A 115,343-nucleotide genomic window follows, 5' to 3' on the forward strand; every position below is an offset into this window, starting at 1 on the left:
AATTGTGTGGCAGATGGTCAGGGTATGAAGATTACGGATGAAATGTTGAATAAATCTGTTTGGATTAAACTGAAAACTGAAGCTGACGGGAAAGAATTTAAAATTCCTAAAAAAGATGATGCACCGAATGTAACAGCGACAAATGCGTCAGCTAAAGATAAGAAGGATGGTACTTTGACAGTAACAAACCCGGGAAGTGCAGTATACGAGTATCATATTACGGGTGGTGCTTGGGCTGGTATGACGGCTGGTAAAGCTACAGGTTTAGCAGCAGGTTCGTATGAAGTTCGTAAGAAAGCTACTGATACAGCATTTGCAAGTGAGATAGCTGTGGCAAATGTAAATGGATCATATGTTAAGAACATAGCTTTTTCTGACAGGTATTATAAATATACTGATAATGCTCCTAATACTAATGATCCTGTAGAATTAGGTATCAATGTTAGTAATTTTGGAGTTGACGATGTAGTAGTAACAAATATTTCGTTAAATGGTCTAGGCAAAGATGCTTTTGAAATTGCTAATCCAACCCCCAATACGACAGTTAAGGGCGGAAAAGAGGGAGTAGTAAGTACTGTTAAATTTAAACCAGGATTAAATGCAGGAAATTATAAAGCGTCAGTAGTTGTAACGTATGCTAATGGTAAGACAAATTCAGCAGAAATATCTTTTACGGTAAGAGCATTAAAAGTTACTCCATCAATTGATTCCGTTGAATCAAAGACATATGATAAGAGCAAAAATGCAAAAGGAAAACTGAAACTCACACCACCAAACGGTTACAGTTTTGGAAATGACGAACCGACAGCAACAGGAAAATTTGTATTTGACAGTGCTGATGCCGGAACAAAAAAAGCAGTTAGTGTTTCAGATATTAAACTGGGTAGTGGATTTGATAAGAATTACGTATTAAGTTCAACATCTATTAAGAATAAAACAACTTCTGCTAAGATCAACAAAGCGAAAAACACCAAGAAGCCGGAAGACGTAAAAGTTTCTTCTTTTACCTACAATTCAATCACAATGAAGACGGCTTCAGGAGTTGAATACTCCATTGATGATGGTGACAACTGGACCAGCACAGGTTCCTTTAAGAGTTTGAAAGAAAAGACCTCTTATACAATCTTAGCAAGATTCAAAGAATCAACGAATTATGAAGCATCCAAATCTGTATCAGTAGAGCAAACTACATTGCGTAACCCAATTATCAGCAATCCGCAGAATAATAAGGTTACAGGCGTACAGACCACAACCAGTTACAAGACAGGGTCTACTTTAACCTTTACAGCAACGGGAGCGGGATCAGAGATTAAATCTCCATCTCAGTCACCTTCGTTAGATGATGTTAGATATATTCCGGTAAGTTGGACTTCTTATGTGAACGGAACCTGGGATAATAATGCATCTTCTAACAGCGGCAGTTTTAAGTTGAATAGTTCCGGTAGTTATACTTTGTCAGTTTCTTTCCAAAAACAGAAATATGATGGAACAAATTGGGTAAATGAGACATCAACGAAGGATACGAAATCAGTTTCCTACAAAGTTGTAACTTCAACCACAACATCATCTACCAACAAGAATACAACCAATAAGACAGGAGTTAAAACCGGAGATGTAAATCCGATTATGCTGATGGTTATATTACTGGTAGTATCTGGTGCAGTGATCGTGGTATTAGTTGTAAGAACCAGATCCAAACGCAGACAGCACAGAGAATAACTGTGATAATGACAAAAATAGCAGAATAACAAAGTAACAAAAATAAGATAAGAAAAGCTCTCACCGGCAGGTGGGAGCTTTTCTTATCTTATTTTGAAAACAATCTAATAATGTATTTCAATGTGGTTGTCACGGCAATAATCACAATATTCCTGAGGCGGCATTTCATCTGTAACAATATGGTCTACCTGGCTCATAGGGCAGTAGGTCATTAGAGAAAAGTGACCGAATTTAGTATGATCGGCTAACAGGAAATGAGTATGGCTGTTTTCTATCACTGCCTTTTTAACCGTGTATTCTTCTCGGGTTGCATTAGTAAGGCCGTTTGCGATGGTAAGTCCGGTACATGCCATAAATGCTTTCGTAATATTGTAGGTTTTTAAATAGTCAATTACTTCATTACCCACAAATGACAGCGTTTCCCGTTTTAAAGTACCCGGAAGGGAAATCAGGGTCAGATTCGGATAAGGAATTGCTTTCAGGCAGACCTGAACACTATTGGTGATAATGGTACATTCTTTGTGGGAAATATAATCAATCATATTGATACAGGTAGTGCCTGTGTCTATATAAATAATATCTCCGTCTTTGACAAATCCGGCTGCAATTTTGCATATGGCATCTTTCTCGGCAGCGTATTTTGTATGACGTTCTTCAAAAGGAATGACGTCGCTGATTGGCGGAGCCTCTGCTACTGTGACGCCGCCGTAAACTTTCTTAATGGTTCCCTTTTTTACCAGGGTGTCGATATCTCTTCGTATGGTATTTTTCGATACGGCAAATTGTTCGCAAAGCGTATCCAGAGATACCGATTTTTGTTCTAATATGTATTGTTCAATTGAGTCAATTCTTTTTGTACGCATAAGTCCGTTCCCTCTCCTAAATGATGAGTATATTATAGTATATTTTGGGTAAGTTGAAAAGGTATATTTTGTTGAATTTTTACTTTTAAGGGTGTGTATGCCAGAAAATACAAAGTATGTATCTTAATGTTATATAATTTTCAAAAAACGCAACAAATATAGATACAATAAAAAAGGAATAAACCTAAATTAATATCAAAATAAATATTAAATAATGCAAATAGTTAAAAAATTAATATATTATATATTTTAAATACCATTGTGTATCTGATAAATTCTATTAAATTCTTAGTATACCTGATAGTTTTCAATATATTTAAAGTGATTTACATTGATATATAGATTCGAGTTATTTATGTTATACAAGTAGTATGTTTCTGACTTTTTGATAAGAAAATCATGATATAACCAAAATAAAATTAAAAGATCACCAGAAACAATTGACAAGAATATCAAAACATGCTAGGATGAATGCATAAAAATGATCAATACATATCCAAAAAACAAATCAGATGTAATAAGAAGCTATTTAACAGTTATTGAAAAATTATTTAACAATTATTAAACAGTTGATTTGGAGTCATGGGAGGAAAAAAGATGCATTTAAACAGCAGGCAGAAAAAGCAACGGGTGCTGATGATGGTATTTGGAGCATTTGCTATATTTTTTACTGGGTATCCACATATATGGTCCTTATATCAGCCCTATATCCGGGAACTGACGGGATGGACTGAAGGACAGACGTCCATGTGTTTCTATTTGTCTATGTTAACGTTTGTATTTGGAAATATTTTTGGGGGGCGTATTCAGGATAAGTATAATCCGAAGATTGCAATTGCTGCAGGCGGCGGGATTTTTGCGGCAGGTATTTTGTTGTCAGCTTTTTTGATTATTCCATCGCCTTTGCCTATGTATTTTACTTATGGAGTAATGCAGGGATTTGGTCAGGGAATGATGTATACGACCATTCTCTCTACAGCGCAAAAGTGGTTTCCCAATAAACTTGGATTTGCGTCGGGAATTGTAGTTACTGCAAATGGTCTGTGTGGATTTTTTCTTGCTCCAGTCAGCCGGATGATTTTGGCAGAGAGTGGTCCAAAAACTGCGTTTTTAGTGATTGGAAGTGTCATTGCCCTATCCTGGGTTTTGGGCTGCATTTTTATTAAAAATCCTAAACAGGCAGGTGTCAGGCCGTTGAATCAACCGGGATGGGTTGCGGATGGAACGGCAGCTCTAAAATTGCAAAAGCAATATACATCCAAAGAGATGATACGTACCAGAAAGTTTTATTATCTGGTTGCCACAATGCTTTTCGGCCTGATTTCCTATTTTATGATTTCACCGGTTGCGCAGGGAGTGCAGACAGAACGGGGCATCTCGGTGTCCATTGCTGTATCAGCCGTGATGTTTGGTTCTATAATGAATGCTTCAGCAAGATTGTTCCTCCCGTCCATCGCAGATAAAATAGGGAGAGTGAAATGTGTAAAAGGAGTACTTACGGTATCTGTTGCAGCTATGGTGATGCTGGTTTTATCGAAATCTGTGTTTACTACTATTGCAATTGTGCTGATGTATGGCTGCTATGGGGGGATTATGGGGAGTTTCCCGTCGCTGACCAGTTCTATATTTGGACTTGCCCATTCAGGAGAAAACTATGGATTTGTTATGTCAGGAATTGTAATTGCTACCCTTGGGGCACCCTTTGTTGCAAATTTAATCACAGCCAATGGATTTGATACAAACATGGGTTTTATAGTTGGGATAATATGTGCAGCTCTGTCCGTTATGTTTATCATTCTCTTAGAAAGAGAATTGGCCGATAAGAGTACAGGAAAGAATTTGGAAAACGACGAAGAAAAGGAACCAGCAAGGGTGATTACAGCAAAATAGAAATTACAGCAAAATAGAAATTACAGCAAAATAGAAATTGCAGCAAAATAGAAATTACAGCAAAATAGAATTTACGGCAAAATAGAATTTATGCAAAAATTGAAATTATGCCAGAATAGAAATTAGTAACTTGTAAAATTAAAACTATGATAAGGAGGAATCAGAATATGTCATTAGTAAAAATGAAAGACCTTTTAGAAAGAGCAAAGGCGGAAAAAACGGGATGCGGAGCATTCAGTGTGGGAAATATGGAAATGGTAAAAGGTGCCGTACGGGCGGCGGAAGAGACGAATACCCCGATTATACTGCAGATTGCAGAGGTGAGGTTAAAACATTCACCTCTGGAATTAATGGGACCGATGATGGTGCAGGCTGCAAAAGAAGCAAAAGTGGATATAGCGGTGCATCTGGATCATGGTCTGACAATGGAAACAGTGAAAAAGGCATTGGAATTTGGATTTACCTCTGTGATGTTTGACGGTTCTGCCTGCCCGTTTGAAGAAAATATGGCTAAGACAAAAGAGGTCGTGGAGTTAGCCAAAAAATATGAGGCAACAGTAGAAGCTGAACTGGGATTGGTTGGCGGTAGTGAAGATGGAAGCTGTGACCATGGGATTCGCTGCACGGATCCGGAAGATGCAAGGGTTTTCTGTGAAAAAACAGGCGTGGATGCATTGGCAGTAGCAATAGGGAATGCCCATGGCAATTATCCTGTTGCTCCCACACTTGCATTTGATGTTCTGGAGAAAATTCATCAAAATACGAACGTTCCGCTGGTGCTCCATGGAGGAAGCGGCATTACTGACGAAGATTTTCAAAGGGCAATTTCTCTTGGAATCTGCAAAGTAAATATAGCTACGGCGAGCTTTAACAGTCTGATAGAGAAAGTGGAAGCGTATATAGGTACGGATGGAAAACATAATTATTTTGATTTAAATACGGCAATGGAATCTGGGGTGTTTGAGAATGTCAAACGACATATTGAAGTATTTCAAACGATTTATAAAAATAGATGAGACATCTGGAATTTCCGGATGGAGTACCAGAGCGTGTTTGAAATTCATTCTCGCCATCTGCACGCCCCACTTTGCGGCATATTTGCCCCGGTTTCAGGTTATGTAGCCTGCTACGTGCCCTTTATCCGGGACAAATCTCCCACAAACTGTGACGTACGGCTGTCAGAAAGTAATTTCAGAACACGCTCTAGGTAATTAAATGAATCTCCACTTGTTTACCTGCCGGATATTCGATATAATAAAAAAAGACAAAGAGAGAGGCAGGAAAGTTATTTCAACCTCTCTTTTCTATATAAAAATGGTTTGGCGGGGTAAGATGTATGAAGAAAACAGGGATTCTCTTTTTGGGGGTATTGTGTATGGTACTATTAGCTGGATGCAGTAACCGACAAGAGACAGTTTCGAAAAACGATGCTTATGTGATTGGCGTTGTTACCAAATCAAGAGACAGTGAGTATTGGATGTCGGTCTGTTCCGGTATGGAAAAAGCAGCTGATGAGGAAGGAGTCTCCGTTTTGATTGTTTCGCCGGATACGGAAACGGATGCCGTGCTTCAGAAGAAAATGATTCAGGACCTTCTGGATAAAAAGGTGGATGCATTGGCGGTGTCTCCTATTGATTCCTACAGTAATGCAGATTATATTAAAAAAGCAAATGAGATGGGGATACCGGTTTTTGCATATGACACGCAGATAGCGGATGCCGAGGTGCCTTATATTGGGATTGATAATGAAAAAACCGGATGGGAGCTTGGGAAATATATGGCAAAACAGCTTCATAATAAGGGGAAAGTTGGCATTATTTCCGGGGATTTGAAACAGATGGCACATGCTGGCAGAATCAAGGGATTTGAGGAATACATACAGAAAAATACAGATATTCAGGTGGCATTTGTGGAAAGCGGGTATAGTAATCTTCAGATGTCCGAACGGGAAATAACCAGGCTTATGAATGAAAATCCGGATATTTCCGGCATTCTTGCTACCAGCGCCGTGACTGCCCTGGGTATTATGGAGTATATGAAAGGAAGTCCAGTAGCCATTGTAACGGTGGATGCTCAGGAGGATGCCATTGAGGCGGTGAAAAACGGTGGGATAGCGGCACTTGCATCCCAGTCCGGTTATGAGATTGGGGAGGAGACCGTCCGGTATATCGTCAATCATAAAAAGGGAAGTGACCAGGAGGATCAGAAGATACTTCCGGTAGAAGTTATAACAAATGAAAATGTAGAAGATTATCAAAAAATAAAAGAAACATCATCATAATATATGCATACCTAAAAATAAGACACAAAAATATAGAAATATTACAACAAGATAATTATCAGATTCTGGATCTGGTAAAATATATGCATACCTAATTAAAGACCCATAAAAATAACATACAAATCTAAAAATTCCCTTACTGGAAAATCTTTTGATATCAGCTAGAATATAGACATCAGATGGAGAAAGAAAGGCGGTAAGGAAATGTTATTTACGGTATTTAGTTTTTTATTTTGTATGGTTTTAGTGGGGGTTTATGTTGTAAAACAAACAAGAAAGTCAAGCCTGGATACACAGGATGGTTACTTCCTGGCAGGCAGATCACTCACCGCTCCAGTGATTGCAAGTTCGATTATTTTGACAAACCTGTCTACAGAACAGTTAATCGGACAAAGCGGTCAGGCATATGCAGCGAATATGGGGCCTATGGCATGGGAAGCTACTTCCTGTATCGCAACTATTTTCCTGGCAGCGCTCTTTCTGCCAAGGTATCTTAAGGCGGGTATTACAACGATACCAGAGTTCTTAGAAAAAAGGTATGATGGAAGGGTAAAGAGAATTGTCTCTGTATTATTTCTTCTGGGTTACTTATTCTGCTATCTGCCTACTGTATTGTATTCCGGGGCGCTGGTATTTAATCAGATTTTCGGAATTGATAAAATGCTGGGAAGTTCCCAGTTTATGGGTGTGGTAGTTACAGCTACGGCTTTGGGCATTATTGGAGCCACTTATGCTGTTATCGGCGGTTTGAAAGCATCTGCATCCGCAGACAGTATCTTTGGGGTTGGATTAATTATTGGCGGGTTTATGATTCCGCTATTAGGTCTGGCGTCTCTTGGAGGAGGAAATCCGCTGGTAGGAATCCAGCATTTGATTGAATTGATTCCAGCTGAAAAATTTAATGCGATCAATCCTGCAAATGCACAGGCGCCTATGGTTCCGTGGCCATTGCTCTTCACAGGTATGCTGTTTAATAACTTGTTTTACTGGTGTACCAATCAATCTATTATTCAGAGAGCGCTTGCAGCAAAGAATTTAAAAGAAGCACAAAAAGGAGCTTTGCTGGCTGGAGCATTCAAGCTGCTGACACCACTCTTCATTACCTTCTGCGGCATTATAGCATATGGAAAATTCGGAACGACACTTACTAATTCCGATCTGGCATATCCAATGCTGGTTTTAGATGTATTACCGAAAGCATTACTGGGATTCTTTGCAGCGGTATTATTCGGTGCAATCTTAAGCTCCTTTAACGGCGCATTGAATGGTTCCATTGCCATGTACACACTGGATATACATAAACCATTATTTAATCCGGATGCAACGGATAAAGACCTGGTTAAAATAGGAAGGCGGTTCGGTTTCGGACTGGCAGCACTTTCCATCGTAGTAGCACCTCTGGTAAGTTTTGCACCTACCGGACTATATGATTTCCTTCAGTCTTGTTTTGGATTTTATAATATGCCAATTCTGGCTGCGGTGATCGTGGGAATTTTCTCAAAAAAGGTTCCGGCATCAGCACCGAAAATTGTTTTGATTTCACATGTTATCTTATATAGTATTTCAAAGTTTTTGCCATTGAATGTCCATTATTTATATATCTTAAGCGTATTGTTCATCATCGATGTGCTGGTATTACTGTTTATAGGAAAGATTCATCCAAGAGAAACGGATTTTGTCCTGGAGGATGTAAAAGCGGTAGATTTAACGCCCTGGAAACATATTAAAGCGGCATCTGTATTCTGCGTGGCAGGGCTTGTAGTATTATATATTATCTTCTCCCCGCTGGGACTTGGAAAATAGTGAAAAACAATAACATGAAAAGAAGAGAGGTATCATTTATGAAAAAAATTAAAGTTGGAATTGCAGGTTTGGGAAGGTTAGGAAAAGTACATGCAGAAAATCTGGCATTTAAGATTCCTAATGCAGAATTGACGGCAGCATGTTCCATTATGCCGGCGGAACTTGATTATGCAAAAGAAGTGCTGGGTGTGGAAGATGTGTACAGCGATTACCGGGAGATGCTGGCAAAGGCGGATATTGATGCGGTTGCAATTGTTACAACCAGCGGAGAGCACTGCTGGCAGATAGAAGCAGCGTTAGATGCGGGAAAACATGTATTTTCCGATAAACCTCTGGGGGTAAATGTGGAGGAATGCCGTATAGCGGAAAAGGCTGTGGAACGCCATCCGGAGCTTGCGTTTTTCCTGGGATTCATGAGAAGATTTGATCCATCTTATGCCTATGCTAAGAAAAAGATAGAAGAAGGAGCAATAGGTACTCCTTATATGGTAAAAGCAACCGGTATCGACCCGGAAGCACTGGTAGACGGGGCAATCAGATTTGCTGCAACAAGCGGTGGTATTTTTATTGACATGGCAATTCATGATATTGATTTGATGCGCTGGTTCCTGGGCTCTGATCCGGTAGAAGTCTATGCCACAGGATCTACCTTTAAGCATCCGGAGTTTAGAGAAGCAGGCGATGATGAAACAGGTGTGGCAATGTATAAATGTGAAAATGGTGCTGTTGGTTTCGTGCATGTGGGGCGTACCGCACCTCACGGGTATCACGTAGAAACGGAAATCATCGGAACTGAAGGATCTATCCGAGTAAGCCCTGTTCCTGCTAAGAACCTGTGTATGATTTATAATAACCAGGGTGTGGTTCAGGAATGTGTCAGCGGATTTCCGGAGCGATTTGCCGAATCCTACCGCCTGGAAATGGAAGACTTTATTAACTGCGTGCAAAACGGAGTGAAGCCGGAAGTAACCGTATATGACGGGACGAAATCTACACAGATCGGATTTGCCACAACAGAAGCTTACCGCCAGGGTGGCATTGTAAAGATAGAATATTAGTCGGGTTTGTTAAAGCCCCGGCCCTCTGGGGACGGGGCTTAGAGCGTGTTTTAGAAAGCAATTTTAAACACTTTATATAGCCTGTTTGAAAATTTTATGTATAAATCTGTACGTCCTGCTTTTTGTAGGAATGCGCCAAATTTAGTCAGAGCAGCCCGCTGTGCCTCCTAAATTGCCGTATCACTCACAGAAAGCGGATCGTGCTCCGGGAAAAGGGGTATCTATGATTCACAGTATACGCAGCAAAATCCTGTTGGCAATCGTCGGCATTACTCTGATTACGGCGTTGTCTATTACCATCGCCTTTTATTTTAAATCTGCTGATATGGTGGAAGATAATTATGGGAAGAACCTGTATGGGCGGATGGAGCAATTGGGGAATGTGTTTGATGATTCGCTGAAAGAGATCTACTATATTACGGTACAGGCTTCCTGCGACGGGGAAATGAAACAGCAGATTCAGGAATTTCAGAGGACTGGGAAGGAACTGGTTCTGGAAGATATCGCATCCACGCTTAAGACATATAAACGGCGTTACAGCGATATTGGTTCGGTTTATTTAGTGCTGCCGAATGAGGGGATTATTGTCACCTCTCAGGATTATCCCATCTATGAAAAACAGCTTCCTGAGAAAAAGACAGGTGAGATTGCACAGGCAGTATTTGCCGGGAGTATGCCTGCCATTGTGCAGGATCCGCTCAGATCATCGTCTAATTTTTTATCTTATATGGACACGGTGGAAGATGAAGAAGGGAAAATACTGGGCTATATAATGGTTAATGTGGAAGAACGGACGATCTTCTATAAATATCTGGACGGGCTTTATGCACAGAAAACTACCCTTGCCATGATTTTAAATGAACAGGGGGGGATTGTATCTTCTCAAAATGCAGAAGATATGGGAAAGATTTATGAAAGTAAAGATTTTAACGTCTTATACAAAAATGGGTTTGCAAACAGCGGTGATAACAGTAAGCTGGGGGTTTTTTATAAAGGGACTTTCAGCGGCTACCAGTTTTTAATGGTAGTGGCCAGAAGTGAGATTCTAAAGGATCTGAATCAGCTGAAATACTTTCTGGCGGTGTTTTTAGCCATATTTGTACTGGCGGCAGTATTTATTGCCTACTTTATAACAAAGGCCATGTATAAGCCGCTTAAATGCCTTACAAATACTATGAAAGAAGTCAGCGGCGGAGAGCTGGATAAAAGAGCTGCAATTAATACAAACGATGAAATCGGTGAATTGTCCGGAAATTTTAACAGCATGCTGGATCATATTAATGAACTGATCGGTCAGCTGGTGAAAGAAGAAATGCTGAAAAAGGATGCGGAACTGGAAGCGCTGCAATATCAGATTACACCGCATTTTATGTATAATACTTTGAATTCCATCAAGTATGCGGCGCTGCTGAAGGGAGAAAAAGAGCTGGGCGCAATGATCAGTGATTTTGTTGAATTACTGCAGGCAAGTATTAATAAAAAAGGGACATTTATCACAGTTGCGGATGAACTGCATATCCTGGAAAATTATATCCGGCTGCAGGAATTCCGATATGAAGGGAATTTTGCGGTAGATTATCAAATAGAGCCGGAAGCAAACGGGTGTTTTGTACCAAGGCTGTTATTGCAGCCTATGGTGGAAAATGCTCTGCTCCACGGTCTGGATATGAAAAATACGGACAGCAGGATTGTGATACGCGCAAGAGTTGATAATGAGCGGCTTTATCTGGAGGTGGAGGATAACGGCAGAGGCATGACACAGGAGCAGATGAAAATACTGCTGACACAAAAGGCAAGGAAGACAAGCGGATTAAGCAGCATTGGTGTGGCGAATGTGAGAGACCGTCTGGAATTGTATTACGGGGAAAAGGGCGGAATTTCTTATGAAAGCAGCGGACATGGAACGAAAGCATGTCTCTTTCTTCCAGCATACAGAGAGGCGAATGAATACTCTGTTTAATCCCAAATTAGAAACAGGACAGATAATAACACGCAGTGGCAAAAGGAGTGGTGTGGGATGTTTCGTACAGTAATAGTAGATGATGATTTTTTAGTCAGGACATATTTAAAACAGCTGGAAGCCTGGAAGCGGGCAGGTTATGAGATCATAGGCGATGTGCGGGATGGAGAAGAGGCACTTGGCCTGATAGAAAAGTCTTTTCCGGATGTGGTAGTAACGGATATTTCCATGCCCCTTATGGATGGAATTGAACTAATCAGAAGAATTCGGGAAAGAGACAGGGAAATATATATTATTGTGTTAAGCTGTCATGACGATTTTAATTATGTAAAAGAAGCCATGAAGCTTGGGGCAAATGAATATGTGCTGAAAAATTCCCTGGATGAAGAATCTCTGTATGAGCTTTTGGAAAATGCTAAACACCAGATGAAACATATGAGAGTAAGGCTGGATGAACGGGAACGGACCAGAAAGCTGATCAAAATGGGCAGCCATTCCCTGAAGTATCACTTTTTTAACCAGTTATTGTCAGGAACAATGTCATTGGAGGAAAGGGAGAAACAGAGGCTGGAGGCAGGAATTAACGGGAAGTTTATCAACAGTGCGGTAATCAATATGTTTATTCCGGACTGGGCGGGGGTAAAAGCACAATTGACGCCCCTGGAGGCGGATCAGTACAGTCAGATGTTCTTGCATACGCTGACGGAACAGCTGGAGCTGCTTCTTGGTACAGAGAGTGCCTACGTGGAAGAAATCTATTTAGGGGAAGGTGTCTTCTGCTGCTTTTTGGATTTATCCGCAATGTGCAGAAGCAGCCTGATGAAACAGAAGCTTACCAGTGTGGCTTCCGCCTGTTTTAAGTGCTGTAAACAGGAACCTTACGGGTATGCGGTAGGTGTGAGCAATATCTGTATTGGTGAAGATGGGATCCGCCAGGCATACCAGCAGGCAAGGGAAATGATTAAGCTGAAATTCTACGAGGACAATGACATCCTGTATTTTGACGGTGCAAAAACAATAGCCAGACAAATGCCGGAGGAAGCTAATAAGCTTCTGGAAGATATTCCCCGGATCATTGCCGGAAAAAAACAAGACGAACTACAGAACTCCTTTGAAAAGGTCATTGAAGCATGCCGAAAGAATTGTGCAGACAGTAAAGCGGTGGTGCACTGGCTGAAAAGCCTGGACGGTAAAGTGAAGCTGGAAAGAACGTCGGATGAATATGCAGCAATTATCAAAATTGAAAATCTTCGAAAAATCTGTGAGGATTATTGCAGGCGTTTGTTTTCAGACCATACAAAAGCGATTCCGAAAAATGTCAGTGCAGTTATAAAGCAGGCTTTGGAATATATACACGACCATTACCGTCATCAGATAGGACTGGGCGATGTGGCAGATGCGGCAGGAGTAAATCATGCGTACCTCAGTTATCTTTTTAAACAGGAAATGGGAATCGGATTCTCTAACTATCTTCTGGATTGCCGTATGGAATGTGCCAGGGAATTGCTGCGGGATACCGGATGCAAGATTAAAGAAGTGGCGGAACAATCCGGTTTCAATGATTACCATTATTTTTCAAAAGCGTTTAAAAAGCTTAATGACTGCAGCCCTGCAGATTACCGGAAGAATTGCAGCGGGCGAATTTGAATAGCAGATACCGGTAAGATGACAGGCAATGCAGGGCATCGTCCGTCCAGACTTTATATGCCGAAATGAAGGCGTTAATTCCCACTTGTCAAAACATATATTTTAGTCTATAATAAAAGAAAAAATGCGTGCATGTAACGCAAAACGCGGGCGTGAGTAAAAAAGTATATGAAAAAGGACGGATTGAGGGAAAATTATGGCAGGAACGATACAACAGATTGCAGACCTGGCGGGTGTCTCCAGAGGGACGGTGGACAGGGCGCTTAACAATCGTGGCAGGATTAAGCCTGAGGTTGCAGCAAAAATAAAAGAGATAGCCGATGAACTGGGCTATCAGTCTAACAGGGGGTTCAGAAACCCTGACAAAGGACAGCTGAAATTAAAAATAGGCATTGTGACGCATTTATCTAAGTCTTCTTTTATGATTCAGGTAAACAAGGGCATTAGCCAGGCAGCAGAGGAACTCCTGGAGCGGGGCGTGGAGATTCTTCTGCGGGACAGTGTCATCATTGACGAAAAGGCACAGCTTCAGGCGATCGAAGAACTGGAAGCACTGGGAATTGATGGTCTGGCTATTATGCCGGTAGAATGTGACCTGATCCGGACGAAGATCAATCAGCTGACCGAAGAAAAGCACATTCCGGTCATTACTTTTAATTCGGATATAGTAGGGACGAAACGATGCTGCTTCGTCGGCCTGGATAACAGAAGAAGTGGTTATACGGCAGCAGGGCTTATGGGGATGCTCACCGGGAAAAAAGGTAAGATTCTGATTATTACAGGATATTTTACAAATAGTGTAAACAGTCTGCGTGTGGAAGGTTTTATAGAAGAGACGAAGCGTTCATTTCCGAATATGGAGCTGTTAGGTGTACAAAGCAGTTTTGACGAGGCACAGGAGGTAGAACGCATTATAGAAAACACCCTTTCTATGGTGCCGGATCTCGCAGGAATCTTTGTAGCATCCGGTGGGCAGGCGGGTGTGCGGCAGGCATTTGAAAAATTAAATTCCAAGCGCAGGCCTTATGTAATTATCTACGATTTAACACCGCGCAATGAAAAGGCGCTGCTGGAAGATGATGTAGATTTCCTGATTGACCAGGAAGGATATGAACAGGGTTACCGCCCGCCGTTTTTGCTGTATGATATGATTGTAAAGGGTGGATCTGCAGACCGGGAATTCGTTTATACGGATATCAATATCAAAACAAAATATAATTTATAATTAGGAAAAAGGGCGTTATGTTCTCTCTTGGCGAAGGAGGACATAGCGTCCTTTATCAATGGTTTAGAGCTGCAGTGTACGCTTTCAGTTTTGTTAGCCGAGTAAAGACGCTTTGTAGATGTAGGTAGTGTACGGAAAGAGAAGGGGACGGACCAGGACATTGGTTTGGAAGGCTTACCGCAGAACTGGCATTTTCTAACCTTCCCGGAATACTTTTTGGCGGCACGCGGGCATTCGCTCCGAAATCCTGATGCATTTCGCAGCTCACTGCCCGCTTACAATCCGATGGGAGCCGTCGAATTGTATCCGCCAAAAAGCACTCCGGGAAGGTAAGTAAATGCTCAGCTCTGCTATACGCCTTCCAAACCAATGTCCTGGTCCGTCCCCTTCTCTTTCCGAGATAGCATTCGTTGATACAAAGCTGGTTTTCTCAGCATGATGGGACCCCTGGGGTTGTGGGATGCTGAACGCGACTGGCGTAAAGCAACTGATCTTGAGAACGGAATTTGTTTTTCATTCTGTAACCAGAAAAACGAACAAACTTTCATCTTCTCTTACACAAACAGCCGAAACATACTGCGCAGCATCCAATAAAGAACAGCCTGCCACAGCCCAGGGGTTCCACCCTGCTGAGAAAACCAGCTTTGTGGCAGTAAACTGAATCTCGGAAAGATGGGAGTGGGAAACTGGTATGGACGGAGGAAGCGTAGAGCAGAGCTGAGTATTTACTTACCTTTCCGGAGTGTTTTTTGGCGGATAGTATTCGACTGGCTCCCATCGGATACTAAGCGGGCAGTGAGCTGCGAAATGTATCAGGATTTCGGAGCGAATGCCCGCGTGCCGCCAAAAAGCGCTTCGGAAAGGTTAGAAAATACCAGTTCTGCGGCCAGCTGACGGAGTCCATACCAGTTTCCCACTCCCATCTTTCCGAGCACTACCTATAACTACAAAGCGTCCCCTTCCTCAGCAAAACCCAAATAAAGTAATTAAGATCTAATTTGCGTGCAAATGCGTGCGATAATCTTTGTGAAAACGTTACAAATATATGAATAGAAAATTGTACAATACAGGGAAAGTACTGTAATGACTCAGAAATAGCTTGCACGCAATAAAAGTGTGTGCTATCATGAGTACATGAGAGAAAAGCGTGCTAAAGAACGCAAGAAAAGAAAAACTGTAAATGGAACGCGGAGTGGAAGCGGTTTCCGATCTGCGTTGAAATTCAAGTATGAGGTGAATGGAATGAAGTATGTTAAGTTTGATGAATCAAGACCAATGGATCTAGTACTGTTAGGGCGAGTGGCAATTGACTTTAATCCGGTGGATTATTTTCATCCATTATCGGAATCTACCACATTTAAAAAGTACGTAGGAGGTTCTCCTGCGAATATCGCAGTAGGCGTTACGAGACATGGCAAGAAAGTTGGATTTATCGGAAAAGTGTCTGATGACCAGTTCGGTGATTACGTTACGGAGTTTTTTAATAAAGAAGGAATTGATACTTCACACATTACAAGATGTACAAACGGAGAAAAACTGGGTCTCACATTTACAGAAATTCTTTCTCCTGACGAAAGCAGCATTTTGATGTACCGCAACTGCATTGCAGATCTTCAGCTGTCGGTGGATGATGTGGATGAAGAATACATAAAGAACGCAAAGGCAATTTTAATCTCCGGTACCGCCCTTGCACAGAGCCCCTCCAGGGAAGCTGCATTAAAAGCAGTGATGCTGGCAAAGAAAAACGGAACTGTTGTAGTCTTTGATATTGATTATCGTGAATATAACTGGAAGAACAGTGATGAAATTTCCATTTACTATGCTTGTGTGGCAAAAGAAGCGGATATTATTCTGGGATCCAGGGAAGAATTTGACCTGACAGAAAAGCTGATACAGCCGGGAAGAGATGATAAGACAACGGCACAAAGCTGGCAGAATGAAAATGCGAAGATCGTGGTCATCAAGCACGGCAGAAAAGGTTCCACAGCTTATACGAACGATGGCAACAGCTATAGTATTAAACCATTTCCAGTTACTGCACTGAAATCATTCGGCGGCGGAGACGGTTATGCATCCGGATTTTTGTATGGCATTTTTGAAGGATGGGATATGATCGAATGTCTGGAATTTGGAAGTGCAGAAGCAGCGATGATGGTACGCAGCCATTCCTGCTCCGAAGAACTCCCGAATCCCGATGAAGTTAAGAAGTTTATAAAAGAAACAAAAGACCAGTACGGTGAAATGATTGCAAGAGTATAAGGAGGCGGATAGGAAATGGAATATACAAAGATGACGGTTGCGCAGGCATTGGTAAAATTCCTGGATAACCAGTATGTAGAATTTGATGGAGTGGAAACAAAGTTTGTAGAAGGTATCTTTACAATTTTCGGACATGGAATTGCCGTTGGTTTAGGCCAGGCGTTAGATGAGAATCCCGGAGATCTGAAGGTATTCCAGGGCAGAAACGAGCAGGGAATGTGTCATGTGGCTACTGCATTTGCGAAACAGCACAATAGAAGAAAAATTATTCCCTGTGCATCGTCCGTGGGACCGGGAGCTGCAAATATGGTGACGGCAGCAGCTACCGCTACTGTGAATAATATTCCGCTGCTGGTATTTCCGGCAGATACCTTTGCCAACAGACAGCCCGATCCGGTACTGCAGCAGTTAGAGCAGAGCAGCAGTTTATCTATCACAACCAATGATGCATTTAAGCCTGTGTGTAAATACTGGGACCGCATTGTCCGTCCGGAACAGCTGATGACAGCAATGATTAATGCCATGCGTGTATTGACGGACCCGGCTGAAACAGGTGCTGTATGTATCGGAATCTGTCAGGATGTGGAAGGCGAATCTTATGAGTACCCGGAATATTTTTTCCAGAAGAGGGTACACAGAATTACAAGGCCGGTGGCAGTGGAAGAAGAAGTAGAAGATCTGGCAGCGATTATTGCCGGAGCTAAAAAACCGCTGATTGTGGTTGGCGGCGGCGTAAAATATTCAGAAGCAGGCGAAACAGTTGAAAAATTCTGTGAAGAATTCAACATTCCGTTTGGTGAGAGTCAGGCAGGAAAAAGTGCCTGTAAATCCAGTCACCAGTACTGTCTTGGAGGAATTGGCGTAACCGGCACACTGGCTTCCAATACCATTGCAGAAGACGCAGATGCCGTGATTGCAATCGGAACCAGATTATCTGATTTTACAACCGGTTCCAAGAACCAGTTTAAGAATCCGGATGTGAAGGTTGTGACTATCAATAACAATAAATTCCATGCTTATAAATTGGATGCGGTAAAAGCTGTTGGGGATGCAAAAGTAACCCTGGAGGCGCTGTCACAGAAACTGAGGGAACGCAATTATAAATCCGCTTATACGACAGAGATAACAGATGCAAAAGCTGCATGGGACAAAGAAATGGAACATTTGGCAAAATATGCATATGACGATCAGTTTGAACCTATGGTAAAAGCCAGAGACCCAAGAACGATTCCGGAATTCGTAGAACTGACCGGCGGGGTAATTACCCAGACTGCTGCGTTGTGTGCAATTCGGGAGGTAATCCCGGAGGATGCAACCATTATAACGGCAGGGGGCAGCCTTCCAAGCTGTATGCAGAGAATCTGGACTACCGATAAAAGAGGCGGCTACCATGCGGAATACGGATACTCCTGTATGGGATATGAAGTGGCAGCGGCTCTTGGTGTAAAACTGGCTGAGCCGGATAAAGAAGTATATACGGTTGTGGGAGATGCTTCGTTCCAGATGCTGCACAGTGAAATTATGACCGCTATGCAGGAAAGAGCCAAAATCAATATCCTGGTATTTGACAATTGTGGATTTGGTTGTATCAACAATCTGCAAATGAATAATGGCATTGGAAGCATTGGCACAGAATTCCGCTACCGGGATACGAATAATGAAACAAAAGGAAACCTGATTCCGGTAAGTTATGCAAAAGTTGCAGAAGGTTATGGCCTGAAAACTTACACCGTTAAGACAATTGATGAATTAAAAGCTGCTTTGGAAGATGCAAAAAACCAGGATAATGCAGTCCTGATTGACTTAAAAGTAATTCCAAAGACTATGACGGACGGTTACAAGTCTTGGTGGAATGTAGGTCTTGCAAGCACTTCCGGGATGGAAAGTGTGCAGGAAAAGTATACGGAACTGGAAGCAGAGAGATATAAAGCCAGACGATATTAAAATTACCGTAAAGGTTTTGTACCAGCAAAATTAAGAGCAAAATCCAATTAAATTATCAGCTAAGCTGAAATAAAAAAGCCATAGGAGGCACAGTCATGTTTAACAAAGAAAAAGTAAAATTAGGAATTGCACCAATTGCATGGACCAACGATGATATGCCGGATTTAGGAAAAGAAAATACTTTTGAACAGTGCGTAAGTGAGATGGCACTTGCGGGATATACCGGTTCCGAAGTTGGAAATAAATATCCTGCAGATCCTGTTGTTTTGAAAAAGGCACTGGATCTTCGCGGAATCCAAATCTGTAATCAGTGGTTTTCCAGCTTTCTAACCACACAGCCTTATGAAGAGACCGAAAAAGCTTTTATTGAACAGGTGAAATTTTTACAGGCGATGGGTTCTAAGATCATCGGTGTGTCGGAGCAGGGACACAGTGTGCAGGGACAGCTGGAAACACCAATCTTTGGCTGTAAATACATCATGAATGATGAAGAATGGGATAAAGTCTGCACCGGATTAAATAAACTTGGTAAAATAGCAAAAGAATATGGAATTACTTTGACTTTCCACCATCATATGGGAACGGTTATCCAGGATCCGGACGAAGTGGAACGACTGATGGCAGGTACCGATCCGGAATATGTAAATCTCTTATTTGACAGCGGACATTTTACTTACTGCGGTGCTGACCCTCTTGAAATGGTTCAGAAATACAGCAACAGAATAAAACATGTGCATTTAAAAGATGTGCGCCCGGAAGTAGTTGAAAAGGTAAAAGCAGAGAAGTTAAGCTTCCTTGCAGGTGTCAGATTGGGAGCATTTACGGTTCCGGGAGACGGATGTATTGACTTTGATCCGATCTTCAAAGTGCTGGAAGATGCCGGATATGAAGGATACATGGTAGTAGAGGCTGAACAGGATCCTGCAAAAGCGAATCCATTGGAATATGCAATAAAAGCTAGAAAGTTCATTACTGAAAAGACAGGTCTGTAAGAATTATTCATTTAAAGAAAAGGAGAATTATCATGGTAAAAGTAGGTATTATAGGTGCAGGAAGAATTGGTAAAGTACATACAAAGAGTATTTGTAATCTGGTAAAAAATGCGGAAATTAAAACAATCGCAGATCCGTTTATGAATGAAGAGACGGACAAATGGGCACACAGCATGGGTGTGGCAAATACAACGAAAGACTACAAGGAAATCCTTGCAGATCCGGAGATTGATGCAGTGCTGATCTGCTCATCTACCAATACGCATTCCCCGATTTCCATTGAAGCAATCAAAGCCGGAAAACATGTTTTCTGTGAAAAACCCATCGATCATGATGTAGCTAAGATTAAAGAAGTAATGGATGCTTTAAAGGATTCTGACGTGAAATACCAGGTTGGATTTAACCGCAGATTTGACCATAACTTTGAAGCGGTAAAAAATGCCGTAACCGCAGGACAGATCGGCGATCCCCACATTATCAAAGTGACCAGCAGAGATCCGGAACCACCAAGTGCGGAATATGTAAAGGTATCAGGAGGAATTTTCCTGGATATGACCATCCATGATTTTGATATGGTTCGATTCCTGGCTGGTTGCGATGCAACAGAAGTTTATGTACAGTCTGCAGTTTTAGTGGATCCAAGTATTGGAGAAGCAGGCGATGTGGATACAGCTGTCATTACTCTTCAGATGGAAAACGGTGCCATTGCAGTCATTGACAATTCCAGAAAAGCAGCTTATGGATACGATCAGCGTGCAGAAGTATTTGGCTCTAAGGGTATGGTTGCAACGGTAAATGATACACAGTCCAGCGCAGTCATCAGCACAGCCGAAGGAGTAACCGGAGAAAAGCCGCTTTACTTCTTCCTGGAACGTTACATGGATTCCTTTGCGAAAGAAATGAATTGCTTTATAGATGCAATTGAAAATAATACGGATACACCTCTAGGAGTAGAAGACGGTTTGAAGCCGGTAATTATGGGATTGGCGGCGAAAAAATCAGTAGAAGAGCACAGACCGGTTAAGATTTCCGAGATTCAGTTATAGAACCAGTGATTATATGGAGCGTGCCAGAGCGTGTCTGAAAATTCATTCCTGCCATCTGCATGTCCCACTTTGCGGCATATTTGCCCCGAATTCAGGTTACGTAGCCCGCTACGCGCCCTTCATTCGGGACAAATCTCCCGCAAACAGTGACGCACAGCTGTCAGATAGCAATTTTCTGACACGCTCTAGGGCTTTGACTTCAGACACACTCCAGAGTCATATATGAACACCATATAAATGAAAGGAAGCGGATAGAATGAGTAAGGTATTTGGTTATCCAGGATTTAACGAGGCGGGAGAGAAGGTTCTCACTACCTATGACAATGATTATAAAGACATGATGATGGATATTCGTGTGTTCAAAATGAAAAAGGGCGATGTTAAGAAATTATTGAAGTCCGGGGAAGAGACTGCAGTGCTTTTGTTAAATGGCCGCATTACCATCAAGTGGGAAGAGAAGGAAAAGGAAGTCAGCAGAAAAGATGTGTTTACGGAAGGCCTCTGGTGCCTGCATGTGTGTAAAGGCGTGGAAGTCAGCGTAGAGGCTTCTATGGATACACAGATCCTTGTCCAGTCTACTTACAACGACAGAACCTTTGACAGTAAGTTCTACGGGCCTGAGGATGCTCCATGGATTTATTCCTGCAAGGGTAAGTTTGGAGATACGGCTGTTCGTCGTGTAAGTACTGTTTTTGATTACGAAACAGCGCCTTATTCCAATATGGTATTAGGAGAAGTATTAAATGACCGTGGTAACTGGTCGGGATACATTCCACATCAGCATCCCCAGCCGGAAACATATTACTTTCTGTTTGACCGTCCGGAAGGATTTGGTGCGAGTTTCATTGGGGATGAGGTCTATAAAATTAAAGACGGCAGTTTTTCCGCAATACCAGGGGGAAAGACACACCCACAGGCAGCGGCACCGGGATATCAGATGTATACCTGTTGGATGATCCGTCATCTGGAGGGGAATCCCTGGACGGACCGTATTGATGATGAGCGTTATACCTGGCTGTATGATGCAGAATTTTAGATATAAGTAGTTATATAGAAAGGCAGCCCCATTACCTGGTGGAAAGTCTGCGGTTAACCGGCTGCCGGACAGAGGAGAAAATGAAAGGTTGAAAGAATAAATAAGAAATGGAAGGATGCCACGCAGTGATTCTTTCAACCTGTTTAATTTGTGGCAGTATTACAGGCAAGCCTGGAATATGCAAGGGGAATAAAAATGGGAAGAGATTTTATCGTTCCGGGACAGATGATTACCGGTTCCGGCGCACTTACCATGGCAGAAGAAATTTTAAGAGGGTTTGGAAAAAAAGCGCTGATCATTACAGATAAAGTGATGATTCAGCTGGGAAATGCAGCGCATGTAGAAGAAGCCCTGAAAAACCAGGGAATAGAGTATGTAATATATTCCGAAATAGTGGGTGAGCCCACCGACAAAATGATTGAAAACGGGCTGAGTATGTATTTAAAAGAAAAATGTGATTTTCTGATTGCGCTGGGCGGAGGAAGCCCCATTGATTCCATGAAGGCAATCGGAGCGCTGGCAACAAACGGCGGCAAAATCGCTGACTATATGGGAAAAGTGATTAAAGTGCCCACACCTCCTATGGCGGCAATTCCCACAACAGCAGGTACCGGTTCTGAGGCAACGCAGTTTACCATTATTACGGATACAAAAAAAGATATTAAAATGCTATTAAAGGGTCAGGTATTGATGCCTGCTCTTGCAATTATAGATCCGCAGTTTACCATGACGGCACCTCCCAAGATAACGGCAGCTACCGGACTGGACGCATTAACCCATGCAATTGAAGCCTTTACCTCCAGAAAGGCACAGCCCCTTTCCGATACGTTTGCCCTTTCCGCAGTAAAGAGAATCTTTGCTTATCTGCCGGCAGCCTTCCGGGAGGGAACAGATCTAACGGCAAGAGAACAGATGTCTATCGCTTCACTGGAAGCAGGAATTGCATTTAATAATGCATCGGTTACGATTGTGCATGGCATGAGCCGTCCTATCGGAGCGCTGTTCCACATTGCACATGGTTTATCCAATGCGATGCTGTTAAAAGAATGTCTGGGTTTTGTGCTGGATGGGGCATATGACCGGTTTGGAGAACTGGGCAGGGCAGTGGGAGTCGCTACTGACCTGGATTCAGACGAAGCAGCAAGCTGGAATTTTTTAAAAGCAGTAGAAACCATTTGCAGAGAACTGGCAACACCAAGCTTCGAAGAATATGGCATCAATAAACAGGAGTTCATGAGTGTTGTGGAAAAAATGGCTCTGGATGCCATGGACAGCGGAAGTCCTCAAAATAGCAGAAAAGAAGTGAGTAAAGAAGATCTGGAGCAGATTTACCGCAATCTGTGGTAATAATCTGCAGGTAAATGCAAGGAAAGTAATCTTTTATGATTGATTTATCATATGAGATTACTTTCCTTTTTTAATGCTGCAGCGGCCAGCCCTTTAACAGGGGGGCTGCTCCAGTGACTGTATAAAAGCACTGGGTGACATCCCTTCATTATTTTTAAACACCCTGCTGAAATAAAGTGCATCTGTGTAACCAGTTTGTTCCGCAACATCTTTTAACAGAATCTGGGGATTTTTTATCATTAAACTTTTTGCCATTTCCAGTCGCAGTGAAGTAATGTATTTACTGGGTGAAATTCCAAAAGCTTCTTTGAAAAGGGTTGTGATATATTTTTCGTTATAGCCCCAGATATCGTAAAAGACTTTGTAGGTGATCTGCTGTGTAAAGTTTTTATCCAGATACGCGCGAATGTCATCTACCAGCTGAGAGGAGGATTTTTTTTGCTGTATGTGTTCCGGGAACAATATTTTAGTCAATTCAAGCAGAAGGTTCTCAAATAACTCTTCGTAGGAATCGGAAGAGGCAATGATTTCGGTTGGATCGAACAAAATCTGGGATGCATTAGGACTTACGTGAATAGCGGCACTTGCTATATGGCGTACGTCTGCGAGCAGCTGGAATTGGGTAGTATCCGATTCCTGCCACCATGCTGTCATTTGGGAAAGGATATTTTTTAGTTCATTTTCAGTAGTGCCGGGCCTGAATTTTCCGGCCAGTGCAACGATGTTATCAGAAATTTCTATGGCATTTTTCTTAGTACAGGCATCATCCTGGATTAAAAAACTGTTTTTGCCAAAGGGCAAATGAAACAGGGTAAACAGGTAAGCATTTTGCATTAAATCTTTAATCTCTTCGCCGCTATGAACAACGGCAGATAAAACAAAATTCACGTAGGTGTCTGATTTTTGGGCATTTTCCCGGATCTCCCGGACCACCGGAAGAATGTCCATTTTCTTATCTGAAGGAGTGACAATGGCATAGACGAATTCATTATAGTAATTACCCCGGAAGGAATAAACCGGGAGTTGGTATTTTTCGATAATGCCATCTAAAAATGAAGTATCCAGATTCCTTACAATTTCGCCGGACAGATTGAATTCGGAATAAGTATTATTGACAATGGAGCCATAATAAGAAAACAACAGGTGAAGGCTGCAGTGTGCCAGAGGATTAAAAGTAAAATCCGTAAGCACTCTTTTGAAAAAGCAGGAGCGGATATATTCCATCTGTACCTGAGAGCTTTTGCTATTAATTTCCTGTTTCATTCCGTTTAAAAGTTTTGCTAATTCTTCCGGATCCACAGGCTTTAACAGGTAGTCAGATACACCCAGTGTAATTGCTTTTTTTGCATACTCAAATTCTGCAAATCCGGTTAAAATTACGAACTTTGCAGTGGAATTTTGTTTTTTAGCTTCAGCGATCAGTGTCAATCCATCCATCAGCGGCATTTTGATATCTGTGATTACGATGTGCGGGTGGTGTTCCTGAATCAAATTCAGGGCATTTTCTCCGTCAAATGCAGTGCCGGATATGATAAATTTGTCAGATATCATGGTTATTGCTGCACAAATCCCTCTTAAAATAGCAGGTTCATCTTCAGCAATTATTATTTTAATTTGATTCATCATCAATAAATCCTCCAATCTCAATTGTAGTCAGATTATCTTCTGTCTGTATATGAAAATATTCCAGTCCCCGGTAATAGATAGAGAGGCGCAGAATTGTATTTTCTAATCCAAACCCCTGTTGTTCCAGATTGCTTTCCACCTCCCGCCCTTCCAGAAAGGCTTTTTTAAACTGATCGAACCGGTTGTAGAGCTGGTTGATTTTTTCCTGATTAAATGGCTGCCCATTGTTGGATACAGCTGCCAGCCACCGATTCTCCCTGCGATAGGATCGGATATGGATTTTCCAGACCGGTGGAACATTTTGGAAGCCGTGCTGGAAACAATTTTCAATAATCGGCTGCAGGATTAATTTCGGAACATTGATATCATCCAGGGTAGGATCCAGATCCCAGCTGTAATCCAACATATGCTCGTGCCTCATTTTCATAATATAGAGATAACTTTTTATGTTATCAAACTCATCTTTCAGACGAACGGTCCGATGGTTGAAGTTGATAGAATAGCGCAGCAGGTTAGCCAGTTCCGTACACATTTTAGGAACGGTCGTATTGCCCTGTTCTAAACCGTAGGCGCCGATTACAGACAGGGTATTATATAGAAAATGTGGATTCAGCTGGGCTTCCATTGCATCAAAATGAGCTTTTACCGCCCGTTCACGTATCTCCATGATATGAATATTCTGAAGCCGCATTTTATTCAGGATTTCTTCAATACCGCTGGTCAGTACCACAATTTCATTATTGCTGGACTGGATATCTAAGTGGATATCCTGGTTTAATTCCAGGTGGTATAAATTATTTCGGAGGGTGCGAAGGGGCTGAGTCAGGTTCCTGGTAATAATAAAAAGGAAGAGCAGTAATATGATGAATGCGGCTATGTAAGATAAAATGATGGTTTTCGCCATGGAATTCACCTGCATGGTGTAAGTATGGATATCTCTTTTGATGAGGATTGTCCATCCGGTTAATTCCGAATGGCTGTATGCCATCAATGAATTTTTATCTGCATAATAATATCCGATGGGCTGTTCAAAGGTTTCCCCTTTGTAAAGCTCTTTTATCTGGTTGTCAGGGGTGTCGGGTATATTATGATAGAGCAGTTTCCCGGAATCATCCAGTAATAATAGCTGATAAGTGTCGTCGCTGTTGGGGAGCTTTAAAAGCTCGTCTAATTCCTCGGCTTCTATATTATATTCCAGTACTCCGTAGGTGTGGTAAGTATCCCGGATGGGCCTTGACACTGTCAGCGTCAGATGAGCATCTGAGGACCAGTAATCCGGATGGGGTGGAAAATATAACTTATATTTTTTCGTAGTTAAAGCTTCCCGAACTGTGGGTATGTCCCGGATTTCATCTTTTGTCATTGGTTTGGAATTGAGAGACTGCTGGTTAATCTGCGTCCCCAGGTAATCGTAATAGCGGCTGATGTAATGAATGCTGCGATTTGCCTTCGTGGTAGCCAGCACAGACAGCAGTATCCCATCTACATCAGAAGTGATGGTGGGATGCTGAAGAAAATAGTTATAGGGTGTCTCAGGTATATGAAATACGATGTCCGTGAATGCCTTTGAGGCATGGAGCGTCACCAGGTCTTTGTCCACATTGACCAGCATATCTTCAATTCTGGACTGAATCAGGTTCAGGGAGTCCAGGCTGTTGGATTGAAGATTGTTCTGCAAAAGCCGGTTGTTATACTGGAAAAAGAAGGTGCCGCTTGCAAATAAAATCAAGGTAACAATCAGACTGAAAGATAAATATAACTTATAATGATACGGCAATTTTTGCATCATGGGGAACACCTCGTTCTTATTAATCCTTTTTGCCAGATGAAGCAGCAAAAATTTAATAATTTTAAGATAATCATACCACTAAGACCGAGGTTTTTGAAGACTTTATTTAAATTGTTCATATCTTGAATGTGATCTTTGCTGTAAGTTTGTGGGGGTAACCTTTCCGACATAGGGCATCTATCCCGCAGAGATATGTGCAACAGAAACAAACGCTTGATGTATAAATTATTCCCGCACCTATCGGGGATTCAGGGTTTATTGGTAAACAAACCGCATTTATATTAGGTGGAGTTCCAGAAACATACGGGGAATATTAAAGAGTATTATAATTAAATTAATAAAAGGTTAGAACGGCTGGTCTCTCACATAGTCGTTCTGGCCTTTATTTTTGTATGGACGTTGTTGATACAATTATAAAAAATAGGAATATTGTCCATGTAAAGTCTTCCCTTTATCTATTCTAGTTTGCCGGATCTTTTGTTACAATAAATTTACAAAGAAACGAAAGAATGGGAGGAAATAAGAATGAGAAACAAAAAAACAAAGGTTTTATGTTCGGCAATTGCAATTTCCATAACAGCCGCTATGTTGGCAGGGTGTGGCGGGAACACAGGTGAGACGAAAGAAGGAACAAAGGCAGAGACAAAGCAGGAGACAAAAGCGGCAGATACCGATGAGGGCACAAAAGCAGCGGATACCAAGGCAGAAGAAAGCAAGGATGCAAAGAAAGAAGGCGGCATTACCTTAACGCTCTATGGAAATGCCGGAGATACCCAGAGACCGTTCATGCAGAATATTTTTAAACTGTATGAAGAAAAGACGGGAAACAAAATTGATGTTCAGGGAATCGATACGGATAATTTTGAAAACGTAGCGCTGACAAAATTCCAGACAGGTGATATCCCGGATTTATTCATGCATTTTGGCGGTTATGGCCTGGATGCTTATAACCCGAAAGAAAACTTTGTAGATTTTACGGATGCAAAATGGGTTTCGGATATTCAGGATAACGTACTGCCTCAGACAAAACGTGATGATGTAGTCTATGGACTTCCTTTCTGGGAAGCATCTTTATCCGGTACATTTTATAATAAGAAAATATTCGAAGAGCAGGGGATAGAAGTGCCAAAAACCCAGGAAGAATTTAACCAGGTCTGCCAGAAACTCATGGATGCAGGGATTACGCCTATGTACATGGCAGTGAAAGATGTATGGCCTATGCTTTATCAGTTTGGTATGGATCCGATCTTCCAGAATGAAGATAACTTAAAGAAGATCAATTCAAACCAGATAAAATACGCAGACATACCGGAAATGACAGATTTGGCAAACTGGTATAAAACCTCAGCAGATAAAGGATACTTTGGTAAATCATATAATACCGATACCTGGGATTACGCCTCAGAAGTATTGGGAAATGGGGAAGCTGCAATGATGTTAGGCTGGGATACCTGGCTGTATACGGATTATGACAGTGAATCCTATACTTATAAAGCAGATGATTTTGGAATTATGCCTGCATTTGTGGGTACTACCAAGGAAGGTACTTTTGAAGGGCCAAACTGCAGCCTGATGCTGGCGAATAAAAATGGTAAGAATGTGGACGCAGCTATTGATTTTATAAACTTTATGGCGGATCCGGAAAATTACAACGTGGCATTTGACGGCATTTCAACGGCGCCTTGTTTTAAAGGACAGACAACAATTAAAACAACTCCCCAGTATGATGCAGCAGTTGACTGGGTTGCAGAAGTTGGCAGACCATCCATTGCAAATCCTGAAATTATAGGTTTTTCCCAGAATGACGGCGGAAAATGTATTCAGGAACTGTTAGTTGGAAATGTAGATGCTGCAGGCTGTCTGAAAATGATGGATGATGCCCGTATTAAAGTGGCAACAGCACAGCAGGTTGAAGGATTTAAATAAACCGGAACATAATAGTAAGGGATAAGAGCCCGGGATTCCCGGGCCCTGCTTCTCTGACTCTGGAGAGCCCCAAGGAAATGCAGAAAGGAGCATTTATGAATACAAAGAAGATTTATCCTACTTATATGCTGATTGTACCTTTGGCTGTGTTCGGTTTGTTTTTTATACTTCCGTCTACGATCGGTTATCTATATGCTTTTACAGACTGGAGTTCGTATGTCAGTGATGTAAAATTTGTTGGTATTAAGAATTTCATCGAGGTTATAACGGAGAAGACGGTTCCTACTGCATTTGTAAATACCCTGATTTTTGCAGGTGCAAAAACAGTGATTGTAACCGTTTTGGGGTTTGTGTTTGCACTGGTTTTAAACCGGAAATTAAAGACCAGAAATTTAATCCGTACAGTATATTTCGTACCGGCTATTTTATCAGCTTTAATCGTGGGTTTAATATTCAATGCACTATTTGAAGCCCGATATGGAACCATCAATAACCTGCTTCGCAGTATAGGTCTGGAACAGTTTGCCATTCAGTGGCTGGGAAGCCGCGGGCCTGCTATTTTTACAATTTCCATAGCAGAGATCTGGAGAAACCTGGGATATGCAATTGTAATTACACTGGCGGGTTTACAGTCCGTTTCTTCTGATTACATAGAAGCGGCAAAAGTGGATGGCGCTTCCGGATGGCAGATGTTCCGCAAGATTACCCTTCCGCTGATTATGCCGTCAGTAAATGTCAACATATTATTCAGCCTTATTTACGGACTTAAGATGTTTGATCTGGTTTACGTTATGACTTCCGGAGGACCGGGTTACGATACGGAGACTTTCGGAACGCTGATGATGAATGAAATGGCAAGAGGGCGTTATTCCCATTCCGTTGCGATAAATCTTATTTTCACCGTAATTCTTGTAATTGTGGCAATTGCTTACCAGAAATTTAGTGAAAGGTGGGAGAATGTAGAATGAGTAAGAAGACAAAACGAATTAATATTCTGATTGAAATTATAATGTGGCTTCTTAGTATCGTCGTGATTTACCCCCTTTTGATGGTAGTGATTACATCCTTTAAGCCAAAAGGAGAAGCCAGTTACCTGAATATCAATTTTCCAACTGCATGGGCATTTGATAATTATGCAGAAGTTTGGGAGCAGGGACATATTCCCAGGGCATTTTTTAACAGTATGTTTATAACCGTATTATCCGTTTTGCTGGTTCTGGTGCTGGCATCTGTTTTCAGCTATGTACTGGTGAGGAGAAATACCAAAGCCTGCCGGATTATATCAAAATGCATGACTTTTGGTATTATTGCCCCATTTGCGGCGCTGCCCACGATTCAGATGCTGAAATATATGGGCTTATACGGTTCCAGAATATCCATGGTCTTTGTCTATGGAGCGTTGTATCTTCCGTTTTCAACAATGCTGTATTCCAGCTTTATCAAAGGGATTCCAAAGGAATTGGATGAAGCAGCTGTAATTGACGGCTCAAAGGGCGGTAAACTTTTCTGGCAGATTGTTTTTCCGCTGTTAAAACCGGTGACGGCAACAACCGGAATACTGAATTTTATGTGGGTTTGGAATGATTTTCAATATCCGATGTATCTATTGAATTCATCCAGTAAGTGGACTCTGCCACTGTCCGTATATAATTTCTATGGTCAGTACAGCCGCAGCTGGAACCTTGTTTGTGCTGATATGGTATTGGTGTCCATACCGGTTGTGATTGTATATATATTTGCACAGAAATATATTATAGCGGGTATGACGGCAGGAGCTGTAAAGGGATAGGTGCGCCCAGGAAAGGGCGGATAGTTTAGCATGTAAGAAAGGAAAAGGTATGTGTAACCTTTTGGTGCAGTAATGAAAAAATTATATGATGGAACATGGGACTCCATAAGAACCCATGAATTGCCAAAGTGGTACCAGGATTGTAAGCTGGGGATTTTTATACATTGGGGAATTTATTCCGTGCCGGCTTTTGCTCCAAGGACATGGGAATTGGGAGAAGTACCGGGAGATGAGCAGTGGTTTTGCAATAATCCTTATGCGGAATGGTACTATAATTCCGTAAATGTAGGGCAGGGACCTACTTACGATCATCATTTGAAGACATACGGAAAGGATTTTGCCTATGAAGATTTCCTGCCCATGTGGAAGGCAGAAAACTGGAAGCCGGCTAACTGGGCGAAGCTGTTTAAAGAGGCAGGGGCAAAATATATTGTACTGGTTACGAAACATCATGACGGATTTTGTCTGTTTCCAAGTGCATATACCGATTACACTGCCATAAATAAAGGTCCGAAAAGAGATATTGTAGGAGAACTGACCAGAGCAGTCAAAGAGGAAGGGTTAAAAATGGGTCTTTATTATTCCGGAATTATAGACTGGAGATTTGCCCATGATCCTATTTATAAAGAGGAAGATAATTTTCATAAAGCCTGCCCCACACATGAATATGCGGATTATGCATATAAACAGGCAATGGAACTTATGGACCGCTATCATCCGTCTGTCTTCTGGAATGATATCGGGTGGCCGAAACAAGGGGAAGAGATGCTGCCCCATTTATTATCCCACTATTACAATACGGTGGAGGATGGTGTGGTTAATGATCGGTTTAATGGTCTTTATAAAGACTTTGGAACAAAAGAATATAAATATGGCGAAGCGGTAAGAGAAGAAAAATGGGAGATGTGCAGAGGTATGGGACTATCATTCGGATATAATGCAAATGAGGGTGATGACCAGCTGATCAGTACCGCTGATCTTATCAGTCTGCTGGTAAGTACCGTAGCCAATAACGGGAACCTGTTAATCAATATCGGACCAAAGGCAGATGGCACAATTCCTCCGGAGCAGGAAAAAAGGCTGCAAATGCTGGGACAATGGTTAAAAACAAATGGAGAAGCCATCTATGGAACTGCCTGCAGCAAAAGGCACTCCCATACTGCATCTAATGGAATAGAGGTACATTATACAAAAAAAGGAGAAGATCTGTACATACTGCTGGATCACTGTCCCAAAGAAAGTTTTACAATTTCCATTCCTGAACTGGATCAGGTTCCGAAGCCACTCAATGAGAGTATCCATATCAGCGGACATAAAGTTGGGGAACATATGGAAATCACAGTCTTTAACCACAGGGTAGAAGACTATGTAATCGGATTGCTGGTTTCACAGGCGGAAATATAGATCTATACAAATTTAGATAAGTTTTTTCCACCCGTCTTAGAATATTGGAATTGCCCTGAATATTCTTTGATCTTATAATATTTATTATAACAATCAAAGGAAGGGGATAAGGCTATGAAATGGAAAAAAGTGTTGTCTGTATTGCTGTCTGCCGCTATGATAATGGGTACGGTATCACCGGGACTTGAAGTACGGGCTGCCGAGGATGCAGTCAGCAATGTAGCGGATAGCAATAGCAGTATAGAAGACAACTATGCTGAAGAAGCAGGCAGTGATGCAGAAAATGAAAACAGCAGTGAACAGGAAACAAATGGCGGTGCAACAGAGGCCGACAGTATCGGAAATGAAATCCTTGATGTACAAGAGGAAGACAGTATCGGAAAAGAAACCGGCGGTGTACAAGAGGAAGACAATACCGGTAAAGAATCCGGAGACGTAAAAGAGCAGGGGAAAATCGTATATTATGATTTTCAAAGCTATGACTCCACAATTATTAATGATGCTTCCGGAAATGGGAAAGCCGGTGTTGTTCGAAACTATGATGCAGGAGGATTTCGCATCATTGATACCAATATCTATGGGAAAGATGTTAAGGCACTATCACTTCCCGGGGGATCTGATGGAGGCTATCTGGAACTTCCGGTAGGCTTGCTGGATGGAGAAGAAAGCGTTACCATCAGTACCTGGGTGAAGCTTCTAACCGATACCGGTTACCAGAGGATCTGGGATCTGGGATCCGGCACAAGCTCCTATATGTATCTTTTATCTGACGGAGCAAATGATGGTTTTAAAGGATACAGTGCAGCCATAACCACAGGAGGCTGGAGCAGGGAGCAGGGAGTATCCAAAGGGAGCAATGTAGATAAAAACAGATGGGTACTGACCACAGTAGTCATTGATGGCACCAATATGTCCCTGTATGAAAATGGATCTCTGGTGGAAACAAAGGATACCGGAATTTCGTTAAAAGATATGGGACACACTACCCAGAATTATATTGGTTATGGACAATTTGGTGATGATCCTACTAATGCACAGTACGCAGAATTTGAGATTTATAATTATGCAATGAATGCGGAACAGGTAGCCGCTATGTATGACGTGGATGATACCGGAATTGTGAATGGGGATGCAGCAGCGCTTAACTTGGGAGATCTCACTGCAGTTACCGCAGATCTGTCTCTGCCGGCAGCTGGAGAAAACGGATCCGTGATTGAATGGACCAGTTCTGACCCGGCGGTCATTGCCAATGACGGAAAAGTAGTCCGGCCGGCTGCAGGAGAACCGGATGCGCAGGTAACCCTCACCGCAACCGTAAAGTATCAGGAGGCAAGTGCTACAAAAGAATTCCGGGCAGTGGTACCTGCCATGCTTGGTGACAAAGCTATTGTAGCGCAGGATCTGGCTGAAATAAACCTGGTGGATTTAGACAGCGTGGTATCTAATCTGCAGCTGCCCACAGAAGGGAAAAATGGATCCGTAATTACCTGGGAAAGTTCCAGGCCGGATGTTATAGCCAACGATGGAAAAGTAATCCGTCCAGCGGCAGGACAGCCGGATGTGGAAGTATTGCTGACGGCTTCTGCCAGCTTTAAGACAGCTTCCGGCAATAAGGTATTTACCGCAACGGTTCTTGCAGAGGATGAGGAGGTTACCATCACGAACTATGAACCTGTCTATGTAACCACGAAAGCAGGTAATGTACCTTCCCTTCCTGATTCCATAAAGGTAACTTACAGCAACGGTAAGGCAGGCAAAGTCAAAACGGTATGGAATACACCGGATAAAGGCGACTATGCTCAGCCTGGGAAATTTGAGGTAAAGGGCAGATTACTGGGTACAAAACAGGTAATTAAAGCAGAAGTAACTGTTGTAGAACAGCTTGATTCCGATATTGTACTTCAGGCAGAAGGATTTGATCTGAATGATATCACATTGGATGGTGATTCCATACTGACCCAGAACAGAAGCAGAACCCTGGAATACCTGAAACTTCTGGATAATGACAGAATGCTTTATAATTTCCGCAAGACTTTTGGCGCAGATACCAAAGGTGCTGCACCACTGGGAGGCTGGGACGAGCCAACCGGACTGTTAAGAGGGCATTCTACCGGTCACTATCTGTCGGCATTATCACTGGCATATGCATCCACAAAAGATGCAGAGATAAAAGAAAAGCTGGATGAAATGATCCATGAGCTGCGCAGCCTGCAAATGCTTTCCCAGGGAGATCCCGCAGCATTTAAGACAAAGGGTACGGATCAGAAAGTGTGGAATACAAATCCCCGGGAGTGGGGCGAAGGTTTTATCAGTGCTTATTCACCCGATCAGTTCGCGCTGCTAGAGCAGTATACGCCGTATGCCACTATATGGGCACCTTACTATACGCTCCATAAGATTATCGCAGGTTTTCTGGATGCATACACTTATGCAGGAAATGAAGAAGCATTAGAAGCGGCAAAAGCACTTGGCAAATGGGTATATCAGCGTCTCAGCGCGTGCTCCCAGGAGCAGCTTACCAAGATGTGGGATATGTATATTGCAGGTGAGCTTGGGGGATTTAATGAATCCATGGCAAAATTATATGAACTGACTGGTGACGAGGATTACTTAAAAGGTGCCAGACTTTTTGATAACACCAAATTCTTTGACAATTTAAGTAAAAATGTTGACGATATCCAGGGGCGTCATGCCAACCAGCATATTCCCCAGATCATTGGAGCTATGGAAGTTTATCAGGCAACAGTTCAGGCAGGGCAGGAAGAACCCTACTATTTCCATGTGGCCAGCAATTTCTGGGATATGGTAGTTTCCAGATATGCCTATTCCATCGGAGGTGTAGGTACCGGTGAAAACTTTAAAGAACCATATAAGCAGGCAGAGTATATTAACGGAGATCGAAATTGTGAAACCTGCGCCGCTTATAATATGCTGAAACTTACGAAAATGCTGTATCAGTATGACGCAGATAATGCAAAATACATGGATTATTATGAAAGAACTCTGTACAATCAGATTATTGCATCCCAGAATCCAAATGTGACGGAAAAAATGCATAATGGAACTACATATATGCTTCCGATTGGACCTGGTGTTCGTAAAGATTACGGCGGAGATTACGATTCCTTTACCTGCTGCCACGGCACCGGTATGGAGAATCACATAAAATATCAGGAAGCTGCCTATTACCAGGATGATACTACCATGTATGTTAACCTGTATCTGCCATCCAGCGTTACATGGCAGGAAAAGGGGGTTACGGTAACCCAGGATACGGAATTCCCTTCCGAGGTTACCACACTGACTGTTGCTAAGACCCAGGGGCAGACAGCATCTGCATTTGATATGAAGCTGAGAGTCCCTTACTGGGCAGAACAGGGATTTGAGGTTACCGTAAATGGAAATAAGCAGATCGAACAGGCAGAACCAAGCTCCTATGTAACCTTAAATGGTGTAAAAGCAGGAGATGTGATCATGATCCGTACACCTTATGGATACCATCTTGACAAAACCCCGGATCAGCTGAGTGGTGCTGACGTGGCAAGTCTGATGTACGGACCGTTTGTTATGGTTGCTAAATCCGATTCCAGTAAATGGAAAACACTGGTATTATCCAATGTACTGGATCGTTCGATTAAAAAAGCAGAAGAAGAAAAGGTTCCTACCCTTGTTACAAACGGATTGACATTCCGCCCGATGTATGATGCATCCGATTACGCTTACCATACGTATTTTAAAATCATGTCGGGAGAAGGCAGCGGTGCTTATTATGAAGTAAACATCAGTAATTCCACACCGGAACGGGGAAGCTTTGAAGTGAACTCCGAGCTGGTAAAAGAAGGCAGTGACCTGATTATTACGGCAAAGCCCAATGAAGGATATAAAGTAAAGAAGCTGATGGTTGACGGGCAGCTGGTAACTATCGGTGCAGACAATACTTACACGGTAAAAAATGTACAGAAGAATACGGAAATTTCTGGATCATTTGCCCTTATTAATCCGCCGGCACAGGATAACAGTGCCGTAGAACAGACAGCAACAGTCAGTGCCCATTTTACAGCGGGGTGGGAAAATTTAAATGGAATAAAAAATCAAAAATTTAATCCTGCCGTTTCAAATGGTGGAATGGGAAAAGGATGGGGAAACTGGCCGCAGTCCAAAGGAGCACAGTGCTGGGTTGAGTATGAGTGGGATGCTCCGGTAACCATCAATGGAAGCAGTATTTTCTGGTATGATGACGGTGCAGACACCAGAGTTCCCGGAGAAATCAAATTTCAGTATGAAGATGAAAATGGAAGTGTTCAGGAAGCGGTGCTGACTTCAGATCCGGGAAAAGCAAAGAATATTGACCAATATAATCCTTTTACATTTAATACGTTTACCACAACCAGATTACGTCTGCAAATGACAGTAGCGGATAATGCAGCTGCTATCGGTATCTATCGCTGGGTTGTTACTTATGAAGATAATGAAAAACCTGTAGTAAATACTGCCAAATTAGCAGAAGCGATTGCAAAAGCAGAAGCAATGGATACCAAAGCTTATACAGACGCATCCGCAGCAGAATTAAAACGGGTGATCGAGGAAGTGAAAGGTCTTTTATCCAAAGAAGATATTACCGTAGAACAAGTAGAAGAAGGCTGTAAGAAGCTGGAAAATGCAGTGAATGGATTAGTTCTGAAACCCGTAGTAAAACCGGTGGACAAGAGCCGCCTGGTTTCCCTGGTGAGTGCATGCAATAAAGAAAAACAGGATAATTATACGAAAGCCAGCTGGGATCAATTTATAAAAGCTTTAAACAGTGCCAAAGTCATCCTGGGAAAAGCAAATGCATCACAGCAGGAGGTAGATAATATTCTGAAAACACTGACTTCATCTAAAGATAAACTTGTGAAGATAAAAATAGTGTCCACAAAGAAATTGACTATCGGGAAAAAAGAAAAAATTAAATTGTCTGCGTCCGGATATACCTTCAGCATTAAAAAAGGCAAAGGTGTTGTAACCGTAAACAAAAAGGGACAGGTACAGGGCAAAAAGACAGGAAAAGCAGTGATTCATGCAGTCAGCAAAAGCGGTAAGATGAAGGTATGGAACATAACCGTTAAGAAAGCTCCGTCCCAGATCGTAAAACTGAATAAGAAGAGCATAACTATAAAGAAAGGGAAAAAGTTTACAATTAAAGTAACACTTCCAAAGAATACAGCCAGTTACCGGTATACTTTCAAGACTACAAATAAAAAGATTGCAAGTGTCAGTTCATCCGGTGTAATCAAGGCGAAAAGAAAAGGCAGCTGTAAGATCTGGGTGTATACATTCAATGGAAAGAAAAAAGAAATCCGGGTTCAGGTAAAATAGCCGGGGGTAATGGAATAGCGTTTAATAAACAGACAGGTCAGGATAAATATTTAAATCCTGGCCTGTATTATCCGTGCAATAAATATAATTTTGTAGTACAATCAGAAGAAAAATGGTTGGGGGAATTCATATTAAAAAGATAAAATTTTTAACAGCATGGGCAGTTTTTCTGTTCCTGATTGCTGCAGTGCCTTCCATTAAAGTGCAGGCGGAAGGTCAGACGATAAAAGGCCAGATCTTATATTATAATTTTAAAGATATAAAGTCGGCTGTGATCGAGGATGTTTCCGGGCGGGGAAATGACGGGGTGATCAGAAATTATCAGGAGGACGGTGTACGGATCAGCACAGAAGTAATAAACGGAGTGCGATTAAATGCCCTGGATCTGCAGGGAGGAACCACGGGTGCATATCTGGAACTTCCATCCGGTATTTTAGAGAATGAGACGGAAATTACCGTTAGTACATGGGTTAATCTGCGGTCTTCTGCTCGGTACCAGAGAATTTGGGATTTTGGCAATAACCAGAGTTCTTATATGTATTTGCTTTCCAATGGTAATAATAAAGGTTTTAAAGGTTACGCCACAGCTATTACAAACCAGGGATGGACCCATGAAAGCGGAGTGGAAAAAGGCAGTGATTTTCCTCGAAACACCTGGGTTTTTACAACAGTAACTATAGAGGATAACCATATAACCCTTTATGAAGATGGAAAGGTGATCGGAGAAGCCAGGACAAAGGCCAGTCTTTCAGAATTGGGGGCTACCAGAAATAATTATTTTGGGAAGGGACAATTTACGGATGAACCTATGAATGGCAAGCTGGCTGAGATTGCCATCTATAACTATGCCATGGATGAGATGCAGGTAGAAGCACTGTTTGAAAGTGGAATAAATGATCAGCTGGATCCCCTGGATGTTCGTATGGATGCAGACCGGCTGTTATACAGCTATCGCCAGAATTATAAGGTGGATACTAAAGGTGCCGTTCCTCTGACCGGATGGGAAAATCCGGCAGGATTGTTAAGAGGAAGGGCAGCCGGGGAATGGCTGACAAATCTGGCACAGAGCTATCAGTACAAGCAGGATCAAACCCTGAAGGAAAAAGCCTTCTATATGATACACGAGCTCAGGAGCCTGCAGCTTCTGTCAGAAGGAATGGGATGGGGAACGGGATATCTGGGTGCAGACAGTCCGGATCAAATCTCTCGTCTGGAGAACGGTAAGTCTTACCCTGAAACAGGGGCGCCATTTGCCGTTCTGGGCAGTCTGATGAATGGGCTTTTAGATACATACTGTACTATGGACAGTCAGGAGGCACTTGAGACGGCTCAGTGTCTGGGAAAATGGATCATAGAACGCAGCAGTAATTATACAAAAGGGCAGAAAAAAGCAATGTGGAGCCAGGATGTCAGCGGTGATACTCATGCTTTGGGTGGTGCATTGGCGAGGCTGTCCAGTATTGTAAAGGATGAAAGTTATTTAAAAAGTGCCTGGAATTTTGTGCAGATGGAATGGTATACGGCTATGAAAGAGGGCAGAGACCGAATGAATCTGCAGTCTGTCCAGGCGGCGGTATCGCAGGCGGAAACCCTGCTTGAAATTTCATGCACAGATCCTGCAAATACAGAAGCGGCCAAAGCGGCTGCAAATTTTTGGGATATGGCAACTCAAGAATATACTTATGCCACCGGGATGACAGGTGTAAATGGCAGATTCAGAAATGAGAATCAGAAGATAGAAAACACAGTTTTAGAAAGAGAAAAAAATAAAAGGATCTGCCGCCGCATGCTGGAATTAACCTGGAAACTGCATCAGGTTAATCCATACAAAGCAGACTATATGGATTATTATGAAAACCTGTTAGGCAATCAACTTCAAGAAGATGGAGGATGTGAATATACCGATGCACTCAGGATATTCGAAGTCAGGGATAATATGGTAACCGTTAATCTGTACCGGACTGGAGAAAAAACACTCAGCGAACAGGGATTAAAAATTCTCATGGAAGCGGGCGTATTCAGTGAAGAAGCAAAGCTTAAGGTTGAGAACCTGGATAAGCCGAACAATAGCAGGGTGCGTGTCAGATTCAGGATTCCATCCTGGTGTGGCAAAAATATGAGGATACAGGTAAATGGTGTGGAAACAGAAACGGTAGAAGAGCAAGGCTTTCGGGTGCTTCCAGAGCTTTCGGGCGGTGATGAAGTACAGCTGCATCTTCCGTTCTCCTGTTATCTGAAAAAGGGAAATAAGGATGAGGTGGCTGCGGTTATGTACGGTCCTTTTGTCATGGTGAGCGAAACGCCTGTTTATAAAGATACACTGATTCTCACAAAAAAGGTAACGGATATGACAGAACGGATTGGATATTCCATGCCTGCCCTTTCCATAAACGGAGTAAAATTTATACCTTACGCTGCATCTGTTTATTCAAACCGAAAAATCTATTATCAGATTCTTTACACAGAGAGTCCGGATAGCAAATGGTATGAAGTCAGGATTGACGATGAGGGGATGGAAGGAGGAAGTATCCTGACGGACAGAGAGCTGGTATTTGAAAATCAACAGGTAAATATATACACAAATCCAAAAGAGGGGTATATGCTTCAAAATCTGATGGTAAATGGAAAAGAGGTAAAGGTTGAAGAAGACGGAAGCTTTCATATTGAAAATGTGACAGGTGATCTGTCAGTTTCCGGCACCTTCACACAGAAAAATCCGTTGACAGTGCAAAGCGACAGTCTGGAACAGACGGCTTCGCTTAGCGCCCATTATACGGCTTCCTGGGAAAATTTAAATGGAATAAAAGATGCCGGATTCCACCCGGCTTCTTCCAATGAAGGAATGGGAAAGGGATGGGGAAACTGGCAGCAGCCTGCCGGTGCCTCCTGCTGGATTGCATATAACTGGATAGAACCCGTTGCAATAGGAGCCTGTGAAATATACTGGTATGATGATGAGGATGATACCGGGGCTCCTTCGGATTTCCATGTGGAATACCTGGATCAAAAAGGGGAATGGTGCAGGGCAGTCATGAAAACAGATGCAGGAAAATTACTAAATAAAGACCAGTATAACGGTTTTTCCCTGGAACCCGTAACCACAAAAGGACTGCGTCTGGTCATGACGGTAGCAGAGGATAAGCGGGCCACCGGAATTTACCGCTGGAAAGTGAGTGAGCGCGAAACGAAATGAAAAAATTAAAATTCAGTTCCTGGTTTTATAATCGGAAAATCTGGCAGAAACTGATTATTACGTTTGTGCTTGCAGTACTGCTTCCCATCAGTATTTCCTGGTATGTCATGATGAGTATGAATCAAAAGCAAATGGAAAATAAAATCCAGGAATTAATGACCAGCCAGCTGGTGCAGATTTCAGAAAGGGTAGATCTGACTCTGGATATCTACATGAACCTGGTTTACCAGATGAATGTGGACAGCGGTCTGATTGATGAAATCAAAGGATTAAAAAGCAAGGAGATTAACAAACAGGTGGAAAGCCGCCATAATATTTACAGCCGGCTGCAGGAATACAACAATTCGGTGGGAGGAATACGCTGTATCAGTGTCATCACTGCCAGTGGAACGGATGTAACTTATGATTGGGGGACAGCCTCCGTCAGAGAGAATATATGGAAAGATTATGTGGATCTGAGAGAAACTGCTGCCTATAAAAAAGCGCAGGAATCCACAGGGATTGCGATCCTGCCAACTGCTGTCATGGAGCAGGATGAGGAACAGCTGCATGTATTTCAGATAGCAAAAGCGATCTACGATCTTGATGAGCTGGAAAGTGAACCTATCGCAGCCATTGTAATGATCCTGGATGAAAGTATTCTGAAAAAACTTTGTGAAAATGACAGGGAGATTGCATGGAACGGAATTAACTTTATACTGGATAGTCAGAGCCGTATCATTACCTATCCTGATTCATTTTTTGCCGGTACGACCCTGGAGGCTAATCAAAATATCACAGATTTTATCAGGATGACAGGGGAAATGGAAGATAAAAAAATAGGGATTAGTACTTATGAAGATACAAAAACGGATTGGGTATATTATAATGCCTATGATCTGGAGAAGATCCTCGCTGAAATTAGCGATACAAGAAGGAATGCCCTGATTCTTGGAGGAATCCTGATTATATCCGCCTGCTTTCTGATTTCAGGCACAGTCCGGAACATAGGTGATTCGGTAAAAACAATTATTACAGGAATCCAGGCGGTAAAAAGCGGCGATTTAAAAACAGAGATTCGACTGGAGTATAAAGACGAACTGGGAGAAATAGCCGAAAATTTTAACGACATGACAGAACGGGTTTCTATTTTGATAGAGGAAGTAGAAGGGGTTACCGAAAAACGAAAGAATGCGGAGATACGGGCATTGGAAGCGCAGATCAATCCTCATTTTCTGTATAATACCCTGGACTCTATCAACTGGCTGGCAATTAGCAGAGGTGAAGATGAAATCAGTGAAATGCTGAGAAATCTGGGCATTATTTTACGCTATAGTGTAAATAAAAGTAACATAGAGGTAAGCATAGCGGAAGTGGCGGACTGGATTGATAAATATATCAGCCTCCAGCAGATGCGTTTTGACCATGCCTTCGAGTTCCAGCTTACGGTACAGGAAGTATGCAAAGAATACAGGATCAAGAAACTGCTGATACAGCCATTCATAGAAAATGCGCTGATCCATGGTTTTAAAGGAATAGAAGAGGGTGGAATGCTGCGTGTGGATATTTCGCTGACAGAAGAGGGAAAACATATCTGCGTTATCATAGAGGATAATGGAAACGGGCTGGATCAGAGACAGGTGACAAAATATAATGACTGGTCTGCAGCTGTGGAGGAAGACCAGGAAAAGATTGGTTTAAATAATGTATTTTCCAGGATAGAGATGTATTATGGAGAGAAGGCTGACTGGAATGTTATTAGTATACCGGATATCGGCACTATCATTACCTTGCGGTTTCCGGCGAATAGAATAGAGGTAAAGATATGAGAATTGTAATTGTAGAAGATGAGAAAAAGGTGCGGGAGGGAATGGCTGCAATGATAGACAGCCACACCCGCCATACCGTAGCAGCAGAGGCAGCCAATGGAAAAGCTGGACTGGAGATAATTCTAAAACTCAGGCCGGATCTGGTCATAACGGATATCCGCATGCCGGTTCTGGACGGACTGGAGATGATCAGAGCGTTAAAAGAGAAAAATTTGTCCTGCCATATTATTGTGTTAAGCGGGTATTCTGAATTTGAATACGCCAAAAAGGCCATCACCTACGGGGTAGACGAATATCTGCTGAAACCGTTGACCGCCTCCGACATCCAGAATGCTTTAAGAAAAGTGGAAGATAAGATGGAACAGGAAATTCTGGCATTGAAAGGGACTCCAGAGAGCTGCTTGCGGGATATTATTGAGGGAAACACGGAACCGGATCTGATCGAACTGTTTGAATTTCAGAAAAATATGAAATTTCTAATGGCAGCCTGTTATTTTGGAAGTATGACGAAAGAGTATGAAGACCGTGTGCACGAGTTTTTCCAATATAGTAAAGAGAATTTTCCTGACAAACATAACGGCAAAGAGAACGTTTCTTCAAACTTACATATTTACAGCTTTTATCAGGGAAACAGCAGGATTTACTATGCACTGATCAGTGGATTTGATTATCTGGATGAATTTGAAGAAGAAATCTACCGGAAATTAGTGAGAGAATACCGGGGGAAAAGCAGGCACCCGCTATGGGCATGTACGCATTTTTCGGATAGTGGAAGGATTTACCAGTGTGCAGAGGAGTTAAAGGGTTATCTGGACTATGGGATTACGGCACCGGGCTTCCCGGGATGGTATACCGGTCATTTTGCAGAGGAATGTAAGTGGGAGCAGTTTAAAACTCCGGTACAGATTCTGCAGAAAATAAAGTCAGATATCTGTCAGGAGCATATGGGAGAAGCAGGTAAGAATTTAGATCTTCTGGCAGAATACCTGCAAGGGCATTCCTTCCGCAAAGAAGAGATTCGCCAGGCACTGATCCGGTGCTATTTTATGGTGACCGGACTGCTGCAGGATCTGGATAAAAAGCGATTCCAGAAACTGCAGAGCTACAATCTGGAGCATTCATTAAACCAGATTATGACCTGGGAAGAAATGAAACAGAATTTTGGCAGGATACGGGATGTGCTAATGCAGGGAACGGCCAGGAGGCAGGATATCAGTAACTATATTATCGTGAAGGTACTTAATTATATACAGGAACACTACAGTGAAAAAATAGTTTTAGATGAAATTGCAGTACAGATGGGACTGACACCGGAATATTTAAGCACGCTGTTTAACCGGGAGGTAAAAGAGAATTTTACAGTGTTTTTGAAGAAATTCCGTATCGACCATGCCAAACGTCTTTTGACAGGAACCGATATGAAAATCTATGAGGTGGCACAGGAGGTGGGATACAGCGATGCTAAATATTTTATCAAAGTATTTAAAGAAAAGGAAGGAATATCACCGGGAGATTATCGCGAAATGCAGCATTAGTATGGCATTCTTGTGTCTGACAGGGCTTTTGTACGGCTGCAGCGCAGGGAAAGGCTCCATAGCGGAAACATCCATATCAGAGGACGGTAAAGAAACGCTGGTTTTATGGTCTTATTATGAAACAAAGGAGCAGCAGGACAGTCTGGACCGGCTCATCGAGGCATTCAACACCTCTCAGGGGAGATACCGGATGAAATGGGAATACCATGGACCCGTCATTGAGTTTGACAAAAAGCTTGCCCTTGCCCTGACTGAAAAAGAAATGCCGGATCTCGTTATTGCGGACCAGTCAAATATGCAGGCATATATCAGCAAAGGATTATTAGAAGATATCACATCTTACGTACAGTATTCCGGAAAAGAACCTGAGTATTTTGAGTCGGCGCTTGGGGCTGCGAAAAGTCAGGACCGGTATTATGGGCTTCCGTTCTGCTGCAATACGGCAGCACTGTTTTATAACAAAGACTATCTGGCAAAAGCGGGTATCGAAGCCCCTGAGAATCTGCATGAATTTGTTCTTGCTGCAAAAGTGTTGTCTGACGGAGATACCTATGGCTTTGGTATGTCAGCAGCCAGAGGCAGCCAGTCCGCATCCCAGATCCTTCCCTGGGTTATTTCCACTGGGGACAGCGAGAATGTGCTGGAGCGTGATGATACCCTGAATTTTTTTGCAGTCATACAGGAACTGGTGCAGTCCGGTTCCATGCCAAAAGAATGCATCAATTGGTCTGGGAATGATGTGGCACGCAGTTTTCTGGCCGGTGAAATTGCCATGATGGAAAACAGTATGGATGTTCTTCCGCTTCTGGAAAAAAGCAGTGTTTCCACAGGAGTCGTAAAACTCCCCTCCGGAGAAGGAAGAAAAAGTATGGCAGGCGGTGAAAATATTGGAATCCTGAAAGGCAAAAATAAAACAGGCGCTCTGGCATTCCTGGATTTTTATCTGGATGACCCGGTTATGGAGCAAATCTGCGGTCCCCAATTTGGACTGGCCCCTAAAAAAGAACTTGCAAGAAAACAGGCAGAGAAAGATTCCAGGTACAAAGTGTTTGAAGAAGAACTGGAAAACAGTATCAGCAGAAATAGTTATGCTCAGTGGTCAGCGTCGTCGGATAAGTTGTCGGAGGCTTTGATTGAGATCATTCTGGAGAAACGAAAAATTGGGTTTCGCTGAGGAAGGGGACGCTTTGTATAATATTAGGTAGTGTACGGAAAGATGGGAGTGGGAAACTTGTATGAACTCCGTCAGCTGGCCGCAGAACTGGTATTTTCTAACCTTTCCGAAGAGCTTTTTGGCGGCACGCGGGCATTCACCGGGAAATCCTGATGCATTTCCCGGTTCAGTGCCCGCTTAGTATCCGATGGGAGCCAGTCGAATACTATCCGCCAAAAAACACTCCGGAAAGGTAAGTAAATACTCAGTTCTGCTCTACGCTTCCTCCGTCCATACAAGTTTCCCACACCCATCTTTCCGAGATCCAGGCTGTTGCCACAAAGCTGGTTTTCTCAGCAGGGTGGAGACCCTTGGGCGGTGACGGTTTGTTCGTTTTTGGATGCAGCATTGTGTGTTTGGCAGTTCAGTGTGAAAGGGGGATGATAAGACGAAATTTTACCTGCTTTCCTTGTCACAGATTTAACTGGATGTAGGTACTATAACCACAAATATACTGTAGTAGAATTTAGATACAGTTCAGAGTGATAACATCCAGCTGGTTTATTGGTTTTTAAGTGTTCTATGCCAATAGCGTTCAGCATGCCACACGCCCGGGGTCCAATCATGCTGAGAAAACCAGCTTTGTATCAATAAACTGGATCCCGGAAAGATAAGGGGGCGGACCATGGCAGGCGTTTGGAAGGCGTATAGCAGATCTGAGCATTTACTTACCTTGCCGGAGTGTTTTTTGGCGGATAGTATCCGACTGGCTCCCATCGGATACTAAGCGGGCAGTGAGCTGCGAAATGCATCAGGATTTCGGAGCGAATGCCCGCGTGCCGCCAAAAAGCGCTTCGGGAAGGTTAGAAAATGCCAGTTCTGCGGTAAGCCTTCCAAACGCCTGCCATGGTCCGCCCCCTTATCTTTTCGCGCACTACATCTATCTACAAAGCGTCCTCTTCCCAGCTAAACCCAAATTTAAAGTAGTTCTCCCCATAAAATTCTAGCATTCCTCTTTTTTTTATGCTATGATATCAAATAGTGGGATTTTCTGTCCCAAAATGTTAAAATAAAGAATGAGGTATCTATAGAGATGAGATGGAATAAATTTACGTTAAAAACCCTGACTGAGGCGGAAGATATTGTCATATCTACTTTAGCTGATGTTGGAGTAGAAGGGGTAGAGATTGAAGATAAAGTACCCCTTACCGAATCGGATAAACAGCAGATGTTCGTGGATATTCTTCCGGATGGTCCGGAAGATGACGGGATTGCTTATTTAAGCTTTTATCTGGAAGAAGATGTAGATAAGGAAGAGATGCTGAAAAATGTCCGCAGGGAATTGGAAGAACTTCGTACCTTTATCGATATCGGTGAAGGTACAATTGTTGAGAGCCAGACGGAGGATAAGGACTGGATTAACAATTGGAAACAATATTTCCATCAGTTCTATGTGGATGATATTCTGATTATACCATCCTGGGAAGAAGTAAAGGAAACAGATGAGGATAAAATGATTATCCATATCGATCCGGGTACGGCGTTCGGTACAGGTATGCATGAGACCACGCAGCTTTGTATGCGTCAGCTGAAAAAGTATGTGAATTCAGATACGGAAATTCTGGATGTAGGTACGGGAAGCGGCATTTTATCTATTGTTGCCATTAAGCTTGGCGCCAAACATGCAGTGGGAACGGATCTGGATCCCTGTGCCATCAATGCTGCAAAAGAAAATCTGGAAGTGAATGAGATTGCAGCTGAGAAAATGGATGTTATGATTGGTAATATCATCGATGATAAAAATATTCAGGATCAGGTGGGTTATGAAAAGTATGACATCGTGGCGGCTAACATTCTGGCGGATGTGCTGGTGCCGCTGACACCGGTAATTATACACCAGATGAAGAAAGGCGGTATCTATATTACATCCGGTATCATTGATGATAAAGAAGAATGTGTTGTAGAAGCAGTCAAAGCTGCAGGTCTGGAAGTAGTGGAAGTGACACACCAGGGCGAGTGGGTTTCTGTAACGGCCAGAAAGAATTAGGTGGGTTCATGTATCATTTTTTTGTATCTCCGGAACAGATTGGAGAAAAAGAAATTATAATAAACGGTGACGATGTAAACCATATTAAAAATGTACTGCGGATGAATATCGGTGAGCAGATCAGTATCAGCAGCGGACAGGATAATAAGGAATACCGATGTGAAATTACAGAATATGACACAAATGCAGTCCGGGCTAAAGTCATGTGGGTGGAAGAAGCCGGTATGGAACTTTCCTCTAAGATTTATCTTTTTCAGGGGCTGCCAAAGAATGATAAAATGGAACTTATCATACAGAAGGCAGTGGAACTGGGTGCATACGAGATTATTCCGGTGGCAACCAGACGCGCGGTTGTTAAGCTGGATGCGAAAAAGGAAGAGTCCAAGAGAAAACGTTGGAACAGCATATCCACAAGTGCCGCAAAGCAGTCCAAACGTTCCGTGATTCCGATGGTGACTAAGGTGATGAGTTTTAAAGAAGCTGTCATTTATGCAAACGAACTGGATATTAAACTAATCCCCTATGAACTGGCATCCGGAATGCAGAAGACAAAAGATGTCATAGGCAATATCCAAAAAGGACAGTCTATTGGAATCTTTATAGGTCCGGAAGGTGGATTTGATGAAGCGGAAGTAGAAGCGGCAAGAGAGGCAGGAGCTGTGCCGATTACACTGGGAAAGCGTATTTTGAGAACGGAAACAGCAGGTATGACAGTCTTGTCAATACTTATGTTTACTCTGGAGGACTAGAAATAATGGAAGCATATTTAGATAATTCAGCTACCACCAGATGCCTGGAAAGTGTAAAAGATATAGTCGTGAAAACGATGATGGACGATTATGGGAATCCTTCTTCCAAGCATCTGCGCGGTGTAAATGCTGAGAAATATATAAAAGAGGCAAGAGATGTAATTGCAAAAACCATGAAAGTAAATGAAAAAGAAATTTTCTTTACTTCTGGCGGAACAGAATCAAATAATTGGGCTCTCATAGGTGCGGCAATGGCGAATAAGCGTGCCGGAATGCATGTGATCACTACGGCAATTGAGCATCCGGCAGTGATCCAGCCGATGCAGTATCTGGCTGAGCAGGGATTTCGGGTAAGCTACATTCCGGTGGGGCGTGATGGTAAGCTGAATATGCAGGCGCTGGAAGAGGCTGTCTGTGATGAAACAATCCTGATTTCCGCCATGTATGTAAATAACGAGATGGGAGCGGTTCAGCCAATAGAAGAAATAGCCGCTTTGATTAAGAAGAAAAAACCCGGGATACTCTTCCACGTGGATGCCATTCAGGCATATGGGAAATACCGTATTCTGCCTAAAAAAATGGGAATTGATATGTTGTCTGTAAGTGCACATAAGATTCATGGACCCAAAGGCGTGGGCTTTTTATATGTCAATGAAAAAGTGAAGATAAAGCCTCTGATTCTGGGAGGCGGTCAGCAAAAAGGAATGCGTTCCGGTACCGATAATGTCTCTGGTATAGCGGGGCTTGGTGTGGCGGCCAAAGAGGCTTACACAGACTTTGAAGAGAAGATCAGCCATTTGTACCGGATAAAAGATCTGTTTATAAAAGGGGTAAGTGAGATACCGGATACGGTGGTTAACAGCCGGGAGGGTAAGTTTGGCGCACCCCAGATTGTAAGTGTGAGCTTTCGTGGAATCCGAAGTGAGGTGCTGCTTCATGCATTGGAGGAAAAGGAGATCTATGTTTCGTCGGGGTCGGCGTGCTCATCTAATAAGAAGCTGCCCATCAGCACAGTGTTAAAAGAAATCGGTCTGGAAAAAGATCTGCTGGAAACGACGGTGCGATTTAGCTTCAGTCATTTTACTACGGATGAAGAGATAGCATATTGTCTGGAAGAATTAAATAAAATAGTGCCTGTTCTGAGGAAATACTCCAGGCATTAGAGCCTGTTTTGCATCCCGCTGCACCTTTTGAATTAGGCATACTTAAGCATAAGCAGAGGCGTGACAGGGGACACAGAGGCTGTATATTAAGTGATAGATAGGAGAAAAGATGTTTAAAGCATTTTTAATAAAATACGGAGAAATAGGAATCAAGGGTAAGAACCGTTATTTATTTGAAGACGCACTGGTAAAACAAATCCGCCATGCGTTAAAAGAAGTAGAAGGTGAGTTTTACGTTCATAAGGAACAGGGAAGAATCTATGTGGACTGCCTGAGCGTATTTGACTTTGAAGAGACAGTGGAAGCACTGCAGAGGGTTTTTGGAATCGTAGGAATCTGCCCGGTTGTTAAGGTAGACGATGATGGGTTCGACAGCCTGGCAAGTAATGTGATTGATTATATGTCACAGGTGCACCCGGATAACAATCAGACCTTTAAAGTAAATGCCAGAAGAGCAAGAAAGAACTATCCGATGACATCTATGGAATTAAATTGCGACCTGGGTGAACGGATTCTGGAAGCATTTGACGGCATGAAAGTAGATGTGCATAAACCGGAAATTCTGTTGAATGTGGAAATTCGTGAAAAAATCTATATTTATTCTAAAATCATACCGGGACCGGGTGGAATGCCGGTAGGCACAAACGGGAAAGCAATGCTGCTTTTATCCGGTGGAATCGACAGTCCGGTTGCAGGATATATGATTTCCAAAAGAGGCGTAAAGATCGATGCTGTATATTTCCACGCTCCGCCTTATACAAGCGAACGTGCCAAACAAAAGGTGGTAGATCTGGCAAAACTGGTATCCAGGTACTCCGGACCCATTAATCTGCATGTAGTAAACTTTACAGATATCCAGCTGTATATCTATGACAAGTGCCCTCATGAGGAACTGACTATTATTATGCGCCGCTATATGATGCGTATTGCAGAGCATTTTGCAAAAGAGACCGGCTGTCTTGGTCTTATTACAGGGGAGAGCATCGGTCAGGTAGCAAGCCAGACTATGCAGAGCCTTGCAGCCACTAATGAAGTTTGTACCCTTCCGGTTTTCCGTCCGGTAATCGGCTTTGACAAACAGGAAATAGTCGATGTTTCCCTGAAAATCGGGACATATGAGACATCCATTCTTCCATTTGAAGACTGCTGTACCATTTTCGTTGCAAAACATCCGGTTACAAAACCGAATATTAATATAATCAAACGTTCAGAAGTCAGTCTGGAAGAGAAGATAGAAGAATTAATGAAAACTGCAATTGAAACAACAGAAACAATCTGGGTGGAATAACATATATTCCGGAGCCTGTTTGAAAATCCGTTGCACAAAATCAGGCAATCGTACCTGGTGCAGGCATTTTTAAACAGGCTCTAAGATTTGAAGAACAGAAAGGTTTTTGAATTAAAAAAAGACAAATCGAAATCGATTTGCCTTTGCATTCCATTTAATATTATGTTATTAATTAGATGATGTATGGTTTTAATGCAGCTAAAATGCTGTCAACATCATCTTCAGCATGGATATTTAAGTCGATCGGTTTAGATAAATCTAAACTGAAGATACCCATGATAGATTTTGCATCGATTACGTATCTTCCTGATACGAGATCAAAATCATAATCAAATTTTGTAATATCATTTACAAATGATTTTACTTTATCGATGGAATTTAAAGAAATCTGTACTGTCTTCATTGGAAAAACCTCCCTTGTATTTTTGTTTCTTATATCTTACATTTTGTGGTAACAAAAGTCAATGCGAAAACTCACAAAGTTGGGAAGAGTTATTCGTCAAAAGTTATAAAATTGTACAATTTGTTTGTTGATTTTACGAAAGATTTACGAAAAGTATTTAATTGCATACAATTGTAAAGTATATCTATGAGAAAGGTGTTAACATGAATCAAAAAACAGTAGCGCTGCATAATCTGGGATGCAAAGTAAATGCATATGAAACCGAAGCGATGCAGCAGATTTTACAGGAAAATGATTATAAAATAGTTCCCTTTGAGCCGGGAGCCGATATCTATATCATTAATACATGCACGGTAACAAATATTGCGGATCGCAAGTCCAGACAGATGCTCCACAAAGCTAAAAAGATGAATCCGGGTGCAATTGTAGTGGCTGCCGGATGTTATGTACAGGCATCGAAAGAAGAACTGAAAAAAGACGATGCGATCGATATTGTAATTGGAAATAATAAGAAAAAAGATCTGGTTTCTATCCTGAAAGCTTATGAAATAAATCAGGATGAAGAAGAAGCAATTATCGATGTCAACCATACATCAGAGTATGAAAACCTGACGATTTCCAGAACGGCGGAGCACACCAGGGCATATATAAAGGTGCAGGATGGATGCAACCAGTTCTGCAGCTATTGTATCATACCCTATGCCAGAGGCAGAGTGCGCAGCAGGGGTACTGAAGATGTAAAAAACGAGGTTGCAAATCTTGCAAAAGCAGGATATCAGGAAGTGGTTCTGACCGGTATTCATTTAAGTTCTTACGGTATAGATCTGGGATCAGACTTATTGGAACTGATTGTAACGGTTCATCAGATAGAGGGAATTCAGAGAATCCGTCTGGGGTCCTTAGAGCCTCGTATTATTACAGAAGAATTTGCGAAAAAATTAAGCTCTTTGGAAAAGATCTGTCCGCATTTCCACCTGTCTTTACAGAGTGGATGTGATGAGACTTTAAAAAGAATGAACCGACGTTATGATACCAGAGAATTTGAAGAAAAATGCATAATTTTGCGAAAATATTTTGATCAGCCGGCGCTGACCACAGATGTAATTGTTGGTTTTCCGGGTGAGACAGAGGAAGAATTTCACACAACAAAAGAGTTCTTAAAAAGAATCCGTTTTTTTGAAACACACATCTTTAAATATTCCAGGCGTAAGGGTACGAAAGCTGCAGTTATGGAAAACCAGATAGATGAAAATATAAAAAATATCCGCAGCCAGGAACTGATCCGGTTAAACGAAGAAAACCAAACGGCATATGAAGAAAGCTTTTTTGGGAAAGAATCTGAGATTCTTTTTGAAGAAAAAATAAGTGTGGAAGAAAAAGATTATTTTATAGGACATACGCGGGAATATATTAAGGCAGCATGCCCTGCAGATGCTGATTATTCCAATTGTCTGATGAAAAAGAGATTGCAGGGAAGACTGAAAAATCATCTGCTATTATGTGAAAATTAGGAAAATTTACGGGAATAAAAGAAGCAGTTGAGAAACTTTTTTGAAAAATGGGATTGTAATTTTCCTTTATTTATATTAGAATGAATGTAAAGTTTAATTAAGGGCGTGATAAAATGGGAAAGATTAGTAATACACAATATTTTAACGTAAACTCAGACGCAGAGATCCGGGTAAAGGACGTACTGGATACCGTTTATAATGCAATGACTGAAAAAGGCTATAATCCTGTGAATCAGATTGTAGGCTATATTATGTCAGGTGATCCAACATATATCACCAGTCATAACAATGCCAGAAGCATGATTATGAAAGTTGAACGGGACGAGCTTGTCGAAGAGTTATTAAAAGAGTATATCAAGAATAAGGCATGGCAGTAGCGGCACTATGAGAACAATGGGATTGGACTTTGGCTCCAAAACAGTAGGTGTGGCTATCAGCGATGCTTTGGGAATTACCGCCCAGGGGATTGAAATTGTACGAAGAACGTCCGAAAATAAGCTTCGTCAGACCCTGGCAAGAATAGAAACATTGATACAGGAATATGAAGTTGGAAAGCTGGTGCTCGGCTTTCCGAAAAATATGAATAACACAATTGGTGACAGGGCTGAAAAGTCTTTGGCATTTAAAGAAATGCTGGAGAGAAGGACAGGTCTGGAAGTTGTCATGTGGGATGAAAGGCTTACAACCGTAGAAGCGAACCGTACTTTAATGGAAAGCAATGTGCGAAGAGAAGACCGTAAAAAGTATGTGGATCAACTTGCGGCTGTGTATATCCTGCAGGGCTATTTAGACAGTGAGGGAATGAGGTTAAAATAATAATGGAAAAAATTAAATTTACTTTTGCAGACACAGAAGAGGCTGCAGAGTTTTTTGTGTTGGAACAAACACGTATAAATGGTATGAATTATATTCTGGTTACCGAATCCGATGATGAGGAAGAAGATGCGGAAGCATTTATATTAAAAGATTTGTCAGCAGACGGAGAACAGGAAGCACTTTATGAGATCGTAGAAGATGACGAAGAATTGGAAGCAGTATCTAAGATTTTCGGTGAGATGCTGGAAGATGTTGATATCACTTTGTAAAGAAATATGCAGGTATGGGCTGCGTATATAAGTATAGATAAAAATAAAACAAGTAGGCAAAGGAGGTCTAATTGATTGAAAAATATTAATAACTCAAAATTGAAAATCATTCCGCTCGGTGGTTTGGAACAGATCGGAATGAACATTACTGCCTTTGAATTTGAAGACAGTATTATTGTTGTGGATTGCGGATTGTCATTTCCGGAAGACGACATGCTGGGAATTGACCTGGTAATCCCCGATATCACTTATCTGAAGAACAATATTCAGAAAGTAAAGGGATTTGTGATTACCCATGGACACGAGGATCATATTGGTGCTCTTCCATATGTTCTTAAGGAGATCAATGTTCCGATTTATGCAACTAAGCTGACAATTGGAATCATTGATAACAAATTAAAGGAACACAATTTACTGAAGACGACAAAGCGAAAGGTGATTAAGCATGGACAGGCCATTAACCTGGGAGCTTTTCGTATCGAATTTATCAAGACAAATCACAGTATCGCAGACGCTTCCGCCCTGGCTATTTATTCACCAGCAGGAACCGTGGTGCATACAGGAGATTTTAAAGTAGATTATACACCGGTATTTGGAGATGCAATTGATTTACAGCGATTCGGAGAAATTGGAAAGAAGGGCGTTCTGGCCCTGATGTGTGACAGTACAAACGCGGAAAGACCGGGCTTTACCATGTCTGAACGGACAGTTGGTAAAACTTTTGACAATATATTTGCAGAGCATAAAAATACGAGAATTATTATTGCGACGTTTGCATCGAATGTAGACAGAGTTCAGCAGATTATTAATTCGGCATATAAATACGGAAGAAAAGTAGTAGTAGAAGGAAGAAGTATGGTAAGTATCATCACCATTGCTTCCGAGTTAGGATATATCAGCATACCGGAACATACATTAATTGATCTGGAACAGATGAAAAATTATCCGGATGAGCAGATGGTGTTAATTACTACCGGAAGTCAGGGAGAATCTATGGCTGCGCTGTCCAGAATGGCATACGACATGCACCGTAAGATCAGCATTAAGCCGGGGGATACGGTTATCTTCAGTTCCAACCCGATTCCGGGAAATGAGAAGGCGGTTTCTAAAGTTATTAATGAATTATCCATGAAGGGTGCTGATGTTATTTTCCAGGATGCACACGTATCCGGACATGCCTGCCAGGAAGAGATTAAATTGATTTATTCCCTGGTACGTCCGAAATATGCAATACCCGTTCACGGCGAATACCGCCATTTGAAAGCACAGGCTGGAATTGCAGGCAATCTTGGTATTTCTAAAGAGAACATTTTTATTTTATCTTCCGGAGATGTATTGGAACTGGACGACAAACAGGCAAAAGTAGTTGATAAGGTACAGACAGGAGCAATTCTGGTAGACGGACTTGGTGTAGGTGACGTGGGGAACATTGTTCTTCGTGACAGACAGCACCTTGCGGAAGACGGAATTCTGATTGTGGTACTGACGCTTGAAAAATACAGTAACCAGCTGCTTGCGGGTCCCGATATTGTTTCCAGGGGATTTGTATATGTCAGAGAGTCAGAGATTCTTATGGAAGAGGCAAGGCGGGTAGTAGAGGAATCTTTAGACCATTGTTCGGATAAGAATATTACGGACTGGGGCAAAATTAAAAGCTCAATCAAAGATTCACTGAGTGATTATCTCTGGAAAAAGACAAAGCGTAACCCGATGATATTGCCAATTATTATGGAAGTATAAGGATTGATAGAAATGGACAAGGTGACAGCGTGCTTAGAAGCTCTGGTGGAAGCGGTGCAGGAATGTACGGCGTACAGAGACTTTGAGAAGGCGAAAATCAGACTGAAAGATAACCCGGAATTAAAGGCACAAATTGATGAATTTCGTAAGAAGAATTTTGAAATGCAGAGTTTGAAAGAAGATAAAGATCTGTTTCAGGAGCTTCAGAAGATTCAGAAAGATTATGCGGAGTTTCGGAAAAATCCTCTGGTGGAGGACTATCTAAAGTCAGAGCTGCGTGTCTGTAAGATGCTCCAGAAGATCGATCAGGATATAATGAATGTGATTGAAATGGACATAGACGACTTTGCCGGTGAGCTCAACTTATAGGAGGCCGTAGTTTGAAAGAAGACCGCTTTCAAATTACTAATTAAGGAATAGCGCAAGCTGGCTTGTGCTGTTCAGGAGGATATATATGAATGCCAAAAAAGTAGTGTTATCCATAACGATGACCTGTGTAAAAATGGTAATCCTTATTTTAATTGTATATGCGCTATTTGTCTTTGGCAGACATGCTTACGATTTTGGTTTTCAGGTCTTTGCAGGGGAGACGGTATCAGATCCTCCCGGGAAAGAAGTGGCGGTTACCATAACAGATGATATGTCAGTTATGGAGATCGGTGAACTGTTGGAAAACAAAGGACTGATAAAAGATGCAAAAGTTTTCTGGGTACAGGAAAAATTGTCAAAGTACAGTGGTAAATTAAAAAAAGGTAACTATATTCTGACGACGGCGCAGGATGCGGATGAGATGCTGGAAGAGCTGGCTCAGGAAACAGAAGCACAGACGGAAGAATAGGATGGAACAGCAGTGATTGTAGATGAAAGAATGGTAACCTATATCAACTCTCTGGATGTGGGAAATACGCCTTTTTTAGATGAATTGGAGAGACAGGCATGTGAAGATTATGTGCCGATTATCCGCCGGGAGATGCAGAGCTTTTTAAAAGTACTTCTGACGGTCCACCGTCCGAAGAAGATTCTGGAGGTTGGGACAGCAGTGGGTTTTTCTACTCTGCTGATGAGTGAATATACAGGTGAAGACTGTCATATTACAACCATTGAAAAATATGAAAAAAGGATTCCCATTGCACGGGAAAATTTCAAAAAAGCAGGTCGGGAAGACCGGATTACCCTTTTAGAGGGGGATGCCATGGAAATTTTAAAAGAGCTGCAGGGCAGCTTCGACTTTATTTTTATGGATGCTGCTAAGGGGCAGTATATTCATTTCCTGCCGGAAGTATTAAGGCTTCTGGGAACGGGAGGCATACTGGTATCGGACAATGTCCTCCAGGACGGTGATATCATAGAGTCCCGGTTTGCAGTAGAACGCAGGAACAGGACGATTTATAAAAGAATGAGAGACTACCTCTATGAATTGAAACATAACGAACAGCTTCTGACGACAATTATTCCAATTGGAGACGGGGCGACGGTGAGTATAAAGCGAGAGCGTGCCTGAAAAATATTTTCACCAATCGGCACATCTCTACACAAACTGGACCGTACATCTTGATTTAAGCAATTATCAAACACGATCAGGGACGGAGGGATAACTTCCGTCCCTGTTTATGCAGAGCAAAAGAAAGGATAGAAGGTTGAAAGAAAATTATGATTTAGAAAGGAAGCCACAGAGTGATTCTTTCAACCTGTTTTATTGTGGCAGTATTGCAGGCAAGCCTGCAATATGCAATTGGGTATAAACATGAGAAAACCAGAATTACTGATACCGGCAAGCAGCCTGGAGGTATTAAAAACAGCAGTTATATTTGGGGCGGATGCCGTATATATCGGCGGAGAAGCATTCGGACTGAGGGCAAAAGCCAAGAATTTTTCTATGGAAGATATGAAGGCCGGAATTGCATTCGCGCATCAGTATGGCGTTAAAGTATACGTGACGGCTAATATTCTTGCCCATAACCTTGATTTAGACGGGGTAGAGGAGTATTTTAAGGAACTGCGGCAAATTGGTCCGGATGCCCTGATTATTGCGGACCCAGGAGTTTTTATGATCGCAAAAAGAGTATGCCCGGAAATCGAACGCCATATCAGTACCCAGGCAAACAATACGAATTACGCAACCTACCTCTTCTGGCATGAGCTGGGGGCAAAGCGTGTAGTGACAGCCAGAGAATTATCTTTGGAGGAAATCAGGGAAATCAGAGCGCATATACCGGAAGAGATGGAAATCGAAACTTTTGTACATGGTGCCATGTGTATTTCTTATTCCGGAAGATGCCTTCTGAGCAATTATTTTACCGGCAGGGATGCCAACCGGGGGGCCTGCACGCATCCATGCCGATGGAAATATTCTATTGTGGAAGAGACAAGGCCCGGAGAATACATGCCTGTTTATGAAAATGAACGGGGAACCTATATATTTAATTCCAAGGATCTCTGTATGATTGAGCATGTGCCGGAATTGATGGAATCGGGCATAGACAGTTTCAAAATTGAAGGAAGAATGAAAACGGCCCTTTACGTGGCAACCGTTGCCAGGACATACCGCAAAGCAATTGATGATTATGCCATTGATCCGAAACGCTATGAACAGAATATGCCATGGTATAAAGAGCAGATTTCCAATTGCACATACCGGCAGTTTACAACGGGATTTTTCTTTGGAAAACCGGACGAAACGACGCAGATTTATGACAGCAATACCTACATGAAAGAATATACCTATCTTGGAATAGTAGGCGAATGCAATGCAGACGGGCTGTACAGAATAGAACAGCGCAATAAATTTTCGGTTGGCGAAGAAATTGAAGTTATGAAACCAAACGGAGACAACCTGAACGTAACGGTGAAACAGATTCTGGATGAGGATGGAAATCCCCAGGAAAGCGCACCCCACCCGAAGCAGGTACTCTGGATTGACCTTGGGACAGCCATGGATCCGTATGATATTTTAAGAAGAGCAGAATAAAGGACAACCAAAAATAAATGGGAAAGGCACTAATAAGAGATTTGTAACATACAATGTTATAAATCCGCTTTGAGGTGCTTTTTTTGAAGACATTTCCCAAGCCGCTTACTGCCGAAGAAGAAAAGCTGTTTCTTCAAAAATACAAGGAGGGCGACCTGGACGCAAAGAGGATTCTAATCGAACGTAACCTGAGATTGGTAGCCCACGTCGCCAAAAAATATCAAAGGCCGGAAGAAGATTCGGAAGATCTGATTTCCATAGGAACCATTGGCCTTATAAAAGCAGTGACTACCTTCGATCATAGTAAAAACAATCGTTTAGCCACTTATGCCGCCAGGTGTATTGAAAATGAACTCCTCATGATGCTAAGGATGCGTAAAAAAACTTCCAAGGAAGTCTCTCTCTACGAGCCAATCGGAATGGACAAAGAGGGAAATGAAATCAGCCTTCTGGACATTATTGAAAGCAATAATGTGGATGTGATTGAAACCATGGAGTTAGAAGAAAATACAAAAAAATTGTATGAAATCTTCAAAGTATATTTGAATGACAGAGAACAAAAAGTACTGGCTCTCCGGTATGGGCTCTTTGGTGCAAAAGAGACAACACAGCGGGAGATCGCAAAAGCCCTCGGCATATCCAGGTCTTACGTTTCCAGGATTGAAAAAAATGCTTTAAAAAAATTGCGGGAAGGCTTCTGATATAAAAATGAAAGCCTTTATCCAGATATATGCAAGAAGCAGGAATTGTGCTATAATGCCAAAAAGGCAGCTGTATGGGACGGCATCAGGCAGCTGAAAATGAACCAGAGAGGAAGATGAGGATTATGCTATATTTGTTTTCGGAGGAAATACTTGCCGCAACAGGAAAAGAAAAACGGCAGCAGCAGAGTAAAATCGGATATCAGCTGCTGGCATTTGGATTGAGAGATGAATATGGAATAGATAAGCTTCCCGATATTGGAAAAAGAGAGCATGGGAAGCCATACCTTCCTGATTATCCCCGTATCCACTTTAATGTAAGCCATTGTCAGAATGGGATAGTGTGCGGTATCCATGAGAAAGAGATAGGCGTGGATATAGAAAAACTGCTGGTGTATAAAGAAAATATCGTAAAACGGATCAGTCATGAAAATGAATGGAAGCTGTTTGGTCATGTACCGGATGAAGAAAAAAACCGTATTTTTGGCAGGATCTGGGTATCGAAAGAAAGTTATCTAAAACAGCAGGGAACCGGTATCAACAGGGATTTGAGAAGTCTGGATTTTTCTGCATGCACACGGGACGCATTTTTTCAATATGGCTGCCGGTTTCAGATCCGGCAGATGGAAAATTGTAACATTGCGGTGTGCAGTGAAAAGGAAATATGCGGCATCCGGGTGTTAGGGGCGTCGGACCTTCAAAATATTTAGCAGGGTCTGGCGTTTGCATTTTTATTTTATTTATATCTGAAAAAATATTTGCAATTTTATGTAAACCAGTGTATACTGGATAAAACTGCTTTAGGTTTTCAAATATGCTCAAGAGCAGCATTCTTTTCTTCAAAATTCTTTTGAAGGATTTTCCAACAACTTATCTAATTGAATAAAGGAGGTAGCAGATTGTTTAGCACAGTTATGTCTGCAGTTATTTACGGCGTAGAAAGCAGGCTGGTCCGTGTAGAGGCGGATGTCAGTGACGGGCTGCCTATGTTTACTATGGTGGGATATCTGTCATCCCAGGTAAAAGAGGCACAGGAGCGGGTGAGGACTTCCATCCGAAATGCCGGGATTCGTATTGTTCCCAAACGGATTACCGTTAATCTGGCACCGGCTGATTTAAAGAAAAACGGATCGGGATTTGATTTGCCTGTTGCAATCGCCATATTGGGCTCATACGGCTTTATTTCCCAAAAGACTATGACAAATGTACTGGTCGTGGGTGAACTCAGCTTAAATGGGGAAATAAATGCCATACCGGGGGTTTTATCCATCGTATCCCTGGCTCAGAAAATGGGATTTAGCAAATGTATCATTCCAAAAAAGAACCTGACAGAAGGTTCTGTCATTAAAGGAATCAGTGTCATTGGTGTAGATAACCTGGGACAAGCCATGGATTATCTCAATGGGACTGCCAAAATTGAGCCGGGTTACGTGGATGTGGAAGCACTGTTTGCGGAGCCATACGGACAGCAAAAGGAGGATTTCAGTGATATTAACGGTCAGGAGGCAGTAAAGCGTGCAGCGGAGGTAGCAGCAGCGGGTATGCACAATCTGCTTTTGATCGGTCCGCCTGGCTCCGGAAAGTCTATGCTTGCCAGGCGCCTTCCAACCATTCTGCCTCCATTAACACTGCCGGAAAGTCTTGAAATATCAAAGGTCTACAGCGTTGCAGGAATTCTTCCTGCCACATCTCCTCTGCTTCATCTTCGGCCCTATCGGTCACCTCACCACACAATAACGCCCAAAGCCCTGATCGGAGGCGGATTGAATCCCAAACCCGGAGAAATCAGCCTAGCACATAATGGAATTCTCTTTCTGGATGAACTTCCTGAATTTAAAAAAGAAACACTTGAGGTTTTGCGCCAGCCTATGGAAGATCACCAGGTATGCATTAACAGAATGGGAGGCAGTTACCGCTTTCCGGCAAAGTTTCTCTTTGCGGCGGCAATGAATCCCTGCCGGTGCGGACACTACCCGGATATCAACAAGTGCACCTGTACAGAAAATGAAGTGCGCCAATATCTGGGAAGAATCAGTGCACCGCTGCTGGACCGGATGGATATCGCCATAGAAGCTCCGGCAGTTTCATACAGGGATCTGGCACAAAAAAAGAAAAATGAAAGTTCCGAAATAATCCGGAAAAGAGTTGAGATAGCGCAAAAAGTTCAGCTTGCGCGTTATGAAGGAACACCTTTTCGTTTTAACTCTGACTTAACAGAAAGAGGAATTCAGACGTTCTGCCGGCTTGGTAAGCAGGAAGCATCATTGATGAAACTGGCATTTGAACGGTTTGAATTGAGCGCAAGGGCCTATCACCGGATTATTAAGGTAGCCAGAACCATTGCAGATATGGATGGTTCCGAAATTATTAAAGCAGAGCATATAAGTGAAGCAATCTGCTACCGGAGTATTGATAAAAAATTTTGGGAGGTATGAAAGGAGATGGAAATGGAAGAATACTGGTATTGGATTTGTGGTATAAAAGGAATATACAGAAACCAGATAAGTCGTTTGACAGACTATTTTGGAGATCCCAGGCACTTGTTCTTTGCGAGAGAAAAAGAAATAAACGGACTGGTTTTTCTAAATGAGACAGAAAAGAAGGTTCTGATTCAGGCTAAAAATAACACAGATATTGACAAAGAATATCATAATAGAAGAAAAAAGGGAATAGACTTTATCAGCATTGGACATCCGGCGTATCCGGAGCGTTTAAAAAAAATTCCGGATCCGCCTTTCGGACTTTTTTTAAAAGGAAAACTGCCACGGGAAAAAACGTACTCGGCGGCGATTATAGGAGCCAGGCGCTGCAGCGGATATGGCAGACAGATGGCGGAGGAAATCGGGAAAAAACTGGCAGCCCGGGGCATTCAGATCATTAGCGGTATGGCGCTTGGCGTGGATGGATTTGGACAGCAGGGGGCATTAGAGGCAGGGGGCAGCAGTTTTGGGATTCTTGGCAGCGGTGTGGATATCTGCTATCCAAAAAGAAATCGGGATTTATATGACCGTCTGACCCGGCAGGGCGGTATTCTGTCTGAATATCCGCCGGGAACCCAGCCATTGCCGATTCATTTTCCAATGCGCAACCGGATCATCAGCGGGCTGTCTGATGTGGTGATTGTAGTTGAGGCAAAAGTAAAAAGCGGTTCACTTATTACAGCCGACTGTGCTTTGGAACAGGGGCGTGAAGTCTATGTTGTTCCCGGAAGAATGAATGATGAATTAAGTAAGGGAAGTAATCTTCTGATTGCCCAGGGAGCCGGTATTATTACAGGGGTTGACGACCTCTTAAAAGAACTGGGGCAGGAGAGGGAAAAAGAAAGTAAAAACAAAAAAAGTAAGATAACACTTGAAACAAAAGAAAATTTGGTGTATAGTTGTCTGGATTTCAACTCTAAAAGCCTGAATCAGATTTTAAACGCTACAAATCTACAGGTTAAGGAGCTGACGGGAGTACTTATATCCCTGCAATTAAAGGGATTGGTGAAGGAATCGGCAAAGAATTTTTATGAAAAAATATAGAGGTTTTATCTCGTGGAGGAATATATGGCGAAATATCTGGTGATTGTAGAATCTCCTACTAAAGTAAAGACAATTAAAAAATTCCTGGGGGCAAATTATGAAGTGGCGGCATCAAACGGACATGTCCGTGATCTGCCAAAGAGCCAGATGGGAATCGATGTAGAACATGGCTATGAGCCTAAATACATCACAATTCGTGGTAAAGGAGATATCCTGGCAGGACTTCGAAAAGCTGCCAAGAAAGCGGATAAAGTGTATCTCGCAACTGACCCTGACCGCGAAGGAGAAGCAATATCCTGGCATCTGTCAAAGGCTTTGAAGCTGGAAGAAGATAAGATGTACCGGATTACATTTAATGAAATAACAAAAAACGCTGTTAAGACATCTCTTAAGAGCGCAAGAGATATTGATATGGACCTGGTGGACGCTCAGCAGGCAAGAAGAATGCTGGACCGTATGGTTGGTTACCGCATCAGCCCTCTTTTATGGGCGAAGGTAAAACGTGGATTAAGTGCCGGAAGGGTTCAGTCTGTTGCACTGCGTATTATTGGTGACAGGGAAGATGAGATCAATGCATTTATTCCGGAAGAGTACTGGACACTGGAAGCAGATTTTGCGGTAAAGGGTGAGAAAAAGCCTTTACGGGCAAAGTTCTATGGCACAGACAAGAAAAAAATGCAGATTACATCCAAAGAGGAACTGGATATTATTCTGTCAGATCTGGAAAATGCAAGCTATGAAGTATCGGATATTAAAAAAGGGGAGCGTATAAAAAAAGCACCGCTTCCATTTACAACCAGTACCCTGCAGCAGGAAGCATCTAAAGTGCTGAACTTCTCTACACAGAAGACGATGCGTCTGGCTCAGCAGCTCTATGAAGGAATTGAGATTCAGGGAAATGGAACAGTAGGTCTGATCACCTATCTGCGTACCGATTCTACCCGTATTTCGGAAGAAGCAGATGCTCAGGCCAGAGGTTATATCGAACAGGAATATGGAAAAGAGTATGTTTCTTCCATAGTAGAGGAAAAGAAGAAAAACGGTAAGAAGATTCAGGATGCCCATGAAGCAATCCGTCCCAGTGATATTATTAGGACTCCTATATCCATGAAAGAGTCCCTGTCAAGAGATCAATATCGTCTTTATCAGCTGATCTGGAAACGTTTTGCAGCGAGCCGTATGGAGAATGCCCGCTATGAGACCACATCCGTTAAGATTGCAGCAGGCGAATACCGTTTTACCGTAGCGGCATCTAAGCTGTTATTTGATGGTTTCCTGGCAGTTTACACAGACAGTGATGAAGAAGAAACTGGCGGAAATGTCCTTCTGAAAGGGATTTCCAAAGATTCGCAGTTATCTTTAAAAGAATTTGATTATAAACAGCATTTTACACAGCCTCCTGCACATTATACAGAGGCAACCCTTGTTAAATCCTTAGAAGAGCTGGGTATTGGACGTCCAAGTACCTATGCGCCAACCATTACCACCATATTGGGACGCCGGTATGTTGCTAAGGAGAACAAGAATCTGTACATGACGGAGCTTGGCGAAGTCGTGAACAATATGATGAAGCAGGCATTCCCAAGTATCGTTGATGTAAACTTTACGGCAAATCTGGAATCTCTTTTGGATAAAGTGGAGGAAGGGGTTGTAAATTGGAAAACAGTTGTCAGCAATTTTTATCCTGATCTGGAAATGGCAGTAGAAGCAGCAGAGAAGGAATTAGAGCAGGTTAAGATCGAAGATGAAGTAACTGATGTAATTTGTGAGGAATGCGGGCGCAACATGGTTGTTAAATATGGACCTCATGGAAGATTTCTGGCATGCCCGGGATTCCCTGACTGCAGAAATACCAAACCATATCTGGAGAAGATTGGCGTGGCCTGTCCGAAATGTGGAAAAGAAGTCGTTCTTCGTAAAACGAAAAAGGGAAGAAAATACTTCGGATGTGAAGATAATCCGGAATGTGATTTCATGTCCTGGCAGAAACCTTCCAAAGAAAAGTGTCCGAATTGCGGCGGTGTAATGCTTGAAAAAGGAAATAAACTGGTCTGCGCAGATGAACAGTGCGGATATGTTGAGGATAAATCGAAACAAAATGAGGCAAAATAGAAAAAGGATGCTCTTGAAAACAGGGCATTCTTTTTCTATCGTCTGAATTATTTGCAGTTGTTGTGAAAAATAATTGATTATCACAAGAAACCGATTGATTTTCAGAAAATTATATGATAAAATATGTATTATCGTGAAACAGTATGTAGAATAGAAACAATGGAAGATAGGAGGCTAAATATGAGTGTACAATTGTTAGATAAAACAAGGAAAATCAACAAGCTATTGCATAACAATAATTCCAGTAAGGTCGTTTTTAATGATATATGCACGGTGCTGACAGAAATATTGGAATCCAATATTCTGGTTATCAGTAAAAAAGGAAAAGTTCTGGGTGTCAGTCTTTGTGATGGTGTCGAAGAAATCAAGGAGTTGATTGTTGATAAAGTAGGCGGACATATAGACAACATGCTTAATGAAAGATTATTAGGTATACTGTCCACAAAAGAAAATGTAAATCTGGAAACCCTGGGCTTTGTTGGAGAGGATATCAAAAACTACCGTGCAATCATTAATCCTATTGATATTGCAGGTGAACGCCTTGGAACTGTTTTTATGTACAAGTTTGATACCCAGTATGAGATTGATGATATTATCCTGAGTGAATACGGCACTACAGTTGTAGGATTGGAAATGATGCGCTCAGTTAATGAAGAAAGTGCAGAAGAGAGCAGAAAGATACAAATTGTAAAATCTGCAATCAGCACCTTATCTTTCTCAGAACTTGAGGCAATTACCCACATATTTGAAGAACTGGACGGAACAGAAGGCATTCTGGTAGCAAGTAAGATTGCAGACCGGGTTGGAATTACCAGATCCGTAATCGTTAATGCCCTGCGTAAGTTCGAAAGCGCCGGAGTAATCGAATCCAGATCCTCAGGAATGAAAGGAACTTATATTAAAGTTATCAATGATTATATCTTTGAAGAACTGGAAGAATTAAGAGCGCAGAAAACAAAATAGTTGTTTATACCTGGTATATGGAACCTGTCCAGACTGATTAAAAGTTTGGGGAAGGGAATGTACCAGGTTTTTTTATGCCTGTCTATGTATGGGAACTCAAAATAGTAAGTAACAATAATTGTATTTACGAATATAATGTTTTATACCTAATTTGGTATAAATTTTGAGTTTAAGAAAGATCATAGGAGGTCTTGGTATGAGTGAAATAAAAGAATTGATTTGTGATTGTGATTGTGATCGTCATTGTGATTGCTGTTGTGATAAATCTCGTGACTGCGAATGTAAATTATTCTGCAAATGTGAAAAACGTAAAAATATTAGACCAAACAGAACTACAATTAAATGCGGTACTCCAGGGTCAGTTACACTTCCATTGGCAACAATTGCAGGCACAGCTTATACGGTAGCAACCGTAAATGTAGATACAAGAGGATTTGAGAATCCATGTATCAAATTTGAGTTTGCCAGCAATATCAATACAACGGCTGCAATTATTTCCCTGAATTTCCAGGTATTTAAACAGTGTAAAGGCCAGTTGACTCCGATTCCTGTAGGACCAACATGGGTATTTTCACGCCTTGTAGCAATTACAGACAGTAATACGTTCACATTCTTCGTTTGTGACTGTGATATTTGTGATGAAGAATGCTGCACTTATAGTGTAGTAGCTACTGTTGCAGGCGTTGCAACTGTAGGCGTAACTGCAATTAATAATGCAACATTATCAGCAATTGTTGTTGATAACTCCTCTTGCGGATGTTAACAGAACTGTAAATGAAGAGTTAGGAATATACCGGTGGTATAGTCTTAAGTCTTGTTGACCTGGCAGCAGGTCAATTAGCATAAAAATGTTTGCATAGATAGAGTATCTGAGAAATATTCTATCTATGCACATTTTATTAAGGAGCTGTAGCCTATGTATAATGGATTGTTTTACTCTCAGAGACGTGGAAATAGTCAGCCTAACAGAGGGATGAGAACAAATGCCAATACAAGGGCAATGCAACAGCCATGCTGCAATAACCGGTCGTATGCGCAGAATAACTTTAATGGGAAAAAAAATACATTCTCAAATTGTGAGGAAGATTGCAGAGAAAATGATAAAGAAAAATGCAAAGAAAAATGCAATGATGAATGCAAAGATAACTGTCAGGATGAGCAATCGCCCGACTGTACAGATGTGTTTTGCAAGGCTTCTTCTTTCGGAGGTATGATATTACCGGAAGGAATAGAAAAAGGAACTGCATATAATGTAGTCTCTGTTAATTTAAACACGGCAGAATGCCGGCATTTTAATACGGAACTGAGCTTTTCCTGTAATATTTTAAGTATGAATGCAAGAACCAGGCTGAAGTTTCAGATTTTCAAGCAGGAAAAAAACCAAATGATGCCGCTGCCTCTGAGTTCGGGTTGTTCTTATTTTAGAAATGACATGGTAACGGAAAGCAATGTAGTTACATTTTCCGCAATAGATTGTGATTCTTATAGTACACCGTGGATCAATTACAGTGTATTTATTGAGATTATGGGACAGCAGACAGTTGGATCAGTGATGATTACAAACCCGGTCCTGATAGCAATTGTTGCTGATAGTAAAAAAAGAAATTTTGTAGAAGGAGATATAAATGGCCAGGCAGATTAATAATATAGTTGAAAATGCTACAATAGATATTGATGGCGGAACCATGAAATGGGATAACCATATGGTTCAATTATCGTATACAGCACATCTGTGGAAAGGTACATTAACGGAAGAAAAATTACCGGTACTTTATGTATTATTAGGCATCTTTATTTCACTCGCAAGTTACCGGCTTATCTGCACGATTCTTATGCTTACCGTACTTGTTATAGGCACATCGGCATGGATGGTCTGGTTTCACAACGTTAAAAACCGTAAAGGCGTTCATTTGGGGCTGATTAGCGGAGAAATATATAGTTTTTATTCTGAGAACAGTTTATTTAACAGTAAAATCTATGAGTTATTAATTCGTCTTATTGCAGAGAATGATGATACAACGATTTATCATATAGAGTTATCAGGTGAAGGGAAGATCATGGAAGAATTAAAAGTGAAAGAAACCGTGGAAGCAGAAGAGATAGCGGAGCCTCCCCATAAATTGAGTATACCACACGAAAACAAAGGCCCACTGGTAACAGAACTCAATCAGCTGCTTTCTAACTGTGAACATAAAAATGAGATGAACGAAGAAAATATTAAATTAATAGAAAATACCATCCAGGTAGCAGAAGTAAACGACAGAGAAAAAATGAAAAAGTCTTTTGAGCAGTTTATTATTTCGGGGCTGATTAACGACTGCAATGATCTGGGTCTGGATACGCTGATAAATGAGATTAAAAGCTGTGTTTATTAATATGGGGAATTTTCGTACCGGTTAGAGGTGTGGCATGTTTATGAAATGTCACACCTTATGTTATTTTACGGGAATTTGTCCGGGAATAGTTACCATAAATAAAGGAATCATATATTTTATAAAAAAAATATAAAAACATAAAAAGTAAGAAAATAAGAGTATATAAGAGAAAATAAAAGTTATAAAGAGATTAAAAGTATATAGAACGAAATCGTACAGTTGCACAAATGGAGTAATTTAACTAATATATGACTAACGGTTAGCACTCGATCAAAGCGAGTGCTAGTAAAAGAAAATTTAAATTATTTAAGGAGGAATATAGAATGAAATTAGTACCATTAGGCGACAGAGTCGTATTGAAACAGTTTGAAGCTGAAGAAACAACAAAATCAGGAATTATCCTGGCCGGAAAAACTCAGGAAAAACCACAGGAAGCAGAAGTAGTTGCTGTAGGACCTGGCGGAAATATTGATGGTAAAGAAGTTACCATGCAGGTTAAAGTTGGAGATAAGGTTATCTACTCCAAATACGCAGGCAACGAAGTGAAATTAGAAGACGAAGAATTTATCATTGTAAAACAAAATGACATTTTAGCAATCGTAGAATAATACGTGGAAATTTCAAGGAGGAAATAAGACATGGCAAAGGAAATTAAATACGGCATTGATGCAAGAACAGCATTAGAAGCTGGTGTAGACAAATTAGCAAATACAGTAAGAGTAACATTAGGACCGAAAGGAAGAAACGTTGTACTTGACAAACAATTCGGTACTCCGCTTATCACAAACGATGGTGTTACAATTGCAAAAGAAATCGAATTAGAAGATGCATTTGAAAACATGGGCGCACAGCTGGTTAAGGAAGTTGCTACAAAGACAAATGATGTGGCTGGTGATGGTACTACGACAGCAACAGTATTGGCACAGGCAATGATCCATGAAGGAATGAAGAACCTGGCAGCAGGAGCAAACCCAATTGAACTCAGAAAAGGTATGAAAAAAGCAACCCAGACTGCAGTAGATTCTATCGCAGCTATGAGCCGTAAAGTAAACGGAAAAGGCCAGATCGCTAAAGTTGCAGCTATCTCCGCTGGTGATGATGAAGTTGGAAACATGGTAGCAGATGCTATGGAAAAAGTTTCAAACGACGGAGTTATCACAATCGAAGAATCAAAAACAATGATGACAGAATTAGACCTTGTAGAAGGTATGCAGTTTGACAGAGGATATATCTCTGCATACATGGCAACTGATATGGAAAAAATGGAAGCGAATCTGGATGATCCATATATTTTAATCACAGATAAGAAGATCTCCAACATCCAGGAAATCCTTCCATTATTAGAGCAGATCGTACAGTCCGGCAAAAAACTTTTAATCATCGCAGAAGACATCGAAGGCGAAGCACTTACAACCTTAATTGTTAATAAATTAAGAGGAACATTCCAGGTAGTAGGCGTAAAGGCTCCGGGTTATGGCGACAGAAGAAAAGCAATGTTAGAAGATATCGCTATTTTAACCGGCGGACAGGTAATTTCTGATGAACTGGGCTTAGATTTAAAAGAAACTACAATGGAACAGCTTGGACGTGCGAAATCCGTAAAAGTTCAGAAAGAAAATACAATCATTGTTGACGGATACGGAGATAAAGAGACAATCGACAACAGAGTGTCCCAGATCAAAGCAATGATCGAAGAGACAACATCTGATTTTGACAGAGAAAAATTACAGGAAAGACTTGCAAAACTGGCAGGCGGAGTTGCAGTTATCCGTGTAGGAGCAGCTACCGAAACAGAAATGAAAGAAGCAAAACTGCGTATGGAAGATGCATTAAATGCAACCAGAGCTGCAGTTGAAGAAGGAATCATCGCAGGCGGCGGATCTGCTTATATCCATGCAGCAAAAGAAGTAGAAACATTAGTAGGAACTCTGGAAGGCGATGTTAAAACCGGTGCAAAAGTAATCTTAAAAGCTCTGGAATCCCCTCTGTTCCACATTGTTGCAAATGCAGGATTAGAAGGATCTGTAGTTATCAACAAGATTAAAGAATCCGAAGTTGGTATTGGATTTGATGCAGCAAAAGAAGCATATGTAGACATGGTAGAAGCTGGAATCCTTGATCCTGTAAAGGTTACAAGAAGCGCTCTGCAGAATGCAACCAGTGTTGCTAGTACTTTCCTTACAACAGAATCCTGTGTTGCAAATATTAAAGAAGATGCTCCAGCTATGCCGGCAGGAAATCCGGGAATGGGCATGATGTAATATCTGGTAACTTCAGTTTAATATTTTTTTAGAGAAATTTTACAAAAAGTGAGGACGAACGAGATAGACGTTCGTCCTTATTTATGTTAAACTAGTTGGTAAACAAACGAAAAAGGAGCAAAATCAGAAGATGTCATTTAAGGAGAAGGCAACAGAGGAAAAAGCAAAGTTAAAAGACATGACATTTAAAGGGAAGTTACAGTATTTCTGGGATTATTACAAGTTTGTGCTGGTTATTCTTGCAATAATTGTTGTTATTGTCTGGCTTGGTGTAGATATCTATAAGGGGAAACAGATCAAAACCGGTCTGTATGTCATGGCACTGAATACGAACATGGTGGATACGGAAGGCTCACCGCTTACGGATGGTTTTGTAAAGGCAGCGGGCTTTGAGGAAACAGGAGAGCAGGTTACCTTTGATGCATCTGCAATGATTAATCTGGACCAGCAGGATCAGATGACGGTCAGCAGTATTACAAAAGTCATGGCGGTTATGTCGACGGGAGATCTGGATCTTATGATTGTACCGGAAGATTTATTTGAGTATTATGCAGGTGCCGGGGCATTCCAGGACTGGAAAGGAATTCTTTCGGAGGCTGATTATGAAAAATATAAGGATTACCTTATGACTGGCAAAGATAATGATACAGGGACGGAATATACGTGTGGACTCCGTATTGAAGACAGCAAATTGATCAAGGATTCACAGATGGCAAGTTACAGTCCGGTCATTCTCTGTCCGGTAGCAAGTTCTGAACGAACAGAAACTTCTGCAAAATATGTAAATTATCTTTTTGGATCAAATTAAGGAAAAAGAGAAGAAATACTTTATTATTTCAGCGAATGGCTTTATAATAAAAGAATACAAGTATTGCTAATTTAGGAGGAAGAACATGAGTGATTTGTACACAGAGTTAATTGTTAAGAGGAAAACACCGGTATCAGACCAGGTAAAGAAAGTGCTTTTGATTGTTGCTACCGTTTTGATCGCATTTGTAGGGCTGTTTGTTACTCCCTTCGGATTAATCGCTTTGATTGCCATAGGCGTTGCGGATTATTTCCTGATTCCAAGATTTGACCTGGAATTTGAGTACCTGTATGTAAATGGAGAACTGGATGTGGACAGGATTATGTCGAAGACAAAAAGAAAGAGAGCCCGCAGCCTGGATCTGGAAAAGATGGTACTTATGGCACCCGTAAATTCTCATGAACTGGATTATTACAATCAGAACAATAGTATTAAATTAGTTGATTTTTCTTCAGGTGAACCGGATCATAAGATTTTCGCATTAATTATGCAGTCAGATAAAGGATTGGAAAAGATTCTTTTTGAGCCAAATGACGTGATGTTAAATGATATCCGGAGAATTGCACCAAGTAAAGTAAAACTGATGTAGAGTATGAATTGCTCTGTATGGGCAGACAAAAGTAGCGCCGCACTGTTTAAGTGAAAGCGCTATTTTTTCTGTGCTAGAGCGTGTTTGAAAATTCATTCCAGCCATCTGCACGCCCCACTTTGCGGCATATTTGCCCCGAATTCAGGTTACGTAGCCCGCTACGCGCCCTTCATCCGGGACAAATCTCCCACAAACTGTGACGCACAGCTGCCAGAAAGCAATTTTAAAACACGCTCTAGAGCGTGTTTGAGAATTAATTCCCACTCTTGTGTTAAGGAAAATTTAAGATATTGTTGTAAAAATTTTCACAATATCAAGGTATACTGGAAGAGTTAAAATAAAGTACGAAAACTTTATGCAGAACGGAAATGCAACCTGGAAAAGGTGTGAAGGACTATCACACTATTATATGGCAGTATCGCAGGCAGGCTTGCGATATACATGCGGTCAAGTGAGAATACGAATGAGAAGCAATCATAGAAGCAGATATACCAGAAAAATTGAAAGAAGCAAAAGAAGATCGTCCCAAAGGAGATCAAGAGGGGGGCAGGCAACACAGAAGCAGCAGCGCGAAGAGATGGTGCGAAGAACAATCGTGATAGGAGCCGGAATATTTATTATTGTTCTTGCTGTTGCAGGTTATAAACTGGTATTCCATAAGACTCAGCCGGTCAGTGTTTCGGAAACAACTGCAGAAAACCAGCAGGCTAAGGATACGGAAGATGGGAATCCTATACCGGAGCCGGATATTGATGTTCAGCTGTTAGATATAAATCCATATTCAAGACCGGGGATACCTACTGATAAGATTACTGCTATCGTGGTACATTATCTTGCAAATCCTATGACCACGGCGCAGGAAAACAGGGATTATTTTGATAGTCTCAAGGATCTTCAGAATGATTATCTGAGCAGTAATTTTGTTATCGGACTGGATGGGGAAATTATTCAGTGTGTACCGACTTCCGAGATGGCATATGCTTCCAATGACAGAAATAACGATACCGTTTCTATTGAGTGCTGTCACCCGGATGAAAGCGGTAAATATAATGATGCAACCTATGAATCTCTTGTTAAGCTGGTGGCTTTTCTGTGCGGGAAGTTCGACCTGGGGACGGATCAGATAATCAGGCATTACGATGTTACGGGAAAAATCTGCCCCAAGTATTTTGTGGAAAATGAAGATAAGTGGGAAGCTTTTAAGACAGATGTAGGAAATTATATGGAGGAGTATACGAAATGAGCACCTATAAGCATAATTTAACAATATCACAGCGGCAGCGTCTTGTAGATATTACAGGAAGCATAAAAGAGGATGTAAAAAAAAGCGGGGTCACGGATGGAATTGTTGTCATTTATTGTCCCCATACAACGGCTGGCATTACCATTAATGAGAACTGTGATCCGGATGTCTGCACAGATTTTATTTACGGTTATGAAAAGGTATTTCCTACGCAGGATAAAGAATACCGCCATTTTGAAGGAAATTCCCATGCCCATATGAAATCGGCAGCAGTAGGAGCATCTTCTACGCTGATACTGGAAAATGGCAAGCTGATACTGGGTACCTGGCAGGCGGTTTATTTTTGCGAATTTGACGGTCCCCGTAACAGGTCTTATTATGTAAAAGTGATGGAGGGGTAATCCGTGAATGCAGAATCCATATTAAAGTTTCTGAAACTTGCAGAACAGTTAAAATGTAATACCAGACATTGTGAGACTTCGTCGGGAAGAAAAGAAAGTGTAGCAGAGCACTGTTTTAGTCTGGTAATGTTTGCCTGGCTGCTGCAGGATGATTTTCCTGATCTGGATATGGAAAAGGTGATGCATATGTGCCTGGTTCATGATATGGGAGAGGCTGTGACAGGCGATATCCCCTGTTTTGAAAAGACAGAAGAAGCAAGAGCAGTTGAAGGATCAGAAATAAGAAATATTGCTGAAATGCTGGACAATGGCAGGAAGCAGGAGTTTTTAGATCTCCACCGGGAGATGGAGAAAAACAAGTCAAAAGAGGCCAGATTATTTCATGTATTAGATAAAATGGAAGCGGTTATTCAGCATAACGAAGCAGATATATCAACCTGGCTTCCACTGGAGTATGAGCTGCAGATGAATTATGGGGTAAATGAAGCCAGAGAGTTTACGGTTACCGGTAAATTAAGAGATCTTGTACTGGAACAGAGCCGTAAAAAAATCATGGAAAAGAATAATGAGAGAGAGCGGGCTTAGAAGCCTGTAAGGAGCTTTATGATAAAAGAGTTATATAAAAGTATTTGTGATGGTACCGATGTAAGAAAAAATTTGATTTCTCTTCGGCAGGAAATGAAAGAACCTTTTGCTAAACGTGCACTGGCATATGAACTGGCAGGAGAATTTGATGTGTTTGTTACACTTTTAAAGAATGAAGATGCGAAAGTAAGAAAAAATGCAGCTCTGATAATAGGGGATCTGGAATGCCAGGATTTATTGCCGGTTTTGATAAAGGCATATAAAAAGGAAGAAAAACTCTTTATAAAAGCAGATTTGTTAAAAGCAATTTCACAGTATGAATATCAGGAATACCTGCCTATGTTAAAAGAAAGGCTTTCAGAACTCACAAATGATCCGGTAGAGGAATCTAATGTGAAGCATGTGAGGGAAGAAGCTGCGCTGCTGCAAAATATGATTCTGAAATATGAAAAGCCGCAAAAGCATAAGTTTACAGGAGTGGATAAAGCGTTGGAAGTGATTTTACTTACAAACCGAAACCACAGGGAAGTAACGAAAAACCAGATTAAAGGCGGAGAGATTAAGATGCTTGCAGGAGGCCTGCGGGTAGCTACTGAATGCCTTACGGATATTCTGCCAATCCGTACTTATCAGGAAATGCTGTTTCCTGTCAAAGGAGCCCCGGTACTGAAAGGAACGCCAGAGGAAATGGCATATCAGCTGAAACGTTCAGGCCTGCTGCCTTTTTTGGAGGAAATGCATAGTGAAGAGGGATCGTTTTATTTTCGCGTTGAGTTAAAAAGCCGTATGACGTTGGATAAGAAGGGAACGTTTATACGTAAATTTTCAGCATCTCTTGAAAAGCAGCTGGATAGAAAAATGATTAATTCTTCATCTGAATATGAAATAGAACTGCGTCTGATTGAGAATAAAGCAGGGGATTTTATTCCACTGTTAAAGTTATATACCTTAGAGGATAAACGGTTTGCTTATCGGAAGCAGGCGCTGCCTACCTCTATATCTCCCTGCAATGCGGCGCTCATCATGGAACTTTCTAAAGAATATTTAAAAGATGGGGCACAGGTATTAGATCCGTTTTGCGGTGTAGGAACCATGCTGATAGAACGCAGTAAAATATCTAAGGCAGATCCGATTTATGGTCTTGATATTTTGGAAGAAGCGGTAGTAAAAGCAGAGGAAAATACGAAATATGCAGGCATGATAGCTCATTACATTAACCGGGATTATTTTGATTTCCGCCATGAATATCTGTTCGATGAGATTGTGACTAATATGCCGGGTGTATCTAAGACAAAAGACCGGGTATTTGTGCAGAAACTTTACGAGAAATTCTGGTCGAAATCCACAGAGGTGTTAAAAGAGGACGGATGCATTGTAATGTATTCCGACGAGAGAGAGGTACTCCTGGGTACACTGCGAAGACAAAATTATTTTAAACTGGTAAAAGAAACAGTAATTAATGATCGGGAAGGCAGCAGCGTTTTTATTGTGAAATGCAGATAGCGGATGACTATTGATGACTGATGAATTGTCTGATAGGGATTATCCTTATAAGATTAGAACCGGAGCTGCTATAGAGCATCTCTGGTTTTTTGTTGTGTGATTTTTTTAAAGAATTGGACAGACCGGGATGTACCCCCTTGACAGCAATTTTTCAGGATCGTATACTTAACCATAATAATGGAAGCAAAGAATGGAGGTATTTATATGGCAGAAGGAAACCAGATTATAACCAGGGAACAACAGAAGATTGAAAATACATGGGCAATAGAAGATCTCTACAAAACAGATGAGGCATGGGGAGAAGACAGCAGGCAGCTGGAGAAAATGATTGAGGATTTTACAGCCTTTCGGGGACATTTAAAAGACAGTGGAAGCCGCCTTCTGGAAATGCTGGATGCCTACAGTGAGATGAATCAGCTTGGGGAAAAAATCTATGTCTATGCAAACCAGAAATTACATGAGAATACCGGTAATGGAAAGTACCAGCAGATGTCCGGAGAATCGCAGGTAATAATGACCATGCTTAACAGTGCTACGGCTTTTGTGGTGCCGGAAATTCTTGGGATACCGGAAGAATTACTGGAGAAATTCAAAGAAGAGACAAGTGATCTTAGCAGATACGAGAAATTTTTGGCAGATATCATCAGGCAGAAAAACCATGTTTTATCTGAGCAAGAGGAAGAGTTACTGGCGGGTGTTTCTGAGGTTGCCCAGGGACCGGGCAATATTTTCAGTATGTTTAACAACGCAGATATTAAATTTGGAGATATAACAGATGAAAATGGAGATATCACCAGATTGACACAGGGGCGCTATATATCCTTTTTAGAAAGCAAGGACAGGAATGTCCGTAAAGAAGCTTTTGAGACCATATACGCCTCTTATAAGAGCTTTCAGAATACACTGGCGGCTACTTTCGATGCCAATGCGAGACAGGCAGCTTTTTTTGCTAAAACAAGAAAGTATGATTCCGCACTTGCAGCAGCCCTTGATGACAGTAATATACCGATTCATGTCTATGATAATCTGATTGAAGCAGTTCATAAGAATATAAATCTGATGTACCGTTATGTAGAATTACGAAAAAAACTTTTAAATCTGGATGAACTTCACATGTATGATCTTCATGTTTCCATGGTGTCCGGAGTAGATATGAAGATTGCTTACGATCAGGCAAAGAAAATCGTACTGGAAGGGCTGGAACCTCTGGGGGATGAGTATCTGGATTTATTGAAAAAGGGATTTGACAGCCGCTGGATTGATGTATATGAAAATGAAGGAAAGAGGACAGGTGCTTACTCCTGGGGCGCTTATGGAACTCATCCCTATGTATTGCTGAATCATCAGAATAATCTGAATAGTGTATTTACTCTGGCACATGAGATGGGGCATGCTCTGCATTCTTATTATTCGGATGAAAACCAACCGTATATTTATGCCGGGTATAAGATTTTTGTGGCTGAAGTGGCATCTACATGCAATGAAGCACTTCTCATTCATCATTTAATTGAAAAGACAGAGGATAGACAGGAAAAGGCATATCTGATTAATTACTTCCTGGATCAGTTCAAGAGCACCCTATACCGCCAGACAATGTTTGCAGAATTTGAAAAAGCAACTCATAAAGTAGTGGGAGAAGGCGGTACACTGAATGCAGAAATATTGTGCAAATTATATTATAATCTGAATAAAACTTATTATGGAGATGGCATGGTGATTGATGAGGATATTTCCTATGAATGGGCAAGAATCCCTCATTTTTATACACCATTTTATGTATATCAATATGCAACGGGATTCTCGGCTGCAATTGCCATCAGCAGTAAAATATTAAATGGAGAGAAAGATGCAGTAGAAAACTATAAGAAGTTTTTAAGCAGCGGAAGTTCCATGGATCCTATTGACTTGCTGAAATTGTGCGGAGTGGATATGACACGGCCGGAGCCGGTGGATGAGGCTCTGAAAGTTTTTGAAAGTTATTTGGATAAATTAGAACAATTGTACAGTTAATGCTTTGAAAAAAAAACAATTTTCCATCAAATTTGCAGTAGATATTCTGATAAAAACATGTTACAATATTGTTACAAAATGTTTAAATGGGTGAGAAGAATGAATCTGTACGAAGCGATTTATGTCAGAAAATCGATACGGAATTTTAAAAAGGAAGCTATAGATGATAAAATCTTATGCGGGATCCTGGAATTTGTAGAGGAAATAGAACCGATATTTCCTGGAATTGGTGTGAAAGTTGAAATTATTGATAATGTTACAAAAAGAGGCCGTGTTGGTGGACTTGTAAATGTAAGCGCGCCTTATTATATCGCTCTGTACGCTGAGAAGAAAGAAAAAAGAGATCTGCATGCAGGCTATATTATGGAGCATATATCATTGTATTTAAATACAAAGGGCATTGGATGCTGCTTTTTGGGCATGGCAAAAAGAAAAGATAAAAAGATGGAAGAAGAAGGGTATGAATTTGTCACTGCGATGGCTTTCGGATTCCCTAAGGGTTCCCTGTTTCGCCATGATTATGAAGCGAAGCGTCTGAGTATGGATGAACTATGCGCATATAAAGAAAGGCCCAAAACCTGGGTGAAAGAGATTCTGGATACTGCAAGGCTGGCACCATCCAGCTATAACAGCCAGCCCTGGAGATTCGTTGTATATGAAAACAGAATTCATGTTTTCTGTAAAAAAGCAGTGATGGCGAATGGGACCTTTGGTAAATTTGCAGAATTAAATCTGGGAATCATGTTCGCCAATGTTATGATTGCAGCAGAAGAGATCTGGGTGGATTTAGACTTAATCCGCCTGAATAATATCACTCATAAATCACTTCCGAATAATCAATATGTCCTGAGTATTCTGTTGAAACAGTAATTTGTAAATGCTGGGGAAGTGTGAAATATAGTGAATATTAAAATAATGAAAACTGAATTATAAATTAATATCTTAAATTAAGCTATAATGATAACAGTAAATAATAAATATCTAATGGAGGATGGTATCATTTGCCTGGAAAGTCCCTGGGTTTTCTAGTTTTTTGAATAACAGGGAAGTTTTGTTCAGCTTTTGAATACCGTTCTTCATTCTATTTTTTAACAAAATAGAATATACAATTTGAAAAATATAAAAAATTTCAAAATAACTGTTGACAAATCCAGGAAGATATAGTATTATAATTCTTGTCTCAAGGAGATAAAAAAAGAAGAAGTAAGTTATGCGCGAGTGGCTCAGTTGGTGGAGCGCGACCTTGCCAAGGTCGAGGCCGCGGGTTCGAGTCCCGTCTCGCGCTTTTGTTTTGCCCTGAAAACTAAGGTTTTCGGGGCTTTTTTCTTTTATTCCACTTTATTCCATAGGCGATGACGTGCTTTTAACCTCCCGTTTTATCAATGTTTTTGCGGTACTCCTGAATTCGAGTCCCGTCTCGCGCTTTTTCTATGCCCCGAAATTCGCAGTGTTTATGCGGGTTTGCGAGGTTTTTGCTTTTTCGATGGTTGAGTCCGCTTGAGTACGGAAAATTTCAAATGGTGTCCGTTGCATCATGAAGCTCCACTAGCCTGAGTGAGTCCATTCAGATTTGTCAGTGCATCCCGGATTCTTGAATGCAGGACTTCCTTTTCCTGATTGTTTACAATATAGCCCCAGGTTATCTTTGTGTTTCTTCGTTTACACATTTTCAGCATGTTTTTCAGGATGAACATCATGTTATTCAGTTCATTCAGTGTCAGGGAATGCTTCTTAACCATTTCATTGAAATATGTTTCCGGCATATCCGTTGAGAGCGTTTTTACAGGGATTTTCACGATTTTATGTTCTTTGTAATACTTATCCCAATGATTTTTATTTCTCCGTATTGTACGGATATTGACGTTTGCATTTGTACGCTTTTCCACCCATTCCGGATATAACATCTCTAAAGAAAGATTATTTTGATAGTAGATTTCATATAATTTATCATACAAACCCTGTTCACTTTTTGCGGAAATCTTTACCCGCTTTCCATCTTTCTTAAGGTATGTCTGCCATCTCGAATCATTGCCTTTTGGTGCAGTTATTATATACTCATGGATTTCTAAGACTTTGTTTTTCTTTATCATGTTCAGTTGTTGTTTTACCACTGCATATGGTTCTGATTTCAGAACGTGGAATAGCTAAACGGCTGTTTCATGAATGGCTACAGACCAATGATTTTAATGTTTCTTTATTTGTTTTACACACTTACATTGTAAGTGCCTAACTGTAAAGGGGATGACAGGCATCTTTGGTAAATTCTGTATAGTTTTTATATGCTATATATTTTGATGCATTTATTTGAAAATAATTTAAGCCATTGTAATACCCTAGGAGAAATAAATTGTGATAAGAGAGCTAAGTACTAGAATGGTAGAGGTATAAATCCATATGATTCTGGTTTTTTGGGCAAATGCAGGTGAAATGAGTAGAGAATTCTAATAAAAATTACCAATTAGTCAAGAATAACTACCAGTTAAGCAAAGAATATTGCGAAAGACATACTTATGTGATATAAATATGATATTACAACACTTGATTAAGTCAATATATATTAAAAGGAAAGTAGGTGGTACAATAGGATATGAGGAGAAGATTACTTATTTCTCTAAAATAAAAAACCTAACTAATGCATCCTTATTTTTAGGAGAAGGGGTGCAGGAATTCCGAGGGGTAACTAAAAAATATTTTCAAAAGATTTTAGATACTAGTAATATCAATATTATAAAAATGATTAGGAGGGTGATTTTATGACAAAAAAAATTAAAATGGGCAAAGTATTAAGTTTATGTGTGTTTGTTTTTATTTTCAATTCTTTTAGCGTTTTTGCAAGTGAACCAGAATTATCAAATGATGATATTGTTGTTAATTGCGATATTGATAATATTCCTAGAGATATAATACAAGATATAATTGAGGATAATCCGGACGCATCTGAAATTACAATATATGATTTTCAAGAATTTCCGGACACAGTCATATTAGAAGATAACATACCAGAAACACCTTCTGGACCCGTGGCAAGAAATGCGGGATTGTGGTATTCTTATGGTAAAGTGTCTACTACTAAAACAACCAGTGCGGAATATGTACATAAAGATGAGTTTAAGTTTTCAGTAGCGAAAGGGCAAAAGGTAACTTTGAAGCAGGAATACAAAGGTTCTTTAAAAGGATCATATACAGGAATTCCTATTAGTGTTGGAAATTTAGGTGTTAATATGGAAATAACAGGAAAGTATTCAAAAGGGACTACATACTCAGGTCCACCTGAATCTAGTCGTTATAATTCAAGGAAATTCAATATGAAATTTTACGCAGTAAAAGGTTCATATACTCAAACACAAAAGGTTTATCAGTATTTTGATGCGAAATTATTATCTACAAGTACAACAAAAAAAACAGGTACATATGTGAAACCTACTCGTTATGCATCATATTCTGTGGATAGTACTGTAAGATAAAATTTAGAAATGAAAGTATAAAATAAGTTTAAAAAAAATTCCTTCTGAGATCATTCAGGAGGAATTTCAATATTAATAAAAAAAATTGGGGAGAAAGAATAATATGAAAATTAATTATAAACATATTCTTTCAGTTATAGCATTTATAGTGATAGTGATATTGGTAATATTGCGTTTTTTTACACAAAAAATAAATTATCAGGAATATGAGACCAATTTTAAAAGAATTGATTTGATTTTAAATGAAAGTGTACATAGTAAACCCAAAAAGATAGAAAACGATTTATTAAATAAAATAAATATATTAAATGTAGAATATGCAGAAATGGTCAACATAGAAATGGAGGCTGGATTTCAAAAAGTGTATAAAAATGAATATAATACACTGGTAATCTCTAAATTAAAAGATGATAATAAATTGTATGAAAAGCAAATATTGGATTTAAAGACAAGGAACATGAATTTGATTTTTGATGAGTTTCATAATCCGATTTATGTAAATGAAATTGGGGAAGAGTTGATTGAAAAAGGAGTGCAAAAAGATATCATTTTTTATGAAGGTTTAAACAAAAACCAAGGTAGATTGTCTGTTTATTTTACGGTTGATGAGAAAGGTAATGTTGTTCAGCAAGGAGATCGTATGAACGAACTATTTTTCAAAGTGAATAACGATATGATTTACGTTCAATTTGATTTTAAGATAAAGAATGAATCTATAGAGGACATGATGGATTCTATATTGCTAAATTAGGGTTTGATATGCCACAAAGGGTCTCAGGCTGAGTTTAGTTCTTAAAAGGGGGAATAAATGGTTAATTACTATACTTGTTTTATTAATATTAGTTTTCGCATTTTTGATATTTGCTTATATGGCATTTAAAGGTGTAATACACAGCGGTTAAGAGCAGGGAAAAGCGTTAGGAATCGGGTTTTTTGGTAGTGTAAACTGTAAACCTTCATAATATATTTAACATTTTTAACAAGTACATATGCGAGGCGGGAATATGTCCTTCCTCGCATTTTTGATATTTTACAACTTATTTTTTAGCATGAGTACGCTCGTGAGTCCTAAAAAAAGATGTGGCAAAACGCCCCTTTCTATCAGTGTTTGAGAACTACTGATTTATTCGAGTCCCGTTTCGCGCTCTTAGTTTTATTAGTGTTTATGCGGGTTTGTGAGTACGAGTCTCAAGCCTGCATTTTTTTAGTTTACGAAAACGGTTAACGTCATTCGTTTTTTCTGTTATATTATGTTATTACATTGCAACATGTTTAGAATAATATTCTAATGTCTTACTTGTCATTTTGGTATCCACATACGCATACCTGGACAAGAGAGTCTTAACACTATTCCCCTTTATCTGTGCAATTACTTCGTGCCGCTCATCATTACTCAAATTGTTTGTTGCAAAGCTGTGCCGACAGTCATACAAAGCTATCCGTGGAAGCACAGCGCCGACATTTGGGAGTTTGCCGTGAGCATCTAAGTGTTTCTCCATCTTATCATTGAGGCGCTTCAAAATAGTTCTAAACACTTTTGAGTAAGTATCTGGTTTTATTGGGTTCCCGTCTTCGTTTACGAATAAGAAGTCATTGTTTCCAAAACCGGTATACTTTGTCTGCATCTCATTTTTCCATTGCAAGCTACGTTCTACAGCTTTTACTATTGGATCGGTTAGCGTAAGCCCCCTACGACTCTGAGATGTCACGTCCTTGTTCCAGCAGATAACTTTCAAACTGGCGGCATTCATTCCCTTTGAGTTCTAAGAGGACACCCTTTTCTTCATCCGGCCAAACCATAATGAATATATCACCCTGGTAATAATGCTCGGAGTAGTATATAATCCAAAGTCTTCATGTCACATAAACTTTAACCCTATTTGCAGCAGATCTTCTACGACATGCCGGATGTCCGTTGTACGTAAGCGTACTCTGACATAATCGATTAGGAGAAAAAGCGGTGCATCCGGATAGACAAGGGTTATGACATGTACGTATGCAGTTATAAAGATTAGGGAACGGTATCAGCTTCCTGAGAATCATGACTCATTTGTACAAAAGGCAAATCAGGCGGTGGCTTATATCATGAACGGTGAACGCTGGAAAGCAGATGCCATTGTTTCCGGTCTTGAGAAGCAAGCAGGTCAAATAACGGATTTTGTGTCATCCTTGGCGGGTTATACGGAAGTCTAAGGGTGGCTGAACTTAGGGGATCACCAGAGAGGGCAAAAGTTATTTTATCAAGGCGAGGGAAGCATATGGCAGCCATCTGCAGCCGGAAGATAAAGAAATGAAACTAATGGTGGATCTTATTCAGAATACAGAGGTGGCAATACAGTTTAAGAAGATAGAAGAAAAAAGTGGGAAGGTTTTGATCCGCCTGAATTAACCCTATTGAAAGACTGTTTTTTGTCTTCATAAGATGAGATTCTGCAAGAGCTACGCATGTTATATAATTCTAAAGAAATAAAAGAAATCTTGTAATTTTTCTGTTTTTCTTCTTAGTCTATAACCGTAATCTTTTTTTATGACATAAAAAAACTCTTTAATACATGATGCAAGATTATGCCCTGAATATATGGTAATATTTAAAGAAATTGTCGAATTGGAGAGACGGTCATGAATATGAAAAATAAGTTATTATGTGGAAAATGGAAAAGATGGACAGCGTTGCTTATGGTGGTTGTAATGATATTTTTACAGCCATGTACGGTTTTGGCTGATGCCGGGATACGGGGGAAGGAAACAGTATCTGGTAAGGATGAGGTAAAACAAATCCAGGAAGATGTGAGTGATTCATCCGGGGATAGCGGGAAAAAATCACCAGAAACAGATACAAGCATTATATAAGCAAGGAAATTATACAACCTATCCGGTATCATTTTATGGTAAAATAACAGGGAATCCTTCTTGGCAGTGGTTGAAGACGGAGTATGTACCTGCGGGAGAAGAAGCCCACCCACCCAAATTGCCGATAAATGCAGGGTATACAATCCGGGAATGGTCTGGACATATAACGGGAATTCAATCATCTCAGAATGTATATGCCAAGTATGATAAAATTGAGGAAACAGAGACAACGTACACAGTCCGCTTCTGGTGTAGAGGAGAAGTTATAAAGACGGAGGAAGTTGCAGTAGGGGGGAATGCAACTCCGCCACCGGTACCGGGAGTAAAAGGATACAGCTTTGCAGGCTGGGATAAAAGTTATGTGAATATAAATCCGGGGACGCGTTCTATGGCAGTAGATATCACTGCGTAGTATCAGCTAACTAGCGGGATACAAAATGCAGGGAGTCTGACGGATCTTACCAATGCCTTAATGGCACTAGGAGTGCCGGTTGCAGTGAAAAATGGGTTTGCTGCATTGGGAGCAGCAATTATAAACCCATTTGATGGAATCATTTTAGACGTATTGACAGCAACGGCTTTGGTTGCTACCATCATTTACTATTGGGATGATATAAAAGGGTTATGGGAAGACATCAAGACGGTATTCAGGAACTTTGCCGGAATGGATGCTGCGGGAGAAATATTGAGGCTGGGGTGGACGATGCTGGGAAAGGGGATGTAGATTCTGAGGCTGTTTTAAAACAAAAAGCTATTGATGCGAGGGATGCACCACTTGCAGAGATAGCAACTTGGAGTAGTGATGATAGACAAGATGTTACAACTGTAGCAGCGGGTTATAATAGAAAAAGTAAAAAGGTAGCATTCGGTATCAATAAGACTTCGGAAAATCACGGAATAATTTGTGTAGAAGATATTGTCGTATTACAGTTGGGCGGTATAGATGATATTATAATGACACCTGCTATAAGGCCAAGAACAGGGCAAATTATTCCTGTATGCAAGAGATGTCAAACAAAATATCCGAGATCAAGTTTTATGCCAGGTACACTATTTCAGTAGTATTTAAATTTTAAAATTGACTGAAAAATAAAACACTAGTAAAAAAGACTTACCTAAAGAAACCCTGATAACCAGTTGATGCCAAGTTGATCGAGATGGACAATGATCCAACCATTGTTTGAAATGGTTGGATCATTATTGTTAGGGCATGGCCCTGTTCTCCATTGAGGAGTTTTTCGTTGATCCGAAAAACGGAACTTTGGAGAACAAATAAACCACCTGCTCTGCGGGTGGTTGGAATAGCTTTAGCGTTGTGTAAAAAACCTCCAATGATATAATAAAAATAGGTTCGCCAACCGTTTTATAAATCAAAGGAGGTAGTCCAAATGGACAATAATAGTTTAGCACACACAAAGTGGAATTGTAAGTACCATATAGTTTTTGCACCGAAATATAGAAGAAAAATTATATATGGCGAGTTGAAAAAGGATATTGCAAATATCTTAAGTATGTTATGCAAGCGCAAAGAAGTGCATATTGTGGAGGCAGAAATCTGTCCAGATCATGTTCATATGTTAGTAGAAATACCGCCAAAGATAAGTGTGTCAGATTTTGTAGGGTATTTAAAGGGAAAAAGTACCTTAATGATATATGAGAGACATGCTAATCTCAAATATAAGTATGGAAATAGACACTTTTGGTGCAGAGGATACTATGTAGATACAGTAGGAAAAAATGCAAAAAAAATGACAAAAAAAATAGAGGAGTATATTCGGAATCAACTAAAGGAAGATTTGGAATATGATCAAATGTCTTTGAAGGAGTATATTGACCCGTTTACGGGTGAGCCAGTAAACAAAAGCAAAAAGAAATAAGCCCAAGGGGCTTAGCAGGTAACTGACGTTGCGGCTGGCGAACCTTTCGATGAGTCTTTAGACTCCAGTACCGGAAACGAGCCCTTATAGGGCGGAAAACAAACCACCGGCTAAGCCGGTGGTACTGATTAAAGAGTGGAAAACGTTTTTATGGTAAGTACATTGCGGCTAGTTTGACGGGTAAACAAAGCTTTCTAAGCAATATAACGGCTTCACCGTTTTTTACAGTATAGATTCTTTATAAACCAAAACGATAGGTGGTAGGCGCATACCCTTATTTCTTACGCTATCTGTGCCGCAAGCATCAGTGTTAGAAAGGAGATTATAATGAATAATTTTTATAATAAAGATGATTATTGCATGAATTTCACGACTGAAGAAATAGAAAAATATTTGCTTCAGCCTATTAGAGAGAAGACTGAAGTAGTAATAAAACTTTCAACAGGTGATAAAAAAAGCTTTTATTCAGGAAATGATAAAATGTATTTTTTTTAATGGTAATTTAGAAAGCTTTAATATTAGTTTTTATGGACATCAAACATCAATATTTATTACGGATGAGACACCCATGCCAAATCGTAAATTTACATTTAATGAAGTATTTATGTTTATTGATGATTATGCAAAAGAAAACATTGTTTCAAGTGATACTTATGGCAATGTTGTTTATGAGGGTACATTAAGAGACAAGAATCATAAAGATATACTTGGTTTGTTTGCTGAATTTGTAACAATACTTATTGGTGCAAAAAATATTACGGTTGAAGAGACTATAATTTCGCAAGATGGATGGCACTATCCTAAATGCAACTATATTATAAGATTAACAAATACTACAGAAATAAAAAATAGTATTAGATATAATAATATATTATTTTTGATAAATGAATAACTTTAATGAAGAGTCATAATATATAGGTAACTTGCATTATGTTATAAATGGCGGGAATGCTGCTAACCCGCCAAGACCATACCTGGATGGATATACCTTTCTTGGCTGTGTCAAGGAGTTTTTTTCAGAGTGAATCATGTATGACTCTTTTGCACAAAAAGCAAAGGTAAATATTGAATTTTGTTGCAACACTAGGTGGAACTGTCTGTTATATAAGGAGATTGGCTATGCAGAAAATTCTTACAGATTCACAATTAGGTGCAAATATTCGGAGAGTTAGAGAAAGTAAAATAATGTCTCAAGCGGATGTAGTTCGTGAACAGGAATTGAAAGGGTCGTTTAATGTCGGTGTCTCATTATGGATATATAGAACAGTGTCGTAAGAATATAAGCAAGAGATTTGGCATTATTAAAGTGATATTTGATGTTGATTATGATGAATTTTTTATCGGGTTAATCTATGAAATTAATTTAGATTGTTAAAATGATAATCATAATATATTCAAGATTATAATTTTAAACTCGATAATATATGTATTGTGGGGAAAACGGATCATGGGTCTTAAGATGTTTAAAGTAAGATATAGAAATGAGAAAATTACACTTGATAATAATCTCTCTAAACTGCTGTCAAGAAAACTTAATATCCCCTGAATCTCCTTTCTTTCAGGCGTTTCCGTGGATTTTTATTTATGTATCGAGTCCCGTCTCGCACTCTTTTTATTCCCCGAAATTATGTAATGCATACCATATTACCGACTTTTAAATCTGTTAACGTAATTTCTGTATGTCTCCATTGCGTTTTATCATCTATAGTAAAAAAGAATTCTCCCCGGCTGTTTATGTCGTTAATTTTCAAACCACTAACCATTAAATAGTTATCCCTGATTTCCTCAATAGTGGCATAAAATGTAGTACCGTCAACTGGTGCATGTGTATTTTTACCAATAAAGAATCCAATAATGCCAACTATGAACAGCAGTATTACACAGCATATGATATGAATAAGTTTCTTCATTGTGCGATCCTTCCTGATTTTAGTTTTATTATAAATGCTAATTAGTTCAAAATCAACTCTAACCGAGTATGTAAAGTTCAATCTAAAAATCAATACACAAAGACTTGACATAATTAATAACCAGGTATATACTTTTGTTAGAAACTTATATAAGTATATTACAAAAGAATACAGACAGGAGTAACAGCTAACATGAAAGATATATTAGGGAAGCCTCATGCATTGAAACAAGTCAATCTTTCGGTTGTACGCAAGGCGATTAAGGAAAAAGGCTCGGCGACGAGGGCGGAGATCGTGGCAGCAACAAAAATCAGTGTGACTACCGTACGCACACTTCTGACAGAAATGCTGATGAATAATGAAATTGTTGATGCCGGTTACGATGAATCCATAGGCGGAAGAAAAGCAGTTCGCTATGAGTTGAATAAGAACAGATTTTTTGGAGTAGGACTGTGTCTGGATGGTGACAGCATCCGTTATCTAACCGTTAATATCTGTGGTGAGATTCAGGAGAGCGGAGTATTTGCGGCAAATGAAAATGTGGCAGCATCCATATGCGATTTCCTGGATGAACTTGTAACGAAGATAGAAATTAAGTCTATTGGTATCGGTGTTCCTGGAATTGTCAATGGTATGGAATACCAGAGAAAGAATCCGGAAGGACAACTGGAGGATCATCCAATAGGTGAGGCAATCCACGAACGATATGGAATACCGGTCATTTTAGAAAATGACTTGAATGCTATTACTCTGGGATTTGGACGCTGCTATTTAAAAGAATATCCGGAAGAGAGCTGTGAAAATATAAACATGGCATATGTACATTTTGATAATGACTGCCTAAGTGCGGGATTTCTTTCGGAAGGAAGGGTTTTGCGGGGCTGGAATAACTTCGTAGGAGAGTTGGGATTATTTCCCGTGGATGAAACCAGAACGCTGGATGATCTGTTGTCATCACCTTTGGAAGATGATCATTATGCACGTATTATTGCAAAATTAATTGCAGGAATTTGCTGTATATTGAATCCGCAGTATATTGCTTTGGGGGGAAATGATTTCCGCAAAGACTGTCTGTCTATGATTAATAACTATTTTGACAGCACACTGCCGGATAAAATGTCTGCTGAAATACTTTATGCAGAAGATATATGGCATGATTATTTTGAAGGAATGGCTTACTTAACTGCTGAACAGATTTTTGCGGATGTTATGCTTGTAAGGGGGTAAAATGAACCATATGATAGAATGCGGACCGGCTATTCCAACAGGTCGAAGATCATTTAATACACAAGTGGTTTTCGGAACATCTTTTACATTCCTGACCAGCGGAGTTTTTTTGAGTGGTCTGGCTATGTATATGGGAGCAAGCGACTTACTGGTAAGCTATATCAGTATGATTAGCAATATCTGCGGAATATCAATCCTCCTTTTCTCTTCCCTGATTGAGCGGTTTCGCAGTTTCAAGAAGATAACGATCGGATTAACGGTATTTTCAAAACTTGCAACGCTGCTTATAGTTTTGATTCCGCTATTAATTCCGGCAGGCCTGCAGATTGTAGTCTTTATACCGATGATGGTTATTGCGTTTACTTTACAGGCCCAAACAACCGTTGTATTAAATAACTGGATGGTAACTTTTGTGGATGAAAAAAAGAGCGGGCGGTATATTGCAGGACGTCAGACCTTGGTATTAATGGTAACTGTTATTTTGTCGCTGGCAGGCGGACGACTAATGGATGCGGTATCGGGCAGATATATTGGATTTTTTATTTTGTTTTCCGCAGCTCTATTCATGGCTGTTATAGAAATTGCTGTTTTGTTTCGCATTCCTGATGTTGAACAGCATAAACCTATGGGTAAGAAGAGCAGCTTCCCGGATATGATAAGGGTACCAATGAAAAGCCGGCGGTTTCTGGTTTTTGTTGTGTATATATTTTTGTTTTATCTCATGCTTTCCATAGCTGACAGTTTTACAGTTGTATATATGATGCGTTATCTAAAACTTTCCTATATTGCGACAACCGCCATGCAGATGCTGATTTCTTTACCACAGATCTTTTTGCTGGGGATTTGGGGGAAGATCAGTGATAAAAGAGGGCATCAGTTTGCACTCACGGCTTCCATATGGTTTTTTATAGGTGAGACACTTTTTCTTGCGTTGTCAAATTCACACAATTTATACATTTTTATTCCAGCAGCGTTTTTATTTGCGTCAGTTGCCAATGCCGGTTTTATGGTCTTGGTATTCAATCGCCGCTACGAACTGATGCCAAGAAACGGGCGGATTCTGTTTGACAATTTCTTTAGTGCTGCAGTTGGGCTGGCGTTTATCCTGGGACCTGTCATCGGAGGAGCCGTGAAACATCTTTTGGAATCCAGCAGTTGGGTTAAAGGTGCAATACAATTTGGAAATATCCGGCTTTTATATGTAGTATCCACTGTGGCAATTATAATATTGCAGATTCTGGTGCTGGGTTTTAAGAGCAGAGGTAGTAAATTAACTTTAGAAGGAGGGTGCTGACATGGCAAAAATAGATTTGCATATCCATTCCAGCTGCAGTGATGATGGAGAGTTTTCTATTCCTGAAATTATGGATTTGTGTAAACAATCCCAAATCAAGTATATGTCAATTACCGATCACAATACCGTGAGAGGCATACCGGAGGCTTTGGCACTTGCAGGACAAATGGGAATTCATGTGATATCAGGTGTGGAGTTAGACTGTGCTTATAAGGGACGGAATTTTCATCTGCTGGGTTATCATTTTGATTACACCAAACCTGTATTTTCAGAAATTGAGAAGGGTATTTTGAAGCAGGAGCAAAATGCTGCTGAGCAGAAAATTGAGCTCATTAGAAATGAAACTGGAATTCCTCTTCATACAGAGGAAGTATTACAAGCTTCTGGTGATGGCATTGTAACCGGGGAACTGATTGCAGAAATTTTACTTACAAAAGAAGATGCGAAGAATTATAAAGTACTTTCACCATACCTGCCAGGAGGAAGGCGCTGTGATAACCCATATGTAAATTTTTACTGGGATTATTTTTCCCAGGGTAAACCGGCATATGTGCCCATAGAATATATTTCGATGGAAGAGGGCATTGCTCTGATTCATGAAGCAGGCGGAATCGCAGTTCTGGCGCACCCCGGACAGAATCTGCAGGGTGACTACGCTTTCCTGCAGCAGATTATGAAGACTGATATTGACGGCATAGAAGCATATTCTTCTTACCACTGCAGAATGGAAATAACTTATTTTAATGAGATAGCACAAGAAAACGGATTACTGATTACTTGTGGAAGTGATTTTCATGGGAAAACAAAACCTTCAATTCGTCTGAATGGACATGGTGCAGATGAAAATATCTCAGACATTATCCGTCAAAGGATGATGGAGATCCGCTCGTAGGTTAGGGTTTAGCGTAAATCCCTAATTAAATCTCTAAATGATAGGATTTATCATTCGTTTAAAATTGGCTGAAGCTACATAACAGAAACCGTCTGGTAATTAACCGGATGGTTTCTGTTATGCAGCTCTATTTTTATTATTTATTTACCATTTCTCCATCTTTACCAATCAGATAACCACCTGTATAAATTACCTTATTGTCCGGTTCATCATATGCCGGTATTTCTTTATTTAACAATTGAAGCGCTGTTTCTAAACCAAGTCTGCCCATTTTTTCTGAATCCTGCAGCATGGTTCCGGACATCTCGCCTTCTACAATGGCATTGACCGCCTGCTGGCTTCCGTCAAAGCCAAAAACAAGTACATCCTCTTTACCGGCTTCCTTTAGAGCGCGGGAAGCACCCAGCGCCATTGGGTCATTTTCGGCAAAAAGAACGGTAATATCCGGATGATATAAAATCATTTTCTTAGTTTTTGTATATGCAATATTTTCATCGGAATTCGCGTACTCTACTGCCGAGATCTCATATCCGGCATCCGTCACCTTTGAAATAAAGGCATCCCCGCGGCGATTGGCATAAACGGCAGAGGATTCACATTTCAGCACAGCCATTTCTTTTTTATGGGATGGGGCATCTTTTAATAAACTTAAGGCATACTCTGCCACGGCTTCCCCTCCGGCAGTACAGTCAGATACAATAAGGGCATCTTTGTCTGAACCGCCATCCCCAATATCTACAATGACAATCGGTATGTCTTTCTCGTGTGCCAGGTCTACAATTTCCTCCATATACCCCGGATAACAGGGAGACACTACCAACGCATCGATGTCTTGTGCGATCAGACTCTTACAGCCCCGCAGCATTTCGTCCGGATCGTTGTTCTGGTTATGGGTAAGCAGTGTGATGCCGAGATTACCGGCATCTTCTTTTAAACTTTTATCCATACGTTTGAAAAAATCATTTTCCAGTGTATAGACAGACCACCCCACGTTAATACCATTTGGGCTTGCAGGTGTGATTTCCTGTATTACGGATTTGGTGACACCCGCTGTTCCAGGATCGGAACAGCCTGGAACAAGTAGAAATAGGGCGCTTGCGGATAAGAAGGTGAAGAATTTTCTGTGATTTTTTTTATGTCTCATATTTAAACACTCCTTTATAGTGGTTATAATTGCGCACATCAGCTTTTATGATATAATAATAATCAGAATTTGTATAGTATGACAGATAAAAAACTATCTAAATATGTGATTTTCTGAGGTTTACGGCTATGATTGATCGTCCTGTTTTGATATATTTTATATTTTCTTCCTATTATTAAAGAAATAATAATATTACCATTTATTGACTTTGCAATTTCTCCAGAGTATAATTAAGTAAAAGTTTTATTCCGTGTGCGAAAGTGCAGCGGCGCTTGGTACAGGAATGACATATACTATACCAGAGACGATGGATAAAGGGATGGGTAGATGACGAACAACTATACGGGACTGAACGATGATGAGGTACAAAAACGTATTAACCTGGGTGAGGTCAATACGGTAGATACGAATATTTCCAAATCGAAAAAGGAAATTGTGAAAACCCATACGCTGACATATTTTAACTTTTTGAACTTGTTTTTAGGCGTATTGGTACTGATATCGGGGCAATTTAAGAATATTACTTTTATGGGAGTTATTATCATTAACTCGGTTATTGGTATTGCCCAGGAATTTAAAGTAAAGAAATTGATTGATAAACTGTCGGTAATAACGGCATCCAAAGCAAAGGTAATCCGCAGTGGTGCTAAAATTATTATCCCGGTAAATGAGGTTGTTATTGATGATATTCTGGTTGTGGAAAATGGAGACCAGGTATGTTCAGATAGTATTGTACTGGAATCTGACGGTATTGAAGTAAATGAGTCTATGCTTACCGGAGAATCCAAGCCGGTGAAGAAGAAACCCGGAGATGTTCTGATGTCAGGCAGCTATCTGGTTGCAGGCAGCGGGATCGGGCGTGTAGAACACGTTGGGGAAGAAAATTATGCAACAGAACTTGCCAAAAAGGCCAAGAGCAAGAAACGTGCAACGTCGGAAATGCAGCGTACTATCAAACGGATTATTAAAGTTCTGGGTATTTTGATTATTCCGGTTGGAATATTATTATTCTGGTCCCAGAAGAGCATTCATGACATTAGTTTTTCCAACGCACTGGTCAGTACCGTTGCCGGTATTATTGGAATGATTCCGGAAGGTCTGGTATTGCTCACCAGTGTTTCTTTCATCCTGGGGGTAGGGCGTCTGGCGAAGCAGCGTGCGCTGGTACAGGAAATGGAAGCTATTGAAGCACTTGCCAGGGTAAATGTACTCTGTCTGGATAAAACAGGTACCATTACAACCGGTAATCTGGAGGTTGTGGAAGTAGTGCCACTGGGTGATACGCAGGAAATCCGTGTTGAGAATATTATGAATGAGATAGCATTCGCCTTTGACGATGTGAATGCTACCCAGAATGCATTGATGCAGCGTTTTAAGAAATCAAATCTCTGGAAAGTGGAAGAGAAGATCCCTTTTTCTTCAGAACGTAAATACAGAGCGATCAGGTTTGAGCAGGAAGGTGCATTTGTACTTGGAGCACCTGAGTTTTTAATCCGGGATGACGAAGAATTAAAAGTCCGGGTGGATGGTTATTCTAATCAGGGATACCGTGTTCTGCTCCTTGCAGGCTGTGAAAAAATATCGTCGGAAGATGGAACGGTGGAAGGAGTAACCCCGGTGGGGCTTGTGGTTATTACTGATCAGATCCGTTCTACGGCAAAGGATACTTTCGCATATTTTAAAGAGCAGCAGGTAGAGATTAAGGTTATCTCAGGCGATAATCCGATAACAGTTTCCAATATTGCCGTGAAAGCCGGACTGGAGGGCGGAGAGCATTATGTGGATGCATCCACGCTTCCGGAGGACTTTGAAGAACTTCGTGAGGAAGTTGCAAAGTTTTCTGTATTTGGCAGGGTTCGCCCGGAACAGAAACAAAGTATTGTAAAAGCCTATCAGGCAAACCAGAAGGTTGTGGGAATGGTAGGAGATGGTGTCAATGATGTTCTGGCTTTGAAAGATGCAGACTGTGGTATTGCCATGGCGGCAGGAAGTGATGCGGCAAAACAGGTTGCCCATATCGTGCTGCTGGATTCGGATTTTGCATCGATGAAGAATATTGTACGGGAAGGCCGTATGATTATTACCAACATTGAAAAGGTAAGTGCGCTGTATCTGACTAAGACTATATATTCTGTCATTTTATGCGTCATATTTATATTTTTACAGCGCTCTTATCCGTTTATTCCGATTCAGCTCTCCTGGATCAGCAGTACGGCAATCGGAATCCCCAGTTTTATCTTAACGCTGGAGCAGACAGAAGGTGTAACTACCACCGGTTTTTTAAAGCATGTACTTCGGGTGTCACTGCCGGCTGCATTGACGATGGTTCTTACTATGAGTACGATTCAGGCATTAAGTCCATTCTGGGGTATGAATGAAACCATGACCTCCACATTTAATCTGCTGGTTGGCGGTATGGTGAGTATGCTTGTGGTATTTAGAGTATGTAAGCCAATGAATATGCTCAGAAGAGTCCTGAGTATTGGAGTAGTTGCTATTTTTTGTGCAGGAATTCTGATTGCACCGGGGCTGTTGGGAATATATGATATCTTCCGCTGGGAAGTGATCTTTGTAATACCGATGATCTGTATGGCGCTGGTACTGGAACGTGGATTTGCAAGATTTGTTAATTTCTGCTATGTACTTAAAGATAGGATAGCTAAAAAAATAGATGATAAGTTAAGAAAGCATTATACAGGTATCAGTTGATTTCCCATATATATAGAATTATAAACAGTGGATACGGCTGCAGAATCAGCCAGATTTGGACTTTGTTTTAAGCCCTGCTGGAAGCGATTTTGCAGCCGTATTTTGGTGTAAAGGTGTAAAGAGTTATGCGCAGCCGTATGCATGATTATTGATGAAGGTCATCGGAAAGCTGATACATTTCTTTATAATCTTTTGGTGAGATCCCGTATTCTTTTTTAAATGCCCGATAAAAACTGGAATAATCTTTGAATCCATACTGCTCAAAAACCCTGCTGATGGGGGTACTGCCAAGGATGGCGTCTTTACAGGCATGCAGCCGTTTTTTTGTAATATACTGATGGATGGATATGCCAATGTTGTCTTTAAACGTATGGGAAATATAAAATTTGCTTACATAAAATTTTTGTGCCAGATGTTCCAGTGACAGGTCTGCCTCCAGGTGATCAGATACATAATTACATATATTCAGATAAAGGGATTTTTCGGCCGGATTGGTTTTCTTGTGGTTCTGTTCATAAACCAGTCTGTTCAGGTAGAGAATCAGGGTATTTATCTGAAGGGAAATTTCAGATTCTTTTCCAAAACGGTCATTTCTCGTTTCTTCTATAAGCCGGAAAATCATGGATTGAATCGCATTAAAGGTGATTACTTCCGTATGGAAGACATAGCGTTTAGCCGTAACGGTATACTGCATCAGATAGATATAATCGGTAGAGGCATTGGTGAGCCGGCTGCAGTAATCTTTGCTGATCCAGAGCACGAACCGCCTATAGGGCTTATCCTGATCCAGAAAACAGGGATGGTGTTTTGTGCCGGGAGGTATCAATAAAAAGTCACCGGGCTTGACAGGATGAGGTGTTCCGTTTATGGAAATGCTCACATTTCCTTCCAGAAAAAAATAAAATTCATAGTAATCATGGCTGTGTGATTCCACAGGGGATAGTCCCAGATCACTGTAATAATAGATTTCGAAATCCTTGGAACGCATATACTGGCGTGTGCTGAAAGCTGTCTGCAGGTTTTTTTTCATAAGAATCCTTCTTTCTTGGAGTATGTCCGAAAAATCCATACTATATAGTTCGCGTATTGGTGTGAACTTTACTATAATACATTATAGCAAGTTTTGCAATGTATACAACAACTATACCAATTGGAATTTTTAAAAATAAAAGTATAATTAGAATTAACAAAAAGAGAGTAACTTGTTGGGAGAATAAGTTAAATAAGAAAGGTAAATGGTGGATTTTATGGAAATGACATTGAGATGGTATGGGAGTAAGCATGATTCAGTAACTTTGGAGCAGATCAGGCAGATTCCGGGGGTGACAGGAGTTATCACTACCTTGTATGATTCCGTTCCAGGAGAAGCCTGGAGCGTACAGGATATCCAGGCAATGAAGGACGAAGTAGAGGCAGCAGGGCTTCATGTGTCCGGTATTGAAAGTGTAAATATTCATGATGCAATCAAGATTGGAACTCCTGACAGAGATCAATATATCGATCATTATATTACCACACTTGAACGATTGGGGCAGGCAGATATTCATCTGGTCTGCTATAACTTTATGCCGGTATTTGACTGGACCAGAACAGAGCTTGCAAGAAAGAGACCGGATGGTTCTACTGTTCTGGCTTATAATCAGGAGACAGTGGATAAATTGAATCCCGAAGATATGTTTGCGTCCATAGATTCTGATTCCAATGGATTCGTCCTTCCAGGCTGGGAGCCGGAGAGAATGTCAAAAATCAAAGAATTATTTGATCTTTATAAAGAAGTAGATGCAGAAAAACTGTTTGAGAATCTGAAATATTTTTTAGAAAGAATTATGCCGGTTTGTGATAAATATGACATTAATATGGCAATTCACCCGGATGATCCGGCATGGAGCGTATTTGGACTTCCAAGAATCATTATCAATAAAGAAAATATTTTAAGAATGATGAAAATGGTGGATAATTCTCATAATGGTGTGACTTTCTGTTCGGGGTCTTATGGTACAAATCTGGAAAATGACTTGCCGGATATGATTCGCTCCCTAAAAGGCCGGATCCATTTTGCACATGTCAGAAATCTGAAATTTAATTCCCCAACGGATTTCGAGGAAGCGGCACATCTTTCCAGTGATGGCACTTTTGATATGTACGAAATTATGAAGGCCTTGTATGAGATCGGATTTGAGGGACCGGTCAGACCGGATCATGGTCGTATGATCTGGGGTGAGGTTGCAATGCCGGGTTACGGATTATATGACAGGGCATTAGGCGCCGCCTATTTAAATGGATTATGGGAAGCAATTGTAAAAAGTCAAAAATGAACAATCAAAAACAAATTATTATATAGAAGAGAGGAATCATGATGCAGTTAAATAAAGATGGTTTACAGGATAGGGCAGCATGGGAGAAAGCGGGATATAAACTGCCGGAATTTGACCGGGAAACGGTGAAAAATAAAACGATGGAAAACCCTTTTTGGATACACTTTGGGGCAGGTAATATCTTTCGGGCATTTCAGGCAAATGTGGTGCAGAATCTTTTGAATGAAGGCGTTTTGGACAGAGGATTGGTTGTTGCGGAAGGTTATGACTATGAAATTGTGGAGAAGATGAATGTACCCCATGATGACTACAGTATTCTGGTTACCTTAAAGGCAGATGGAACCGTGGAGAAAACAGTCGTTGGAAGCGTAGTGGAATCCCTTACTGCAGACAGTGAAAATGACAGGGATTTCAATAGGTTAAAAGAGATCTTTCAGAAAGATTCTCTGAAAATGGTCAGCTTTACCATTACAGAAAAAGGTTATTGTCTGGTAAATGGAAAAGGCGAGCAGTTACCGTCCGTAAGTGTGGATATGGAGCGTGGTCCAAAGAAACCGGAAAGTTATATTGGAAAAGTTGCTGCACTTTTGTATGAAAGATATTTGTCTAAAGAAAAGCCGGTAGCCATGGTAAGTATGGATAACTGTTCCCACAATGGGAGCAAATTATATGACGCAGTTGCAGCTTTCGCCAGAGCTTGGGAAGAAAACGGCACTGTAAAAAAAGGGTTTCTGGATTATGTAACAAATAAAGAAAAAGTATCTTTTCCATGGACGATGATTGATAAAATTACGCCAAGACCGGATCCCTCTGTGAAGGAAATTCTCAAAAAAGATGGTGTAGAACAGCAAGACCCGATCGTAACTTCTAAAAATACTTATGTGGCTCCCTTTGTCAATGCGGAAGAGTGCGAATATCTGGTGATAGAAGATGCGTTTCCAAATGGAAGGCCAGATCTGCAAAAAGGTGGTATTATCTTTACTTCCAGAGAGACGGTTGATAAAGTAGAAAAAATGAAAGTGTGCACCTGTTTAAATCCACTGCATACTTCCCTTGCGGTATTTGGCTGCCTCTTAGGATACGATTTAATTTCCAAAGAAATGAAAGATCCCGCTTTAAAAAAACTGGTGGAAATCATCGGATACCAGGAAGGGCTTCCTGTAGTGGTAAATCCAGGGATTCTGGATCCGAAAAAGTTTATTGATGAAGTCCTGAATGTAAGAATACCAAATCCGTTTATGCCGGATACCCCTCAGAGAATTGCTACGGATACCTCCCAGAAGCTGGCAATCCGCTTTGGAGAAACCGTGAAAGCATATCGGAAGTCCGATCAGTTAAATGTAAAGGATCTGAAAATGATACCATTGGTATTCGCCGGCTGGATACGTTATCTCTGTGGTGTCGATGATAACGGAAATGTATTTACGCTGAGTCCGGATCCTCTGCTTGATACTTTATTTCCTCAGATAAAGAATCTGAAGCTGGGGGAAGAAACAGATATTCATTCGATATTAGAACCGATTCTGTCCAATGAGAAGATCTTTGGCGTAAATATTTATGATGCGGGAATGGGGGGACTTGTAGAAGATTACGTAAAAAAAATGACAGCAGGACCGGGAGCTGTCAGAACCTTATTGAATAATTTAACCAGTGGCTGTTAGAGTATGCCTGTAGAATCATTGCACCTGTCTGGCTGCATCCCACAAGGCGGTAACAACCAGCCAGGTAGAAATATTTTTAAGAACGATCTATGGAATGGCAGGGAGGATAAAATGAAACAATTTTTAGACGAAGATTTTCTATTAAAAAGTGATACGGCAAAAACGCTGTATCATAGTTATGCAAAAGAAATGCCAATTTTTGATTTTCATAATCATCTGAGTGCCCGGGAAATTTATGAAGACCGGTGTTATGAAAACATAGCCCAGGTATGGCTTGGAGGGGACCATTACAAATGGAGAGCCATGCGTGCATTTGGTATTCCGGAAGAGCACATTACCGGAATCAAAGGAAATGACTACGAGAAGTTTAAAGCCTGGGCGGAAACAATTCAGGCGGCTATTGGAAATCCACTTTATCACTGGACGCATCTGGAATTACAGCGGTATTTTGATATTCATGAGCCTTTAATGCCTGAAAATGCAAAAGAGGTCTGGGATAAATGCAATGAGTTGCTGGGAATGAAAGAATACTCGGTTCGAAACCTGCTTCGTATGCAGAATGTAAGAGCATTATGTACGACAAATGACCCATTGGAAGACCTAGAATACCACAAAAAGCTGAGAGACGAGCATTTTCAAATACAGGTTATGCCCACCTTTCGTCCGGACAGAGCGATTGCTTTGGAGAAAGAAGATTTCGTACTGTATGTAAAAGAACTTGGGGAAAAAGTTGGATATGAACTGACATCCATCGATCTTTTGCTGGACGCATTAAAGGAACGATTGGACTTTTTTGGGCAGATGGGTTGTCTGGTAAGTGATCACAGCCTGGAGTGCAATATATACCGGTATTCGGAAGGAGATGAGGCAGATTTTATTTATCAGAAAAAACTGGCTGGTAAAGAAATCAGTGATACGGAATATGCAAAATACCGTGGTTTTCTGCTAAGTGCTCTTGGACGTGAATATCACAGGCGCCAAATGGTTATGCAGCTGCATATCGGTGCTCTCCGCAATAATTCATCCAGAATGTTTGAAATTACAGGTGCAGACAGCGGATTTGACGGAATGAATGATTTTCACTATGCTCCTGATATCAGCGCATTGCTGAATAGTATGGATAAAACAGACGAACTGCCTAAGACTGTGTTGTATTGCCTGAATCCCAACGATATGGAGATGCTGGCAGTTATGGCGGGAAATTTCCAGGGCGGACAGATGAAAGGAAAGGTACAGCTGGGTGCGGCATGGTGGTTTAACGACCATAAAACAGGTATGGAAAAGCATCTGGAGGATCTTGCAAATGTTGGAATTCTGCCCACATTTATCGGAATGCTGACCGACTCCAGAAGCTTCTTATCCTTCCCGCGACACGAATATTTCCGAAGAATTCTATGCGGGAAACTGGGCACCTGGGTGGAAGATGGTGAATACCCATCCGACATGGCGTACCTTGGAAAAGTTGTGCAGGATATCTGTTATGGGAATGCAGCTGCTTATTTTGGAATTTTCGATTAATCCCGATCGCTCTAGAGCGTGTTTTAAAATTGCTTTCTGGCACCTGTGCGTCACAGTTTGTGGGAGATTTGTTCCGGATGAAGGGCGCGTAGCGGGCTACGTAACCTGAATTCGGGGCAAATATGCCGCAAAGTGGGGCGTGCAGATGGCAGGAATGAATTTTCAAACACGCTCTAGTACTACAGCAAACAATTTCTTGAATTTGGGTTTAGCTGATTAAGACGCTTTGTAGATGTAGGTAGTGTACGGAAAGATGGGTGTGGGAAACTGGCATGGGCTCCGTCAGCTGGCCGCAGAACTGGTATTTTCTAACCTTTCCGAAGACATTTTAAAAAGTGGGGCACTTTTTTCGCACCTTTACTTCCAAAGTATCCTGCATACAGGTACACCTCTTTAAATGTCATGGTATTCTATGAAATTTTTTAACTATCCGTATTTTTCTGATATAATTGGCATCCAAGTTCTTCCGGTTTTTTGGCTATGACCGGATGCGCAGGTATTTTGGGAACATCCAGTGGATATTCTCCAGTGATGACAAATTTATAAAACTCATTGGGTGCAAGCTTCGCCAGATGCCATTGGTACCGCTGATTATTATAATAAGCCATGTAGTCATCAATGACAGACTGTACCTCTACAAAGCTTACGCATTCAGCCAGTTTTGCCTTGATATGGTCCTTCATATGCCCAAAGAAACTCTCCTGGGGCGCATTGTCCCAGCAGTTGCCACGCCGGGACATGGACTGGCGCAGCTTCTTGTTATAAAGTATATGAAGAAAACTTTGGCTGGTGTAATGGCACCCCTGATCACTGTGGATGATTGTTTCTGCTTGAAGTGAGATCCCATGATCGGCCACCAGTTTATTGACCGTTTCAAGAACAAAATCCACTTCCAGGGAGTCACTGAGCACATAAGAAAGTATCTGCCTGGTAAAGGCATCCAGGATGGTTGACAGGTAGGCAAAGGATCCGCTATAGGACAGATAAGTGATATCCGTCAACAAGACTATTCTTGGTCCATAACATTCGAACTCACGGTTTAGCAGGTTGTCCGCTACATTGCTGGTTCTTAGTGCCTTTGCCATTCTTTTATATGGATTTGGGCCTCGGTATGGACAGGAGAGGTGGAACTTTTCCATCAGCCTGCGGATCTTTTTCAGGTTCATGATCACCGGCGGGGTCATATGGAGCAGTTCCATATAGATGCCCCTGGCCCCTTTGGCATAACCATGCAGCCTGTAAGCGGCCAGAACCAGATCAAAATCCTCCCGGTCCTTCTGTTCCTGAAGCGCACGGACAGGAGCTGCCTTTATCCAGGCGTAATAACCGCTTCTGGAAACACCGGCTATGGAACAGAGTTCTTTGGCAGAAAGGGAATTCGCGCTTTGCTGGATCGTTTGCTGGATAATCTCAAATATACAGGAAGAGTCGTTCATAAGCAGAGCACCTACTTCCTTGTAGTCCTGAGTGAGGAAATTTTTTTTAAGAACTCAACTTCCTGTTTCAGATAATCAACCTCATGCCGAAGCTGTTTTAATTCATCCTTTTCGGATGGCGGCAGATCAGCAGCCGGGGAGACGGAGCTTTGCATCCTGTGAGGGGAATGTCCTTGGTGAAACCCGCCATATTTATCGTACTGTTCCCGAATGTGTCTGGCAATGCTCCATACCCTGCGGTCCCCAAGGACGGCAGGATCATAGCCATGATCTGCGAGGATCTGCCGCGGAATCTCCCCTAACTGGTATTCCGAGTAAAAGATCTCCTTGAACTCCCTGGTAAAGGTTAATTGGAATTTGGACACCTTGTAGGTGTAAGGATTTTGACGAAGCAGCAGCATTTGTTCATTGGTAAAAGGGTTTTTGGTCATGGTATTCCTCCTGTTCTTAGATAAGAATACCATAAGCCAAGAGAGGTGTCTAAGCCAAAAGAGGCCTCAGCAATCATCCAAGCCAGTTGTCCCAGAAGCAGGGTATACCAGCAAGGCATGTCCACAATTGGGGTTCTGAAAGGTGAGGGGGTGTCCATTTATATGGAACTAATGGGAAGGGATGTCTAAAAAAATGGGAGCCCCGCTAAATGATGTGTCCATACTTATGGGTACATTATAAAATACTCAGCTCTGCTCTACGCTTCCTCCGCCCATACCAGTTTCCCACACCCATCTTTCCGAGATAGCATTCGTTGATACAAAGCTGGTTTTCTCAGCAGGTTGTAACCCCTGGGTTGTGGCAGGCTGTTCTTTATTGGATACTGCGCAGTATGTTTCGGCTGTTTGCGTAAGAGAAGATGAAAGTTTGTTCGTTTTTCTGGTTACAGAATGAAAAACAAATTCCGTTCTCAAGATCAGTTGCTTTATGCCAATCGCGTCCGGCATGCCACAACCCCGGGGCCCCACCCTGCTGAGAAAACCAGCTTTGTATCAATAAACTGCATCCCGGAAAGAGAAGGGGGACGGACCAGGACATTGGTTTGGGAGGCGTATAGCAGAGCTGAGCATTTACTTACCTTCCCGGAGTGCTTTTTGGCGGATACAATTCGACTGGCTCCCATCGGATTGTAAGCGGGCAGTGAGCTGCGAAATGCATCAGGATTTCGGAGCGAATGCCCGCGTGCCGCCAAAAAGTGCTCTGGGAAGGTTAGAAAATGCCAGTTCTGCGGTAAGCCTTCCAAACCAATGTCCTGGTCCGTCCCCTTCTCTTTCCGTACACTACCTACATCTACAAAGCGTCTTAATCAGCTAAACCCAAATATAATAATCTTACAGGAAGTCTCAGTTTCAAGTTATGCTCATATCATAGTCTGGATAGTGAGCCATAAGCCACCAATTAAACTGTTCGCTGTAGTATGGATAAAGTAAATTTCACAATATCCTCCCATTACTTTGGATTACTTTCTTATACCAATAAAAACTCTTTTTCTTATATCTGTCCAGTGTCCCGCTTCCATCATCGTTCCGGTCCACATAGATAAAACCGTAACGTTTTTTCAATTCTGCGGTGGAAGCGCTGACAAGGTCAATGCATCCCCAGGTTGTATAGCCCAGAACCTCCACACCGTCTTCGATTGCTTCACGAAGCTGCACCAGATGGTCTTGCAGGTATTGAATTCGATAATCGTCTTCCACAGTCTTATTCCCATGCTCGTCTTCAATGAGTAAATCCACTGCACCCAGTCCATTTTCTACAACAAACAGGGGCTTTTGATAACGGTCATAGAACATATTCAGCACATAGCGCAGCCCTTTCGGATCAATCTGCCATCCCCACTGGGATGCCTCTAAAGTAGGATTCGGTACCCCACCCAGCAAATTGCCGTTGCCCTTTTTCTGTTTCTCTTTATCGGCTGTGGCACAGACACTCATATAGTAACTAAACGATACAAAATCTACGGTATGTTTCAGGATTTCTTCATCTTCCGGCTCAAAGTGGATCTGAATATTCTGTTCTCTGAAATATCGCTTCATATATCCGGGATAGGTTCCTCTTACATGAACATCTCCAAAAAAGTAGTTTTTGTGTTCCTCTTCCATTACCTGTATCATATCATCCGGCGATGGGGTTAAAGGATACATCGGCATACTTAAAATCATGCATCCGATCTTTGCCTCCGGCATTATCTCATGTGCTATTTTCGTTGCCAGGGCACTGGCAACCAGCTCATGGTGCGCCGCCTGATAAAGCTCCTGTTCCGTCAGTTTTTCTGCCGGTGTATGGATGCCGCCGCTCATAAATGGGGCATGAAGCACAGAATTAATCTCATTAAATGTAAGCCAGTATTTTACCTTACTCCCAAACCGTTCAAACAGGGTTCTGACATAACGCTCATAAAATTGGATCAGCTTCCTGTCTGCCCATCCGTTATAATGTTCCGCCAGATACAATGGCGTCTCATAATGAGATATGGTAACGAGTGGTTCCATTCCGTATTTATGGCATTCGTCAAATAGACGATCATAAAATTGCAGTCCTTTTTCGTTAGGCTCTTCTTCATCACCATTTGGAAATATCCGGCTCCAGGCAATCGAGGTTCGAAATACCTGAAACCCCATTTCCGCAAACAGCCTGATATCTTCCTGATAACGGTGATAAAAATCAATTCCAATTAATTTTTTGTTATCCTCTGTTGGAACTGCCGTTCTGTCCCCCCGGATTCCCCGGGGCAGGACATCCTGAATGGACAGTCCCTTACCGTCTTCTTTATAAGCACCTTCACATTGGTTAGCGGCAACTGCCCCTCCCCAAAGAAAATTTTTTGGAAATTCACACATACTTACACCTCCTGTGCTATTTCTTTTCCAGTATCAGCAATACATCTTTATGGAACGGATGCATGGATATGACAGTGCTGCCATCCTTTATATTCATCTCCGCGCATGCCACATATCTGGTTTCCAGATCGAAAGCTTTTGCTCTGTAACCTCTGAGTTCCATTCCGAGAACCACTTTTGTATTATAAGGCAGATAAATCAGATAGTGTTCTTCTGCTGCCGCCATACGGATGTCCGATGAAGGATTTTCCAGGCAGGTATTTTGCGGAATCAGCTCCTGTATCCCATACTCCTCCAGTTTAAACCGGATAAATCCGTAATCCCACGCCCCAGGAAATTTAATAGCTTCCTGCCAGGGCAGCGGTTCATCAAAACCTTCACCCAGAACCGGATTTTTCGGGCAGTTTACCTTCTGCCAGTTCCAGATACCATGGGCCCCGTAAGTTACTCCTGCACAGGCACCGGATAAAACGCTGCTCCATGCTGCTTTTCGGATATCCACTGCCTCAAACCGCCCGTATTCCTGCCTGCTAAATCCCATCTGTTCATAACAGGGTTCTGCATTTATCATAGGTTTCTTCGGATATTTTTCCCGGAAACGTTCCGAAAGCACATAGGCCATCTGCTGCTCCCTGGCATTATGACCGGACTGAAACATATAAAAGTCAATCTTATCCAGAAATTCTTCCGGTATCACATCATATCCCCTTTTGATATGCATGGTTTTCAGGGAATCCGGGCTGTTTTCACAGAGGATCTTCAGGGCTGTTCCATAATATGCTTTTGCCTCCGGGGTATCAAAATCCGTATCCCCGCTTACTACATAAATAGGTTCAAAATCATCAAATTCTGAAATCACTTTTTTGGTATAGTCTTCCACAAATTCTGCTGGCATTACATTCATATCCAGCATTCTGCTTCCCCATGTACCAGGTACATAATTCAGCCACAGTACGACCAGGGCAAGCTGGAATCCCTGATCCACCGCCATGCGGCACATCTTTTTTGCCCGTTCATAATAATCCTGATTCCACTTTGAAAAGTCAAATTTATGTCCGTCTTTGGTTGGAAACGGATACAAACCGATATCCGATATACAACGGTCCCACTGAGGCAGGGTATTGATCTGAAGCACGGTAAAGCCCTGTGCCTTTCTAATGCTCAGGTAATACTCCCATTCTTCCAGGCTTACGTTGGTAAAAGCACTCCAGATCGTATCGCCCAGGTAAAAGAAAGGCTTTCCATTCAATATAAAATTACTTCCATTCTGATGAATCTCTACCCTACTCAATTTCATTACCCCGCATTTTCAACATGATTACAGGATCTCCTGCTTTTACCATTCCTTCACCGGCTGATTTTACTTCTGAATATTCCTCTGTATTAGTGATAATGACTGGAGTAGTGGTATCATATCCGGCTCTCTTAATCACTTCCAGGTCTGCTTCCATCAGGAGATCTCCGGCTTTTATCCTCTGCCCCTCAGAAACATGTACGGTAAATCCTGCTCCATTTAATTTCACGGTGTCCATTCCCACATGAATCAGGACTTCTGCCCCTTCTGCTGATGTAATGCCTACAGCATGTCCGGTAGGGAACAAAGCGCTTACCACACCATCACATGGCGCACAGATTTTACCGTCCCGAGGAACAATTGCAATCCCTTTCCCGAGTGCTTCAGCTGCGAAAGCTTCGTCTTTAACTTCGGAGAGCAGAATAACTTTTCCATTTACAGGGGATTTAATCTCTGCTTCCTGCTTGCCGCTGCTATCTGTCCCTGCGTCTTCCGCTATAGAATTTTTGTCCGGCTCCAGTATCATATTGTCCTGGAATCCAAATAAATACGTTACAATCGCAGAACCAAAATATGCGATGGCGCAAGCGATACAAAATCCAGCAAAGCCTTTACCAATATATCCCGGCAGTGTCAGAATACTGGTGGATAACAGCGTGGGGGCTCCTGCTCCGCTGGCTGCCACAATTGCTCCTGCAATTCCGGAAAATACGGCTCCAATAAAAAATGGTTTTTTATATTTTAATGTTATACCGTAAATTGCCGGCTCTGTAACACCGGCAAGTACAGCTGATAATGCTGCAGATCCGGAAAGCGATTTTAACTCTTTATTCTTTGTCTTTAAAAATACACCTAAAGTTGCACCTGCCTGTGCCATATTATTCGGTCCTGTTATGGTAAATAAAGTATCCCTTCCATATTCTGCTATATTATTAAATACAATTGGAGCAAATCCCCAATGGAGTCCAAACATAACCACTGCCGGCCATAGCAGCCCCAGCACAAATCCTGCAATGATCGGACTGAAGCCAACCATGCCTGTATAACCAGATGCCAGGAGATTCCCTGCAAAATCCGCAACCGGGCCAATTACCAGATACGTGGTCGGTACCATAATAACCAGGCTGAGTAAGGGTGTCATAAACCGTTTACAAATTTCAGGGAGAATATGTTTCAATCCCTTTTCTAATTTAGATAATACATAAATAGAAATGATAATTGGAATAACGGAAGAAGTATAACTTACCAATACCACAGGTATATTCATAAAAGTCAGGGCCTCTCCTGCAGAATAGGCCGCCGTAATATCCGGATATACCAGTGCTGCCGCAATACCTACGGATACATATTGGTCTGCGTGAAATTTCTTAGCAGCAGTAAACGCCAGAAATACAGGTAAAAATGTAAATACTCCATCTGCGGCTGCATACAAAATGCGGTAAGTTCCCATATCTGCCGTCAGCCAGCCCAGTGTAGTACACAAGATCAGGATTCCCTTTAGCATACCTGCTCCGCACATAGCTGCCAGAATCGGTGCAAAGATTCCGGAGACCGTTTCCATGAACAGATTCAGAATGTTTTTCTTTCCCCTGTTCTCCACTTCTTCCGCTTCATCCTGTGCCTTAATTTTCGTATTTTTCAGAATTGCCTCGTATACATCTGCAACCTGGTTTCCGATTACAACCTGTATCTGCCCGCCGCTGTCAATGACCTTAATGACGCCTTCCAGCTGACCCAGTCTTTTTTTATCTACCCTGCTGCCATCCTTCACTTTAAAACGAAGACGCGTTGCACAATGAAATAAAGAAATTACATTTTCAGACCCGCCTACAAAGGTCTCTATCTTTTTTGACAAATCATCATAATTTTTCTTTGCCATGATCTCTCCTCCTAAAATCAACTGCATGAATTGTTTCTTTAAGATGCGCGCCAGAGCATGTTTTAAAATGCTCAAATCTTATTTGTCTGAATTTTAGCATTTCTCAATTCCACATACAATCCCCTCTGGATTTTTCTATCTATATGCTAATTTTCTCCCAAAAACGAACAGATATTTTAAAAAATTTGTAAAAAAACAACATGCTTTTAAATTTTCTTTAAAAGCATGTTGTTGCTATAATATACCGTACAGCATTGTTAGAAAGTAATTATAAAACATTAAATAGAGGTTTCGTTGAGAAAGGGATGCTTTGTAGCCGGGGGAGTGTACGTAAAGATGGGGCGTGGCGGAATTTCATAGCAGAATTGAATTATCAGACAGGCTTTAGGAATAAATATACTTAGTTTTATCGAAAACACTGTCCCCTTCCAGAATTCTGGTTTTATAATAGATTCTGACAGTCTCTTCTTCCGCTTCTTCCATATGACGCAGCAGGTGCTTGACTGCCGCCAGATGGCGCTTTGTATGCGTTCCTTTTATAAGCGTCAGATTAATTCCGAGAAGACTAACCGGAGGCAGTGCATCGAATCCCACCAGGGAAACATCCCTTGGAATCCGGATCTGCCTCTCCAGAAGTGCTTTGCTGACTCCCAGTGAAATCACCGAACTCTCCAAAATAAAAGCCGTAGTACGAAAGATTCCTTCATCCAGATATTTGACCATGGACTCATAAACCTCAGCAACTGTATTCCCCAGGTGCCTGATCCGGTTGCACGCATCCCCGCATTCCCGCTTTGCCATCTCCAGGATAAATGCTTCCCGCCGTTCTACAAAATTAAAAATATCGATATTCTCCGCTAAATAAACAATATGGCTGTGCCCTTTATCAACCAGATAATCCACACCCCGTCGGATTCCCTCCCGGTTGTCTACCAGATAGCTGTCCAATCCCTGGTCATAGAACAGATTATCCCCCACAACAATGGGAATCTTCATTTGGAGAAATGGATAAATATCACTCTGCAGCATTTCAGCAGCCATAATATATATTCCCCTGACATTTTTATCCTTACATTTCTTTATCAGGTTTTCCAGATTTTCTTTTTTTTCATGAAAAGTCATGTGCAGAAACTGATATCCGTTCCGATTGACAACACGCTCCAGCTCCTCCATAAAAATTTCTCCGCTTTTACTGGTGCTGCGTTCAAGAATCACCCCATGTTTGACGTAATTAAGCATCAGCACCATCCCTTTATCCACCGCGCATCCACTCAGTCTTTCTTCTTTATACAGCATCTGCATCCGGTCTGCATATTCCAGTATTTTCTTTTTGGTTTCCTCATTTACACCCGGCCGGTCATTTAATGCCAGGGAAACCGTTGCCGGGGATACTTTCAGTGCTTTTGCAATGTCTTTGGCTTTTAAACGCATTCCTACTCCTTTTACCTATATTTATCTGTTGTTTTGTCCATTGTATCATAATTCCATTAAATATCCTATCGCTAACTGTTTCCAATCATTCCCTCAGCCTGAGTATTGACTGGTATAAATTCAACACTCCCATTCCCCACTCTCTGTTGGGATAAATATAAGCCGGATTCCGATCGGCTCCCCGTAACAGATAAGTCTTGATGGAAGCAGAATTCATACTGAGATTATGTCCCTGCACAATTCCCCACGACATCAAAACTGCAGCTGCACCTGCCACATGGGCTGCCGCAATTGAGCTACCCGACTGATATGTCATGGGAATTCCTGACTCTGACAGGACACCGGAAATCCCCGGACCATATACGTCCACCCCGGGAGCCACCAGATTTGGTTTCAAAAAGTTAACCCTGTTAAATCCATAACCTGTATGAATATAAAGGCTGCCGTCCCTGTGATTATAAGCACCTACCGTTATGCTGCTGTACGTATTTCCCGGCTCGGTAATTGTGGTAAATGGATCAGGATTCAAAAAAACTGTATGTTCTGTAATAAACCCAGTTATTGGAAGCCACATATGATAACTGCCTGTAATATAAAGAGAATTATATACCCGAATCCTCCATATCCCATGAGTCGGCGACACAAAACGCATCATAATAAACTGGCTCCCGGATCCTTGCTCCGAAATTCCATAATGAACGGAAATCTGTGTATTTTCTAATGTGAAGGTAACCAGAGTATCATTTTCTGAATCTAGCGGCAGCCTTTGAATGACCTGTCCTCCGGGTGATACAAATCCTACGGTATAAAGTTCAGGAGTGGATGCCCAAAGCTCCATTACGAATCCTTTTTCATCCGTCCCCACAAGCAATTCAACATCTTCGTACTCCATATTCGATGTTATATTTCCAAGAAAATGATGATGTCTTCCCACTTCATTCCCGGTTGCTACCACAGAAGCAAATCCCGTGATCAGATTTGCCCTCCTGAGTAGAAGCCCAAGCGGTGATGATCCTTCATGGCTTCCAAGATTAGTTCCAAGCCCAATACAGATAACCAGAGGCATTCTATAGCGTGCCGATACAAGAGCCAAATACTTTATCCCCATCATAATATCATTTTCCTGATATGCCACAGCAGAATCCTGAATGCAGTAAAAATCACGTAAATATTTTTTAGATTCTTTCAATTTTACAACTGCAATATTGCATTCAGGCGCTACTCCGATAAAATCAGAATTTTCCGATTCCGAACCGGCTGCTATGCCTGCAATAAAAGTTCCATGTCCGTTTTCATCTATACTTGGAACAACAGACAGAGGCTGTTCCGAAGCCAGTGCCAGATTAATCTGTTCGCTGGTATATTCTGTTCCATAAATAATTGTATCATTTACCGTAAATCCCGGTATTCCAGGTGGCAGCTCATTAGTTCCATTTTCAGACGGCAGATTCTGATCCCAAATACCTAAAATACGGGACCTTCCATCCACATGCCTAAATAATGGATTCCGGTAATCAATGCCCGTATCAATAAAACCTATAATGGTGCCCTGCCCCCGCAGGTTCAAAACAGGCTGATTAATTGTTTCAATAATACCGGAAGCTTCCAGACTTGATGTGTCTAGTAGCGTATAAAGTTTCGGGATGAAAAAATATTTATATTTGTGCGTGGTAATTGGGACTGCATCTTCCATAGGAACATACAGGATAGAAAACTGACTGTCCGCATAATCTGCACATGCCCCCGTATTATCCTTAAGGACACCGTCTAAATCATAGGTGTTGTTTGAAATAATAAAATCAGCAAATTCCTCTGATGCTACATTTTTCTGGCACTCCATGTAATTCTCCCGTACTGCTTTTCTTAAAATCTATGCTGAACTAGCTGGAAACATACTAACCTTCCCAGAGCGCTTTTTGGCGGCACGCAGTCCAAAAATCTGTATACTTCACTGGTTAATTATGGTATTATTTTATTAATAAAAGATCCCGTTTACAAAAATCAGAAAGGTTTTATAAATATGCTATCTTCGATGAAAAAGAACGTCACAAAAAGTAAAGATGATTTTGGCATTCCCTATTACGCATTATACAGTATTTTATTTTTAATGATCGGCGGCATATGTTTTTTCTGCCTGTTTTCTCAGAATAAATCTCTGGTCTCTAATGGAGATGCCCTTAATCAGCATTTTTCTGCCCTTGGCTACTATGGAAAGTATTTACGGGGAATCCTAAGAACATTTTTTGAAACGGGAAATCTGTCTATCCCCCTATGGGATTCTAAGCTGGGATTTGGTGCAGACGTAATCACTACTCTAAATTATTATGTAATCGGAGATCCCCTTACGCTGCTTTCAGCGCTTGTTCCAGCTTCTAAAACAGAGTATTTATATGGATTTTTAATTATTCTGCGGCTCTATCTCTCAGGTTTGGGATTTTTATTATACTGCCGTGTTATGAAAAAAGATAGGCTCTCATCTATTTGCGGAGCATTTGTCTACACTTTTTCTGCATATGCACTGTATGCTTCCACAACACACCCTTTTTTCGCTAATTCTATGATATACCTGCCTTTCCTGTTAATAGGAATCGAAAAAATATTTCAAAATAAAACACCTTATCTCTTTATAATCATGGTCTTTATTTCAGCACTCAGCAATTTTTACTTTTTCTACGTCTTAAGTATTTTAATTTTCATATATGCAGTGGTTCGCTTTTTTGATTATTACAAAGAACGCAGGGGACACCATTTTTTATTATGTCTGGGACGCTTTAGTGGTTATTACTTTTCAGGTGTTCTGCTCTCCGGCATCTTATTACTGCCCGGTATCCTGGCCGCATTATCTACCAGGCGCTTCAACATGGACAATGCCGTACCGTTGTTCTATCAATATAGTTACTACAAAAAGCTTCTGTTTGGTATTTTTACAGGTCAGGGTGCCGGGAACTGGACTTTCATTGGCTGCTCCATTATAACCTTTCCTGCGCTTGTCATTTTATTAATGCAGAGAAAAAAATACCGGAACCTGAAAGTCTGCTTCCTGATCCTGACAGGATTTCTGTTAATACCTTACATTGGACATATTTTTAATGTTTTCTCCTATTCCATAAACCGTTGGAGTTATGCATATTGTTTTATGATGGCATTTATCCTGGTGTGTATGATACCTGAGTTTTTACATATAACAAAGAAAAAATTTATACTGTTAGCATGCATCACTGTCTGTTATCTCATACTCTGCAATACCATTGGAAGAAACCCCGGGGACAGTTTTCTTAAATTTGGAACTTTACTGGTACTAACAGTTCTGGCTCTGCCACTGATATCTTTTCTATATAAGAATCAGTCTATTAGACCTCGTCTGCGCGAGCCAATAACATATTTATCAATTCTCATATTGATTACCGCAGGAATTGCATGTTATGGATTTGACCAATTTTATTCGGAACACCCGGACGAAAGCAGATTCCACAACAGAGATGCAGCCTATTCTGTCATTGTGAATGAACCGCTCAGCACGCTAAATCAGTTAAATGATCCTGATTTCTTCCGCTATGAACTTATGGGACAGGCTTCGAATATCTCCCGTACTAACTCCGCCCTGCTAAACGGCTTAAATGGTATGGATTTTTATTATAGTATAGCAGATGAAAATGTGAGCAAATTTCTGTTTGAAGTATCAGGGTCCTTTCGCAGTACTAACTGCTATCGCGGATTGGACAATCGCATTATTCTGGATTCCCTTGCAAATGTGAAATATCAGGTTACCGACAACACAACAAAAGAAAATCCATTTTACGGCTATGCATTGCTTCAAACACCTCAAGCCGGGACCTCGGCCTGCCAAATATACCAGAATCAGAATATGCTGCCCTTTGGATATACTTATGACAGTTATCTTCCCAGAGCGGATTATGAATCGCTTAGCCCTACACAAAAACAGGCTGCGATGCTTCAGGCTGCTGTTCTGGATTCAGATACCGGTAATCTCAAAAAAGCGGAAGTTCAATATACCGATTTGAAAGTGCCATACAAAATAAAATCCTCTAAAAATGTAACTTATGAAAACGGGAGCTTTTATGTAAAAAAACCTTCTGCATCGGTAACATTTGTTTTTAATGGAATTCCGGACTCTGAAAATTACCTTATCTTCCAGAATCTCCAATATAAAGGAGAAACTCAGAGCAAAAGTAAAAGTACAGAAACATCTGCCGAGATCACTGCTGCAGCAAACAATATTACGAAAAGCCTGACCGTGTTGACTCCGGAATACCGCTGGTATGAAGGCCGAAACAACTATCTCTTAAACTTTGCTTACAGCAGCAGTCCCTTGAAAGAGATCACGATTACATTTCAGCGTAAAGGTTCCTATACCTTTGATGATATCATTGTCAACTGCCAGCCAATGGATCATTATATTTCGCAGATAAACCTTTTGAAACAGGATTATCTTAAAAATACGGTATTTTCGCCTAACCGGATCAAGGGATCTATTCATTTGGATTCCTCCAGGCTCTTATGTATGACCATCCCTTATTCCAAGGGCTGGAGCGCCTATGTGAATGGCAATAAAACAGAACTTTACAGAGTAAATACTATTTATTCCGGAATTTTACTGGATGCAGGTGAGCATAAAGTGGAACTGAAGTATTTTACTCCCGGCTTGGGGGCAGGCATCTTTTGTTCTCTGCTGGGCATCATTTCCTTTATAGTTATTATACGATACCGGAAATTTCAGAACAGGAGATCCTAGTGCCAGGCGGCACTAGGTCCAGTCATTTTTCCGGTATTTTTCCGGTGAGATTCCATTCTGTTTGCGAAATGCCTTACAGTAGTAGCTTGCGTCATGGAAACCACAGGCGTATGCTATTTCTGTAATAGATTGGGTTTCCTGTTTTAACAATTTCTTGCTTTGATTGATCCGGAATTCCAGAAGATAGCCAAAGGGTGTCATATTCAGGATTCGATGGAAAAGCCTGTTACAGCTGCTCTTGCTGATATTCGCGGCATTTGCCATATCTTCCAGGGTAATTGATTCCGTATAATGTTTTTTAATATACAGCATGATTTTCATAATGCTGTAATGGGAGGAATCTACCGGTGAAGATGATGCAGTACAAAGCCCCGGAATGTTTTGTATCATATCAATAAATATCTGCTGTAATGAATGCTGTACTAAAAATTCTCTTTCAAAACCATTGGAAGCTGCCGCCTGATTCAGTTTGTGTATATGTGACAGACAGATCATTTCCCATGAAGTGGATTGATTGAAAATATGATATGGAACACAGCCATTTTGCATAAGCGGAATAATATATTTGGCTGCTATTAAACTTTGCATGGTTTCTGAAATAAATTCCGGTGCAAAAGTATAGCTGTAATAAACCGGATTTTCATTCTGGGCAGGTTTTACCTGATGCAGAACCTTGGAGTTAATAAAAACTGCTTCTCCGGGGCCCATCTCAAAAGTATCAGAACTTACCGAAAAATGAAAATGACCGGATTCAACATAGGTTAATTCAAAATCATTATGCCAATGCCAGGGGACGATACCCATATCCAGATTAAGGGTAAGACCGGTGGATATCAGAATGGGATATATAGAGGTTCCATGTTCTTCTAACTGCTTCAATGTGTGATCCGTTTTTATAATAGGTGTTTCCATTTACATATTCCTTTCGCACTATGCCTGATCTGGCTTTACTAGTGAGCCTATTCGGGAGCTTTCTGACAATATATTTATAAAAAATGACATTATCACTATATAAACAAATAAATATTAGTAATATAATACCATAAGGTCCGTAAAAGGAACAGCATAAAATAATATGAAAAAATAATACAAAACAGTGTAAGGAGGATATACGAATGGATAATATTGAAAGAAGAGATCGGGAAATGCCGTATATTTCAGATGATGCGGTATTTGAGGAACAAAAAATAGCCAGAAAACTTTTACAGGAATTTAATTTTATGGATCGGTCAGATTTTGACGGTCTTGGTAAATTAGTAAAACAGATACTTGGAAAATCCGGAGAGGGCACTTTTATTAATCCACCTTTTTATTGTGATTACGGAAGCCATATTGAAGTAGGTGACAATTTTTTTGCTAATTATAATTGCAGCATTATCGATGTGGCTAAAGTGACGATAGGTAATAATGTAATGTTAGCGCCAAATGTTGCAATTTACACAGCTGGACATCCGATTCACCCTGATTCCAGAAATTCCGCGTATGAATACGGAATAAAGGTAACCATTGGCAGTAATGTCTGGATTGGCGGAAATGTTGTAATCAATCCCGGAGTGACCATTGGGGATAATGTAGTAATCGGAGCAGGAAGTGTAGTTACCAGAGATATTCCCGCTAATGTAGTAGCTGTTGGAAATCCCTGCAGAGTAATGAAACAGATTACGGAAAATGACCGCAAATATTATTATAAAGATAGAGAATTCGATGAGGAAGCATGGGCAAATATCTCCGGAAAGTGATTAAGGTAAGATGAAAAATTTAAAAAGTATGATCCCTGCAAAAGGGGGATTTTATGGTAATCTCTTAGCCCTTGTGTTTCCGATTGCATTCCAGAATCTAATGACCGCTGCCGTGAGTGCGGCGGACGTTGTTATGGTAGGGGTTGTAAGCCAGACTGCGCTGTCAGCAGTCTCCCTGGCGAGCCAGGTTCAATTTGTCCTCAGCCTGTTTTATGCAGGTCTTACCATAGGGACAACAATTCTTGCCGCCCAGTATTGGGGTAAAGGTGATAAGTCCGTGGTGGAACAAGTTCTTGGGATTTCTATTAAATTATCACTTGTCATCTCAGTCCTGTTTGCCGTTGGAGCGATTTTTTTCACCGGACAGCTGATGATGATTTTTACATCTGATCCCGAACTGATAGCTACGGGGATTCCTTACTTAAGAATCGTGGGAATTTCT

99 protein-coding genes, 1 tRNA gene and 4 pseudogenes (1 of these 104 running past the window's edge) are annotated in these 115,343 nt (G+C 41.1%); 82 read left to right on the forward strand and 22 right to left on the reverse strand.

Annotated features, from left to right (window positions below):
- A partial coding sequence (locus RHS_RS06215) for a YDG domain-containing protein (protein WP_047832654.1) occupies positions 1 to 1,719 on the forward strand: 1,719 nt, incomplete at its 5' end.
- A 104-nt stretch (positions 1,720 to 1,823) separates the two neighbouring features.
- On the opposite strand, the gene RHS_RS06220 is transcribed toward RHS_RS06215, so the two are convergent.
- Positions 1,824 to 2,582, reverse strand: coding sequence for a DeoR/GlpR family DNA-binding transcription regulator (locus tag RHS_RS06220; protein ID WP_027296980.1), 759 nt, complete (start codon positions 2,580 to 2,582; stop codon positions 1,824 to 1,826).
- A gap of 597 nt (positions 2,583 to 3,179) precedes the next feature.
- Between RHS_RS06220 and RHS_RS06225 the strand changes: the two genes are divergently transcribed.
- The 13 genes from RHS_RS06225 to iolG all read left to right on the forward strand — a co-directional run bounded on the left by RHS_RS06225 (position 3,180) and on the right by iolG (position 20,687).
- Positions 3,180 to 4,472, forward strand: coding sequence for an MFS transporter (locus tag RHS_RS06225; protein WP_047832655.1), 1,293 nt, complete (start codon positions 3,180 to 3,182; stop codon positions 4,470 to 4,472).
- Positions 4,473 to 4,639: 167 nt separating this feature from the next.
- Positions 4,640 to 5,488, forward strand: a complete 849-nt coding sequence (locus RHS_RS06230) for a class II fructose-bisphosphate aldolase (protein ID WP_027296982.1) — start codon at positions 4,640 to 4,642, stop codon at positions 5,486 to 5,488.
- Positions 5,489 to 5,506: 18 nt separating this feature from the next.
- Entirely contained in the window at positions 5,507 to 5,683 is a 177-nt protein-coding gene (locus tag RHS_RS30325; RefSeq protein ID WP_334295889.1) for a DUF6783 domain-containing protein, read from the forward strand.
- A gap of 164 nt (positions 5,684 to 5,847) precedes the next feature.
- Positions 5,848 to 6,753 carry a substrate-binding domain-containing protein gene (locus tag RHS_RS06235; RefSeq protein ID WP_243133092.1) on the forward strand — a complete coding sequence of 302 codons (906 nt, stop codon included), beginning with the start codon at positions 5,848 to 5,850 and terminating at the stop codon, positions 6,751 to 6,753.
- A gap of 204 nt (positions 6,754 to 6,957) precedes the next feature.
- Positions 6,958 to 8,556, forward strand: coding sequence for a solute:sodium symporter family transporter (locus tag RHS_RS06240; protein ID WP_047832657.1), 1,599 nt, complete (start codon positions 6,958 to 6,960; stop codon positions 8,554 to 8,556).
- A 38-nt stretch (positions 8,557 to 8,594) separates the two neighbouring features.
- Positions 8,595 to 9,614 (forward strand): Gfo/Idh/MocA family oxidoreductase, encoded by a 1,020-nt coding sequence (locus RHS_RS06245; RefSeq protein WP_047832658.1) that lies wholly within the window; start codon positions 8,595 to 8,597, stop codon positions 9,612 to 9,614.
- Positions 9,615 to 9,837: 223 nt separating this feature from the next.
- Entirely contained in the window at positions 9,838 to 11,574 is a 1,737-nt protein-coding gene (locus RHS_RS06250) for a histidine kinase (RefSeq protein WP_047832659.1), read from the forward strand.
- 57 nt (positions 11,575 to 11,631) lie between these two features.
- A complete protein-coding gene (locus tag RHS_RS06255) occupies positions 11,632 to 13,221 on the forward strand; it encodes a response regulator (RefSeq protein WP_047832660.1) in 1,590 nt (529 codons plus the stop codon).
- Between the two features lie 196 nt (positions 13,222 to 13,417).
- Entirely contained in the window at positions 13,418 to 14,446 is a 1,029-nt protein-coding gene (locus tag RHS_RS06260) for a LacI family DNA-binding transcriptional regulator (protein WP_047832661.1), read from the forward strand.
- A 1,242-nt stretch (positions 14,447 to 15,688) separates the two neighbouring features.
- On the forward strand, positions 15,689 to 16,705 hold the full coding sequence (gene iolC, locus RHS_RS06270; protein ID WP_027296989.1) for a 5-dehydro-2-deoxygluconokinase: 1,017 nt from the start codon (positions 15,689 to 15,691) through the stop codon (positions 16,703 to 16,705).
- 15 nt (positions 16,706 to 16,720) lie between these two features.
- Positions 16,721 to 18,649: a 3D-(3,5/4)-trihydroxycyclohexane-1,2-dione acylhydrolase (decyclizing) gene (iolD, locus tag RHS_RS06275; RefSeq protein ID WP_027296990.1), complete on the forward strand. Its 1,929-nt coding sequence runs from the start codon at positions 16,721 to 16,723 to the stop codon at positions 18,647 to 18,649.
- Positions 18,650 to 18,744: 95 nt separating this feature from the next.
- Positions 18,745 to 19,641, forward strand: coding sequence for a myo-inosose-2 dehydratase (gene iolE, locus RHS_RS06280; protein WP_027296991.1), 897 nt, complete (start codon positions 18,745 to 18,747; stop codon positions 19,639 to 19,641).
- A 32-nt stretch (positions 19,642 to 19,673) separates the two neighbouring features.
- The gene (gene iolG / locus RHS_RS06285) at positions 19,674 to 20,687 is read left to right on the forward strand and encodes an inositol 2-dehydrogenase (protein ID WP_027296992.1); all 1,014 of its coding nucleotides are present in this window, start codon (positions 19,674 to 19,676) and stop codon (positions 20,685 to 20,687) included.
- Here iolG and RHS_RS30330 read toward each other — a convergent pair.
- On the reverse strand, positions 20,662 to 20,778 hold the full coding sequence (locus RHS_RS30330; protein WP_395021679.1) for a DUF6783 domain-containing protein: 117 nt from the start codon (positions 20,776 to 20,778) through the stop codon (positions 20,662 to 20,664). The two genes, iolG and RHS_RS30330, sit on opposite strands and share 26 nt — an antisense overlap.
- On the opposite strand from RHS_RS30330, the gene RHS_RS30335 reads away from it, so the two are divergent.
- From RHS_RS30335 to RHS_RS06295, 3 genes are all read left to right on the forward strand, one after another.
- On the forward strand, positions 20,728 to 20,913 hold the full coding sequence (locus tag RHS_RS30335) for a DUF6783 domain-containing protein (protein ID WP_395021681.1): 186 nt from the start codon (positions 20,728 to 20,730) through the stop codon (positions 20,911 to 20,913). The genes RHS_RS30330 and RHS_RS30335 overlap by 51 nt on opposite strands.
- 30 nt (positions 20,914 to 20,943) lie before the next feature.
- The gene (locus tag RHS_RS06290; RefSeq protein ID WP_047832663.1) at positions 20,944 to 21,723 is read left to right on the forward strand and encodes a 5-deoxy-glucuronate isomerase; all 780 of its coding nucleotides are present in this window, start codon (positions 20,944 to 20,946) and stop codon (positions 21,721 to 21,723) included.
- 195 nt (positions 21,724 to 21,918) lie between these two features.
- Positions 21,919 to 23,070 (forward strand): iron-containing alcohol dehydrogenase, encoded by a 1,152-nt coding sequence (locus tag RHS_RS06295; protein WP_027296994.1) that lies wholly within the window; start codon positions 21,919 to 21,921, stop codon positions 23,068 to 23,070.
- A gap of 93 nt (positions 23,071 to 23,163) precedes the next feature.
- Here RHS_RS06295 and RHS_RS06300 read toward each other — a convergent pair whose 3' ends face one another.
- The gene (locus tag RHS_RS06300) at positions 23,164 to 24,696 is read right to left on the reverse strand and encodes a response regulator (protein ID WP_047832664.1); all 1,533 of its coding nucleotides are present in this window, start codon (positions 24,694 to 24,696) and stop codon (positions 23,164 to 23,166) included.
- Entirely contained in the window at positions 24,680 to 26,485 is a 1,806-nt protein-coding gene (locus tag RHS_RS06305; protein ID WP_047832665.1) for a sensor histidine kinase, read from the reverse strand. The genes RHS_RS06300 and RHS_RS06305 overlap by 17 nt, the downstream gene beginning before the upstream one ends.
- A gap of 525 nt (positions 26,486 to 27,010) precedes the next feature.
- Here RHS_RS06305 and RHS_RS06310 point away from each other — a divergent pair.
- From RHS_RS06310 to thiI, 13 genes are all read left to right on the forward strand, one after another.
- Positions 27,011 to 28,411 (forward strand): ABC transporter substrate-binding protein, encoded by a 1,401-nt coding sequence (locus tag RHS_RS06310; RefSeq protein ID WP_044289794.1) that lies wholly within the window; start codon positions 27,011 to 27,013, stop codon positions 28,409 to 28,411.
- A gap of 95 nt (positions 28,412 to 28,506) precedes the next feature.
- Positions 28,507 to 29,379, forward strand: coding sequence for a carbohydrate ABC transporter permease (locus RHS_RS06315; RefSeq protein WP_044294404.1), 873 nt, complete (start codon positions 28,507 to 28,509; stop codon positions 29,377 to 29,379).
- Entirely contained in the window at positions 29,376 to 30,200 is an 825-nt protein-coding gene (locus RHS_RS06320; RefSeq protein WP_047832666.1) for an ABC transporter permease subunit, read from the forward strand. Before RHS_RS06315 ends, RHS_RS06320 begins: the two co-directional genes overlap by 4 nt.
- A gap of 72 nt (positions 30,201 to 30,272) precedes the next feature.
- Positions 30,273 to 31,604, forward strand: coding sequence for an alpha-L-fucosidase (locus RHS_RS06325; RefSeq protein WP_027297001.1), 1,332 nt, complete (start codon positions 30,273 to 30,275; stop codon positions 31,602 to 31,604).
- 114 nt (positions 31,605 to 31,718) lie between these two features.
- Positions 31,719 to 36,959, forward strand: coding sequence for a beta-L-arabinofuranosidase domain-containing protein (locus tag RHS_RS30340; RefSeq protein WP_395021551.1), 5,241 nt, complete (start codon positions 31,719 to 31,721; stop codon positions 36,957 to 36,959).
- A 112-nt stretch (positions 36,960 to 37,071) separates the two neighbouring features.
- Positions 37,072 to 40,152: a beta-L-arabinofuranosidase domain-containing protein gene (locus RHS_RS06335; protein WP_047832667.1), complete on the forward strand. Its 3,081-nt coding sequence runs from the start codon at positions 37,072 to 37,074 to the stop codon at positions 40,150 to 40,152.
- Positions 40,149 to 41,960, forward strand: coding sequence for a sensor histidine kinase (locus RHS_RS06340; RefSeq protein WP_047832668.1), 1,812 nt, complete (start codon positions 40,149 to 40,151; stop codon positions 41,958 to 41,960). Before RHS_RS06335 ends, RHS_RS06340 begins: the two co-directional genes overlap by 4 nt.
- Positions 41,957 to 43,495 (forward strand): response regulator, encoded by a 1,539-nt coding sequence (locus RHS_RS06345; RefSeq protein ID WP_047832669.1) that lies wholly within the window; start codon positions 41,957 to 41,959, stop codon positions 43,493 to 43,495. The genes RHS_RS06340 and RHS_RS06345 overlap by 4 nt, the downstream gene beginning before the upstream one ends.
- Positions 43,419 to 44,669, forward strand: coding sequence for an ABC transporter substrate-binding protein (locus RHS_RS06350; protein WP_070040785.1), 1,251 nt, complete (start codon positions 43,419 to 43,421; stop codon positions 44,667 to 44,669). Before RHS_RS06345 ends, RHS_RS06350 begins: the two co-directional genes overlap by 77 nt.
- Before the next feature lie 1,072 nt (positions 44,670 to 45,741).
- Positions 45,742 to 46,695 (forward strand): 50S ribosomal protein L11 methyltransferase, encoded by a 954-nt coding sequence (gene prmA / locus RHS_RS06355; protein ID WP_027297005.1) that lies wholly within the window; start codon positions 45,742 to 45,744, stop codon positions 46,693 to 46,695.
- A gap of 8 nt (positions 46,696 to 46,703) precedes the next feature.
- Entirely contained in the window at positions 46,704 to 47,444 is a 741-nt protein-coding gene (locus RHS_RS06360) for a 16S rRNA (uracil(1498)-N(3))-methyltransferase (RefSeq protein WP_047832670.1), read from the forward strand.
- A 5-nt stretch (positions 47,445 to 47,449) separates the two neighbouring features.
- Positions 47,450 to 48,607, forward strand: a complete 1,158-nt coding sequence (locus RHS_RS06365) for a cysteine desulfurase family protein (protein WP_044294097.1) — start codon at positions 47,450 to 47,452, stop codon at positions 48,605 to 48,607.
- Between the two features lie 109 nt (positions 48,608 to 48,716).
- Positions 48,717 to 49,895 (forward strand): tRNA uracil 4-sulfurtransferase ThiI, encoded by a 1,179-nt coding sequence (thiI, locus tag RHS_RS06370; RefSeq protein WP_027297008.1) that lies wholly within the window; start codon positions 48,717 to 48,719, stop codon positions 49,893 to 49,895.
- A 172-nt stretch (positions 49,896 to 50,067) separates the two neighbouring features.
- Here thiI and RHS_RS06375 read toward each other — a convergent pair whose 3' ends face one another.
- Entirely contained in the window at positions 50,068 to 50,298 is a 231-nt protein-coding gene (locus RHS_RS06375) for an HPr family phosphocarrier protein (RefSeq protein WP_027297009.1), read from the reverse strand.
- A 203-nt stretch (positions 50,299 to 50,501) separates the two neighbouring features.
- Between RHS_RS06375 and mtaB the strand changes: the two genes are divergently transcribed.
- The 22 genes from mtaB to RHS_RS06485 all read left to right on the forward strand — a co-directional run bounded on the left by mtaB (position 50,502) and on the right by RHS_RS06485 (position 70,935).
- Positions 50,502 to 51,809 (forward strand): tRNA (N(6)-L-threonylcarbamoyladenosine(37)-C(2))-methylthiotransferase MtaB, encoded by a 1,308-nt coding sequence (gene mtaB / locus RHS_RS06380; RefSeq protein WP_047832671.1) that lies wholly within the window; start codon positions 50,502 to 50,504, stop codon positions 51,807 to 51,809.
- A 113-nt stretch (positions 51,810 to 51,922) separates the two neighbouring features.
- Positions 51,923 to 52,186 (forward strand): IreB family regulatory phosphoprotein, encoded by a 264-nt coding sequence (locus RHS_RS06385; protein WP_027297011.1) that lies wholly within the window; start codon positions 51,923 to 51,925, stop codon positions 52,184 to 52,186.
- Positions 52,187 to 52,193: 7 nt separating this feature from the next.
- Positions 52,194 to 52,625 (forward strand): Holliday junction resolvase RuvX, encoded by a 432-nt coding sequence (ruvX, locus tag RHS_RS06390; RefSeq protein WP_027297012.1) that lies wholly within the window; start codon positions 52,194 to 52,196, stop codon positions 52,623 to 52,625.
- Positions 52,626 to 52,627: 2 nt separating this feature from the next.
- Positions 52,628 to 52,894 (forward strand): DUF1292 domain-containing protein, encoded by a 267-nt coding sequence (locus RHS_RS06395; protein WP_027297013.1) that lies wholly within the window; start codon positions 52,628 to 52,630, stop codon positions 52,892 to 52,894.
- A gap of 75 nt (positions 52,895 to 52,969) precedes the next feature.
- The gene (locus RHS_RS06400) at positions 52,970 to 54,634 is read left to right on the forward strand and encodes a ribonuclease J (RefSeq protein WP_027297014.1); all 1,665 of its coding nucleotides are present in this window, start codon (positions 52,970 to 52,972) and stop codon (positions 54,632 to 54,634) included.
- A gap of 12 nt (positions 54,635 to 54,646) precedes the next feature.
- Positions 54,647 to 55,003, forward strand: a complete 357-nt coding sequence (locus RHS_RS06405; RefSeq protein ID WP_027297015.1) for a YlbF family regulator — start codon at positions 54,647 to 54,649, stop codon at positions 55,001 to 55,003.
- A gap of 85 nt (positions 55,004 to 55,088) precedes the next feature.
- On the forward strand, positions 55,089 to 55,472 hold the full coding sequence (locus tag RHS_RS06410) for an endolytic transglycosylase MltG (RefSeq protein ID WP_047832765.1): 384 nt from the start codon (positions 55,089 to 55,091) through the stop codon (positions 55,470 to 55,472).
- 12 nt (positions 55,473 to 55,484) lie between these two features.
- Complete coding sequence (locus RHS_RS06415; RefSeq protein WP_027297016.1) at positions 55,485 to 56,135, forward strand: O-methyltransferase; 651 nt, start codon at positions 55,485 to 55,487, stop codon at positions 56,133 to 56,135.
- A gap of 243 nt (positions 56,136 to 56,378) precedes the next feature.
- On the forward strand, positions 56,379 to 57,602 hold the full coding sequence (locus tag RHS_RS06420) for a U32 family peptidase (protein WP_027297017.1): 1,224 nt from the start codon (positions 56,379 to 56,381) through the stop codon (positions 57,600 to 57,602).
- Positions 57,603 to 57,685: 83 nt separating this feature from the next.
- The gene (sigK, locus tag RHS_RS06425) at positions 57,686 to 58,303 is read left to right on the forward strand and encodes an RNA polymerase sporulation sigma factor SigK (RefSeq protein WP_027297018.1); all 618 of its coding nucleotides are present in this window, start codon (positions 57,686 to 57,688) and stop codon (positions 58,301 to 58,303) included.
- 125 nt (positions 58,304 to 58,428) lie between these two features.
- Entirely contained in the window at positions 58,429 to 59,013 is a 585-nt protein-coding gene (locus RHS_RS30345) for a 4'-phosphopantetheinyl transferase family protein (RefSeq protein WP_395021558.1), read from the forward strand.
- 189 nt (positions 59,014 to 59,202) lie between these two features.
- A complete protein-coding gene (locus RHS_RS06435) occupies positions 59,203 to 60,738 on the forward strand; it encodes a YifB family Mg chelatase-like AAA ATPase (RefSeq protein WP_330373675.1) in 1,536 nt (511 codons plus the stop codon).
- Positions 60,739 to 60,744: 6 nt separating this feature from the next.
- The gene (dprA, locus tag RHS_RS06440) at positions 60,745 to 61,827 is read left to right on the forward strand and encodes a DNA-processing protein DprA (protein ID WP_044294086.1); all 1,083 of its coding nucleotides are present in this window, start codon (positions 60,745 to 60,747) and stop codon (positions 61,825 to 61,827) included.
- Positions 61,828 to 61,851: 24 nt separating this feature from the next.
- Positions 61,852 to 63,939 carry a type I DNA topoisomerase gene (topA, locus tag RHS_RS06445; RefSeq protein WP_027297021.1) on the forward strand — a complete coding sequence of 696 codons (2,088 nt, stop codon included), beginning with the start codon at positions 61,852 to 61,854 and terminating at the stop codon, positions 63,937 to 63,939.
- A 180-nt stretch (positions 63,940 to 64,119) separates the two neighbouring features.
- Positions 64,120 to 64,902: a GTP-sensing pleiotropic transcriptional regulator CodY gene (gene codY, locus RHS_RS06450; RefSeq protein WP_027297022.1), complete on the forward strand. Its 783-nt coding sequence runs from the start codon at positions 64,120 to 64,122 to the stop codon at positions 64,900 to 64,902.
- Between the two features lie 196 nt (positions 64,903 to 65,098).
- Positions 65,099 to 65,665 (forward strand): DUF4489 domain-containing protein, encoded by a 567-nt coding sequence (locus RHS_RS06455; protein WP_044289797.1) that lies wholly within the window; start codon positions 65,099 to 65,101, stop codon positions 65,663 to 65,665.
- A gap of 153 nt (positions 65,666 to 65,818) precedes the next feature.
- Positions 65,819 to 66,544: a DUF4489 domain-containing protein gene (locus RHS_RS30350; RefSeq protein ID WP_083267314.1), complete on the forward strand. Its 726-nt coding sequence runs from the start codon at positions 65,819 to 65,821 to the stop codon at positions 66,542 to 66,544.
- Entirely contained in the window at positions 66,528 to 67,277 is a 750-nt protein-coding gene (locus RHS_RS06465; protein WP_027297024.1) for a hypothetical protein, read from the forward strand. The genes RHS_RS30350 and RHS_RS06465 overlap by 17 nt, the downstream gene beginning before the upstream one ends.
- Before the next feature lie 323 nt (positions 67,278 to 67,600).
- On the forward strand, positions 67,601 to 67,885 hold the full coding sequence (gene groES / locus RHS_RS06470; RefSeq protein ID WP_027297025.1) for a co-chaperone GroES: 285 nt from the start codon (positions 67,601 to 67,603) through the stop codon (positions 67,883 to 67,885).
- A gap of 30 nt (positions 67,886 to 67,915) precedes the next feature.
- A complete protein-coding gene (gene groL, locus RHS_RS06475) occupies positions 67,916 to 69,538 on the forward strand; it encodes a chaperonin GroEL (protein WP_027297026.1) in 1,623 nt (540 codons plus the stop codon).
- Between the two features lie 130 nt (positions 69,539 to 69,668).
- Positions 69,669 to 70,346: a hypothetical protein gene (locus tag RHS_RS06480; RefSeq protein ID WP_027297027.1), complete on the forward strand. Its 678-nt coding sequence runs from the start codon at positions 69,669 to 69,671 to the stop codon at positions 70,344 to 70,346.
- Positions 70,347 to 70,431: 85 nt separating this feature from the next.
- Positions 70,432 to 70,935 carry a DUF6106 family protein gene (locus RHS_RS06485; RefSeq protein WP_027297028.1) on the forward strand — a complete coding sequence of 168 codons (504 nt, stop codon included), beginning with the start codon at positions 70,432 to 70,434 and terminating at the stop codon, positions 70,933 to 70,935.
- On the opposite strand, the gene RHS_RS30355 is transcribed toward RHS_RS06485, so the two are convergent.
- A complete protein-coding gene (locus RHS_RS30355) occupies positions 70,888 to 71,046 on the reverse strand; it encodes a hypothetical protein (protein WP_395021562.1) in 159 nt (52 codons plus the stop codon). The two genes, RHS_RS06485 and RHS_RS30355, sit on opposite strands and share 48 nt — an antisense overlap.
- Between RHS_RS30355 and RHS_RS30360 the strand changes: the two are divergent.
- Positions 71,020 to 71,124: pseudogene (locus RHS_RS30360) on the forward strand (DUF6783 domain-containing protein); the annotation flags it as partial. The gene RHS_RS30355 and the pseudogene RHS_RS30360 overlap by 27 nt on opposite strands.
- Here RHS_RS30360 and RHS_RS30365 read toward each other — a convergent pair.
- Positions 71,077 to 71,199 carry a DUF6783 domain-containing protein gene (locus RHS_RS30365; protein WP_395021564.1) on the reverse strand — a complete coding sequence of 41 codons (123 nt, stop codon included), beginning with the start codon at positions 71,197 to 71,199 and terminating at the stop codon, positions 71,077 to 71,079. The pseudogene RHS_RS30360 and the gene RHS_RS30365 sit on opposite strands and share 48 nt — an antisense overlap.
- A gap of 199 nt (positions 71,200 to 71,398) precedes the next feature.
- Here RHS_RS30365 and RHS_RS06490 point away from each other — a divergent pair, with 199 nt between their 5' ends.
- The 7 genes from RHS_RS06490 to RHS_RS06525 all read left to right on the forward strand — a co-directional run bounded on the left by RHS_RS06490 (position 71,399) and on the right by RHS_RS06525 (position 77,962).
- Complete coding sequence (locus RHS_RS06490) at positions 71,399 to 72,178, forward strand: N-acetylmuramoyl-L-alanine amidase family protein (protein WP_027297029.1); 780 nt, start codon at positions 71,399 to 71,401, stop codon at positions 72,176 to 72,178.
- Entirely contained in the window at positions 72,175 to 72,579 is a 405-nt protein-coding gene (locus RHS_RS06495) for a secondary thiamine-phosphate synthase enzyme YjbQ (RefSeq protein ID WP_027297030.1), read from the forward strand. The genes RHS_RS06490 and RHS_RS06495 overlap by 4 nt, the downstream gene beginning before the upstream one ends.
- A gap of 3 nt (positions 72,580 to 72,582) precedes the next feature.
- Positions 72,583 to 73,164 carry an HD domain-containing protein gene (locus RHS_RS06500; RefSeq protein ID WP_047832672.1) on the forward strand — a complete coding sequence of 194 codons (582 nt, stop codon included), beginning with the start codon at positions 72,583 to 72,585 and terminating at the stop codon, positions 73,162 to 73,164.
- A gap of 18 nt (positions 73,165 to 73,182) precedes the next feature.
- Positions 73,183 to 74,667, forward strand: a complete 1,485-nt coding sequence (locus tag RHS_RS06505; RefSeq protein ID WP_047832673.1) for a HEAT repeat domain-containing protein — start codon at positions 73,183 to 73,185, stop codon at positions 74,665 to 74,667.
- 204 nt (positions 74,668 to 74,871) lie between these two features.
- Complete coding sequence (pepF, locus tag RHS_RS06510) at positions 74,872 to 76,677, forward strand: oligoendopeptidase F (protein WP_047832674.1); 1,806 nt, start codon at positions 74,872 to 74,874, stop codon at positions 76,675 to 76,677.
- A 99-nt stretch (positions 76,678 to 76,776) separates the two neighbouring features.
- Positions 76,777 to 77,547: a nitroreductase family protein gene (locus RHS_RS06515; protein ID WP_044289798.1), complete on the forward strand. Its 771-nt coding sequence runs from the start codon at positions 76,777 to 76,779 to the stop codon at positions 77,545 to 77,547.
- Between the two features lie 342 nt (positions 77,548 to 77,889).
- Positions 77,890 to 77,962, forward strand: a tRNA-Gly gene (locus tag RHS_RS06525).
- 247 nt (positions 77,963 to 78,209) lie between these two features.
- Here the strand turns inward: RHS_RS06525 and RHS_RS06530 are convergent.
- Positions 78,210 to 78,767: a hypothetical protein gene (locus RHS_RS06530; protein ID WP_047832676.1), complete on the reverse strand. Its 558-nt coding sequence runs from the start codon at positions 78,765 to 78,767 to the stop codon at positions 78,210 to 78,212.
- Positions 78,768 to 79,430: 663 nt separating this feature from the next.
- On the opposite strand from RHS_RS06530, the gene RHS_RS06540 reads away from it, so the two are divergent.
- A complete protein-coding gene (locus RHS_RS06540; RefSeq protein ID WP_047832678.1) occupies positions 79,431 to 80,141 on the forward strand; it encodes a hypothetical protein in 711 nt (236 codons plus the stop codon).
- A gap of 103 nt (positions 80,142 to 80,244) precedes the next feature.
- A complete protein-coding gene (locus tag RHS_RS06545) occupies positions 80,245 to 80,892 on the forward strand; it encodes a hypothetical protein (protein WP_047832679.1) in 648 nt (215 codons plus the stop codon).
- A 505-nt stretch (positions 80,893 to 81,397) separates the two neighbouring features.
- Here RHS_RS06545 and RHS_RS06550 read toward each other — a convergent pair.
- Together RHS_RS06550 and RHS_RS30370 are read right to left on the reverse strand one after the other, a co-directional pair.
- On the reverse strand, positions 81,398 to 81,892 hold the full coding sequence (locus RHS_RS06550) for a tyrosine-type recombinase/integrase (RefSeq protein ID WP_047832680.1): 495 nt from the start codon (positions 81,890 to 81,892) through the stop codon (positions 81,398 to 81,400).
- Positions 81,849 to 82,111, reverse strand: a pseudogene (locus tag RHS_RS30370) (Cro/Cl family transcriptional regulator); the annotation flags it as partial. The gene RHS_RS06550 and the pseudogene RHS_RS30370, both read right to left, overlap by 44 nt.
- 13 nt (positions 82,112 to 82,124) lie before the next feature.
- On the opposite strand from RHS_RS30370, the gene RHS_RS06555 reads away from it, so the two are divergent.
- From RHS_RS06555 to RHS_RS06585, 8 genes are all read left to right on the forward strand, one after another.
- The gene (locus RHS_RS06555) at positions 82,125 to 82,334 is read left to right on the forward strand and encodes a hypothetical protein (RefSeq protein ID WP_047832681.1); all 210 of its coding nucleotides are present in this window, start codon (positions 82,125 to 82,127) and stop codon (positions 82,332 to 82,334) included.
- Between the two features lie 426 nt (positions 82,335 to 82,760).
- Positions 82,761 to 82,991 carry a hypothetical protein gene (locus RHS_RS06560; RefSeq protein ID WP_047832682.1) on the forward strand — a complete coding sequence of 77 codons (231 nt, stop codon included), beginning with the start codon at positions 82,761 to 82,763 and terminating at the stop codon, positions 82,989 to 82,991.
- Between the two features lie 70 nt (positions 82,992 to 83,061).
- Positions 83,062 to 83,403: an InlB B-repeat-containing protein gene (locus RHS_RS06565; protein WP_161597251.1), complete on the forward strand. Its 342-nt coding sequence runs from the start codon at positions 83,062 to 83,064 to the stop codon at positions 83,401 to 83,403.
- Between the two features lie 84 nt (positions 83,404 to 83,487).
- Positions 83,488 to 83,715: a hypothetical protein gene (locus RHS_RS06570; protein ID WP_138001508.1), complete on the forward strand. Its 228-nt coding sequence runs from the start codon at positions 83,488 to 83,490 to the stop codon at positions 83,713 to 83,715.
- Positions 83,688 to 84,053 carry a hypothetical protein gene (locus tag RHS_RS06575; RefSeq protein ID WP_047832685.1) on the forward strand — a complete coding sequence of 122 codons (366 nt, stop codon included), beginning with the start codon at positions 83,688 to 83,690 and terminating at the stop codon, positions 84,051 to 84,053. The genes RHS_RS06570 and RHS_RS06575 overlap by 28 nt, the downstream gene beginning before the upstream one ends.
- Positions 84,054 to 84,379: 326 nt before the next feature.
- Positions 84,380 to 84,868, forward strand: a complete 489-nt coding sequence (gene tnpA, locus RHS_RS06580) for an IS200/IS605 family transposase (RefSeq protein WP_047832686.1) — start codon at positions 84,380 to 84,382, stop codon at positions 84,866 to 84,868.
- A gap of 327 nt (positions 84,869 to 85,195) precedes the next feature.
- Positions 85,196 to 85,363, forward strand: coding sequence for a hypothetical protein (locus RHS_RS30375; RefSeq protein ID WP_161597252.1), 168 nt, complete (start codon positions 85,196 to 85,198; stop codon positions 85,361 to 85,363).
- 73 nt (positions 85,364 to 85,436) lie between these two features.
- Positions 85,437 to 85,760: a hypothetical protein gene (locus RHS_RS06585; protein ID WP_138001509.1), complete on the forward strand. Its 324-nt coding sequence runs from the start codon at positions 85,437 to 85,439 to the stop codon at positions 85,758 to 85,760.
- Between the two features lie 733 nt (positions 85,761 to 86,493).
- On the opposite strand, the gene RHS_RS06590 is transcribed toward RHS_RS06585, so the two are convergent.
- Complete coding sequence (locus RHS_RS06590) at positions 86,494 to 86,778, reverse strand: hypothetical protein (protein WP_047832767.1); 285 nt, start codon at positions 86,776 to 86,778, stop codon at positions 86,494 to 86,496.
- A 192-nt stretch (positions 86,779 to 86,970) separates the two neighbouring features.
- Between RHS_RS06590 and RHS_RS06595 the strand changes: the two genes are divergently transcribed.
- The 3 genes from RHS_RS06595 to RHS_RS06605 are packed head-to-tail and all read left to right on the forward strand — an operon-like array spanning position 86,971 to position 90,191.
- Positions 86,971 to 88,005 carry an ROK family protein gene (locus tag RHS_RS06595; protein WP_027294851.1) on the forward strand — a complete coding sequence of 345 codons (1,035 nt, stop codon included), beginning with the start codon at positions 86,971 to 86,973 and terminating at the stop codon, positions 88,003 to 88,005.
- A gap of 1 nt (position 88,006) precedes the next feature.
- Positions 88,007 to 89,299 carry an MFS transporter gene (locus RHS_RS06600; protein WP_395021575.1) on the forward strand — a complete coding sequence of 431 codons (1,293 nt, stop codon included), beginning with the start codon at positions 88,007 to 88,009 and terminating at the stop codon, positions 89,297 to 89,299.
- A 1-nt stretch (position 89,300) separates the two neighbouring features.
- Complete coding sequence (locus RHS_RS06605; RefSeq protein ID WP_027294850.1) at positions 89,301 to 90,191, forward strand: PHP domain-containing protein; 891 nt, start codon at positions 89,301 to 89,303, stop codon at positions 90,189 to 90,191.
- Between the two features lie 136 nt (positions 90,192 to 90,327).
- On the opposite strand, the gene RHS_RS06610 is transcribed toward RHS_RS06605, so the two are convergent.
- Positions 90,328 to 91,335, reverse strand: a complete 1,008-nt coding sequence (locus RHS_RS06610) for a substrate-binding domain-containing protein (protein ID WP_044294069.1) — start codon at positions 91,333 to 91,335, stop codon at positions 90,328 to 90,330.
- A gap of 327 nt (positions 91,336 to 91,662) precedes the next feature.
- On the opposite strand from RHS_RS06610, the gene RHS_RS06615 reads away from it, so the two are divergent.
- On the forward strand, positions 91,663 to 94,044 hold the full coding sequence (locus RHS_RS06615) for an HAD-IC family P-type ATPase (protein WP_044294068.1): 2,382 nt from the start codon (positions 91,663 to 91,665) through the stop codon (positions 94,042 to 94,044).
- 145 nt (positions 94,045 to 94,189) lie between these two features.
- Here the strand turns inward: RHS_RS06615 and RHS_RS06620 are convergent, their stop codons facing one another.
- Positions 94,190 to 95,074, reverse strand: a complete 885-nt coding sequence (locus RHS_RS06620) for an AraC family transcriptional regulator (protein ID WP_044294067.1) — start codon at positions 95,072 to 95,074, stop codon at positions 94,190 to 94,192.
- A gap of 217 nt (positions 95,075 to 95,291) precedes the next feature.
- Here RHS_RS06620 and uxuA point away from each other — a divergent pair, with 217 nt between their 5' ends.
- The 3 genes from uxuA (at position 95,292) to uxaC (ending at position 99,538) form a co-directional block, all read left to right on the forward strand.
- Positions 95,292 to 96,359, forward strand: coding sequence for a mannonate dehydratase (gene uxuA / locus RHS_RS06625; protein ID WP_044294394.1), 1,068 nt, complete (start codon positions 95,292 to 95,294; stop codon positions 96,357 to 96,359).
- A 41-nt stretch (positions 96,360 to 96,400) separates the two neighbouring features.
- Entirely contained in the window at positions 96,401 to 98,020 is a 1,620-nt protein-coding gene (locus RHS_RS06630) for a dioxygenase (protein ID WP_047832769.1), read from the forward strand.
- A 111-nt stretch (positions 98,021 to 98,131) separates the two neighbouring features.
- Positions 98,132 to 99,538, forward strand: a complete 1,407-nt coding sequence (gene uxaC, locus RHS_RS06635; RefSeq protein WP_047832688.1) for a glucuronate isomerase — start codon at positions 98,132 to 98,134, stop codon at positions 99,536 to 99,538.
- 55 nt (positions 99,539 to 99,593) lie between these two features.
- Here uxaC and RHS_RS30380 read toward each other — a convergent pair.
- Positions 99,594 to 99,644: pseudogene (locus RHS_RS30380) on the reverse strand (hypothetical protein); the annotation flags it as partial.
- Between RHS_RS30380 and RHS_RS30385 the strand changes: the two are divergent.
- Positions 99,621 to 99,758, forward strand: a pseudogene (locus RHS_RS30385) (DUF6783 domain-containing protein); the annotation flags it as partial. The pseudogenes RHS_RS30380 and RHS_RS30385 sit on opposite strands and share 24 nt — an antisense overlap.
- 21 nt (positions 99,759 to 99,779) lie before the next feature.
- Positions 99,780 to 99,935 carry a hypothetical protein gene (locus RHS_RS30390; protein WP_395021579.1) on the forward strand — a complete coding sequence of 52 codons (156 nt, stop codon included), beginning with the start codon at positions 99,780 to 99,782 and terminating at the stop codon, positions 99,933 to 99,935.
- Between the two features lie 25 nt (positions 99,936 to 99,960).
- Here RHS_RS30390 and RHS_RS06640 read toward each other — a convergent pair whose 3' ends face one another.
- The 7 genes from RHS_RS06640 to RHS_RS06675 all read right to left on the reverse strand — a co-directional run bounded on the left by RHS_RS06640 (position 99,961) and on the right by RHS_RS06675 (position 110,249).
- Positions 99,961 to 100,974 carry an IS3 family transposase gene (locus RHS_RS06640; protein ID WP_047832689.1) on the reverse strand — a complete coding sequence of 338 codons (1,014 nt, stop codon included), beginning with the start codon at positions 100,972 to 100,974 and terminating at the stop codon, positions 99,961 to 99,963.
- 11 nt (positions 100,975 to 100,985) lie between these two features.
- Positions 100,986 to 101,405 (reverse strand): HTH domain-containing protein, encoded by a 420-nt coding sequence (locus tag RHS_RS06645; protein ID WP_027293389.1) that lies wholly within the window; start codon positions 101,403 to 101,405, stop codon positions 100,986 to 100,988.
- Between the two features lie 993 nt (positions 101,406 to 102,398).
- Positions 102,399 to 103,805, reverse strand: coding sequence for a glycoside hydrolase family 1 protein (locus tag RHS_RS06655; RefSeq protein ID WP_047832691.1), 1,407 nt, complete (start codon positions 103,803 to 103,805; stop codon positions 102,399 to 102,401).
- A gap of 16 nt (positions 103,806 to 103,821) precedes the next feature.
- Positions 103,822 to 105,102 (reverse strand): DUF4038 domain-containing protein, encoded by a 1,281-nt coding sequence (locus RHS_RS06660; RefSeq protein ID WP_395021582.1) that lies wholly within the window; start codon positions 105,100 to 105,102, stop codon positions 103,822 to 103,824.
- Positions 105,089 to 106,978 carry a beta-glucoside-specific PTS transporter subunit IIABC gene (locus RHS_RS06665; protein WP_395021585.1) on the reverse strand — a complete coding sequence of 630 codons (1,890 nt, stop codon included), beginning with the start codon at positions 106,976 to 106,978 and terminating at the stop codon, positions 105,089 to 105,091. Before RHS_RS06665 ends, RHS_RS06660 begins: the two co-directional genes overlap by 14 nt.
- A 384-nt stretch (positions 106,979 to 107,362) precedes the next feature.
- Positions 107,363 to 108,409 carry a LacI family DNA-binding transcriptional regulator gene (locus RHS_RS06670; RefSeq protein WP_047832693.1) on the reverse strand — a complete coding sequence of 349 codons (1,047 nt, stop codon included), beginning with the start codon at positions 108,407 to 108,409 and terminating at the stop codon, positions 107,363 to 107,365.
- 85 nt (positions 108,410 to 108,494) lie between these two features.
- The gene (locus RHS_RS06675) at positions 108,495 to 110,249 is read right to left on the reverse strand and encodes a S8 family peptidase (RefSeq protein WP_047832694.1); all 1,755 of its coding nucleotides are present in this window, start codon (positions 110,247 to 110,249) and stop codon (positions 108,495 to 108,497) included.
- Positions 110,250 to 110,429: 180 nt separating this feature from the next.
- Here RHS_RS06675 and RHS_RS06680 point away from each other — a divergent pair, with 180 nt between their 5' ends.
- Positions 110,430 to 113,162: a YfhO family protein gene (locus RHS_RS06680; RefSeq protein WP_395021588.1), complete on the forward strand. Its 2,733-nt coding sequence runs from the start codon at positions 110,430 to 110,432 to the stop codon at positions 113,160 to 113,162.
- Positions 113,163 to 113,174: 12 nt separating this feature from the next.
- On the opposite strand, the gene RHS_RS06685 is transcribed toward RHS_RS06680, so the two are convergent.
- Positions 113,175 to 114,074: an AraC family transcriptional regulator gene (locus tag RHS_RS06685; RefSeq protein ID WP_047832696.1), complete on the reverse strand. Its 900-nt coding sequence runs from the start codon at positions 114,072 to 114,074 to the stop codon at positions 113,175 to 113,177.
- Between the two features lie 203 nt (positions 114,075 to 114,277).
- On the opposite strand from RHS_RS06685, the gene RHS_RS06690 reads away from it, so the two are divergent.
- Both RHS_RS06690 and RHS_RS06695 read left to right on the forward strand, forming a co-directional pair.
- Positions 114,278 to 114,901 carry a sugar O-acetyltransferase gene (locus RHS_RS06690; RefSeq protein ID WP_047832697.1) on the forward strand — a complete coding sequence of 208 codons (624 nt, stop codon included), beginning with the start codon at positions 114,278 to 114,280 and terminating at the stop codon, positions 114,899 to 114,901.
- Positions 114,902 to 114,911: 10 nt separating this feature from the next.
- Positions 114,912 to 115,343: the start of an MATE family efflux transporter gene (locus RHS_RS06695; protein WP_047832698.1), read on the forward strand. It continues 987 nt past the right edge of the window; only the first 432 of its 1,419 coding nucleotides appear in the window; the start codon lies at positions 114,912 to 114,914; its stop codon lies off the right edge, out of view.

Origin of the sequence: Robinsoniella sp. RHS, assembly GCF_001029355.1 — a bacterium.
Classification (GTDB): Bacteria; Bacillota; Clostridia; order Lachnospirales; family Lachnospiraceae; genus Robinsoniella; species Robinsoniella peoriensis.

Excerpts from the sequence above, each read along its gene's own strand:
- RHS_RS06220 (WP_027296980.1), bottom strand. The coding sequence starts at position 2,582 with ATGCGTACAAAAAGAATTGACTCAATTGAACAATACATATTAGAACAA.
- RHS_RS06225 (WP_047832655.1), top strand. The coding sequence starts at position 3,180 with ATGCATTTAAACAGCAGGCAGAAAAAGCAACGGGTGCTGATGATGGTA.
- RHS_RS06230 (WP_027296982.1), top strand. The coding sequence starts at position 4,640 with ATGTCATTAGTAAAAATGAAAGACCTTTTAGAAAGAGCAAAGGCGGAA.
- RHS_RS30325 (WP_334295889.1), top strand. The coding sequence starts at position 5,507 with ATGGAGTACCAGAGCGTGTTTGAAATTCATTCTCGCCATCTGCACGCC.
- RHS_RS06235 (WP_243133092.1), top strand. The coding sequence starts at position 5,848 with ATGGTACTATTAGCTGGATGCAGTAACCGACAAGAGACAGTTTCGAAA.
- RHS_RS06240 (WP_047832657.1), top strand. The coding sequence starts at position 6,958 with ATGTTATTTACGGTATTTAGTTTTTTATTTTGTATGGTTTTAGTGGGG.
- RHS_RS06245 (WP_047832658.1), top strand. The coding sequence starts at position 8,595 with ATGAAAAAAATTAAAGTTGGAATTGCAGGTTTGGGAAGGTTAGGAAAA.
- RHS_RS06250 (WP_047832659.1), top strand. The coding sequence starts at position 9,838 with ATGATTCACAGTATACGCAGCAAAATCCTGTTGGCAATCGTCGGCATT.
- RHS_RS06255 (WP_047832660.1), top strand. The coding sequence starts at position 11,632 with ATGTTTCGTACAGTAATAGTAGATGATGATTTTTTAGTCAGGACATAT.
- RHS_RS06260 (WP_047832661.1), top strand. The coding sequence starts at position 13,418 with ATGGCAGGAACGATACAACAGATTGCAGACCTGGCGGGTGTCTCCAGA.
- iolC (WP_027296989.1), top strand. The coding sequence starts at position 15,689 with ATGAAGTATGTTAAGTTTGATGAATCAAGACCAATGGATCTAGTACTG.
- iolD (WP_027296990.1), top strand. The coding sequence starts at position 16,721 with ATGGAATATACAAAGATGACGGTTGCGCAGGCATTGGTAAAATTCCTG.
- iolE (WP_027296991.1), top strand. The coding sequence starts at position 18,745 with ATGTTTAACAAAGAAAAAGTAAAATTAGGAATTGCACCAATTGCATGG.
- iolG (WP_027296992.1), top strand. The coding sequence starts at position 19,674 with ATGGTAAAAGTAGGTATTATAGGTGCAGGAAGAATTGGTAAAGTACAT.
- RHS_RS06290 (WP_047832663.1), top strand. The coding sequence starts at position 20,944 with ATGAGTAAGGTATTTGGTTATCCAGGATTTAACGAGGCGGGAGAGAAG.
- RHS_RS06295 (WP_027296994.1), top strand. The coding sequence starts at position 21,919 with ATGGGAAGAGATTTTATCGTTCCGGGACAGATGATTACCGGTTCCGGC.
- RHS_RS06300 (WP_047832664.1), bottom strand. The coding sequence starts at position 24,696 with ATGATGAATCAAATTAAAATAATAATTGCTGAAGATGAACCTGCTATT.
- RHS_RS06305 (WP_047832665.1), bottom strand. The coding sequence starts at position 26,485 with ATGATGCAAAAATTGCCGTATCATTATAAGTTATATTTATCTTTCAGT.
- RHS_RS06310 (WP_044289794.1), top strand. The coding sequence starts at position 27,011 with ATGAGAAACAAAAAAACAAAGGTTTTATGTTCGGCAATTGCAATTTCC.
- RHS_RS06315 (WP_044294404.1), top strand. The coding sequence starts at position 28,507 with ATGAATACAAAGAAGATTTATCCTACTTATATGCTGATTGTACCTTTG.
- RHS_RS06320 (WP_047832666.1), top strand. The coding sequence starts at position 29,376 with ATGAGTAAGAAGACAAAACGAATTAATATTCTGATTGAAATTATAATG.
- RHS_RS06325 (WP_027297001.1), top strand. The coding sequence starts at position 30,273 with ATGAAAAAATTATATGATGGAACATGGGACTCCATAAGAACCCATGAA.
- RHS_RS30340 (WP_395021551.1), top strand. The coding sequence starts at position 31,719 with ATGAAATGGAAAAAAGTGTTGTCTGTATTGCTGTCTGCCGCTATGATA.
- RHS_RS06335 (WP_047832667.1), top strand. The coding sequence starts at position 37,072 with ATGGTTGGGGGAATTCATATTAAAAAGATAAAATTTTTAACAGCATGG.
- RHS_RS06340 (WP_047832668.1), top strand. The coding sequence starts at position 40,149 with ATGAAAAAATTAAAATTCAGTTCCTGGTTTTATAATCGGAAAATCTGG.
- RHS_RS06345 (WP_047832669.1), top strand. The coding sequence starts at position 41,957 with ATGAGAATTGTAATTGTAGAAGATGAGAAAAAGGTGCGGGAGGGAATG.
- RHS_RS06350 (WP_070040785.1), top strand. The coding sequence starts at position 43,419 with ATGCTAAATATTTTATCAAAGTATTTAAAGAAAAGGAAGGAATATCAC.
- prmA (WP_027297005.1), top strand. The coding sequence starts at position 45,742 with ATGAGATGGAATAAATTTACGTTAAAAACCCTGACTGAGGCGGAAGAT.
- RHS_RS06360 (WP_047832670.1), top strand. The coding sequence starts at position 46,704 with ATGTATCATTTTTTTGTATCTCCGGAACAGATTGGAGAAAAAGAAATT.
- RHS_RS06365 (WP_044294097.1), top strand. The coding sequence starts at position 47,450 with ATGGAAGCATATTTAGATAATTCAGCTACCACCAGATGCCTGGAAAGT.
- thiI (WP_027297008.1), top strand. The coding sequence starts at position 48,717 with ATGTTTAAAGCATTTTTAATAAAATACGGAGAAATAGGAATCAAGGGT.
- RHS_RS06375 (WP_027297009.1), bottom strand. The coding sequence starts at position 50,298 with ATGAAGACAGTACAGATTTCTTTAAATTCCATCGATAAAGTAAAATCA.
- mtaB (WP_047832671.1), top strand. The coding sequence starts at position 50,502 with ATGAATCAAAAAACAGTAGCGCTGCATAATCTGGGATGCAAAGTAAAT.
- RHS_RS06385 (WP_027297011.1), top strand. The coding sequence starts at position 51,923 with ATGGGAAAGATTAGTAATACACAATATTTTAACGTAAACTCAGACGCA.
- ruvX (WP_027297012.1), top strand. The coding sequence starts at position 52,194 with ATGAGAACAATGGGATTGGACTTTGGCTCCAAAACAGTAGGTGTGGCT.
- RHS_RS06395 (WP_027297013.1), top strand. The coding sequence starts at position 52,628 with ATGGAAAAAATTAAATTTACTTTTGCAGACACAGAAGAGGCTGCAGAG.
- RHS_RS06405 (WP_027297015.1), top strand. The coding sequence starts at position 54,647 with ATGGACAAGGTGACAGCGTGCTTAGAAGCTCTGGTGGAAGCGGTGCAG.
- RHS_RS06410 (WP_047832765.1), top strand. The coding sequence starts at position 55,089 with ATGAATGCCAAAAAAGTAGTGTTATCCATAACGATGACCTGTGTAAAA.
- RHS_RS06420 (WP_027297017.1), top strand. The coding sequence starts at position 56,379 with ATGAGAAAACCAGAATTACTGATACCGGCAAGCAGCCTGGAGGTATTA.
- RHS_RS30345 (WP_395021558.1), top strand. The coding sequence starts at position 58,429 with ATGCTATATTTGTTTTCGGAGGAAATACTTGCCGCAACAGGAAAAGAA.
- dprA (WP_044294086.1), top strand. The coding sequence starts at position 60,745 with ATGGAAATGGAAGAATACTGGTATTGGATTTGTGGTATAAAAGGAATA.
- topA (WP_027297021.1), top strand. The coding sequence starts at position 61,852 with ATGGCGAAATATCTGGTGATTGTAGAATCTCCTACTAAAGTAAAGACA.
- codY (WP_027297022.1), top strand. The coding sequence starts at position 64,120 with ATGAGTGTACAATTGTTAGATAAAACAAGGAAAATCAACAAGCTATTG.
- RHS_RS06455 (WP_044289797.1), top strand. The coding sequence starts at position 65,099 with ATGAGTGAAATAAAAGAATTGATTTGTGATTGTGATTGTGATCGTCAT.
- RHS_RS30350 (WP_083267314.1), top strand. The coding sequence starts at position 65,819 with ATGTATAATGGATTGTTTTACTCTCAGAGACGTGGAAATAGTCAGCCT.
- RHS_RS06465 (WP_027297024.1), top strand. The coding sequence starts at position 66,528 with ATGGCCAGGCAGATTAATAATATAGTTGAAAATGCTACAATAGATATT.
- groES (WP_027297025.1), top strand. The coding sequence starts at position 67,601 with ATGAAATTAGTACCATTAGGCGACAGAGTCGTATTGAAACAGTTTGAA.
- groL (WP_027297026.1), top strand. The coding sequence starts at position 67,916 with ATGGCAAAGGAAATTAAATACGGCATTGATGCAAGAACAGCATTAGAA.
- RHS_RS06480 (WP_027297027.1), top strand. The coding sequence starts at position 69,669 with ATGTCATTTAAGGAGAAGGCAACAGAGGAAAAAGCAAAGTTAAAAGAC.
- RHS_RS06485 (WP_027297028.1), top strand. The coding sequence starts at position 70,432 with ATGAGTGATTTGTACACAGAGTTAATTGTTAAGAGGAAAACACCGGTA.
- RHS_RS06490 (WP_027297029.1), top strand. The coding sequence starts at position 71,399 with ATGAGAAGCAATCATAGAAGCAGATATACCAGAAAAATTGAAAGAAGC.
- RHS_RS06495 (WP_027297030.1), top strand. The coding sequence starts at position 72,175 with ATGAGCACCTATAAGCATAATTTAACAATATCACAGCGGCAGCGTCTT.
- RHS_RS06505 (WP_047832673.1), top strand. The coding sequence starts at position 73,183 with ATGATAAAAGAGTTATATAAAAGTATTTGTGATGGTACCGATGTAAGA.
- pepF (WP_047832674.1), top strand. The coding sequence starts at position 74,872 with ATGGCAGAAGGAAACCAGATTATAACCAGGGAACAACAGAAGATTGAA.
- RHS_RS06515 (WP_044289798.1), top strand. The coding sequence starts at position 76,777 with ATGAATCTGTACGAAGCGATTTATGTCAGAAAATCGATACGGAATTTT.
- RHS_RS06530 (WP_047832676.1), bottom strand. The coding sequence starts at position 78,767 with ATGATAAAGAAAAACAAAGTCTTAGAAATCCATGAGTATATAATAACT.
- RHS_RS06540 (WP_047832678.1), top strand. The coding sequence starts at position 79,431 with ATGACAAAAAAAATTAAAATGGGCAAAGTATTAAGTTTATGTGTGTTT.
- RHS_RS06545 (WP_047832679.1), top strand. The coding sequence starts at position 80,245 with ATGAAAATTAATTATAAACATATTCTTTCAGTTATAGCATTTATAGTG.
- RHS_RS06550 (WP_047832680.1), bottom strand. The coding sequence starts at position 81,892 with ATGAATGCCGCCAGTTTGAAAGTTATCTGCTGGAACAAGGACGTGACA.
- RHS_RS06555 (WP_047832681.1), top strand. The coding sequence starts at position 82,125 with ATGACATGTACGTATGCAGTTATAAAGATTAGGGAACGGTATCAGCTT.
- RHS_RS06560 (WP_047832682.1), top strand. The coding sequence starts at position 82,761 with ATGAATATGAAAAATAAGTTATTATGTGGAAAATGGAAAAGATGGACA.
- tnpA (WP_047832686.1), top strand. The coding sequence starts at position 84,380 with ATGGACAATAATAGTTTAGCACACACAAAGTGGAATTGTAAGTACCAT.
- RHS_RS30375 (WP_161597252.1), top strand. The coding sequence starts at position 85,196 with ATGAATAATTTTTATAATAAAGATGATTATTGCATGAATTTCACGACT.
- RHS_RS06585 (WP_138001509.1), top strand. The coding sequence starts at position 85,437 with ATGCCAAATCGTAAATTTACATTTAATGAAGTATTTATGTTTATTGAT.
- RHS_RS06590 (WP_047832767.1), bottom strand. The coding sequence starts at position 86,778 with ATGAAGAAACTTATTCATATCATATGCTGTGTAATACTGCTGTTCATA.
- RHS_RS06595 (WP_027294851.1), top strand. The coding sequence starts at position 86,971 with ATGAAAGATATATTAGGGAAGCCTCATGCATTGAAACAAGTCAATCTT.
- RHS_RS06600 (WP_395021575.1), top strand. The coding sequence starts at position 88,007 with ATGAACCATATGATAGAATGCGGACCGGCTATTCCAACAGGTCGAAGA.
- RHS_RS06605 (WP_027294850.1), top strand. The coding sequence starts at position 89,301 with ATGGCAAAAATAGATTTGCATATCCATTCCAGCTGCAGTGATGATGGA.
- RHS_RS06610 (WP_044294069.1), bottom strand. The coding sequence starts at position 91,335 with ATGAGACATAAAAAAAATCACAGAAAATTCTTCACCTTCTTATCCGCA.
- RHS_RS06615 (WP_044294068.1), top strand. The coding sequence starts at position 91,663 with ATGACGAACAACTATACGGGACTGAACGATGATGAGGTACAAAAACGT.
- RHS_RS06620 (WP_044294067.1), bottom strand. The coding sequence starts at position 95,074 with ATGAAAAAAAACCTGCAGACAGCTTTCAGCACACGCCAGTATATGCGT.
- uxuA (WP_044294394.1), top strand. The coding sequence starts at position 95,292 with ATGGAAATGACATTGAGATGGTATGGGAGTAAGCATGATTCAGTAACT.
- RHS_RS06630 (WP_047832769.1), top strand. The coding sequence starts at position 96,401 with ATGCAGTTAAATAAAGATGGTTTACAGGATAGGGCAGCATGGGAGAAA.
- uxaC (WP_047832688.1), top strand. The coding sequence starts at position 98,132 with ATGAAACAATTTTTAGACGAAGATTTTCTATTAAAAAGTGATACGGCA.
- RHS_RS06640 (WP_047832689.1), bottom strand. The coding sequence starts at position 100,974 with ATGAACGACTCTTCCTGTATATTTGAGATTATCCAGCAAACGATCCAG.
- RHS_RS06645 (WP_027293389.1), bottom strand. The coding sequence starts at position 101,405 with ATGACCAAAAACCCTTTTACCAATGAACAAATGCTGCTGCTTCGTCAA.
- RHS_RS06655 (WP_047832691.1), bottom strand. The coding sequence starts at position 103,805 with ATGTGTGAATTTCCAAAAAATTTTCTTTGGGGAGGGGCAGTTGCCGCT.
- RHS_RS06660 (WP_395021582.1), bottom strand. The coding sequence starts at position 105,102 with ATGAAATTGAGTAGGGTAGAGATTCATCAGAATGGAAGTAATTTTATA.
- RHS_RS06665 (WP_395021585.1), bottom strand. The coding sequence starts at position 106,978 with ATGGCAAAGAAAAATTATGATGATTTGTCAAAAAAGATAGAGACCTTT.
- RHS_RS06670 (WP_047832693.1), bottom strand. The coding sequence starts at position 108,409 with ATGCGTTTAAAAGCCAAAGACATTGCAAAAGCACTGAAAGTATCCCCG.
- RHS_RS06675 (WP_047832694.1), bottom strand. The coding sequence starts at position 110,249 with ATGGAGTGCCAGAAAAATGTAGCATCAGAGGAATTTGCTGATTTTATT.
- RHS_RS06680 (WP_395021588.1), top strand. The coding sequence starts at position 110,430 with ATGCTATCTTCGATGAAAAAGAACGTCACAAAAAGTAAAGATGATTTT.
- RHS_RS06685 (WP_047832696.1), bottom strand. The coding sequence starts at position 114,074 with ATGGAAACACCTATTATAAAAACGGATCACACATTGAAGCAGTTAGAA.
- RHS_RS06690 (WP_047832697.1), top strand. The coding sequence starts at position 114,278 with ATGGATAATATTGAAAGAAGAGATCGGGAAATGCCGTATATTTCAGAT.